This window comes from Oceanobacillus jeddahensis (assembly GCF_000750635.1).
In the GTDB taxonomy this organism is placed as follows: Bacteria; Bacillota; Bacilli; order Bacillales; family Amphibacillaceae; genus Oceanobacillus; species Oceanobacillus jeddahense.
Map to the genome: position 1 here is coordinate 1 of NZ_CCDM010000003.1, position 115343 is coordinate 115343.

A 115343-nucleotide genomic window follows, 5' to 3' on the forward strand; every position below is an offset into this window, starting at 1 on the left:
TTTTTCTGGGGTTGCGATTACTCACCCCACCATAACCCGTCGCAGCGGTCGTATTAACCTGACAACATTGAGACCTGCGATTACTCGGTCTATTAAAACCGTTGCTGCGATTACTCGTCCCATCGTAAAGAGTTGTGCGTCGAAAAACTCCCACTGAGTGAAGTTTCGTTTTATAATCAAAGGGAAGGAAGCAGCAGAGATATGCTGAAATTTAAATGGAAGAGAATGGGAGCCATTCTAACCTGACACTTTTACCTGGTCGATTCTTTATTACAAGATTAACCAGGTAAATAGCTTTTTCTTAGTTGTAATTAATAAAATATACAAATGATTTTATGGGAATTATTTTGTCAGTTGACCATTAATGATGGCAGGGTTTAAGCAATCCATCGTTATTTTACTTCCTCAAACGGATTAAAGGAATCTTTTATATGTAATTCTTCTTTTAACTCTTCTTTTAGTTGTTCATAAGCATCGGGATCCATCCGTTGAAATGCTTCAATAAACGCTAACATTTTATCAATATACTTTTGTTCTTCTTCACTAAACGCTTCGGGATTTCTGTCATATTCTAAAACAAGCGGATTCGGGAAAACCTCCGAAGCATGTACATCATGTTCTTCAGCATATTGTTCTGCTTCCTCATATAGCTCATGTTCGTACATCCAGCTCGGGTCAGATTTATCGATGCTATTATTATCAGCCATTAATATGTCCATCATGGTGGTGCTAAAAAAATAAAATTGCACGAGTTGTTCGTATGTTTCATCCGATACTCCATCGATATTTGATTTATCGGGTGCATTGTTTGCACATGAAGATAAAACAATGATGATCAATATAGCTGTGATAAAGATGGATGATAATTTCAGGTGTTTTGATTGTTGTTTATATTTTTTATTTAACTGTGTTGTAGTGCGCTTTCGGATAAATGTTACCTCCAATAATCGGATTTACTGCTAATAATAGGTTACTGTAAACCAAATAAAAAGTAAACAGTTGCCTTACAGGATTCTTAGTTAGTTTTTTTACCGAAAATAAAGTGATAAAAATAGCCTGGAATCGATATTTATTCATTTATCACGGAGAACCGCCTGTAAAACTCCCGCATCCAAATAAAGAGGGAAAATATATTTGTTTAGGCTGGAGATCAGGTGAGCTAACTCCCTAAATCACTTAGGCTAAGTTCGCGACATCCTGGGTTTTCGATTACTCACCCCATCGTAAAGAGCTGTTCGTCAAAAATTCCCACTACAATGAAGTTTCGTTTTAAGGATGAAAACCATTGAAAATTATTAGAATTTTTAATCAAGATCTGTCAGGCCATTCTTTTTAATGATATGATAAATACTGAATTGGCATATAAAAACAGAGGGAAGGTAACGAAATGAAAAGAAGAATCGGTGTTTTTCTCTATATACTTTTATTAGGCTTATGTTTTCCCGCATCCTTTTCAGCAGCGGAAAATACAACGCCATCAGGTATACCGATTGACGATTTAGAGGAGTTTGTAGATGATTATGCAGAAGAATACATAGGAGATACCGTAGCAGGGGCATCAATTATTGCGATTAAAGACAATCAAATTGTTCTATCTAAAGGGTATGGTTATGCTGATGTAGAAAATCAAATTCCAATGGATCCGGAAGCAACCGTTTTAGAATGGGGATCGATTACCAAATTATTCGTCTGGGTCTCCGCAATGCAGCTTGCCGAACAGGGAAAACTCGACCTAGAGGAGGATATACGAACTTATTTACCAGAGGGCTTTCTAACCAAATTAAATTATGATGACCCCATTACTATCTTAAACTTAATGCATCATAATGCCGGCTTTGAAGATAATATTTTTGATTTATTATTCGATTCTCCAGAACATTTGGTTTCGTTGGAGGAAGTCTTGAAAACCGCAGAGCCGGAGCAGGTTTTTAAGCCTGGTGAAGTTGTTGCTTATTCGAATTATTCTACTTCTTTAGCAGCTTATATTATTGAAGAAATCACCGGACAACCGTTTGATGAGTACGTGGAGGAACATATATTTGAAGAATTAGAAATGAACCATTCGACCATGCATTTGCCTATGGAAGATAATCAAGAAATGGAGTTTCAAAAAGGAAAAGGATATTTTCCTGGAGAGAATGGTGGTTTTATAGAGTCACAGCCTTTTTATATTTCTATGTATCCAAGCGGAGGAATAAATGGAACCGCTACCGATTTGGCAAAGTTTGCACAGGCTTTGATGCTTCCTGATTCAGAAAATACTTCTTTATTTCTAGAAAACGAGACACTTTCCGAGTTGCTTACAACAAGTTATGCACCAGAAGAAGGAGTCCCAGGACTCGCTCATGGCTTTTGGGAGTATGATGGCGAATATAGAGGACTAACTCATTCAGGGAATACGGTCGCTTATTCCAGTAATATGCAAATTGTACCGGAAGATAATTTTGCCATTATCATTTTAACTAATCAAGCGGATGAAATTGACCTTTTATTCGGCTTGACAGATAAATTAGTGGGGAGGGGAGGTCAAACGGTCCAAGAAAATCTTCCGCTCACTTCTGAGGTAGAAGGGTCTTATTTATCGGCACGCCGTACGTATAACGGGTTTATGAATCTTTATGCATACCTTGCACCGTTACATGTTAAACCAATAAATAATAATGAAATCGAATTGAATTTAGCTGGTTTTAAAGCTACTTATACACAAATAAGTCCTTACGTTTATAAGTTAAAAAGTGGAGATGACGTCTTTATACCAAGCAATGTGATGTATTTTCATGAGAATGACGGGGAAATAATGCAAATTTCAACAACATATGCTGACTATTTGCCAATGGATAAAAGTAAACCTTTTCTGTATATTAGCTTAGGGGTGTTTATCTGGTGCGTAGTTTATTTCCTAATTAATCCATTTATTCTATTCGTGCAGGCAATTTTGCAAAAGAGAAGAAAGAAAAAAATATTGATGGTTACCAAATGGAACTGGATATTAACGCTTTCAGGCACAGCCTTAGCAGTGAATATAGTGGTGTTAATTATACGTATGTTGAATAAACCAATGCGGATGTATTCCGAGTTGTTTCCACATTTTATAGGAAACTATGTTTTTTCTGTAACCAGTTTTATTTCTGTTGTTGTAATAATCGTACTCTGGAGAAAAAACCAGCTATCTAAGGTGCGGAAAATTGGATACTTATTGACTTGCGTCAGCAGTATATTATTTATTGCTTGTTTGATTATTTGGCAGATGTATTCATAAGCTAACAGGTTTAAATTGCTGGAATTAAGGAAGAAAGCTCCATTTTATCACGGAGGACCGCCCGTAAAATTTCCACTAAATAAAGTTTCGTTTTATGGATCGATTTTTTTATTTTAATTTGTAAACGAGATTTTTAGCTGTCCTAATCTAGTTCAGCTTTTGCATAGAAATAGTTGCAATTTATCTAAAGGAGAACTATCTTAAAAATAAGAGACAAGTTAGGAAATTGATAAATTGAAAATATAGTAATAAGAGGGATGTGTTTTCTTGGTTTTTCAAGTGAAAATTAGTATTAAAGATATTGAACGACCTATCTGGCGGACATTAATCGTATCAGAAGAGACAACTTTTGAAGACCTTCACATTTATTTACAGATTGCATTTACGTGGCCTGATACGGCTTCACATCTTTTTTTACAAGGGGATGTTCGAATTGGTTCGGAAATAGAGGATTTGTTTGAAGGTAAAGAAACTTTGGATGAAGAGGAAGTAACTTTAGCTGAGTTTTTGAAAAATATTGGGGACCGGATGACTTATATAAATGGTGAAGATGATAGTTGGTGGCATCACGAAATTATATTAGAACAAAAGGCAGAATTACCAATGGATTTACCTTTACCATTTTGTTTCTCCGCAGAAGGCAATTCACTTAAAGATAAGGAATTTGATATGGAGTATAATTTAGAATCGATGACAAATGAGGAACTTGTCGAATATATCAATGAACAGTTCAGTGAATTTTATGATGATTCGTTTTTCGATGCTTCAGAAGAAACAGAGCCAGACGAAGAAGAATGGAATGAATTATTTGATGCAGCTGACCAGGTGAAAAATAAAAAACCATGGCTGGAACTATATGATGATCAGTTAATTGCTATCTGGTCAAATGAGTTACATGATTATGCTTATTGCTCCATTATGGGAAATGCGGGAGAAAGCTACGGTGTTACGTGTTTTCTTGGCTCCAGAGGTTTATTATCGTTTTTCGATATTATGGATGCTGATCCGTATGAAGATAACCCTGCATTACTTTTTAACCAATACTCTGTCACAGTCGATTTTAATAATCGAGAAGATTTGGATGAAGAAGAATATGATTTAATTAAAAATCTAGGTAGAAAATATCGTGGGAAATATCAATGGCCATCTTTTGTCAGTATGGTTCCAGATCAATTGCCATGGACGATTAATCAAGAGGAGTGTCTTATTTTAACAGGTATTCTATTAAAATTAGATGCATTTCTTTCTAATACGGAAAATTTGTCTGAAAAGGTTCCGAGCTTTGGGGGAAACATGCTTGCCATTAATGAAAATGAAGAGTTGATATTGTTATCAATAGAGGAATTGATTGATGAAGCCTTGCAAGAACCTGTTTTAGAGCTGGATATATCTGAAATAGAGTGGAAACGAATGAGGAAAAAAGTACAGCCTGTGAATGGAAAGGAAGTAGAACTGGCATTGATTCAAATGGGTGAGCCAGTACAGAATACCCCAGACTCAAGGCCTTTTCTACCTTATATTCTTATCCTTGTTGAACGTGAAACGGGAGCAGTCCTGCATTATGATTTAGCGGAATCAGTTTATTATGCAGAAGGTGTTCAGCAGGCAATCTATCAACTTTTTGATAAACTAGAAGTCTTGCCGAAAACAATTTATATGATCGATGATTTCTTTGCAGTAAATGCAGAACCTCTTTTCGATAAAATATCGATTCCTTTAGTGAAAACAGACGAATTAGAGGGTGTGGAACAATTTGTCGAGATGATGATGTCGGAGGATGGTCCGTTCTAGGAAGCAAGATCTAACAATCATTATTTCATAAAACGAAACTTCATTCAGTGGGAGTTTTACGGACGGTTCTCCATGATAAATGAGAAAACATCCATTTCTTTGATATAGCCCATGCCTAACAAAGAAATGGATGTTTTTTACATGTTCACAGAGTATAGTTTTTCTGAAAGCATTCAACCCAGGGATGTAGAGAAAGAAGTCTAAAAGATAAGAAAAACGGATTTGTTTACGGTGAAAACGGGTAAAGGGATATAATTAAATGGGAAATGAGTGTAAGCAATACTGGAATATATTTGCATTTAAATATATAGAATAATTTATAAGATATATGAAATAAGAGGCTGTTATTTTGTACGATTCTTCTTTGGATTAAAAAGAATAGAGGGCTAAGTATATGAACAGGTCTATAGAAATAACCTTAACAATTATTGGTGGATTAGCCTATGTGTTTTTAGTTGGGATGTACATGGAAGCAATAGATAAAGCATATGCAGAATCGAATAGTATGGGCGGATTATTAGAGGGATTTACCATCGGCTTTGGAATAATGGGGGCAGCGGTCATTATTAGTATTCTCGCTGCTATATGGTTTAAGGGAGATAAAAAACCCCTAGCTGCCAGTTTCCTTCTAATCATTTTTGCAGTAGCTACTTTATTTATTACACATGGCGGGACTTTTGTTGGGGCTTTCTTTTATCTCATTGCGGGTATATTAGGAGTTGGGCGTAAATCAAAAAACAGTTAGTAATTTCAATGAAGCCCATGGGATAATTCATTAAAAAAGCTAGCTGAAATCTTTCAGCTAGCTTTTTTATATATTTCTTTTAAATTAATTTACTTTTTTTAAATTTGTATTTGCCTTCATCTTTTCGATAGGTTTATTAGCCCAGATCGTTGCAATGATTGGACCTGAAATATTATGCCAGATTGCGCCCCAAACACTTGGAAGGGCAGCAAACGGGCTAAAGTGAGTTGTTGCCAAAGAAACACCGAGACCAGAGTTTTGCATTCCTACTTCTATTGAAATAGCTCTCCGGTCATTTTCGTCAAGTCCCAGCAGGCGGGCTGCTAAATAGCCGAAAAATAAACCGAAACCATTATGCAAGAATACCGCTGCAAATACAAGGACCCCAGCAGAAGCGACATTGGGAGCGTTTGCTGCTGTCACTGCAGTTACGATGATTAAAATAGCTGTTACAGAAATTAATGGAACAACGGCAATACTTTTATCCACAACGACAGGAAAAAATCGTTGTACGAGGAAACCAAGAATAATCGGTATAATAATGACTTGGATAATGGATAGAAACATTGCCACCGGATTAACTGGTAACCATTGACCTGCTAATAAATAAAGCAAGAGTGGCGTCATAATTGGAGCTAGCATCGTTGAAAAAGAAGTCATCGCAACGGACAGTGCAACATTTCCTCTTGCTAAATAAACCATGACATTTGATGCGGTGCCACCCGGAACTGATCCTAATAAAACTAGACCAGCCGCAAGTTCTGGAGGTAGTCTTAGTAAATAAGCAATACCGAAAGCAGCGAGTGGCATAATCATATATTGAGCGGCGATCCCGATAATAACTGGTAAAGGTTTTGCTACTACTAATTTAAAATCAATAGGCTTTAATGTCAGCCCCATACCAAACATAACAATTCCCAGTAAAAGAGTAATATAGCTTTCAAAAACAAGGAAAGTAGAAGGGAAGATAAACGAAATAACAGCTGCAAGAATGACAAGAACAGCAAAATACTTACCAGCAAGAGCGCTTATCTTCTCAAGTGTTTTCATAGGTTGCCTCCATTATCAATATCTACGATTTTATCAGGATTTAGGATGTTATTTGGATCTAAAGCTTTTTTAATGTTTGTCATAACATCAAGAGCCGCACCGTGTTCTTCGCGCTGGTAAGGTTTTTTTCCGACTCCTACACCGTGTTCCCCTGTACAAGTTCCGCCACGTTCTAATGCGTAGCGTACTACTTTTTCATTAAATTGTTTTGCTTTTTTTACTTCTTCTTCGTTCTCCATATCGATCATAATCAATGAATGAAAGTTTCCATCACCAACATGTCCTAAAATGCCTCCAGGAATATGCAGCTTTTCTAATTCTTCACCAGCATAGGTTACAGAATTCGCTAATTCTGAAATAGGAACAGCAACATCTGTCAGCATCATTTTTTTACCTACATAGTCATGGATATAAGCGTACGCTAAATTGTGCCGGGCATCCCATAAATGGTTGCGGGCAGCATTATCTGTTTCCGAATTGAAATAATCACAGCCGTGATCCTGCATAATTTCCTTAGAAAATGCAAGATCCTCTTGTAAACCAGATGCATTTCCATGAAATTCTAAGAAAAGGGTTGGCTTGATAGGATAGTCTGATTCACTGAATTTATTAATTTGCTTCACAGAGGCTTCGTCAACAAATTCGACTCGGGCAATTGGAATTCCGGCATGTAAAATAGAAGTGACAGCTTCAATGGCGTTAGTCAGGGTGGTGAAGGTTGCCCGAGCTGCAACAATATGTTCTGGTATGCCATAAACTTGAAGTGTCAACTCGGTAAAACAGCCGAGCGTGCCTTCCGAACCAATGAAAAGACCGTTTAAATGATAGCCAGAAGAGGATTTTGCAGCCAGATTTCCTGTATGAATAACATTACCATCCGCAAGCACAACTTCCATATCACGAACCAGGTCACGCATAACGCCATATTTCACAGTTGTAGTACCACTTGCATTTGTTGCCGCCATTCCACCAAGTGTTGCATTTGCACCAGGATCTACGGTGAAAAAAAGGCCATATTTCTTTAATTCTTTATTCAGCTGTTCTCTTGTCACTCCCGGCTGGACTTTTACGAGTAAATCGCTTTCTTTTATTTCAAGAATTTGATTCATTAATGAAAAATCAATCGTAATCCCATTTTGATAGGGGATAACGTGCCCTTCTAAACTGGTGCCGACACCAAAGGGAGTTACTGGTGTTTGGAATTTCTGGGCAACTTCCATAATATACGAAACATCCTCTGTTGATTTTGGAAATACAACAATATCAGGCAGGCTTGTTTGATGATAAGTTTCATCTTTACTATGTAGCTCTTTCACTGTGTCGTTCGTGGATATTTGATCATTTGATAGTTTTGTACTTAATGCTTGTATAACTTGTTTCATTTTTTATTTCCCCTCCAGTAGTTAAAATGGAAATATACTTTTGAGAATATACGAATATCTATGACAATTTAGATAATATAACCATTATAAATTCTTTTCAGATTAATTCAATGCTTAAAAAAGAATTTTGAAGTAGGTAGTGAGCTTATTTTCATGAAAAATTATTAAAAAAGCCTTGGGGCATATAGATTTGCCTTATAAAGAGGGAGGTGTGATGTGAGCGTTTGGAATTGTTAGAGATTAATTATTCTTTTATTATAGGTTCAACTTTCGCACCTTAAAAAGTAAGTTCATTTCCATAGAAACAGGAGTTGATCGTTCCTCCCTTACATCAGTTGACGAAGGTGAGAAGGTAAAGTGTAAAATACCGCTGCGGCGGACCGTTTTGCTTTCCGACGTACAACGGTTTTGATGGGGCGAGTAATCGCAGCCCCAACCCCAGGACGTTGCGACTTTAGTCTGCCTAGGGGCACGCTCTTCAGCTAACTTTTGCCAAGAAGAGCGCTTGGCAAAAGTGGATCTTCAGATGGTGCTGATCCCTTGTCCAGCTACAAGCGTCAAAAACTAGACAACTTCCCGACAGCGCCCTACGATAAAGAAGACTTACTGATTGGCAAACCGACAGGCGCAGACAGAAGTAAAGTCGCACTTATGCCCCGCGGGTGAAAGTCATCATCCGTTCGTAAACTCACGGTGATTCCTTTATCTCAGTTGCTTCGGTCCAGTTGTTACGTTTTTAAACGACGCTTTCCGCTTTCCTCACAGGAGTCAAAACGGTCCGCCTCCGCTAGTAAGGTGTTCTATACGTGGAACAACTGAACAAAAAAAGCCAGATCAGACAGATTATATTTTTCATGGTGCTTGGTAAAAATGTTCGACAATGATTACTTTTTGTGCATGAAAGCTATTCCTGAAGTTAACTATCCATGCTGTCATGATTAATTGTTCAGGCGAAAGCTGCTATTTCGTCAAGCTTATCAAAATGTTATTTCTTTCATTCGCTGTAGAATCCTATCAGAGCGGAGTGGTTGGCCGGAGCGGAGCTATACACAATAACCAATTCCAAAATGGACGGATCTGTAACCAAAAGCAAGCATGATGCTGGAGAACATGTTCATACTGAGATAGCAAGATATATATGCTTATTCTTAGGTGCGAAAGTTGAGTTATAGGGAATAGTAGAAGATATCGTTATTTATAAATTTCTTATAATCTATTATCGCTGTTTTAAGAGTAGAATAGGCGGGTGTAGTTTTAAAGAACCGCCTAGTATACTGCTCTATTGCACATGAAAAATCCCGGTTTGTTATAAAATACAAGATAACAAAACCGGGATTTTCACTAACCTTATTAAAAGAATAGATAGTAGCTTAAAGCAATACTATCTTTTACTTTAATTTACGGGATTTAACATTCTTTCAATCTTACCCATAATTAAATCTGCAGCTATTGCCATTAATGCTGTGGGAACAGCGCCAGCTAAAATAATAGCTGTTCCGTCTGTCGCATTTGTTCCGCGTACAATAATTGCGCCAAGTCCTCCAGCGCCTACAAAGGTGCCAATTGCTACAACGCCGATGCCAACAACAAGTGCTGTGCGGATTCCTGCCATCATTACGCTGACAGCAAGCGGTAATTCAACTTTTATCAGCAGTTGGAAACGTGTCATTCCAGAAGCATAAGCAGCTTCCTTTACTGTCTGATCCACTCCAGTTATTCCTACATAAGTATTTTGAATAATTGGTAATAAAGAATAGAAAAATACTGTCGTTACGACGGTTGTCGTTCCAAGACCCATCGCCACCATGGTAATGGCCATAAATCCTAATACCGGGATGGTTTGAATGATACTTCCAAGTGTAAGTACCCATCCGCTTAATTTGCCGTACCTGGCAATTAAAACACCGATAGGGATAGAAACAATGGAAGCAAAAAGGACACCATAAGCAGCCATTAAAAAGTGACGGTAAAATTCTGTCCAAATATAAAATCCGTTTTGAGAAACATATGTTATAAATTGTTCCCAGAGACCCATTACATTCCCTCCTTATCCTCAAAGTAGTTATTTTCTTCAAGAAACTCGCGGGCAATGGTTGCAGGACTGACTAATTCCACATCGCCTCTGTAATTCATTTCCTGCATATCTTCTGTTGTAACAGTATCACTTAATTTTTCCATCACTTCTTTTATTTCTGGATTTTCCTCCAAGATTTCATTTCTTGCGACAGGCGAAGCGTCATAAGGAGGGAAGAAATCATCATCCAGTACTTTCAAATCATATGCTGCAATTCTTCCGTCTGATGAATAGCCGAGAACAGCGTCCATGTTACCGGAAGCAGCAGCTTCATATACAAGACCGATTGCCATTGGATAGACATTTCCAAAAGCGAAGTGCGTCTCTGTGAAAGCCTCGTAGCCGTCACCAGAGCGGTTTACCCACGCATTATCTACCCCGAAATTCATGTTATCAGCAAAAGGTTCCAGGTCATCCACATGGGAAATTCCTTCTTCCTCTGCGAATTCTTGTGTAATGGAAATGGTATAACTGTTTTCAAAACCGTATGAGTTGCCCCATGTCTGGTCGAATTTTTCATCGAATTCCTGCTGTACAATTTCCATTGCTTCTTCGGGATCTGTAATATCTTCATAGTTTAAGACACCTGCAATATCTGTTCCAGTATATCTGGTAGCAGTCATATCTACTTCATCTTGCATCATCGCTTGATGGAGGACCATAGTTGATCCTAAATTTGTTACGAGTTCCGTATCTAAATCTGTATAATGCTCAATCATTTGAGATAATATATTGCCCCAAATCTCGGATTCTACTGTATCCAGGGTTGCGATTCGGACAGTACTTTCTGAAGGTCCGCTGAGGCCTGGCAGCGCACACCCTGAAAGGAGAAGTGCCGAAAGAAGGGGAATCATTAATAATTTCTTCATCTATTATCCTTCCTTTTTTATGCAGTTTTTCTTAAGGCTTTAGGTGTTAATCCCTTCTCAAGGAGCGATAATAACCCACTTGCAATTAAAGCTAATATGGTAGCTGGGACTGTACCCAGCACAATTAGCTCAGGCTGATATAGATTCAAGCCATCAAAAATAAGATCACCTAAACCACCGCCACCGATAAATGCTGCCAGCGTTGCCCAACCAATCAAGTAAACTGTTGCAAACCGGATTCCTGACATAATAACTGGTAAAGCCAGCGGTAGTTCCACTTTTCGAATTACTTCAAAAGTGTTCATTCCCATACCTTTTCCCGCTTCTTTTAAACTCGAGTTTACTTCCATAACGCCAGTATACGTATTTCTAAGTATAGGAAGTACAGAATAAATAAACAAAGCAATAATCGCAGGTACCGTACCTACGCCCAGAAAAGGCATTAAAAAAGCTAAAATGGCCAGACTTGGAACCGTCTGCAATATGCCGACGAATGATATGAACCGATCCGCTGTTTTGCTTGGTATCCGGGTCAGTAAAATTCCTAATGGAACAGCAACGAGTACCCCTAAAACGATAGCTGCGATAGAGATATACATATGCTCTCCCGTTTTATTCAGCAATTCCCATCCATAGGACGAGAGGGTATCCATCATTGTTTGCATTATTTTGACCTCCTTTATTATTCTATTGCACTAACTTCTGCAGTTTCGTCACCCCAAATAGTGTTATATACCATATCCGCCAGCGTTGCTCTTGTTACAATTCCTGACAGCTTATTATTATCTGTTACCACTGGGACGTAGCTGCTGCCGCGACGGAGCATCCGATGCATTGTATCCCGGAGCAGACTATTTTTATGAACGGCATATTTTGCTGTATCCATTGCTTCATAAACTTGATTTTTCTTTTTATAGTTCGAATCGACCATTTCAATATCAATATAGCCTTTTAAAATTCCTGACTCATCAACAACCAGTAGTGAATCTACGCGTTTTGCATGCATTTTTTGAATAGCTTCTTTTAAACTGCTTTCTTCCTCTATGGTGATCGGATCCGGATTCATAATTTGTTCAACGCGCGTTACTTCCGGACGACTTTCTAATAATCGGTCTTTTCCAATAAAGTCTTCTACAAATTCATTAGCTGGATGCCGAAGAATATTATCCGGCGTGCCGACTTGAACGATTTCACCCTGATTCATAATAACGATTTTATCTGCAAGTTTTATCGCTTCATCCATATCATGTGTGACAAAAACAATTGTTTTATCCATTTCCTTTTGAAGTTTTTTAAATTCTTCTTGCAAACTGTCACGGGTAATTGGATCAAGCGCTCCAAATGGTTCGTCCATTAAAATTAATGGGGGATTTGTAGCTAAAGCTCTAAGTACCCCAATTCTTTGTTGCTGTCCTCCGCTTAGCTCATGAGGGTAACGTGTTAAATAATCCTCTGGTAAGTTAACCAATGAGATAAGTTCTTTTGCTCGTTCTTTCTGTTTCTCCTTATTCCATTTTAAAAGAGACCCCACGAGAGAGATATTTTCCCCTACTGTCATATGCGGCATTAAACCGATTTGTTGAATAACATATCCAATGGATCGCCGCAATTGAACAGCATCTTGTTCTAATACATTCGTTCCTTCCACAAGAATTTCTCCACTGGAAGGTTCAATTAACCGATTAATCATTTTCATTGTGGTTGTTTTCCCACAACCGCTCGGCCCGATAAAAACAACAAATTCTCCCCGTTCCACGTTCAGGTTCAGCTTATGAACAGAAGGATTGTCGTTCCCATCGAATTTTTTTGTTACTTCTTTAAATTCAAGCACTCCAAGCACCTCCATTGTTTATTCCGTAAAACTTAAATTCAAGCTTATTCAGTATAATAAATAAGAGAGTAAAAATGAAAATCCGAAAAAAACCAATTAAACCGTAAAATCTGTGCAATTTAAACTTTACAAAGTATACAGAATCATTTATCTTAGAATTGCTTTATTTTACTCTTGATTACTATTGAATTTGTTTTTTCCATTTTTAATTAATTCATGTTACAGTGACACCTATACCAGATAAAGGGGGCTCGACAATGGAGTCATTTTCAAACAACCGATTGCTTCAAGAAATTAAATCCTGCGAAGAACTTCTCACAGATCGAATCGCCGATAATATGGAAACATTCGGTGTTTCCTCAACGGTTGGCCGTCTGCTCGGCATTATTTATATGAACCGGGAGGCAATGACGTTAGATGCACTCGCTGATGAAACAGGAATGAGTAAAACAAGAATGAGTCAAGTTATGCGACAAATGATCTCATTTAATATTGCTGAGAAAGAATATGTTAAGGGCAGCCGCAAAGATCATTACAATGTAGAACGTGACTATGCGCAGACATTTATATCATTATTCACAAGTAACTGGTCAGAGGTTGTAAAAAGAAATACGAGTTTAGAACGTCGTCTTAGAGAACAAATTCGTCATTTAGAAACTTTCTTGACAGAGGATTCTCCAGAAGAAGTAAAAGTTCGGATGGAGAGATTACAGCAAGAGTTGGATGAATGGAATGCCTATTATAATTGGATAAATAATCTAGTTGCTTTTTTTGAAAGTGGCGAGATTTTTAAACATGTTCCCATTATCACCCCAACCAAAAAGGAGGAAGCACAAAATGAAGAATAAACGAATCATCACTGCAGCGTTGACTGGAGCAGGAGATACAACCGAGAAAAGCAGGCATGTTCCGGTTACGCCAAAAGAAATTGCGGAATCTGCTATTGAATCAGCAAAAGCAGGTGCTGCCATTGCACATATCCATGTTCGTGACCCCAAGACTGGAAAACTGAGTCACGATGTTGAGCTCTTTAGAGAGACGGTGGAACGAATCCGTGAATCCGATACGGATGTGATTATTAATATTACTGCTGGTGGAGGCGGTGACTTTGTTCCCGATCTCGAAAATCCAACACAAGGGGGACCTGGCACTGATATTCAAACACCCAAAGAACGCCATGAGCCAGTCGGAAAATTGCTTCCGGAACTTACCACATTGGATTGCGGCAGTTTAAACTTTGGAAATCAGGTTTATTTGGGACCGGAAGATTGGCTTCGCGAGCATGCTAAGCTGATTAAAGAAAGTGGCGTGAAACCAGAAATGGAAGTATTTGATACAGGGCATATCCGTCTTGCCAATCAATTAATTTCTGAAGGGTTAGTGGAAGGAACACCAATGTATCAGTTTTGTCTTGGTATTCCATGGGGCGCTGATGCTGATTCAGAAACGATTGAATATATGAAAAGAAGAGTGGTCGATGGGGCACATTGGTCAGCATTCGGTATCGGCCGCATGCAGCTTCCGATTGTTGCACAGGCTGCTTTACTTGGCGGAAACGTCCGTGTTGGATTAGAAGACAATTTATATCTGGAAAAAGGCGTTCTTGGTACGAATGAACAGCTCGTAGATCAAACTGTTAACATTTTAAATAGTGTGAAGCTGGAGCCGATGACGGCAGCGGAAGCAAGAGAACTTTTAAATCTAAAAAAATTCAATTCCTAAAGGGAAGTTCAAAAAGTCCAATAAAAATGACACGGCGAATTTCTGCGTTGGCTTGCTTTTCCGGTACTCACGTATCTAAAAACATACGCTCCGTCCCTCAAAGCTACGCCGCCTTGAACTTCTTGGTCCTATTCATCGGACTTTTTGAACACACACTAAGAGGATATTTAAATAGTAAGAGGTGAACTATGGTACAAAAAACGATGGCAGTTTTAGGAACTGGTGTTATCGGTAATGGCTGGATTGCACGCTTTTTAGCAAGTGGACATAAAGTCAATGCCTTTGACCCTGCTCCTGGCGCAAAAGAAAAAACAGGCAAGATGATAGATGACATTTGGACAACATTAGAAGAGTTTGGACTTAGCAATGAAGCAGCAAAAGAAAATCTGACCTTTTATGATACATTAGAGGAAGCTGTAAAAGATGCTGATTTGATCCAGGAAAACGTACCTGAGCAGGAAGTATTGAAGAAAAAAGTGTTAGCGCAGGTGGATGCCGCAACGAAATCAACTGCAATTATTGCATCCAGCACATCTGGTTATATGCCTTCTGTACTGCAGGCGGATTGTGTACATCACCCAGAGCGTGTTATAGTTGCACACCCATTTAATCCAGTTTATCTGATACCATTGGTGGAAATTGCTGGAGGAAAGCAGACGGAACGCAGTTATATGGAAAAGGCAGAGGAGCTTTATGAAAGCATGGATATGAAGCCGCTGGTGATGAAAGGTGAAATTGACGGTCATATTGGTGACCGGTTGATGGAAGCTATTTGGCGCGAAGGACTTCATATTGTCAATGATGGTGTTGCAACAACCGAAGAAGTAGATAAAGCGATCGTTTATGGACCTGGTCTGCGCTGGGCATTGATGGGGCCATTTTTAACACTTCATTTAGCTGGCGGCAAGGATGGTATGAAACACATGCTTGAACAATTTGGCCCTGCGCTGAAGCTGCCTTGGACTCGCCTGGTAGCTCCGGAACTAACGGAAGAATTAAGTGAAAAAGTGATTTCGGGAACTGCAGAACAAAGTGGAGATGTTCCGATTGAAGATTTGGAACATCGCCGTGACCGTTTCTTAATTAAGCTTATGGGACTTTTGGAAGAAGAAGGTTTCTGGCCGGCAGAAAGGTTGCTTTCCTATGACAGGAAGTAAACAAATATGGAAGGGCCATGTATTGCCTGAATGGGTGGATTATAATGGACATATGAATGACGCGTACTATGCGTTGGTTTTCAGTTATAGTCTCGATGCTTTAATGGATGAAATCGGTCTGGATGAAGAAGGAAGAACAGCATATACCTACACCATTTTCACCCTGGAAGCGCATATTAAATATGTAAAGGAAGCACATGAAAACGAAGAACTGCATACGAACGTTACAGTGCTCGACAGAGACGAAAAACGGATGCATCTTTGGTTCGAAATGAAAAATCAAGAAGATGCTACCGTCGCAACCAGTGAGCAGATGGTGATGGGGATAGACGAGTCGTCAGGACGTCCGGCACCATTTCCGGAAGCTGTTGAGACAGAAGTAAAACAATTACCAAAGTTAGCTAAAGAAAGCTGGCCTGCCGGAGCAAATAAACCTATGGGAATTCGTAAGAAAAAGTGATACGTAGTTTGTTGTATTTATAGTATAGGAGGTACTCCCTTATCACTTTGTGTGGAAATAATAAAAATTTCTCTGCATCCGATAAGGGGGCATTTACCTACTACTAGAACAGAAGGCAAAGCTTATAGGTTCTAAATCAATTCCTCCTGAGAAACATTTAAAAAACAGTAAATGTTACCATACTTATAAAAAAATATGTTATACTGCCACTTGAGTAAAAAATGAATAAAGTCTACTTTAATAAGTAGGAGAGGTTCTAGCTGCACCCTCTATAAAAAACTAAGGATAACCATACTGACGAAACCTTAGGTATGGTTTTTTTATATTTTCGGGTGTATAGAATTCTCTTTTTCAAATTGGAAAGGGGATTTTTTTATGGAAAAAAATAATAAGCGGGCTGTTGTTGTATTTAGCGGTGGTCAGGATAGTACCACCTGTTTATTTTGGGCATTGGAAAAGTTTGAGCATGTAGAGTTAGTCACATTTGACTACAGTCAGCGCCACAGTTTAGAGATTGAGGTGGCAAAGGAAATCGCTGCAGATCAGGGACTGAGACATCATATTTTAGATATGTCTTTGCTGAACCAACTAGCTCCTAATGCGTTAACAAGAGATGATATCGAAGTAGAGAACGCAGAAGATGGAGGTATTCCCAATACATTTGTACCGGGAAGAAATTTACTATTTCTTTCTTTTGCAACCATTCTAGCCAAACAAATTGATGCCAAACATATTATTACCGGCGTATGTGAAACCGATTTTAGCGGATATCCAGATTGTCGTGATATCTTTACCAAATCATTAAATGTCACCTTAAACTTATCCATGGAGGAAGACTTTGTTATTCACACACCATTAATGTGGCTGGACAAAGCAGAAACATGGGAATTGGCGGACGAGCTGAAAGCCTTTGATTATGTAAGAGAACGGACGTTAACCTGTTATAACGGTGTGAGAGGTGCAGGATGCGGAGAATGTCCGGCATGTCAATTGCGCCAGCGTGGATTAGATCAATACCTGGCAAGAAGGAAGGAGGTAAATCAATAATGTTCGGGTTTCGTATTGTCGAAGAGTTACAAAAGCTGGATAAAGATATTACTAGAGAGCAGTTAGCCTATCACCAAAAAAGAGTGATGGTAAGTAAAGAGTTCTCGTTCGATGCAGCACACCATCTCCATTGTTATGAAGGAAAGTGTAAAAATCTTCATGGTCATACATATCAAGTCGTCTTTGGTATCAGCGGTTTTGTAGATGAAATAGGGATCGTAATTGATTTTAGTGATATTAAAAAGATTTGGAAAGACAAGATTGAAGTATTCCTGGATCACCGTTATTTAAATGAAACCTTGCCGAAAATGAATACAACTGCGGAAAATATGGTCGTCTGGATTTTCGAACAGATGGAAGCAGCAATTCAGGAATTGCCCAATCAATGCAGGGTAGAATTTGTTCGATTATTTGAAACATCGACAAGCTTTGCAGAAGCAAGACGGGAGTGGATGGATCATGCGTAAAATACCTGTCTTAGAGATATTCGGTCCAACCATTCAAGGGGAAGGAATGGTCGTTGGCAGAAAGACGATGTTTGTGCGGACCACTGGATGTGATTACCGGTGCGCCTGGTGCGATTCCGCATTTACATGGGACGGAAGTGCCAAAGACGACATTATGCCGATGACGAGTGAGGAAATTTGGCAGCGGCTGCAAGAAATAGGCGGGAATCACTTTGATCATGTGACAATTTCAGGCGGGAACCCGGCTTTATTATCTGCTATAGATGATTTGATTGATTTGCTTCAGGAAAACAATATTGAGGTTGCGCTGGAAACACAAGGAAGCCGTTACCAGGGTTGGTTTGTTAAAATTGATGATCTGACCATTTCTCCTAAACCGCCAAGCTCTAAGATGAAAACAAACTGGGAGAAGCTAGATGATATTATCTATCAATTGGAAGTAAATAATCGCTTAGTACATACTAGTTTGAAAGTAGTAATTTTTGATAAAGAAGATCTTCATTATGCGGAAAAAGTGCATCAACGCTATCCGAAGCTTGCTTTTTTCCTGCAGGTAGGAAATGATGATCTGGAAGAAATAGAGCCGCAGCAATTATCCAGATACTTACTGGATAAGTATGAATGGTTAATTGATCAAGTCATGGCGTCCTCAGTCTTGAACCGTGTTCGCGTCCTTCCGCAGGTACATGCATTAGTTTGGGGAAATAAGCGAGGGGTATAGGCAAAAAGATAAATCTACAGATAATCTATAATAGAAATGATGAAGAGAAACTGTTATACTTCTAGCAAAACAGCTAATAAAATGATAACAATGGAGGGCGCTTATATTGATTCATCTTATATTCGGAATTGCCGCAGATAGTGGTTTAAAACATGCATTTCGGGAGCAAAACCATCAAATTATCGGGTTCCCCACCGATTTTTCTACAGGTCCGATCAACCATATTCATCAGCCTGAGGGTATCAAGGAGCATTTTAATTGGAAGGCTTTCTCTTTTCAAGAGGAAGCGGACTATGACTATGGTATGGAACAAGTCGCTTTTCAAAGGGCGCTGAAGCAGCTATCCGAAATAAAAGAAGGAGATAAGCTGACCATCTGGACTTGTAAAAATGCATCGGAGCAAATCGGCCTGAGAATCAGCTGTTATTTATTAAAAGAGAAGAAGGTGGAATTAACACTGATAAATACTGCTGAAGCAATGAAGGAATATATGAATGGAAAAGGCCTTAATATTGACATTCGTACGACGGCAGAATGTAATATGCAGCAGCTGCTTCATTTTTATACACATTCAAATACTGCAGTTACAAAAGAAATGAGGAAAAACTTCGAACAAGCAGGAGAAGAATTGCTTCAGCGTGTCAGTATAGTCCGTTCTTGGAAGCAAGGGGAAATAATAGATGAATTAGAAACCAGAGATGATGAATTTATTATGGAATATACGAAAAGAGAAGAGCAGGAAGGTAAAGCAGATGATTTTATAATTGCTGCAAGAGTTGTTGGTGGCGTATTAGGGGAATCTGATCAAATTTTGTCAGATTTATGGATTGAATACCGGATTCGTTCACTTATCCAGTCTGGCTGTCTGATGTATAAAGGCAGTTTGCAATCCATGCGTATGTATAGTATAAAAGTGGCCTGAGTTTCTCTAACATGGAATAGCTATCATCCTATCAAAAAGAGGGCATGAAACATCGCTTTTTGATAGGGTGATGGCATATTTTATCTGAATCTACAGTAATAAAATAACCCCGCCAACCAACGGAACAGCAACCATAGCAATTTTCAAAACCAATGGATGCAGCCGTGTTGTAAATTTAGCGCCGATATAAGAACCTATAATTGTTCCGATAACCACTTCTGCAAATAATTTTAAATCGAGAAAACCAACGGAATAGTAACCGATACCGCCTACCAGGGCAATTGGTATAATCACAAGCATTGTGGTGCCCGCAGATAGTTGAATGGATAAACCGAAGAAAACAAGCAGTCCAATTTGAATAAATGGAGTAGAACCAATTCCAAAGACACCTGATAATAACCCCGTTATGATACCAATGCCACCAGCTGTTAACCAAAACCTGCTTCTGGAGGAACGATTTTTCTCTGCAAAATGTTGAGTTGCAAATTTACCAAAGCCAACGGTTACACGAATCCACAGCAATATGGCTGATAAAATTAACATTGCTGCTGTAAAGCCTTCTAATTCATTTTCTGGAATGAAACTTGCAAGTCTGGAACCCAAAAAAGCTCCCGCTGCCCCAAATAACCCTGTTGCCAGCCCAATTTTTACCATCGTATTTCTTTCTCTTAAGTGACTGATTGTTCCAGATAACGATGTAAAAACCATTGCTGCCAAGGACGTTCCCAGAGCCATATGTATAGGAATATCAAAGACTTCACTAAGTATGGCGATAATAAAACCGGAACCGCCTGCTCCGATAAAGCCTAGTAACAAACCGATTACCAGCATCGTTAATAAAACAACCAAAATAAAAATCCCTTTCTATTTCTAAAACTACAACAGCCATTATAACATAAGGATTGAAAAATTTTGGGAGGAAGATATGTTGGATAATCTCTTTGAATTTTTCAAGTAATAGAATATAGATTAAATAGAAGACGTTTTGCTATTGTAATGAACCAAACTACCTTGGAAAAGCGATATAACAGGGAAGTAAATCGCTCTGTTATATCGCTTTCAAGCTAGTTATAACAATCCAACCCACTGCCAATAAGTAGCACTAAACAGGATGATAAGCAGGTATCCAATCACAGTAAGCGGGATACCGGATTTGATAAATTGTTTTAAAGTAAATGTTCTTGTACCATAGGCCAGCATATTTTGTGGAGCACTGACCGGCAATAAGAAACCGAAACTGATAACAAATTGCATAATCAAGACAAGTCCGGGACCATTAAAGGTTGTTGGCTCCATGGATCCGACTAAAGCAATAACGATTGGAATAAAAGCAGATGCCAGACTGGTTGCACTTGCAAAGCCTAAGTGAATCAAAATATTAAATAAAGCAAGTACGGCAATCATTGCAACCAGAGGTAAGGAAGAAACACCCAATATTTCAAAGGAATTAGAAGAAAGCCAGGTTGCTCCTTCTGTTGCCAATAAGACAATCCCTAATGAGATTCCCGTTGCAAATACAATTAATGTGCCCCAGGGTACTTTAGTCTGTACTTCTTTCCAGGAAAAGATACCAATTATCGGTGTCAGCATAACGGCAACTGCTACAATGGTAACCGTAGTAGAATCTAAAGGATGCAAAATACCTTCTGTGGACCAGAATAATAAGAGCATTCCGGCGATAATGACCAAACGCCATTCTTTGCCGCTCATTTTTCCAAGCTCTTTCAGTTGTTTATCAATACTTATTCCTTCCTGCATTTCCGACATATCCGGCTTAATCAGATTAACCATAACAATATATAGTAAAATTGACATAATCACGGACTACGGGGCGGCGTAAAGAAACCATTCTCCCCATGTCACATCGATCCCGAATGCAGAATCCATAAATCCTAATGCAACCATGTTTTGTGCGGCTGCTGTTTTTATTCCAATATTCCAAATAGAGATAGACTGTACCGCTGTAATCATTAATAATGCCGCTAACTTACTTTGTTTTGCTAATCCAAATGCAGCAACAATTCCTAATAAAATAGGCACAAGCGTACCTGCACGCGCTGTAGCACTTGGAACAAACAATGCAAGTACAAAACTGACAATAATGGTTCCCAAAACAAGCGCTCCAGGCTTAGTGCCAACCTTTGACATAATATATAATGCTATCCGCCTGTGTAGTCCGGTGATTTCCATCGCTGTAGCTAAAACAAGTGCTCCTCCGACAAGGAGTACGGCGGAAGAACTAAACCCTTCTACGGCCATGCCCAGTCCCTGACTCGTTCCGTAAATGGTCCCCGGATCTTCAATAGTGGGGGAGATTCCAATAAGAACAGCCAATAAACTGACGATCATCACTGCACTGACAGGGTAAGAGACCGCTTCCGTAACCCATAAAACAATCGCAAAGGCTAAGACAGCAAGCGCTCGCTGTCCAACTAGAGGCAATGAATCTGGGTTAGGCAGAATTAAAATAATAATCAGAACTGGAAAAGCTGTAATAAGCGCAATAGCATCTTTCTTTTTCACGAAAACCCCTACCTTCCTTTATTTACCTTTATTGTAATATAAAAAATCCTAATTTATGATTTTTTTCACATGTTACAATAAAATGAATTTGTGTGTTTATTCACAAATCATTCAAAAAGTATATTTCATCCATTATACATATAACTTAAAAAGCTGGCTTTTAAATAACTCTTATTCAATCACAAAATAAACAGCTCTTTGACGAAGAATATATTTTATATTAATATATTCAATATACGGATATTGAATATATAGGAAGTGATGAAGTGGAAAGAAATTTATTTGTATCAGCTTTACCAAAAACAAAGCTGGATGCAGTCGATTCCTTAGGAGTCTATATTTTTACAAATATTCAGCTAGTGGATTACGATTTAAACAGTTCTTCAGCGCAGAATCGATGGATCAGGGATTTTTCGGATAACTTATCAAATACCGCCAAAAGTGATTTGAAATTATTAAGAACCATTTTTGCGCATGGTGTCATTTTAAGAGATTTCTATATTAAAAAGAATTCTAATTTAACCATGAATTGGGATGCATTTATAGATTGGTGGAAGCAGCTTGATAAATCAGCCATGATGGAACTGATTATTGATGGAATTAAAGAAACCATAGACTATTACTATAAATATCTGCCTCGTATGCCTATTGTGGAAGAGGTAATGCAAGAAGTTTGCCTGGATGAAAAGCAATTACAAGATCCTGAAAATCGTAAGAAAGCTGTGAAAGCAGTATTATTCAGCTGGTCAGTTTCTGCTGAAGAGGCAGACAACATTGCAGAGGACTATGATAATGTAGCTTATATTAAAGAAAGCATTATCAGATTGTTACACAGTTTTTGGAGTGCTGGATTGGAAAGACAGTGGGAAGAGAAGCAGGAAAAGTTAGCAACATGGGTGAGACAGCAAAAGTCTTTACTGGAAAAAACCTATCGGACAAATGGAGAAGCAATTTTTGAAATAACAGGCTTATATCCAGATACAACTGAGTTGGAGAATATAAACAGAGCAGAATTTATAACTTTTATTCCTGTCTCTAATATGGAAAGATTACTTTCTTTTATTCAATTCGATAAACATGTTTACCTGATGTTTGATCCTCAAGTAGAAACGGGTGGAAATAAAGAAAAGCTGGCAGATTATTATGCTGCTTTTGAAGGATTGGGTGATAAGACAAGGTTGCAAATCATTGATTTATTAGCTGAAAACAAAGAAATGTTTGCTCAGCAGATGATTCAACAGCTGAAACTGAAGCAAAGCACGGTTTCCCGCCATTTGAACCAGTTACAACAGTCTAACCTTGTTACGGTGCATCAGGAAGGAAATGCAAAGTACTTTTCACTAAACAGAGATGCGCTCCAAAAAGTAGCGGAAAGCTTTCATTCATTTTTAAATAGGGAAAGAAGAGGAGAAAAAAAATGACTGATTTTCAAATTGAAAAGTTAAATACAATCGTTGTTCCAGTAAAAGACTTAGACAGGTCCACTGCATTTTACAAGAATGTATTGCATTTAGAGCAAGGCTTTACAGACAAAAGCATGGCTTTCTTTTCTGTAGGAACTCCAGAACATAAAACATCTATATTGCTGCATATTATTGATGAGCCTGAACCGGTGGAAAAGGGGATTGTCATAGAATTTCTGGTCGATAATGTTATTTCAGCTGTTTCATCGTTAAGAAATAGAAATGTCGAAATTGTACAAGATCCTACTGATCGTCCCTGGGGTGTGAAGGAAGCGGTGATTGCGGATCCGGATGGATATAAAATTTGGATAGTAGAAACCGTATCGGGAAAGCAGGGGGAGATAAATAATGAATATAGTTATTGAAAGAGCGGCTGTAGAACATGTCGATGCCATTGCTGCTATTTGTTCTTTTGGCTGGAAGCAAACCGTAGAAGGAAAGTTAAGTGAGGAGTACCAGAACAAGCATGCCATAGAATGGTATCATCATGAACGGGTTAAGTCAGATGTAGAAAAAGGTTCATACACCCATGTTGCTATGGTTGATTCAAAAGTAGCAGGCGTTATTGGCGGGGCGATAATGGAGCCTGGGGTCAGCCGGGTTTTTGTATTGTATGTAGATGAAAAATACCGATACCAGGGAATAGGAAGGCAATTATTAAATATACTTACAGAAGAACATAAAGAAGAAGGAGCTAAAAAGCAACGGGTGTCTGTACAGGATGGAAATCAAAGAGGGATCCCTTTCTATGAAGCAAGAGGATTTCGATTGCAGGAAAAGAAAAACGGGGTGACGGATACAGGAGAACCGTTTGTTAATCTGCAGTATTCGAGGAGATTATAAAATTAATCTGTATCAGGATGAAATTAAATTTTTTAGAAAAATAGTCTGTTTATTATGATAAAATGAAATTACCTTAGCTTGAAAAGGTTTATCATAAGGAATTTAATTCAAGGAGGCGTTTATATGACAAAAAATAGAAAGTATGGAATAAGCAAAAAAGGGATAACGCCTAACTAACCAGTTATATCGTAATTCCCTAAATCGGAAGGGGACGAAAGATTGAATCAAGTATTATTAATTATTGATGCACAACAAGAATTAGTGGATGGAAATCATGAAAGAAGCGCAGTTTTCCAAAAATCACAGCTTATTGCTAATATTAATCTAGTAATTGAAAAAGCGGAAAGAGCAGCTGTGCCGGTCGTATTTGTAAGGGATTTAGATGTCAGTGATGGAAAAGGAAGCGGATTTGAAATTCACAAGGATATCCATGTGCCGACTGATGCGAAAATTTTCGATAAATCTGCTACAAACGCTTTTTATGAAACGGGGCTGTTGGAATATTTAAAGTTACATCAAATAAAACATATTGTTGTTATGGGTTGCGAAACACAGCATTGTATTGACAGTGCCGTCAGAACAGCAACCATTAATGGATTTGATGTCACGTTAGTTGGAGATGGACACTCCAATCTGGGGAATAAATTGCTAAATCCAGAACAAATTATAAAGCATCATAACGAGACACTTCATGGACATTATAATGTGGATCACTTTTCCATTATAAGAAACGCAGAGGAAGATTTACTTCATCCAACGCAGGATTCATATAGATAATTTGATATAAAAGCGGCATATATCTGTGCCGCTTTTATGATTTTGAGAATTATCTGCCGGCAAAAGATTTGTGAAAACAGTCTTGGGTATCTCTTCCATTTGCGTTCCTTTTGTACTATAATAATAATGTTATTTTAATGAATTATTTGTCAAATCAAGGAGGATAAAATGAAGAAAGAGCGAATTATTATTTTTATGTCATTATTATTATTTATTGCGGGGTGTAGTTCCTCAGAGGAGACTGCTTCATCAGAATCTTCGGAAGAAAATGCAGATACAGAACAAGCGGATTCGGAAGAAGAGGAAGTAGAAAGTGACATAGAAAATGAAACGGATGTAGATGAGGAAGAAGATCGATCCTCTTCTGGTTCTAATACGAGCGCGTATTTATTATCTATAAAGCTAAATTCATTATATGCAAATGGGGAATATGAGGAAGCACTGGAATTAATCGAAGAAGGCTTGTTAGAACATCCCGAAGAAGCGGTTCTTTATAATGATAAGGGCTATATTCTGGTTGAACTTGGCAGACTGGATGAAGGGATAGAAGCATTAGAAAAAGCGATTGAACTTGATGAGACGCTGGAATCTGCCCATAGTAACCTTGCTTATGCATTAATTGATTTAGGCGAATATGAGGAGGCTATGGATGCTGCACAAATAGCGATTGATTTAAACCCGGATGCTCCAGAACAATATGTTGCTATGGGAAATGCGCTTACGATGCTTGAAAGAGATGAAGAAGCACTGTCTTATTTTGAAGACGCATTAGAAATTGATCCTCAGGCAGATTTCGCTTTGTATGGTATGGGAGCTAGTCTGCTCTTTTTAGATGAAACGGAAGAAAGTATTGTCTACTTAGAAGAGTTTTTGAAACAGCATCCGGAAGATGTTGATGCGCTGGATATGCTTGTATATGCTTACGAGCTTTTAGAGGATTATGAAGAAGCGTTGAATTATGCTGACGAAGTATTAGAAGTGGATGATGAAATACATATCATTTATAATCTGGATTATAAAGGCATCCTTTTAACAAAAGATGGGCAGCTGGAGGAAGCAGAGGAGCTCTACGAAAAAATGCTGGAAGAACATCCTTTAGATAAAGGAATTGCTTATTATGGTCTGGCTTTCATCGATATTGAGCGCGGCGAGATAGAAGAAGGCTTGGATCATTTGGAAGAAGCAATGGATGAGGATCCCAGCTTAATTGATTATGCTGTGACAGATCCTATGTTTGAAGATGTTTTAGAAAATGAAAGATTTATAGAGCTGGTTGAATCTTATGAGGACTCATTTAATGAACTATAGTTGAGAAAAGCAATCATTTTTTGCTTTTCTGCAGGTTTATCAGTAAATTAAATAACTATTATATACTTGATTAAAATATATTGAACAGAAATGAATAACTGGCTGTTTATTTTTCAACTTAATACACACGGTTACCTGGAAAATAAATATCTAATTATTTGCAATCAATATGAATAAATACTTAAAAATACCTTCAAAAGCACGTTTTCACGTTATAAACTATGTTCGGGAATTTTTTCTTTATTAATTCGCCATATCCCAAAAGATACACCAGCAATAATAAAGAAAATACTGACCCACTCCAAAATAGAAGGGAATGATGACTGATAAATAAAAGAATAAAGCAGTCCGAATAATGACTCAAAGACAATCATCATTCCTGCCATGGAGACTGTCAGGCGAATCGAAGTTTGATTCCATGCCCATGTTGCAACCCACGAAGCAACAATGCCCAACACGATCACACCAATGAAATATGACATTAAGCCATCTTTCGCTAAAAGATTACTAACTAGTTGCTGGTTTGTCAGCCAGCTAATAATCAAAACGAATAAAACGAGTGTTAATGTTTGCATGCCAACCATGGTAGAAAATAGATTAGCAGAAACCTGAGATTCTTTTTTTAAAAAGTTGGCATTAGATACCCCGTACCATGTCCATAAAGCAAGTGCAATAAAACAGCATAGAAACCCTAATAAAAAATTACTGCTAAAGGCTGTAGTGCCGCTGCTTTCTCCTTGCTCGCTGCCATACAGCAGAAAGATTCCAACTAATATAGAACATGCGGGGATAACCATAATTTTAAAAGGAAATTCCTTATTCCATAAATTCCCGGTCACACTAATAAGAATAGGCAGTGTTCCAATAATCAATGTTGTAACGGTTGCTCCTGCATATTGAATCCCCAAAACTAGAAAAAAGAAGTATCCTACGTTTCCGATAAATGCATAAAGCAGTGCTCTAGACCATATTCTTAATGGAGTACGGTCTGTATGTTTTTTAAATACCATAAAGAAAAGAAGCGAGTACAAACCATACATCAAATAACGTCCTAAAGTAATTTCTAATGATGAGAAGCTGGAAAGCATATTCGGAATTAGAAAAGCTAAAGCCCAAGTTGCTCCGGCAAGCATGCCAAATACTAAACCCAGAAACGTTGAATAATTCGTTCCCAATGCTATTTTCCTCCTATATAACCAACAGTCTGTTTTGAATGATGATGGAATAAATTGTCCATGCTATTTCTTTTAATGGTTTGAATCAACAGATGCGATACCATATAGAAATGTATCGATAGCTTTTGCATATAGATCTAATGTTTGTTTCATATCTAAATCCCTGCACGTATTATTTAATCCATATAATAACGTATCAAAAATCTTTGCTAATAATAACGCGTTATCTGATTTGAATTCGCCAGATGCGATGCCTTCTGATAATAAATTTTGACTATAAGATATTCTGGTATTGATTGTTTTGTAAAGCTGATTTTGCACCAAAGTATTGGACTTTTCATGGCTGAAAAATTCATCGGCTACATCTGTCAGGGGATGATTATAATCGTTGATCACAAAATGTTTTGCAATCCCATGCAGTTGTTCAGTTGCAGAAGAATACTGCTTTTTTTGTTCCTCCCACTGTTCCATCCATTCCTTTTCCCATTCATCAAGTACATATATAAAGAGTCCTTCTTTATTTTCAAAATGATAATAAATATTTCCTTTACTTACTCCTGTTGCTTCGGAAATATTTTCAATAGACGTGGAAGCATAACCTTTCTGAATAAATAGGTGTTTTGCAGCTTCAGCAATCTTTTTCTTTGTCATCATACTTTTTGTTTGTTTCTTGTTCAAAGAGTTCACTCCTGTTTATTTTGGTTTGAGCGCAATTTAGACTTATATTAAATTAATAGCTTATCGTTTTGAACGCTTCCTTCTTTTTGAATAATTACTGACCAATTGTTCTAAATCTATCATAATATGGGTACTGAAACAAGTGATTTTTGAATAGAAAGGTCAGCTATTGACTGCCATAAAACTCTATGATAATATTTTAGAACGATCGTTCAGTTAAATGGTGAGGAGGCGGTTATGTATATCATTTATAAAACAAAGCTGCAGGACTTAGGATTTGAATACAAAATGCATACGACATTTGGAGATTTCTTTTTTCTGTTCCAACACACAGATGGAATGTATGAAATCGTATTTCATGACAGCAAAGATAAAAGGGGATCTATCCTGCTTGATTCCAATGAAGCTGAAATTTTATCCCGGCTATTGGATCCGGAACAAAGGCTATAACATCGTTGCAAATGAAAGTTACTACTGATGAAAGTTTTGAAAGTATATAAGAGAAAAAGGGATAAAAAATAACCAGATACAGTGCTGATTTAGTATGATTAAGCAAGGAACTTATAAAATCTCCGGAAATGATATTGATAAAAACCGCGGCATAGTAAAAGCTATTAGTGTATGAAGAAGCTTTTAGTTTGTAAAAAATCAGCAATAAAAGCTTGCAACTTAGGAAGAAACAAAGCATAAACTAGCGTAAGAAATACAATACAATAAATCAATGTAGCAGCAGGTTGATTCCCTTTATAATAACAGTAATAATCTTTCTTGTTTGGTAAAAATGAGATCTATTTTTTTGTCTTGTTTTAGAACGGTCATTCAGTTTTGTTTGGTAATACAGTAGGGAATGAAAGAATATTTAGTTATGGATGTACCATGATAGTAAAAAGTTAAGGAGGTGAAGAAAATGACCGATTCAGATACGGAACCCTATTTTCATAATTATTTTGGGTTAAGGATATACGTGTTTATCTTTGAACTATTAGAAAGCCGAAAACATAAGTGTACATTTCTCTAGGTTTTCGAATAGCGGCTGGCAAAGGCAAAGACGTATATCCTTAACCCTCCCAAAAAAAGAATCTTATTTTCAAGGTATACAGTATTCTTCAGTGAATGAAATATTGCTATAGCTTGTGAATAGGTGACACAAGGAGGCAAAATGACATTAAAATTAAATCATCATGTACTGGTATGTTTAGAAGAAAAGAATTACAGCCGCAAAGTTCTGTTAAGAGGAGCGTTATTGGCAAAAAAATATGGATATACGTTTGAAGTTTTATTCTTCTGCTCCGTTGAAAGCCGATATACTATGTTTCACTTGCTAAACTTAGCAGAAAGCAAAAAACTAAGTGAAAGATTAGGAGCAGAAAAGTTTACGATTAAGCGGACAAAAAATGAATGGAAAACAGCTAAAGAATTAGTTTCTGCAGCTAAAAATAATCATGTGAAAGAAATTATTATGTCGGGAGCGAAGCCAAATAATAATGTGAACAATCCGTTTTGGAAAAGAGCTTTCTTCTCCGATAAATACAATTATATTTTAAAAAATATACCGGATATTATTCTGGTTGTGATTAATCACAGCGAATATAATCCCTTTGAAAAAGAAGTCCATAAAAATGGAAGACAAAGTTATTTAGTAAAGAAAAATGAAAATAGAACAGCTTATTTTCTTAGTGATAATCCTTTTAGAGAAAAAGATATCTCTGGGCTCTTTTTTCAAGAGAAGAATACGAATGAATATAACGGTATTTTTGCTTTTATCCGTAATGGGAAAGTGAGATATGTTTATATACGCCACGGCAAAACAAATAAAAAGATAGAAGCTGAAAGAATGAATGAAAATGCAACGCTTTATCACGGAGAACCATCCGTAAAACTCCCGTCTCCAAATAAAGTGTAAAAATAAATTTATTTAGGCGGGAGATCAGGTGAACTAACTCCCTGAATCACTTAGGCTAACGCAGTGGGGGAAGAACAGCAAACTAAGTTCGCGGCGTCCTGGGGCTGAGGCTGGGTCTGGGACTGCGATTACTCGTCCCATCGAAAACCATTGCGATTACTCGCCCCATCGTAAAGAGTTGTGCGTCAAAAACTCCCACTGAGTGAAGTTTCGTTTTATGGGTAAATGGATTTTTGAAAACAAACCAGAAAATGGAAAAATCCGAACTAGTTCATGCAGGTATGTGATATGCTTCCATGAATAATCGTTCGGACTTTTCTATAAGGAAGAACTTTGTTCATTAAAAAGGGCAGGATTGAGAATAAAACAGAAACCGAATGTAACTATTTGGAAGGAGGGAGAGGTATGGTCATGCAAAAAACGTTGCATAAAAAAGAATCAGATCTAACATTAGAGCAAGCAAAAGAAAAACTAGTTGAAACAGGTAAGAAACATGGTGTGCTTGCTTATAAAGAGATAGCTAATTTATTGTCTAAATTTGATTTAGAAGCGGAGCAAATAGACATATTATATGAATACCTGGAAGGGCAAGGTATTCATATAATAGGGGAGCTTGAGAATGATTCTGAAATGGGGAAAATAACAAAGGAAGAAATAAACCTAAATGATCAAAGTGTGCCTTTAGGAGTTAAAATAAATGATTCTGTTCGTATGTATTTAAGAGAAATTGGCAACGTAGATTTACTGACTCGAGAAGAAGAAATGACATTGGCTGCTCGTATGGAAGAGGGAGACGTGGAAGCGAAAAGAAAATTAATGGAAGCAAATCTTCGCCTTGTAGTCAGCATCGCAAAACGCTATGTAGGCAGAGGGATGCACTTGTTAGATTTAATCCAGGAAGGAAATATAGGGTTATTTAAAGCAGTTGAAAAATTTGACTATCGAAAAGGATTTAAATTCAGCACCTATGCTACCTGGTGGATCAGACAGGCGATTACTCGATCAATTGCTGATCAGGCACGTACAATCCGTATCCCAGTGCACATGGTGGAAACAATCAATAAATTAATTCGTGTTCAACGTTCCCTGCTCCTTGATTTAGGTCGCGAGCCAGTACCAGCAGAAATTGGTGAAGATTTGGGATTAAGTCCAGATAAAGTTCGAGACATTCTAAAACTTATTCAAGAACCAGTCTCCTTAGAAACGCCTATAGGTGATGAAGATACTTCCTATTTAGGTGATTTTATTGAGGATGAAGAAGCAATATCACCTTCTGATTATGCGGCGCATAATTTGTTAAAAGAGCATTTAGAGGAAGTACTTGATACGCTCCCTCTCCGAGAAGAAAATATTCTTCGTCTCCGATTTGGATTGGATGATGGAAAAACAAGAACACTGGAGGAGCTTGGGAAAGTATTCGGTGTAACTAGAGAGCGTGTCCGCCAAATTGAAACCAAAGCATTACGGAAATTAAGACATCCGAGACGCAGTAAACGATTAAAAGATTTTCTTGATTAGTGTGCGATACAGTTGTAAGAGACGTTTGATTTTAAACGAAAAATAATTAAATTATTATCTATTTATCTAAGTCCGATAACTGCTTGTTATTCGGACTTTTCTATGGCAAAAATAAATCCTGAATCATATCGTCTGTTAGTTGCTAATTAAGGCGATTATTCGCTATGATAATAAAAGGTATCTTTTTGTTTTATTTCTGTTATTGGAAATAAAGCATGCCTCATAAAGAGTATTCAAAGTCAAAAATAGATAGATTTTTGTATGTTAATCAAGAGCAAGAGAGTAAACATAAATCACAAATAGCATGTTTAAATCCACAATACAATCGAGGAATCCATATGCACTTTAAATTAAATCGTTCCATAAAAACACCGTTATACAAACAAATAGCAGCTTATATTGAAAATGGAATTTCTACTGGTGAATTTTCTCCTGACAATCCACTTCCTTCAGAACGCCATTTAGCAAAAGAACTGCAAGTTAACCGCAGCACGGTAGTTGCAGCTTATGATGAACTGCAATCAATAGGGCTTGTTGAAAGAAGAAAAGGTAGCGGGACGCATATAAGTACGGATATTTGGGGAATATCCGATAAAAGAATACCTAATTGGGGGAGGTATGTTGAAGACGGTTCATTTCTCCCTAACCTGCCATTAGTTCAAAAAATACGGACTGAAACACAAAATGATGAGATGGTTAATATGGCGAGCGGGGAGCTAGCTGCTGACCTGTTTCCATCAGAACAATTTCATTCTATTTTTAAAGAGAAGCCTTTTACAGAACAGCTTGGGTATGATCATCCTCAAGGAAATATCCATTTACGAGAAACGATCTCCAATCATCTTTATGCATATAAAGGTATTACGGTTGATGCAGAATCTATCCTAATTACTTCTGGTGCACAACAAGCACTTCATCTTATTGTACAATGTTTATTGAAGCCAGGAGATGCAGTAGCGATAGAAGACCCATCATATGCTTACTCCTTGCCTTTATTTAAATCAGCAGGTTTACGTGTCTTTTTACTAAAGAGTGATGAAAAGGGGATCAAACCTGTAGATATAATTGAATTGCATAAAAAACATCGTATTCGAATGGTATTTATCAACCCTGATTTCCAAAATCCGACTGGTATGCAGATGCCTTTAAGCAGACGAAAAAGAATATTAGAGATTTCATCGGAATATGGTATTCCTATTATAGAAGATGATCCGTATAGTATTACGGCGTTTAATGGAAATATTGCTTTTTCCCTAAAGCGGATGGATATGAATGGAAATGTATTATATATCAGTTCATTATCTAAAATTGTTGCTTCCGGGTTACGAATTGGCTGGATTGTTGGGCCGAAAAAAGTGATTCAACGATTAGCTGATGCAAAACAACAGATTGATTTTGGACATAGTATTTTCCCGCAGTGGGTTGCAAATGAGTTTATTGGATCTTCACAATTTGATGAACATATTCTGAAGATAAGACAGCAGTTGGAAGTTCGCAGGAAACAACTGTCAAAAGCACTTATATACTTTTTAGGAGATAAGATAGATTTTCTGGAACCAAACGGCGGAATTCATCTATGGTGCCGGCTCAACGAACCTGTGGATGAATTTCAATTACTGGACGAATCTCTAAATAGAGGATTTGCTTTTGTTCCCGGCTCCATTTTTGGTGAGAGTAAAGGGTTCGTTCGTTTTACTTATGGTAGAAGTACACCTGCAGATATTTGGGAAGGGATATCCAGGTTTTCAAAAGCTCTTCAATATTTAAATGAAAAGAACAATGCAGCAAAATAATTCATCCACTCATCCATAAAGTGGATGGGTTATTTTAATAAGAATTGGATGGTATCAATTTTTAAATATACGATACAATGAAATTAGGCTATGCAGCCTTATTAGAAAGTTAGAAAATGTAGCCGATTAGGGAGATGGAATTCGAAAATGACATGGACATTTATATTAATTACGATAGCAGGAATTATATTGAAATTTTTAACCAGCCCTCCAAGTGCTTTGGTTGGCTGGGTTTTAAATAAATTTGAGTTACACCCAAAAATCGATAAAACAAACAGTATCATAACATTTGATGGAGCTTATCTAGAAGGTGATGAAAAAAATAGATTTATAAATTCTTTTAATGAAGCTCAATTTTTATACAAGAATCATATCTTTCCAGGCAAGGAAGCATTATTTCTCCATCCCGAAACAAATATTACGCCATATATTATTCACTATAAAAAGAAAAATAAAGAAATAACATTCCATGTTTTCAATTATGAAAATCATGTTGATGTCGTAAAACAATGGAAGAAAAAGATTATTTCCTACACACTTGATTCAGATTACCTGCAACAAGTTGCTTTTACAGATAATAATATGCGTAATGTATGATGCTGTTCAAAGTAGTGGTGTTGATTACTTCATTAGAATTTTGGATAGAAGGGGGAGGGCGTAATGAATACCCTTATTATACTGGTTATTGTTGTATGTATTCTTGCATTGATTGGAACGCTTCTTGTCACAAAAATGCTTGATGAAAACTACGACCGGAAGAAAAGTTTTTCAAGTCTTTCTTATATTTATTTTCTTGGTCTGCCTGTGGTTATTCTGGTGTCTGTTCTTATATGGGTTTTTATCTAGGGGCTGGCGTTCGTTTAATAAACTAATGATAGAAGAAGGATAATCACATTGAAATATTCTTGATAGGATTAAAAACTGGCTGAACGTTATAATAGTAAAAAGAGAGGGTAGTCCTCTTTTTTTTATTGTACAAATATGAAATTATTGGATAATGAGAGAGTATATTATATACTCTTTTATTTCGCTGATTAAGCTTGTGGTATAGGGGGGGAGAGGCTAATTAATTTAATTAGCCCCACTTGCAGCCCCAAGACTGGCAGAGAATAATTGAACAGCTTTGTTCTCTGTTTCTTTCAAAGTGTGTCCATAAACTTCATTAATCATTTTGGTTGAATTTCCTAATCGGTCGGCAATGGCTTTAGGTGGTAATCCTAAATTGAGTAATACTGTAGCATGAGTGTGTCTTAAACCATGTAAAGTAATCTGTTTTAGATTTCCTTTTTCGATAAGTCTGTTAAAGGTGGCGTTCGGCGAATGACAGGTTATTGGGTTACCTAACCTTGACGTAAAAACTAAATCATCATCTTTAAGATGTTTCCCATACTGGAATTTTATTTCTTTACACCATTTTTTATAGTTCTTCAAATGTGATAGAACCAAATCATCAACAGGAATGGTTCTATAACTGTTTTTACTTTTAGGTGATCTTATTCCAATGTGGTCCCTTGTACGTTCAACTGTAATGGATTTTGAATCAAAATCAATATCGTTCCATTGCAAACCCAGAGCTTCACCTTTTCTTAACCCTGTATATGCTAATGTCAATACAAGACTATAATTTGTTTCTGTTGAATGTTCTTTAGAAAATGAAAGAAGTTTATTTAGTTCATTTTCATCAAGATAGTTATCCTTAATACCTTGATGGTCTTTTTCAGGTACAGATACTTTTTTAAAACGATTACGTAATAATATTTCATCATCCACAGCTGCATTGATGCCTGATTTAAAAATTGTGTGGTACAGATGCACCGAACCAAACGAATAGCCCTCGATCAATTCATTAATAAATTCACGCTTATAGGTGGATTTGTCTAGCGTAGATAATTTATAGTTACCTAACAAAGGTTTTATGTGCATTCTTAATATACGTTCCCTCTGTTTACGTGTTGGTTCTTTCCAATCTTTCTTATTAGTCTCGTACCAAATATCAAACCACTGCGAAATAGTAATTTGGTCTTTTTCAACCTGTTTCATATTCCTATCTAACAGATCAGCCTTTACCTTTAAAAGAGCTTTCAAAGCTGCGTCCTCTGATTCAAAACTACTCTTTTTCTTCTCTTTCCGATTACCAAAAATATCTTTGTACTTGTGACGATACATCCATAATTTTTCACCTTTTTTATTGGTGTACCAGTATAAATCTTTGTCTTTTTTTGACTTGTTTAATTTAGCCATAGTTTATTAATCCCTTCATTACGCGGACAGGCGTGCTTGGGGACTTTTCGAACCTAGCTATGTTATCACCTCCTTTAAAGTAAGAATGTATGTTCTTTTTGAGGTTAAATTTTTTTAACACCTAGCCATTCGACTACACCTAAAGGTTCGAAACTTATAACATAATTTTCATATATAGCAGTAGTTCCGTATTTGTCTTTATATCTCTCTAAAGCATCATCTAAAAAAGATTCAGTAACCCCCAGGTAATCTGCAAATTCGTATCTATTCTTTATGTGTTTTTGGTGAGCTTGTACTATTTTGGAAAGAGGAATTACTTCTTCATACCCCCAAATCCTGGCACGTAACTCTTGTTTACGATTGGTGATCTTTGATTGATCAGTTATGTCACCAACAGATGTGTGATAATGTCCTAACTCTTCTGCTAATACACTTGCTTTTTTTGCAGCAGAATCTAATTGATTCTTATTAAGCCATATAACGTTATCGCTATATAAACCTTTGATTTTTTTCTTTAATGGTACTTCATAAACATCTATTTTATATGCATTAGCATGATCTAATAACTTTTCGTACATATTAACCCCCTTTTCTCTTAGATCGAACAAACTCCTTAAATCTTTCAAGTTCTTCTAATTCTTCTTCAGTCCAATCTTCACCATCATGATGTGCAGCAATGGTTTCAGGCTCTGTATATCTTTTTACATCAGTTCGACCAAGAAGGTAATCAACAGATACATCAAAGTAATCTGCTACTGCTTGTAATTTATTTATTCCTGGAGTAGTATTATCCCATTTTCTAATCTGTCCGTTAGAAATACCTGTTTTCCTCTCTAACTCAGCTATAGTTATCTTTTTCTCTTTACACAAAGATTTTATTTTATCCACTAAACTCACTTATACCAACCTTTCGAGAGCTTACGAATAAATAAAATATCAAATAAGTTATTTTTCGTGTTGACAATTAGTTTATTTGATAATATACTATGTTCATAAGCTTTTTAGTTAGCAAAAAAGACAATAAAAAATACGACCTATCCAAATACATTTTTACGCTGGGGAGCTGACAAAATGTGATGTTGCAGGCTTTTTATGGTCTTATTTAGCTATGTATTGATAATATCATATAAGCTAATAAGGGTCAATAACTTTTGCTAATTAATTAGCTTATTTACTAATAAATAAATGCGCTGTGATACCGAGCCAACGACGGTATACCTTGTACAAACTTATAGCTTATACAGCGGTAGCAACGTTAATAAATAAGATGGGAGGGGATTAAGTAATGGATGATGTAATTGTTTATTCAAAAAAAGATGGCGTCAATAGATTGCTATCCATCGACACCAATGATTTATTATCACTTATGACATTTATTGAAGATAAGTATCCAAAAGAAAAAGAGTTTGCTTATGCACTTGTTGATGGTGTGGAAATAAAGCTATTCTGATCCGTCAATTATATAGTGATTTTCAATAACACTCCATGCAATTTTGGACATTAAAGTCAATGAGATACTGCTTAGTTTTGAGGCAGATTTCTTAACTATTTTCCATACTTTATTATCTCTAATATTGTCTAAGAATTGGTGACCGTCCCAAGTTATTTCACTAATGCCATAATCTATCCAAGACCCATTTTCAAAAGATCCATTAGCGTGAATGAAATTTGCTTCTTTTAATTTTCTTGTAGCGTATTCGATTTCTTCCGGTGAGTAGTTGAATTCTTTACCAAATACGTTTTCAAGTTCGGATTTATAGATGTGTTTACCGAGTTCTTGTTTTTCAATATAGAGTAATAAATTACGAACACAATCTTTATTCAGCTTCATATGTATCACCCCCTATCAAAACAGATAGGGACATTATACCAAAAGAAAGGAGACAACAACATGTCAGAGGATTTAAGTATTAGAGTTCGCAATGAGCTTTATAAAAAGAAAATGAAACATGCTGAACTGGCTCAAATGCTAGGAATATCCGGCGCATATCTATCAGATATTCTAAACGGAAAAAGAACTGGGCCAAAGGCTCAAGGTCATATAAAGCACATTAGAAAAATTTTAGGTATTTAAGTGAGGTGAACAATACATGATACCAACAACAGAATTAAATATCTCGATTAATGAACAAGAATTAAGGGAGTATATCGACAACGAACTAAGTAAACAGATTCACCAGCAATTAGTTCTAGCAGACATTAATAAATTATCAGAATTAACTTGTATGTCTGTTAAATACTTGGAAGATGAATTGCTTCATGATCCAAGAATTAGAGTTCATGAGGTAAGAAAGAATCGAAAACGTTGGTGGGTTGCTCAGCCTACATTTAAGGCAATCGTAGAGATTGTGTCTGAGTGGTAATTAAAAAATAATACGCGGACAGGCGTTAACTCTAGGGAGAGGACAAACCATGCAGGAAAATAAAATAACAGATCATTATTTAACTGAAGATATTGACCAAGTGTTTGAAGCAATTGAACGTTTTTCATCTGCAGCAATGAAAGGATTTAAATTAGCTGAAAACGCACAGTTTGAAATGAAAAATGCTCTTATTAATGAAATGGAAGCAGCTTACGCAAAACTTGAAATGCTTCACGAGAAGAAAAAATTAATTGATGATCGGAACAAAGCAGAGCAGACAAGGCAGTTAATGTTCTGATATGGATAAAACAGATGTTTTTTATCTGGTAGCGTATGGTGCAGCTTTGTTTTTCCTGTATCAAATGATGACTTATTAGGAGGTTATAAGGATGGATGAAAAGTCAAAATTAATGGCTGAAATTACTTTGCTGGCAATGAAGTTGCAAAATGAAACAGATTATGCGGTTTTCGTAAACCTCAGCGGCCACGTGGACAAAATGGAAATAAGCATTTGTAGGTCGAAGAAAAATTATTCAAATGAAATTGCAAACTGCGAATTCTATGTTAATAAGGACTATTCTTTTAAACGAATGCAAGAAGTAAAAGAAATATTGCTTGCCTTTATTGAAGAAAAGAAAGTAGACGTAAGTCAACTGAATTATGATATCGAAGAAATCAAGCACTATTATTTTTAGGAGGTAGAACATGCAAAAGATTAAATTGACACCGGAACAATGGGAAGCTATAGAAATCAGGAATTCACCTGATCAAAGAGCTTTGGTTGTGGAGCATCATGTTAAAAAAAGATGGACCAATTTAATAAATGAATGTCTTAACGAATTATCCACGGAAGAACTTTGCAGAGTGCTTTACGAACCAAACAGCTATGAAGTTATGCCGGAATTTAAAGAAGGTGACTGGGTGATTAACTATAGGGGAGATATCGGAAAAATAGAAAGCGTTTCTGATAACTGCATTTACGCAGGTAAATGGTATGAAAGCCCAGGAAGCGAAAGTTTAATGTATTGCAGACAAGACGTTTTTGATCATCACGCCAACGAAGAGGAAAAGAAAAAAGGTTTCTGGTGGTCGATTGGGCGTGAAGTGGATGAATACAGAATGGACGACTTTGTTTTTGTTGAATCAATGGGTTATGGGTTTATTCGTTCAGGATTAAATTTCATGGATGATTATAGAGTAGTTGAATTTATTGAAAACGGAGAAATAAAAGGGTGCCATGTACACCTTTTACGCTTAATTACGAAAACAGATGAAAGATTAGATAAGTAATTTTAAAGGAGGTGATTAAATTGCAAGAAGTCAACCTGTTCTATGACCGGCATCCAATAAAAATTATCGGTCAAGTTACTGGAAAGACATATGCAGAAGGTGCAGAGGCAGATTGCTTTAGGTTTTTAAAGGATAAGCACCCAGGAGAAACGATTCATAAAGGAGCTTATCTCGAACCGTTGCAGGTGATAAGGGTAAAAGAAAAACCCACTGACGGCAATCAGTGAGTCGCTAAATAAAAAACTATTCAAGTGGATAATACCACGAAAGGAGATTTTTGTACATGAATGATTTAAATGTTCGTACGGAAATTAAACAGTCGGAAATTAACGGATTGTTCCAGGAAGTGGAGCAACTTAAAAAAGATAGAACACGCATGAAAGAAACAATAGATAAAAAAACGGAGAAGATTATTTCCCATATTTTAAAAAACGGAAATGTTCTTGCTTATAAAAACGATATGCCACATGTGCTAACTGTTAAAAATGTTGAAGTGAAGAAATTCGATAAATCAGCATTAGCGGCTGATTTAGATATGACTGCAAAAGAATTGAATCTCATTGGTGTTGCTGAATTGGTAGAACGGAATCGCATCACTTCCGAGAGATTGAAAGAATACGAGTTTTATGAGAATGATCAACGCCTGAAAGTTACTAAAGCAAAGAAAAGAGATATGGAATTAATTCTTGGTGGTCCTAGGATATGAGTGGTCAAGGCCCTGAAAAACGAATTGAAAATAAAATTAAACGCTATTTAGATTCAATAGGCGCATGGCACATGAAGGTGCATGGCTCTATGTTCACTAAGTCAGGTACGCCAGACATTATTGCTTGTGTGCAAGGTGAGTTTATTGCTATTGAGGTAAAGCGCCCAGAAGGCGGAAAGGTAAGTGAGTTGCAAAAGGTACAGATTGATTTAATACACAAGGCGGGAGGTCATGCTTTTGTTGCCCGAAGTCTTGAAGAAACGAAGGCATATTTTGAAGAAAACTATCTTGTATGAGTTTCAGCAGAAGCTTTTAAACAGTATTGATAAAGATTACATCATCGCTGCTGATACTGGAACTGGGAAAACGATCATGGCTATATACCATTACTTGCGATTTACCAAAGGTGAGCCGTTATTGATTGTTGCTCCACCACAAAAGATTAAAGAATGCGGATGGGACCGTGATATTGAACTAGTTTCCAACAAACATGAAATAGAAATCGATTATGAAATGCTGTCTTATGGTGTATTGGCAAAGAAGTGGAAAGAGTATAAAGGCTACTTTGTTGTTTTTGACGAATGTCATTACGTTAAAATGCCAACTTCTCATCGCGGGAAAGCAGCTATGTTTTTAACAAGGCACAGTACACACTTTCTATTGTTGTCTGCTACTCCTGCCAGTAATGGTTGGGGAGATACTATGAATTATTTCATTATGTTTGGTTTTGAGAAAAATAAAACGCAATTTGAAAAGCAATATGCCATTAAAGAACCATTATATAGAGCAGGTAAACCTGTCATGTACGGCGGTAAACAGATGGAAAAGGTTGTTGGCTGGAAGCAGGAAAAGCTATTAAAAGAACGATTTGAATCTTTTTCTATCAAACTTTCAAAAGATGACGCGTTAGATTTACCACCGTTGGTGTTTGAGGATATCCATTTCAAAAAGTCATCTGAATACAACAAGATTAAAAAAGATCGAGTTCTAACAATTGATGGTGAATTGATAGCTTACGATACTCTTCCTAAATTACAGCATGGCTTACGTTATTACGCCAATCAATCAGATAAATTAAAATACGCTGAAATGCTGGCAGAAGGTACAAGCGAGAACATTGTTATCTTCTATTATTACCAGGAAGAAAAAGAGCAGCTAAAAAAGGTTATGAAAAAGCTTAAGAAGGAAATCTTTGAAGTGAGCGGGCAAACTACGAAACTACCAAAAATGAAACAAATTGCTGATGGTTGGCCTTTAACCTGGGATTATTTGAATAACAGTGTAACTCTTGTCCAATATATGGCTGGCAGTGCTGGGATTGAATTGCAATATGCCAACGTGGTTGTTTTCTACACACCAACATACAGCTTTCAAGATTATGAACAAGCGCTTGGTAGATCGTATAGAAATGGACAAGTCAAAAAGACAACCGTCTACCGTTTTATTACAAAAGGTACCGTTGAAAAAGATATTTATGATCGTTTGAAAGAGAAGAAGGATTTCACAGAAGAATTATTCCGAAAGGGGATTGAGTGATGATTACAAAAGATATATATATCAGTGGTGATGAATACCTATTGATTTTAGAAACAGACCAAGCTCCATATAAAGCTGAATTATATAAAAGGGATAATAAGGAAACGAAATATATTTCCCAAAATCATTTTATGGGTGCACAAGAAATTAGCGCTCATTTAAGAGGTTGGATTCTTTCAGCTGCTTATAATTTCAATAAAAATAATGTCTTTAAATCAATTATAGAGTGGGATGGGGTGATTGAATGAATAACTTACTCACGCAAGCAGACGATAACGTAACGAAGAAACGTAATATGTATTGTGGAGGAAGTGATGTACCAACCATTCTTGGATTAAACAAATATAAAACACAGTTTGAACTGGCACAGGAGAAAACAGGCATTAAACCATCTGAATTTAAAGGGAATGAATATACGCAATTCGGTAATGCCTTAGAACCGCAGATTAGAGATTATATCAATGGAGTAAATGAAACACTTTTCGTTGAAAAAACCATAATTGATGAAGAAAAAAACATTCGGTCCAATGTAGATGGATTTGACGCTGATTATGGTTTGCTTCTTGAAATCAAGACACATGGAAAAAATCCAACGTTAAAAGTCTATGAATCTCAAATGCATTTATATATGTGGCACCTTGATATCAAACACGCATGGTTAGCTTTGTATGAGCGTCCTGATGATTTTGATACAGAATTTGATGCAGAGCGATTACAGATTAAAGAAATTAATCGTGATGAAGAATATGTTCAAAAAATATTAGATGCGATTGAAACTTTTTGGATCCGCTGTGAGGCGTTAAAAGACAATCCGAAAATGACAGAGCAAGAGTTTCTGGATTATGGACAAAACGATGTAGCAGTATTCGCTAATCAAGTTTCTAAACTAGAAATGAAATTAGCTGGTTTTAAAGAATTAGAAAAGCAATATGAAAAAGCTAGAAAAGATCTCCATGATGCCATGGAAGCCTATGATATTAAAAAATATGAAACGGATGTTGTCACCATTACAAGAGTGCTTCCTGGTGAAAAAAGACAATTTGATAGTAAGACATTTAAAGCAGATTACCCAGAGTTAAGCGAGCGGTATCAAAAAGTCAGCAAAACTAAGGGTAGTGTTCGGATAAAAGTTAAGGAGGCGTGATCGGATGTCAAATAAAATTAATGTTTATGGAGAAGCAGTATTAACGGTACGATTCGATGTTGACCTTCCTTTGTCGGAAGATGAATTTGAATCACTATCACAAAAGGAACAGGACCAATTAATTGATACAAAGATAGATTGGGTAGAAGCAACTAAATCAGCTGAAATTGATAATTTCGATATTTATGAATTTAGAAAGGTGGATGAAAAATAGATGGGAGTTTTACCAGAAAATAAACGAAAAGTAGCAAAAGAAACACCGAGGAATTTTGTAATCTATGGAGGAACAATGCATGGGAAAACCTATTTTGCAGATGAGTTTCCGAATCCATTAAACCTAAATACTGATGGCAATGCGGCAATGATTGAAACACCTAGCTTAAATATTGCCAATAAACGTAATGCAAAAGGTGAAATTGTTAAAAGTGCATCAGATTTTCTTTCCGACATTATCTTGGAGTTGGAAACAACCAATCACTCTTATCAAACGGTTGTTATTGATGTGATTGATGATGTGATTACCATGTTTGAACAAGAAATTACAGAAGAACACAAAGTAAAATCTGTCGGTGATATTGCCTGGGGGAAAGGTCATCAAATGTTAGAAATGATGGTTCGTGTCCTGGTCATGAGATTAAAAGAATTATCTATGAAAAAACAGATCAATATTCTTTATTTATCACGATTGACCGTTATTGAAGAAAATGACGTAGAAAAGCATTTACCTAGTTTGAAATTAAAATGGTTGAACATTGTTAATGGAAACTCTGATTACACTATTCTTTGCCGTAAGATTGGTAAAAACTATATCCGTAAAGTAGAGAGTAAACGGAAAAATTATGCTCGTAACAAAGTGGATGATGAACAGATTGCTAGTCTTTTAGATACAGTCGTTGGTGCATTTGATAAATCCAAACAGACCAAAACAACTGATGCGAAAAAAATCGTAGCTGAACAAGACAAGCAGGAAGAAGCACAGCGAATTGCTAAACAGAAAGAAAGAGAACAGGCTGAGCAATCTGAACAGGCCGAGCAGAAAGAGGAACAAGCTACCCAGGATAAAGAGCAGTCTGAGCAGAAAACGGAACAAGCTAAGCAGTCAGCTTCCAAACCAAGGCCGCCTAGACCTGTTACTAAATAAAAAAATAACAACAAATCTTTAATAAAGAAGGAGAAATGAAATTATGAATTTAAAAGCAATGGCGCAAGAAATTATGGAAGAGGGTTTCAACCCAAAAACGGATGCAGTCGGTGACGATTTTGAAAATCTTCCGGATGGAGAATATGACGGTATTTTAACAAATGTCAGCTGGAGAAATAATGATAAAGGCACGGAATGGTTATCTTTTGAATTCGAATTATTAAATGAAGGCTATGAAAACCGTAAATATTTTGGAAACATCTTTTTCTCCAATGAAAAAATGATGCAGCTTAATTTAAAACGTGCAATGAAAACCGCATCTATTTTAGATGTTGAATTGAATATTGATGATTTTGAGGATACAGATGCGCTTGTTGAGAAATTAAATGAAGGTGCAGGAAATCAGTGCCTGCTTGAGCTAAAAACCAATAAGAAAGGTACGTTTCAAAATTGGGAAGCAAAAGAGGATTTAGGGTTCGGTTCCGGTGACTACGGTGATGTTCCGTTTGACGTATAATGTTTACTTTTTATGATTGCGAAGTATTTAAATACGATTGGCTGTTTGTCTTTATCAGTGATGAAGGAGAGGTAACAGAAATACACAATGACAGGGACGCATTAGAGCGTCACCTGTCTTCTCTCCAATATTTAGTTGGATATAACAATTACGCTTACGATGACAAAATAACGGCCAGCATTTTAAAAGATATTGATCCTTATGAAACATCACAAAAAGTCATCAATGATAAAAAGTTCAATTTGAAGTTACAGAACCCTGTCACATTAGATGTAATGCAAGAATTAAAAGGCTTGAGCCTCAAAGAAGCACAAGCGAACTTAGGGCAATCCATCATCGAAACACCAATTGATTTCAACTTAAACAGAAAACTGACAAAAGACGAAAATAATCAGGTGTTTTCTTATTGTAAAAATGATGTCCAGGAAACCAAGCAACTATTTGAGAAAAGAGAAAGTTATTTCTCCACCAAATTTGAAATGGTTAAAGAGTTTAATTTGCCTGTAACTTCCTTAAAGAAAACACAAGCAACACTTGCAGCTGAGATATTAAAAGCTGTCCCTGGAACAGAAAAGAACCGTTTAGAAATAAAATATGATGAACGTTTAAAAAGTGATGAATTACCGAAACCAATTATAAATTTTTACCAAGAAATAGAATCGGAATACCAGCAAGGTGTAGATTATTCCGTTTTAGAGAAAAAGAAATTCTCCTATAACCTGGCGGGACTTGAACACATTTACGGGTTTGGTGGATTACATGCTGCTAAAGAAAAATATAAGGGTGAAGGAAATTACATGCAGATAGATATTTTCAGTTTTTACCCTTCTCTTATCATTAATAACCATTTTCTTAAAAATATGGACGAATTTAAGAAAATCTATAATACAAGGAAACAATTAAAGCTTTCCAAAGATAATAAAGAAACGGTTTATAAACGCATATTAAACAGTGTTTATGGAGCAATGAAAAGTAAGTATAACAAGCTCCATTTTCCGCAAATGGCAAATAGCATTGTCGTTAATGGTCAATTGATTATGACGCATCTCATTTGCTTGTTAGAAAGCCATTGTGAGCTGATTCAGACCAATACAGATGGAATTATCATCAAGTATGAAAATGGCTTCGAGAAGAACCTTATGAAGATATTAGAGCTATTTGAAAAGCATTATGAATTGTCTTTTGATGTGGACCTGATTACAAAAATAGCGCAGCGAGATGTTAATAACTATGTCTTTCAGTATAAGGACGGTTCCGTTAAAGCTGTGGGGCGTTTTGCCAATTATGAAGGTGGAGGATTTGAAAGAAATAGCTTAACTATCATTGATAAGGCGTTAGTAGATTATTACATCAATGGCATAAAACCAAATAAAACCGTTATTGATGCATGGAAATCTAAGAAATTCGAACTCTTTCAGTTGGTTTCTAAAGCTGGAAAATATGACGGAATGGCTCAGGAAAAGAAAGAAGATACGCTGTTTGAAGGAAATTACAGCACCCATTTTATTAAACTTCCGAAAACAAATCGTATTTTTGCAACTAAAAATAAATACGCCGGCTCTGTTTATAAGACACGAAATGGAGCAGAAACCAAATATACGAAAGTACCTTATACCAGCGAAAACTGTCTTGTCTGGAATGATGAGCTTTCCAAATTGGACAAGCGGCATTTAGATTTGAATTGGTATATAAAACAGATAGAAGGGTGGATGTTTTAAATGCTAAGGAAAGTATTATTAGATGTTGGGTTTTATACCTTGATTGTAGTAGCTTTATTATCTGCCGTTTATATGATGGTTACGATCAATAACTTAAATACGGATATAGAGCAATTAAGGCAGGAAAATCATGAGATTAGGGAGCAAAGGAATGAATTAATTGATGCGGTGTGGAGTAATAATAACAGGCAGATGATGGGGGAATGAGTATGTTTATTGAATTGACAGTAGCTAGTGGCGGTAAGTTGCTATTAAACACCGTAAACATTGAAGCGATTCAAGATAGCAGAAATGACGCAATAGTTGGATTGACCAGTGGAGAAGGATGAATCCTATGAAGAAATTAAAATGCTGTTGAGACAGGCTGCTAAAACAGGATGGTGATTAAATGTTTTTAATACTATTACCAGTAGTATCTGGCGCCATGTTAATTATAAGTGCTATTTCTTTTTTATTCGGGAATTCGCCCGTTATGTGGCAAATCATTTCAATTTATTTATTGACGGCAATGCTCTTGTTCGAAGATGCATTTGAGGCATATCAAGAGGAGAAGGGGAGGAATCGTGATGGATAAAGATTATTTTAGACTGAGTGAATTTTTGGAAGGTAGATCCAATAGATATGGTGAAAATGTTGTTGATATCGTTATCGATCTTGTACGGAAGCTGGAAGGCGAGCTAAAAGATAAAGAAATAATCATCCAGTCTGCAAGAGCAGAAATCAGAGAAAAAGATGAATTCTTAGAGAAATCAGAAGCTGATAACCAACGCTACACAGAGGTTTTAGAGTTTTATGCAGATATTAAAAATTGGACAGAGTCAACAGTCAGTAACCACTTTAATGCTCCAGATGACCCTGTTTTAATGAAAGAACCACCTGCTGCAATAGAAGATAGTGGTGAAAAAGCACGGCAAGAATTGGAGGAATCGAACAATGACTAAACTAAGAGGTCATGACGTTGAATATCGAAATGGTCAGTATGTGTTTGCTGATAATGGCAATCCTACTGCAACAACTTGGCAAGACAGACCGTGCGGATATTGCGGCTTATATAACACGCCAGAGGGGCATGATGGCTGTCTGGGAACTCTTCCTAATGTTATGAACGCCTGCTGTGGTCATGGTGATTCAAACACAGCTTATGTGCAATTTGATAAAGAATCAACTTTGAGAGGACAAGAAGCAATAGAAAAGATAGAAAAATTGAAAGGAGAATAACAATGGACGAACAATTAAAATCTATCATCGAATGGAAAAAATCCATATATGAACGTGCTCGTCAAGGGAAACCAGTAATGTTTAATATTAATCCGGATGATTTGGCTTTTTTAATTGATAAAGCAAAACAGAATGATGTGTGGCATGATTCTTACTGGAATCTTATAGATAGTTACAGTGAATTATACGCACAAAGCAGGCAATATAAACACGGTCTTATTATTGCGCGTGGATATATTAATAAGATTCCGTTTCCGGACGAAACCATTAAAGGCGTATTACAAGATATTGATGATGCATTAAATAAAGAGCTTCCTGATGTTTAAGATTATTTTAAATAGGAGTGAATCAGATATGAAAGTAAAAAAGATGCATCCAGATGCAGTAATACCTAAATACGCACAGCAAGGTGATTCAGGCTTTGATTTAGTTGCTGTGGAAGATGTGGTAATTAATCCGGGAGAGACAAAACTCATTAAAACAGGATTAGCATTTGATATTCCAGAGGGATTTGAAATACAGGTTAGGCCACGTTCTGGCATCACGCTAAAAACCAAGTTAAGAGTGCAATTAGGTACGATTGATTCCAATTATCGTGGTGAGGTTGGGGTGATAGTGGACAATGCAAGGCGAGAAGATTTCTTGGAAAGTAGAGTCTTGTATGCTCCACTCAATATCACAGAAGAACTAGCAATGAATAGTGGTCATTTTACCTATGGAACATATTTTATCTGCAAAGGCGACAGGATAGCACAAGGAGTACTCGCCCCTGTAGCTAGAACAGAATTCGAAGTGGTGGACAAACTTTCCGATTCGGACCGTGGCAGTAACGGTTATGGTTCAACGGGAGTCAATTAACACCCATGCTACAGCAAACCAACGCCACACCAAAGAAAGGAGGTTTTCACCTTTGCTTAAATACATTGAACTAGAGGGGAAAGTGCCCAAGCATGATTTTGATACGTTCAGTACGGACCATACCAATTATAAAGATGCTGCCATTCTGTTAGATAACAAGACGGTTGTTGTAGATTTTGATGATCCTGTATCGGTTGAAATAGGCAACCTCATTTACAATCAGCATCCTACTTTAAAAGTTTATACGAAGCGTGGTTTCCATCTTTATTATCGAAAGCCGAAGCATGTGTATTTAAAAAATTGGGTTAAGAAATTAACCAATGCAGGTATTCAAGTAGATTACAAGCATACGAGAAAACAACCTATTATTGTTAAACAAAATGGCAGGATGCGGGAAATGGAAAATGAACATCTGCTTGGGCAATTTGAACAACTTCCTGAACTTCCTTTTCTTTTGTTTCCATCTAAGTTAACTGAGGTGTTGGTAAATCTTAAAGACGGTCAAGGACGGAACAGTAACTTATATACACACTTGTTAACTATGAGAGAAATGTACCCAGAATATAGTAAAAACAATTTAGATGCTACCACACAATTCATTAATGATCATGTATTTGGTGAGCCTCTGCACGAAAGAGAATTGAAGGCTGTTATAGGTAGTGTTCAATCTAAATCAGTCAATATGAATGATAATAAATTTCTAAATAAAAAAGACATGATTATGACCAGTGAAGTATTAGTAGATAAATTAGATATTCATTACTACCGCGGCAAATTATTCTTTAAACAAGATGGTCATTATTTATCTGATGAAAATTTATTGCTACGGGCTATTGATGATTTAGTCAAATTAAAGCCAAGTCAGCATAAAGAGCTTAAAGAATTATTTAAAATAAAAGCATATCTCCAAGATGATGATGACATGCCTGTACAGTTCAATAACGGGTATTGTCTTTATGATAATGAGATCGTTGAAATAGATCCCGGGTTTACTCCATTCTATTTAAATGCTGCTTATGATGAAGACGCCTATGATGAGGAAGTTGACAAATTTCTTGATTGGTTTACCTGCAATCGGAAAGACTTACGTTTATTTGTGGAGGAAGTATTTGGCCATATCATCATGACAAAAGGATTTCCTCACCGTGCTTTCTTCTTTTGGGGCGAGAGCGGTGATAACGGAAAGTCAACGCTTATAAAGATGATGCAGGCTTTTGCTGATGGTCTACATACTAATGTGCCATTAGATAAGTTTGATGATGATACTACGGTTTTTAGTTTGATTGGAAAACTATTAAATGTGGCTGATGATATTAATGCATCTTATTTAGATAAGTCTTCTAATTTTAAAACAATTGTTTCTGGTGATCCTGTGATGATTCGCCCTATTTATTCTGCAGCAACCACACTAAATAATAAAGGTTCGCTCATTTTTACCTGTAACGAAATACCTGTATTTAAAGATAAATCAGGCGGAATTAAAAAGCGTATGCGTGTCATCCCATGTGATGCGAGAGTTGCAGAAAGAGATATGGATATAGACAGTAAACTATCTACGGATAATGCTAAGTCTTATATATTACGCCTAGCTATTGAAGGAATGCAACGGATTATTGCTAAAGGTGATTTAACTGATTGCAAGGCTGTCAATGATATTACAAAAGAATATTTTGTGCAATCGGATAGTGTTCTTAGTTTTCTTGAGAGGTATAAGGTGCATGGTAAAGAAACAAAGAATGCTTATATGCAATATGCTCTTTATTGTGATGAGAACGGATTAAAAGCTGTTGGAAATACAGAGTTCGGAAGGCGTTTAGCTAAAGAAGGGTATGAAGTGAAAAGAATCCGTAGAGATGGGAAAAGACCGCAAATTTATCACAAAAAAGAAAGTGTGTCCTGAGATATGTCACAAATTAACGCATTTATCTATGGACACTGCTTTAATCTTAGAGACACAAGGGATTAAGCTTGTTTTTTATAATAGGAGTGTCCATAGATCAAATTTTCATCTATGGACACCTTAACCCCTTGCTATATATATATTTATAGTATTTTTTTCTTTTTGTCCATAGATAAAACAATAATGTTTATATAAAAATAAAAGACTAATAAAAAGAGAAGGAATTATAAATATAAAAAGAAGGTAGAACCCATCTATGGACAGGCGCTTGAACTCTAGAAGCAATAAGGATTGAGCGTGTTTTTAATCTATGGACATGAACTATGGACACAACTACACAAGGCAGGTGAATCACTTGTACGAATGGTTAAGAGATTATCAGGAATTAAATAATGAAATAGATTGGCTGGAATATAAATTACAGAGAGAAAAGAGAGAATTAAAGCGATGGGTACAGGGAGATTTGAGCGATTTAAAACTAAAGGAGAAATCCATCTCTGCTGGGTTGGAAGACAGGATAAAAATTATTGAATGGGAACTTGCTCATAAAATAAATGACCGTTATGATGCTGAGGAATTAATTAGTATGTTTGCTGGGTTAGATAATCAGATACTGTATAAAAAGTATGTGGAAGGGAAAAAGCTAATTGATATTGCAGATGATTTAGAGAAAAGCCCTAACTATATATATAATAAACACGCTGAAATTATGAAAAGAATAGACTTTGCTCATCAATTATATATAACTTAACATTTTCTTAACTTGTATAAATCTTATAGAAAACATTGAAATTCTATTTTATAGTAATAGTATAGATTTTTGCCAATCGGCGAGAGTCTAAATACACAATATATCTATCTATGCGTAAGATCAATCATTATTTTTATGTAGTGTTGAGGCGCGGAATTATGGAAACGTTCTGCGTCGGCTATATCTTATTGTGTGCAGTTCCTGCCGAGAGCTGCACTAACTTTTTTCTATTGCAAACCATATATCATTATTGGATAATTAACCCATACATAAATATGGGGGAGATTAGAATGAAGAGGATATTATTTATTTTGTTGTTTGTTTTGTTTCTTGTTGGTTGTTCCAATTCAAATGTAGAAGATGGAGAGTTCGTATTTACTGAAGATGAGTTTCAAGAAGTGTATGAAGAAACGAACGACAAAAACATGCCAACAAATGTAACATACTATCCAGGAAATATTCATATGGAATTCGGGGATAAGAATGACGCGATTGAATTCTTAAATGCCATATCGGAATTATTCGAAAGTGATGAAGCTAGAAGGCTCTCAGATAGTATAGAAAACAATGAAGATAACATACCAGGTAGCATAGAAGGTGATGAAATCTACATGATAATGTCAGACGAAAACAGTTGGTACGATATTTACGTTACACCTAATGAGTAGGAATAAATTAAATACATACAAGACATCTCATACGAGGTGTCTTTTTCTATAGGAGGGAATTATATGTTTAACATAACGCAATGTGATGAGTGCAATGGATTAATCTTTCCCAAACAAATGCAGGTCCAGGACAAAGAAATTAAACCAGGTAAGCAAATGAGATACTGGAACTGTCCTGTTTGTAATCATCAACATGTGATTATGATTATGGATAAGACGTCAAGGAGATTAATGCAACAGAATAAGAAAGACAATGAAAAAATTAGTGGCATCCACAAACAATCTACTCAGTTAAGAAAAGCAAACCAATTAACTGAAAGCAAGACACAATCCTTTCTCAATCAGATAGATACTATCCAGCAACGTATAGATAAGCGTAAGAAAGACATAGACCAAAGGAGCAAGAAGCTGCTGCATGAATATCAAGAAGCGCTGCAATAAAGTTGGATGCAATGAGTTGATTGGTATTAAAGAAACATATTGCATTGCGCATAAAAACCATAATCATAAACAGTATGAGAAAGCACGTACTTCTAGTAAAGAGGGAAAAGCATACAAAAGGTTTTATGATACAAAAGAATGGAAGTCATTACGTTATCAAGCTATGTTACGTGATGGCTTTATTTGTGTGCGTTGTGGTAGAGAAGCATCCATTGGTGATCATATCATTCCAACAAAAGTTAGATGGGATTTGAGATTGGATATGAAAAATGTTCAGAGTCTATGTACTCAGTGTCACAACAGAAAGACAGAAGAAGATAGAAAAGAATATGGAATTATTTAAGGAGGATTATTAAATGAATAATGGTAAACATGTTGAAGTGAATGAGTTTTATTATGCTTTGATAGAAGGTGAAGACGAAAACGGAAATGTTATTCATGGTGAGCCTATAAAATTTGATGAAGTCAAAACGTTGACTTTTGACACAAGACCAAAACAGACACTTAAATATTAATCCCCCAATCAAAATGAACCCTAGCATATCAACGTTCCATAGGACGGTGCGGAGTTTTCTCTTTAAAAAATGCGATTTTGAAAGGTTAAATTTGGTTTTTAGCAAAATTTACGATTCAGGAGGTGATAATCCATGAAAGGAAAACCGTCGCGGGGCTTATATTCCGAGGACGAATTAAAAAAACATAAAAAAGGAAAAGATTATATTGCTCAAAAAACAGCCGAGCAAAAAAGCTTGGAAAAATATGAACAGATAGATGTGGACCCTGTTCCTAAAAGTCTTTGTCGTTATGGAAAAAGAGAGTGGCGAAGGATTATCCCCCTGCTGCAAGAATTACCGATTGCTGAATTGGATAGAGAACTTATTGAGTCCTACTGTGTTCTTCATGGGTCCAGGAGAAGGCTTCAGGAAGACGTGAAAAAGAACGGGGAAACGTATGAAATTTATGATGAGGATGGAGTACTTTCTTCCATTAAGAGGAATCCTTCTTACGATATGTTACTTTCCACTGTTAAAGAATTAAGAATGATTGCTAATCAGTTAGGTATGACGATTAACAGCCGATTGGAATTAGCGACACCAGAAGAAAAAGCAGAAGAAGATGAAATTATGAAACTGATTAAGGGAGGGTGATTCTAATGATGATTGTAAGAGTTAAAACCAATGCAGGTGCTGAAACACTAGAAAGAATAAGAGAGAAGGTAAAGAAACAAATTTCAGAAGGTTTAATTGTACATGATAATCTTTTAGAAATAACTTTTGCTGATGATATGGAAGAAAACTATAACGATATATATTTTGAGAAAACATGTCCTAAGTATGGCTGTAATAAATTACGAACTGTAGATGTAGAAGATTTAATAAACCAAAGAAAATATAACGGTGAACAATGTATTAATTGCAATCATATATTGAAAGATGCTGCACCATGATCTTTAACGATCCAGGCACTCTTTACGCTCGAAAGGTAGTGAGCGGGGAAATTACTGCTGGTAAAAAAGTAATTAAAGCCTGTAAAAGACATCTCAGAGATTTGAAAAAAGATAACTTTGATTATGTATATTTGCCTGAGCGTGCAGATATAGCAGTAAAATTTATGGAGATCCTTCCTGATATATCTACAGGTAAACCAGTAAAACTAGCATCATTTCAAAAGTTTATTGTTTACTCTTTGTTTGGTTGGTATCGAAAAGATAATACAGATTATCGCCGTTTTAATAAAGCGCTCATAAGCATGGCTAGAAAGAACGGTAAGTCTGCATTGATTTCTGGAATTGCTATATTCGAATTTTTAGCGGGTAAATATCCATTACAAAACAGACAAATTTATTGTACAGCTCAATCCAGGGAGCAAGCTTCCATTGTTTTTAATATGGTTGTGCAGCGGTTAGATGGTTTGTTAGCTCAATCTAAACAAATAAGGGATTCCGTTCGTAAAGTACGCAATGAAATCAATCATAATCCTTCATATAGTGTAATCAAACCACTATCTAAAGATACGGGGAATATTAATGGCTTTGCTCCCACATTGCCTATATTGGATGAATACGGAGCGGCAAAAGATAACTCTATGTTGGAAGTGTTAGATTCTGGGGCAATGCTCCAGCAAAACTTATTAATTTTAATTATCTCTACTGCTTATTTTGATTTAAACAGTCCTATGTATCAGCAGGAATATAAGTATTCTGAGAAAATTTTAAATGAAGATATAGAAGACGATAATTATTTTGCTCTAATTTATGAGCAGGATAACGAAAAAGAAATTTACAAAGAAGAATTGTGGATTAAATCGAATCCGTTGCTGGAAGTCGAAGAAGTTAAAGAGATACTGCTCCGCAGACTGAAAAAAAGACTTAATGAATCTATTGCTAAAAATGATTTACTTGGTCTTATAGTAAAGAATTTCAACATGTGGAAACAAGGATCAGAGTCATCTTATCTTCCTGCAAAAGAATGGGAAGCATGTGCTGCAGATCCAATTAATAAATACGGTCGTGATGTTTTTCTTGGTTTGGATTTATCCAGAACGGATGACATAACAGCACTATATGAGATTTACCCGGAACAAAATGATAAATTCTATATTGATGGACATGCTTTTCTTGCAACCGTTGGTGGTTTAGAAGCAAAAAGCGCCAGGGATAAAATAGATTATGAATTATTAATAGAGAAAGGATACGCAACTGCAAGTAATTTAAAAAGTGGTTTTATTAGTGTGAAGCAGGTTGTTCATCATGCTGCAAAGTTGATTAAGGATTATAACTTAAATGTCATAGCCTTCTGTTATGATTCTTGGAATATAGCTAACTTCTTGGCTGAATGGGAGCAAGAATATCCTGATTTGGAGATTCCGTTTATTGAGGTCCCGCAGAATTATAAAAACCTCAGTGAGCCTATTAAACAATTTAGATTAGGTGTTTATGAGAGGAAAATTCAGCATAATAGCAATCCTATGCTTAATATTGCCATCAATAATGCAGTTATCAAATACGATAATAACCGCAATATGATGCTGGATAAGCAGAAAAACCGAGAAAAAATTGACCCGATTGTAGCAACTATTACAGGTTTTGCTGAGGCAAAGGATTATAAATATCAAGGCATGGATATAAAACAAATCGAAGAATACATCTTAAGTGATGATTTTGGTTTTTAGGTGGTGGTTAAATGAATAAGAAGATAAACGGACTTATTCAAGTGATAGGTTCTTTTTTTATGTCCAATTTTATTGGTTTCATCCTTTTGATTGGAATAGGAATGATTGTGTATGGGTTTTATCGTATAGGGACTACTACAGGAATTTTTGCACTTGGTTCAGCTTTAATCATAGTCTCCCTTATCTTTGCGCGGGAAGGGAGGTGACTAGATGGGTACATTCTTCAATCGAACAGAAAGCCGAAGCTTATCACAGGATGATGCAGACGCTTTAATTAGTATGTTGCCAGGTTATTCAGGAATGCCAACGAATTTTGTCGGTGCTAAAGCAATTGAAAACAGTGATGTGTTTACTGTATTAAATTTACTCGCTAGTGATGTAGCTTCGTTGGATATTAATTTTACAAAGAATAGCGTTAATAAACCGAATAATATTGCGGACCTGTTCAATGTAAAACCGAATAGTCTTTATTCTGGTGGTACACTCAAGTTTATCATTACTGCTAACGCTCTGTTAAATGGAGAATCTTTTTGTGAGATTGTAAAAAACAAGAACGGAAAAGTAGTTGCATTTTACCATTTACGGAATTCTCAAGTAGTAATTAAAAAAGATGCGGATACCAACTATCAGCTTGTTTATGATGTCACGGATGATAAAGGTAATACAAGGCGCTTATCTCCATCATATGTTTTTCATTTTAAATTTTTCACCTTAGATGGTTTGCGTGGGATTAGCCCATTAAAAGCATTGAAATATGATTTATCCATGCAAAAAGATAGTAAACGGTTCTTGGCCAACTTCTTTAAAAATGATACCCAAACAGGCGGTATTTTGAAAATGAAACATGGGAAGTTATCCAAGGAAGCTAGAGACAAGGTAAAGAAAGAATGGCAAGAATCTAATGCTGGAGTAGAGAATGCTCATAAAGTATTAGTGATTGATGAAACTTTTGATTATGATCCAATTGAAGTTGATACAGAAGTGTTGAAACTAATTAATGCCAGTACGTTCAGCACTGAAACAATCGGTAAAACTTACCGGGTCCCGCGCCATAAATTAGGTTTAGAAACATCTAACATGTCATTGGCTCAAGCTAACTTGGATTATTTAACTTCTACTTTAAATAGTTATCTAAAAGTAATCACAAATGAAATGAATTACAAGCTGACAGGAGATAGAAGCAGTGAATATGTTTTTGATACGTCTCCATTCAAGACAACGGACGTAGAAACTCATACCAAATTGACACTTGAAAAGTTTGATGCGGGTATTATCAGTTTAAATGAAGCACGTAGAAAAATGGGTGATGCTCCTGTAAGTGAAGCTTTTGGAAATAAACATTTAGTTAGCTTGAACTATACTACATTAGATCAGTTAGAAGAGTATCAAATGGCGAAAGCTAAAGGGGGTGATACAGGTGGACAAAACGGAAATGAGGGAGCTTCTGACAAATAAAATTGAAATCCGTGAAGATGATGACGGTAATCGCACATTATCTGGTTATGCGGTCAAATGGGAAATGAAATCACAGGTGTTAGGGATGTTTTTCAAATTCCGAGAGCAGATCAAAAAAGGTGCATTTTTAGAATCACTGAACAATGATGACCAACGTTTTTTGTGGTCACATGACCCCTCAAAAGTGTTAGGTCGGTCTAAAAATAATACCTTACGACTGCAAGAAGATAATACAGGCTTACGTTTTGAATTAGATTTACCCAATACATCATTGGCTAAAGACACTTATGAATCTATTCAGCGCGGAGATGTTGATGGAGTTTCATTCGGCTTTAATGTACAGGATGATGAAGTTGACGAGCCAGATGATGATATGCCATTGCGAACAATCAAAAAGGCAAAATTAATAGAAGTAAGCGCAGTAGCATTCCCTGCTTACCCTGATTCGGAGGTAAGTGCCCGTGGTTATGATCCTATGAAAGAAAGAGTTGAAGAAATGAAGGGGTATCGGGAAGAACAAACTGCAAAGATTAAAACATTAATTGATTTATAGGAGGATGAAAATGAAAAAAAAATTAAAGTTAAACATTCAATTTTTTAGTGATAAAAATAAACGATTGGGGGAAATTGACTCCCGTTTAGAAGAAATCCGCGGAATGTTGGAAGATGATGAAAAGCGTGGGGACACCAAGTTTTCTGATTTGGAAAAAGAGGTCCGTGAACTGAAAGAAGAAAAAGAAGAGATCGAAGCTCGGCAGCGTATGTTAGATGAAGGACAGGAAGAAGAAACACGCTCTCACCATGAACAAGCACATAATGGTGCCGATGAACAACGTGGAGGTGTTGAACCAACCAATGAACAGCGTGATGCTTTTCAAACTTATTTGGAAACACGCGATATTGATGGTGGGAATTTAACTACAGATTCTGGATTTGTTGTTATTCCGGAAGATATTGTGAAGGAAATTATGACATTAAAGGAAATGGAATATAACCTGGATCAGTATGTAACGGTGAAAACAGTAGGTTATGGAAGTGGAAAGTATCCTGTTGTTCGTACATCTGAAGTAGCACAACTACCAGAAGTTGAAGAACTGGCAGAAAACCCAGAATTAGCAGTTAAACCATTCTTTGAACTGCGTTATGATATTAAAACGCACCGTGGTTACTTCTTGGTATCTCGGGAAGCAATTGAAGATAGTGCAGTAAATATCTTGTCCGAATTAATGACATGGATGGCTCGTACAGTAGCTGCTACACGGAATGCTGCAATTATCAAAGCGTTGACGCAAGGAACTCCTGGTAAGGATGGAGAAACAGTTATCATTGAAAAGAAGAATGCTTCTGATGTTGATGGAATTAAAGATGCTATCAATCTAAACTTAAAACCAAATCATGAGCATAATGTGGCAATTGTATCTCAAACAGCATTTGCGGAACTGGATAAATTAAAAGATAACCAGGGAAATTACTTGCTGCAGCCAGATATTAAAGAGCCAACTCAAAAGCGTTTGTTAGGAGCAATGGTTGTTGTTCTTCCTGATGAAATGCTAGGTGAGGCGGCAGCTAAAACAATCATTATTGGTAATCTGAAAGATGCCATTGTCTTGTTTGACCGCAGCCGTTATCAAGCTGCATGGACAAACTACATGCATTTTGGAGAGGCTCTCATGGTTGCTTTACGTCAAGATGTCCGCATCTTGGATGAAAAAGCGGCTATTGTTATTGATTTTGCTGGTAATACTGGCGTAGAAGGTTAATGTCTATGGTTGAATTAGAAAAGCTAAAAGGGCATCTAAGGGTTCCGCATAATTTAGAAGATGGGAATATACAAGATTATCTTGATTGGGCAAAGCAGGATGTTATGGAGGCTGTTTATGATAGCTACGATCCAAAAGTAAATATAGCAGCGTTAGAGGAAGATGTAACGTTTAAAAAAGCGGTGATTATGCTAGCAACTTACTATTATGAAAATCGGATGACGATTTCAGAAGTTGCTCAAGCAGAATCACCGTTTTCTGTTACCCACGCTATTCAAACTTTACGAGCCCATAAGGATAGATATTATGAGACTGAATAACATGCGGTTTAATTTTTCTAAACTTAATCAGCCTATCAAGATAAATGAATTGAAATCATCTACTGAAAACGGTGTGCCTCAGCCACCTAAGCCTGTTTTATTTTTAGAGTGCTTTGCTCATATTGAATCTGTCAGTCTAAAAGATTACGAAACTAGTGTGCAAACAGGGACACAACACGATATCAAAGTGTTCATCCGTAACTATCCTGGTATAACAAACAAGATGCAGATAGATCATTATGGACAATCTTATAAGATTAAAGAGATTCTCTATGATTATCGCCAAAGCGGATTCTCCATTTTAATTGCGGAGGAAGTGAGTCAATGAGTTATCAATTTGAGGGTATGCGAGAATTAATCTCCAACCTATCTAAAAAAGAAGATGATATTAAACAAGCTGCAAAAGCAGGTAATTTAGCAGGCGGTAAAGTAGTTATGGAAGCTTTGCAAGGCAACGTTCCTAAAAGTGGTTATTCAGGAGCCAATCCACAGACTAGGTTATCAGATGCAGTTACCATGAGTGGCAACCGTACAGATAGTGGAACTGGTGAAAGTTTTGTTGCAGTTGGCTTTAATAAGTCAGCAAATTTCCGTTCTCATATCCCTGAGTTTGGTTCTATTTCGCAGTCTCCTCAAGGCTATATGACCAAAACAGCACAAGAGACAGAGAAAGAAGTTGCTAAAGCTATGGAAGATGCAATAAAGAAGGTGCTTAGATGAATGAATTAATTCAAGGATTAGATTTATACGAGATTGATTCATTAGATATTGTTTATCAGATGCTTATAAATAATGATGAAATTATAAATTTGGTTGGCTCTGAATCCATTTTCAAGCACCATGTTCCAGAAGAAAATCGGGAGAACCCACCTATTATAAGAATCAATTTAATTTCAGATATTCCAACTGAATATGCGGACAATGAGCAATTAGGTTGGGACTGCATTGTGCAAGTAGATGTTTGGAATAGTGGTGATGCTAGAAAAATAGCAATGGTTATCCATAAATTAATGAAAACAATTAATTTCCAGCAGATAACACCCACCTATGAATTTGATGAAGAAACTTATCTCTTGCGTGACGGGAGACGTTACCGAGGAACAATATTAATAGATTTATAGACTTACTGAGGTAGGTCTTTTTTTTATGCCTAAAAACTTATAAAAGGAGAAATGACAAATGGCAGACCAAAAGAAAAAGAACCGTAGTGGCGTTGTCGGCATTACGGGGTTTTATTATGCAGTTTTAAAAAATGACTCGGAAGAAGGGGCCACATACGAAGATCCTGTTCGGGTTAACTATATCCAAAACGTATCCATTGAAACGGAGCAAGAGATTGCCAAGGGATATGGTGACAATATGGTTGCAGAAATGGCGGTTAGTACAGGTGTCACAACACTTGAATTACAATTTCACGCAATTCCATTGGAAGATCGTGTTGTTTTACTTGTTTTAAAAAATGAAGATGACATGTTTGTTCAACGTTCTAAACCCACCCCGCCATATGTTGCAGTAGCATTGGAAAAAACAAAAGCAGACGGTTCTTCTGAACTTGTCGGACTAACAAAAGGAATGTTTACTTTACCATCTAGTGAATCTCAAACAAAAGAGGATTCTCTTGAATTTGGTAGCGATACAGTTAGTGGTGAATTTTCAGGGCGCGAATATGATGACGCCACTCAAATTTTTATGCATGTGAAAAAAGATGATAGAGAAAAAAGAAAAAAATTCATGGATAAAATCTTTAATCCATCTGATACAGAAGATACAGGGGAGGTAGAAGGTTAATGAGTACATTTAAAGCTGTTGTCACAGAAGAAGTGAAAGCCAATCGGTTGCTGTCGTTAGTTGGTGGTAATGGAATGTTACGCATTTCTGTTACAGAACCAGGAGGAAATCCCGATTTTCGTTCCAGTGGTGATTTAAAAGAAGATATGGAAGTTAACGTAAACCTAAAGAATAATCCTGTTTGGGATGTGGAAGCTGGTGAAGATTTATCGGCGGGCGCTTATGTTGAAGTCGGCGAGGGCGGTGTCCTTGTTGCATCTGAAAGCACTGGAATTGGCTATGTAGCAGAAGGAGTTAATTCCGGCCAAATTGCTAAATTGGTTAGACAAGCTGGTGGCGGCTCTGGCGAACAAGGTCCCCCTGGTCCAGAAGGTCCTCAAGGACCTAAAGGCGATAAAGGGAACAAAGGTGACAAAGGAGACAGCCATTTTACTGAAGAGGAAGCAGCTGCATTAAAAGAACTAATTAATGATGGAGAGAGCGAGTAATATCGTTCTCTTCTTTTTTAGGAGGTAAAACATGAAATACTATGACACTCAAACCAGAAGTCTTACTTTAGTAACGGATGTAAAAGGTGGAGAGTTAGAAACAAAAACATATTCTTTTCCGTTTTTCGTAGAAGGAATTTATACCAAAAAATCAATTGATTTAGGTGCGGAATTGGAAGAAAAGCAATTTACCATTGATGCAGATTTATTTGAGCGAATTACTACTTTTGTTGTTGGTTTATACGGCAATCAGTTTACAAGTAATGATCTTGTTAAAGGGATTGATTCCAGGCATATAGTGGATGCTTATATAGCTGTTTTATTTGGAACATTGCAGGGTGATACATCAAAAAAAGAGTAGATGGCGAGGAGAATTTAAAGAAATCCGATTTCAGTTTTGTTAAACAACGAGAAATTATGGATAATCTCTTTGCCACTCTTATACAAAAGCATTCATTAAACGATATTTACAAGATGGACTTAAACGAATTCTTAAGATTAATAAACCGAAAACAGACTAAACAAAGGGAGTCCCGACAAGTGGACTCTCTTTTTGCTGCATTCGGAAAATAGAAAGGAGGTAAACATATATGGCAGCAAACGGAACTCCAGTAGGTAACATGATAATTAAAGTTGATTTGGATAGTACAGGCGTTGAAAAAAATATGACCGGTTTACAGCGTCAACTTAAATCATCCAATAAAGCAATGGGAGCACAGCTTTCTGCTTTTGATCGTGGGGAAAAGTCCGCCTCTAAGTATGGTGTAATGATTGAAGGTTTAACAAATCGCCACCGTATACAGGGAAGGATGGTTGAAGAAGCTAGAGCGAAGCACAGGCGTATGTCAGACGAATACGGAGAAAACAGTGTCAAAGCTCAGAAGGCTTCTCAAGAGTTGAACGAACAAATAGCTCGTTATCAAGAAACTGGAAGAGAATTAGATAATGTTACTGCTGAGTTCCAAGCATTTCAAGAACAACAGGAATTACAAAGCAAAGGCTGGTATAAAGTCGCTGATGGGATGGAGAACTACGGTGGAAAATTAAAATCTGCAGGCAAGAAAATGGACGAGACAGGCAGAAATTTAACCCGAAAAGTAACCCTGCCATTAACTCTTGTCGGTGGAGCAGCTATTAAAACCGGAATGGATTTTGAATCCGGGATGTCCCGTGTGGCCGCGGTATCTGGTGCAAGCGCTGATGATATGGAAAAGTTAGAGGGTAAAGCCCGAGAAATGGGAAGAACCACAGTGTTTAGTGCCAGTGAAGCAAGTGATGCATTTTACTACATGTCTTTGGCTGGCTGGGATGCAGAGCAAAGTATGGATGGTATTGCTGGGGTTATGGACCTGGCAGCTGCATCTGGTGAGGATCTTGCTCTAGTATCTGATATTGTAACAGATGGATTGACAGCTTTTGGACTGGAAGCTAAAGAAAGCGGAAGGTTTGCCGACGTTTTAGCTGCAGCCTCTGCCAACGCTAATACAGATGTTAGAGGTATGGGAGACGCATTTAAATACGCGGCCCCTGTTGCAGGTGCTCTTGGATTTGATATTGAAGATGTTTCTGTAGCCATTGGTCTCATGTCCAATGCAGGAATCAAAGGACAAAAATCAGGTACTGCATTGCGTACTATGATGACCAACCTGGCTAAACCTACCGAGCAGATGAAAGATGAAATGGATAAATTAGGTATTTCCCTTACTGATGGCAATGATGAAATGAAATCTTTTGATGAAGTAATGGGGGATTTACGTTCATCTTTTTCTGGTTTAGATGAAGCACAACAAGCTCAAGCAGCCGCAACGATATTTGGTAAAGAATCTATGTCTGGTGCGCTTGCCATCATTAACGCGTCTGAAGAAGATTATAATAAACTTACTGAAGCGGTTAATGAATCTGAGGGTGCTGCTAATGAAATGGCGGACACCATGCAAGATAATTTTGCTGGAAGCGTTAAAGAATTACGGTCCATGTTAGAAGATCTTTTTATTGAAGTATACCAAAATTTAAAACCTGGTTTAGAACAGACGGTAGAAGTCTTAAAAGATGTGACAGAATGGTTTGCGAACCTCAGCCCCGAAGCACAAGAGAATATTATTAAATTTGGATTATTGGCTGCTGCAGCGGGTCCTGTTTTAAGTATTTTTGGTAAATTATCATTTGGTGCAGGAACACTAATGCAAGCAGCCGGAGGCCTTACTAAAACAATTGGAACAGCCGGCGGAAAAGGTTTAGCTGGAGCAGTTGGTTTGTTAGGGAAATCTGGTGTTGTTGGTTTAGCTATTGCAGGTGTAGGTGCTTTAGGTTACGGTGCGTATAAATTGTTTGATGAGCTAAAAAACGGAAAAGAAGTTAACTTAGATGTTGCTCAATCCTTTAGTGATCAAGCGGTAGATATACAAAATAGTGCAGATACCTTCGATAGATTGTCTAATAAAGCTGATGCTTCCAACGCTGAATTGGCTGAACTAAATGAGCTGAATAAAAAAATATCGCAATCGAACAATCCTGGAGAAATTGACGAACTACAATCACGTTACGAGGATTTGGCTAAAAATAGCGGTCTTTCCAAAGATGAATTGAACGCGCTATTTACTGCAAATGACAATCTGATCGAACAGGCTCCTGATGTACAGACCTCCATTTCTGAGACTGGTGAAGAGTTTATAGTTGCTACTGATAAAGCTAATGAATACGCACAAACCATGCGAGACATGGCTGAAAATGAGCTAAGAGGCGAGCGGCTGGAATTGATCGAACAAGAGCAAGAAGCTTTAGACGTCATAAATGAAAAGACAAAAGAAAGAGATGAACTTTTAGACAGGCAAACAACTTTTCATGAACGCGCCAATCAATATATGTCCGATCACGAGGGTGCTCAGCAAAGAATAAATGAGATTGAAGATGAACTTGGTGACAAGTTAAAGGATAGAGCTAACCTTAATGAAGAAGAATCCAGATTAGCTAGAGAGTATAGTGATTTAACTGCCATTATTAATGACAATATCGGTGACAGGAACCAAAACTATCAAAATGGAATAGATCCTCTAAACGAAACTATAGACGCCAATCAAGCTATAATTGATAAACTAGCTGAAGCAGAAATGCAGATGGCAAATATATATCTTCAAAACGTAGGTATTAAAGAACAGGGAGAAGAAGGGCTTGCACAACTTGATGAAACCATCACCAAAAACCAAGAAGAAATAGAACAGCTGCAAGAAAAGAAGTCCAACGGCGAACAGTTAACGGATGAAGAACGAGAAAGATTAACAACCTTACAAGAAAGCACCGACCAACAAGAAGCGCAAAGGTTAAAGATTTATGAAGAACTAGGTTTATATAATGATATTAATGGCGTTCTTGACAGCAAGCTGAGTAAACTTTCCGAAGAAGAACAACAGCGTATTCGTAATAAAGCAGAAGCTGCTGAAATTAATGTTGAAGAAGGAAATATTGTATCACAAATACAGGATAAAAATTCCAAGCTTGCGGAGACGCGGGAGGAGTTAATAAAGAATCTGCAGCAAGAAGGTGCTACAACCCAAGAGATTAACAACCAAGTCGGAGAGTTGGATGGTAAGATACAACGCAATGACGAGATCATGAAAGATGTGTTAACAGAGGCTGGGCTTTGGGGAGAAGTAGAAAACCAAATAAACATGGGCGCTGATGCCATTTCTGGCCAAGGTTATGGTATTGATAGTAACAATGACAAAACCCGTACAGGCATTGGACTTGAGCAAGAGCGTACCGCTGAGGCAGGCAGCGACGTTGATAAATTTGTTAACGCTCAAGACTATGGCACTGTCCGTGGTATTGATTTAGCCGGGATGGCTGGAGTTATTAAACCAGTGACTGCAAATGACGGTGGTTCAGTACAAGACATTAATGTTCGTGCTGAAACAAGAGCTGAAAAATTAGTAAATCTCACTGATGGCGGAACATTATCCACTCTTAACAGAAGAATTAGTCAGCCTGTAAGAAAGACCGTTAACCTTATAGGAAACTCAATGGGTAATTTATCAAAGGCGTTAGGTTGGGCGAAAGGTACACCACCAAGTGGGCATCCCGGCGGAGATGCTGTTATCGGAGAAAAAGGACGAGAATTAGGAATACTTCCAAATGGTAGAGCGTTCATTTCTCCTGGATCACATACATTCATTCCTGATATGCCTAAAGGTACCCACATTATTCCAAACAATAAAACGGAGAAAATGTTGCGAGCTACTTCTTCCTATGCAGAGGGGACGAACGGTTTTGATGAATTGTTTAATTTTGACAGGTTATGGAACAGCGAAATAATGAAATTAATTGCTTTGTTTGGACGAAATAATAACTCATCTAAAGAACAGAAGACACCTAAACAAGAGAAAGATGCTTCTACAAAACATTTAGAACAAATGATTAATCTGCTATCTGAACAAGTAGAAGATAGTAAAGAAATGGTTATGTTACTTGCACAATTAGTTGCCAAAAATCCTAATATCCAAATTGGGGAGCATGAGTTTAGGAATGTTGCCTCAAAAGTTCTTGACAAAGGTTTAGGAGAACGTGCAAATAAAAAGAAAAATGCATGGGGAGGTGCTTAATCTATGCATCCATTAAAAGCAGCAGCTGTGTTTATCAATGATATAGACACGGCAGATAAAGGTATTCATCCAATAGACAGAGCGCCTGTACCATCGCCAGAAGAAGATATAGAGCATGTTGAAGTTAGAGGCAGGCATGGTTCACTGACGAAAAAATACGGGTTTAGGGACATTCCTTATCCGTTGGAATTTTATATCAATGAGAGCATGCCTTTTAAACAGGCGTTTAGGAAAGCGAAACAGTTCTTACACGGCGCTAAGACATTGAGTTTTTCAGATGATGAGGATGTACATTACAGGGTTAAATCCATCCGAATTGAAGAGGCTGAAAATATCATTGTCAAATATGGAAGGTTTACTGTTGAGTTTATCCTGGACCCGTTTCAGTACGAGACAAACGAAACCAGAACTATCACTGGAAGGACAATTTTTACTAATCCCGGTTACGAATCACAGCCATATATAAAAGCTACCTGCAGTGGTAATGGGAAAATATTTGTTAATGAGGAAGAAATACAGATTACAGGAATCAACGGAACCATTGAACTTGATTCCGAATTGATGAATGCATATAGAAAAACCACAGGAAATATCACCAATCTAAATAATCATATGGTTGGTGATTTTCCTGTTTTTAAGACTGGTAATAATGTTGTGGAATTTAGTGGAGCAATTAGCAAGTTAGAAATTAATCCTAAGTGGAGGTGGTTGTGATGAATAAACATGATTATACATTAGGTAGTAAAAACTGTGGTTTCATCATGGATACAAGTACAGGAAGTGTAGAACTAAAAGGTGTTGAATGGGATGAAGGTATCACTTATCTTGATGAATCAGAGAAAGTTATTTCAAAGAAAGAACATGACGAATTACGGATGCAAAAGCTTGAAAAACAAGTGTCAGCATTGACGCGAATAGTATCTTCTATAGAACAAACACAAGTTTCAAAAGTAGACAAAGATGAAATAATCAGCGCCATTAATATTAGTCAAGAAGGTATACGGATTATTGGAGATAAAATAAATATTAATCATGGAACCTTATATACCAAATAAACGGTGTCTTTTTTACGTCTGACCGAAAGGAGGTAAAACATGTATCCAACTTTATATAACAGTAACGAGACCAATTTCGTGCATAACGGAATTGGTTTTTTGCGTGATGCAATAACTGTATACCCAGAAGAAGAACTTAATGGATATTCAGAAATCACTATTGAATATGATGCAGACGGCTTTCTTGCTGACCAAATTAAAAATGGCATGATTATCAAAGCTAAAGCAAATGACAAGCAACAACCTCAGTTGTTCCGGATTTATTCTCATGTCAAAGACCATGCTGCAGATCAAATCATTATCAACGGTCGGCACATCACAAATGACCTTGCAGATAACTTTGTAGAGAAATTGGAAATCAGAAACCTAACAACGTATCAGGCGATGAAAGCCATTCAAGAAGCAATGGCTTATCCGACACGGTTCAACTTATCCAGTACCAATACAACCACACAATCCAGCACGAATATTTATCGTAACAACCCATTACAGATGGTAGCCGGCACAGAAGGTTCCATTCTCCAGATTTGGGGAGGACAGATTGAGCGTGATAATTTCAACTTAATCATGCATCGCAGGCGCGGAAGTGATGACGGTGTAAAGGTATTGTATAAGAAAAACCTTACTGGATTGCAAGCGATATTTGATGATGACAATATCGTAACCCGTATTTATCCATTTAAGTACGTTGAGGAAACCGAAGAAGAACGAGCGCGGCTTATCACTGTTCCCGGCAAGTACATTGATAGCCCTAATATTGATAAGTATACGCATATTAAAATAATGCCGATTGATGCGAGTAGCGAGGAAGGCATTGAGACTAGTCAAGATTTATATAATGCCTATAAAGAATATTTTAACAATGAGGGAAAAGACAAAGACCTTCCTTCCATATCAATGGAAGTGGAGTTTGAACATCTTCATGAGACCGAGGAATATAAGGATGTTGCTGCACTTGAGCATGTTGGGCTAGGTGACACAATCACCGTTGCTCATAGCAAGATGGGATTGGATTTACAAGCTACGATTGTAAAAATTGAATATGATTCCATTGCTGAAAAAAATCGAAAGGTATCTGCTGGTAATGTTAAAGCTTCTTTTACGGACAGCGTTAATCAAAATGCCAATGATCTTGGTATCATTGGTGAAAACATGAATAAAATTGACCAAAAATCGAATGAAGCCATTCGAGCCGCCAACGGAAAGAACACCATTTATTATGGACCTGATGAACCGGCAGGGGACCATCTTATTAAAGGTGATATGTGGTTCCGCATCGTTGATGGAGAGTATACAAGGACATACATCTATGATGGTGTTCAGTGGCAGTTAAGTATTGATATGGAATCGAAAGAAGCAAAAGAAACAGCTGCAGAAGCACGTAATAGAGCAAATGATGCAAATGAAAAAGCAAATCTAGCTACAGAGAACGCTAATGAAGCCATTGCAGGCGCACAGGAAGCTTTTGACAAAGCGCAAAGTTCTATGACAAGAGCAGACAGCGCATTTAGTAAGGCTGATGCATTAAGCAAAGTTGTCGATGAACACACCGGAGACATTAGTTCCGTTACCCAGATTGCGCAAGGTTTACAGACAAAAGTTTCTGATGCTGAGGGAAATATCAGTAAGTTACAGCAGACATCAACCAGTTACGGCACTCGTATTAAAGATGCGGAGGATAATGTAAGTACTCTAACACAGACAGCTCAGGGATTGCAGACCCGTGTTCAAACTGCAGAAGGCAACATTTCTACTGTTACCCAGTTAGCCAACACTTTACAAATCAAGCTATCTGATGCGGAGGGGAATATTAATACATTGACTCAGACCGCCAGCAGTTTGCAGAGCACGATTAAAGGAGTTCGTGATGACTTGGACGGATTAGAAGCAGGTGGCACCAATCTCAACAAGGATAGCAATAACTTCAGTGCATCTAGATTAATTTCATGGGACGGTGCGAGAATAACCGTCACAGAAAATGTGTCAGTAGATGAATGGGGAGCTACGGATGCTACCAATATTTTTACAACATCGGGGAACGAAACCGGTCAACTTAAAGCTTTAAAAAATATCACTAATGATATTACAACAGTCGTAGGTGAGACTTATACAGTATCGGTTTACGTAAAAAACAATAGAGCTGAAAGAAGTATGGAAGTAAGAATTAACGGAATAGAAGGTTTTCCTGTTACAACAATAGAACCAAATGAAGCCAAAAGAGTTGTTGTAACTGGTAAAAGAAATGAAAATTTTTTACAAATACAGTTTAGAGCTTACGGTACAACTTTTTATATGGATTGCACTGTATGGAGAGCCCAGGTTGAAGAGGGTAATATGGTTACACCATGGTCCCCAGCGTATGAAGACATGGCAACTCAATCCCAAATCAGCCAATTAAATAACGCCATCAACCTCCGTGTAGAAAAAGGAGACGTTATCCATCAAATCAATTTGGACACGTCAGGTGCTTATATAGGCGGTAATAAGATAGTCCTTGATGGTAATGTAACAGTACTTGGTGCATTTAGAGTGGACAGCGGGCACATTACCTCGTTAAATGCTGGCAAGATAACAACCGGTACATTGGATGCTGGTCGGTTGAATGTTATTAATGTCAGTGCCAATAGCATTGTTGGTGGGATACTTCAGTCGCAAAATAGTAATACGACGTTTAATATGAATAGCGGATTGTTAACGATGCGGAATGTTAATTTCGTTCTGGGTAATGGAGCGATGATTGAATTTACCAATGTTTCCAACCGTATTCAATATAGCGATACAGAGGGTGGCGTTACTCGTTCTTCTGGTTTTGGTGTGGGTAAATCGTTATCTGGCTTTCCATTTGCTTACTCTGGTACAACAGGGTCATCAAACTTAGATACACTGTCACCTTATTGGAGTGGAGCTATCTGGAATACGACAAGAGCCATTACCGATGGGGCTTCTAACAGTATCAGTGGTTTCAGATTCCAGTTCAGAGCTCAGGCGGTTGATTGGGACAGAGGACTTGAAATTGATTTCAACGGTTCGCCAAGTATTACTCCGATTAATGGTGCTAATTACAATTACAATTTGGGGAACAACGACCGCATGTTCAATGACTTGTATGTTCGTCGGTTGCGTACAACACAGAACTTTGATGTGAGAAACGTTGCAAATATAAATAAAGGATGGCTGTTCGAAACATCTGAATCTGGCGGAACGATGTCAATAAGAGGATTAAACGGCGGCAGTTACACTTATGTACTTGGGGATACGGAATCTTATAATCACTTTAGTTATGGATATATAACCAATTTAAGAGCGCCGTCCAGTGGTAACTCTAGCGTTGGTTTGAGTGATAGACCTTATACTTTTGCACATTTCAGTTCGTTGAACGTTTATGGTACTGCATACGCCGAAGATTTCACAAGGACATCTGACAGAAGGTTAAAAGATAACATCCAACAAACGAAGCTAGGTTTATCTTTTATTAATCAACTAAATCCAGTTGATTATACTATGATTGATTCAGTGAAAATCCAAACAGGGTTTATTGCACAAGAACTGGTTGGTGTTTTTATAAAGAACAATTATATAAATCAAGGGATTGTATCAGAAGATGGGCGAGGATATTTAGGGATTAGTTATACAAACCTAATCGCACCGACCATTAGAGCTGTTCAAGAATTGGATTCCAAGGTAGACAATAAAGTTCAGAATTTGGAAGAAATAATTGAAAAGCAAGCATTTGAAATAGCTGATTTAAAGCAGCGGTTAAATAAATTGGAGGTAGCATGATGAAATTAAAAATTAAAAACATCGAATTAGAAAGAGTTATTGTATTCCTGGAGAATTTGGATTTCCGAGGGCCGAAGAGCGTTAACCGTTCTAAAATCACAAATTTCCTTGGTCAACAATTGGAGGAAGTTGCTGCAGGTGAAAAAACAATCCAGGAGGATTATAAAGAGGACAGAAAACAGCTGGAAAAAGCACTGAAAGATTATTATAAAGAAACTGTCACTGTAGAAGGGGACAATTATCAAAATGGATTAGGCATTATTAAATCCAAAATTAAAGAGTTAACCGCAGAAGAGTGTGAGCAGGAGTTTTCCGGAAACGATGCTTACGCTCTTTCTGTTTTATACGAAGCATTTGATTTGGATAACGAAGGAGGTGAAGAGTAATGCGTATTACTATCACAGGGATTAATTTTAATTACGATGACGGCTTTGACAAGGATTGTACTAGCGTGAATGTAAATTATATTACGGACGGTATCAACTTGAATGACGGGCGTCCGGTTGAAATATCGCATGAGCAGTACGAAGAAACAAAAGAAAACAAGGATAAAATGAGAGCGTTGGTTGCTGATAAGATTATTGCTGATGCGACGGCTTTTATTGAAAAGGTAACGGAATATAAAGATTCATTGGAACAAGCCGAATAGGCTTATTTTTTATGCTTTAAATTCCCTCCTTCTATACCGATATAGGTAGTAGAAAGGAGGGGATAAAAAATGCATTCTTTAGGATTAAAAAAGGCAACAATTGAAGAAAAGTTGAAAAGAAACGGAGTAACTGACAAAAAATTAGCAGAAGCATTAGCTGCCGTGATTGCGGAAAATAATCAAGAAATAGCTAAGAAAGTCCCGGACTTTAAAAAGGTTTTAAAAGGGTTATAGTTTTAAAAGCATCTCAATAGAGGTGCTTTTTATTTTGCCTTGAGAGGCCGCGGTATTCAATCATTAAATCCGAATAAACATTATTTTTATGCAGGATTTTCTTCCTTTTTGTCGAATGATAACAAATGAGGAGGGGATGGATATGCCGCAAGAATTGAATAAGAAAAAATTTAGGTATTTAGTTTTGAAATCTCTTGATGATGGCAAACAAAGTAGGTTGAATAATATTGGTATAGATCTCGATAGAAGAGACCAGCTGTTAATGGAAATGCAACAAGAAGGGTTAATTAGAGGATTAACCTCTACGAAAGATAGAGCGGTTGGAAGACCAGAAATCACCTTACGTGGCGAGGAATATTTAAATGATAATTCTAAATTAAAAACTGCTTACGACACTGCTAAAGAGATAAGAGACTGGATTCCATTCTTATACAGATAATTTACAGGCAAAACTAATATCTAAAAATAAATTAGAAAAGTAAAGACATCTCATAACGAGGTGTCTTTTTTCATGCAATAAAAAGAGAAAATTTAGAAGGGGGACAATTAAATATGTCTAAGGAGCTGGTGAAATGGGAGATGTTAATTTGAGTTATTTAGAAGCAACGCATATGTATTTATTCGGGGAAGTGAAGTTTCTCCACTTTTTGTTATTATTAATGGCTTTAGATATTCTAACCGGATTATTCAAAGCATGGAAAAACGGCAATCTATGGAGTCGTAAAAGTCTGTTTGGGTACGCACGTAAGGTGCTTGTGTTAGTGGTTATTGTGTTAGCCAATGTAGTAGATCAAATACTTGGTTTAGAGGGTGCTGTGGCTTATGCTACGGTGCTTTTTTATATCGTTAATGAAGGGATTAGTATTATAGAAAACCTGGCAGATGTTGGCGTGCTTGTACCACAAGGGTTAGCTGATAAATTGCATGGCATTGATAACTCAGACAAATCCATTGGTAAAGAAATTAAAGAGGAATTTTCAAGCAAGGATAAAGAGTAGCTACGGCTGCTCTTTTTCTATTACAAAATTATTTTAGGAGGAATTTTATTATGGCAAAAATTTATTTAGATCCAGGACACGGCGGAACAGATCCAGGTGCAGTTGCAAACGGCTTACAGGAGAAGGTGCTTACACTTAAAATTGCACTAAAAACACGAGATATCTTAAATCGTGACTATGAAGGGCATACCATTCGTATGAGTAGGACAAGCGACACAACTCGTAGTCTTGCACAACGCACAAATGATGCAAATAGCTGGGGAGCAGATTACTTTATATCCATCCACATTAATGCTGGAGGCGGTACGGGCTATGAAGATTATATTTATAATGGAAGTGTATCTAATAACACAATAACCTATCGTGATAAACTGCATGCAGAAGTTATGAAGCAAGTTGACTTTAGAAACCGTGGCAAAAAACGTGCTAATTTCCATGTGTTACGTCAGTCGAGTATGCCAGCAGTTTTAACAGAGAATGGCTTCATTGATACGACAGCAGATGCGAATAAGCTAAAATCAGATGCTTACCTTGACCGTATTGCTCTTGGACACGCTAATGGTATTGCACAAGCGCTTGGATTGAAGAAAAAGTCTGGTGGTGGTAATAATGGGGGCTCTGGCAAGCAAGGTTACGTTGAGGTCATCACACCGTCCTTATGGACTTACAACACTGCAAATTGGGATGATAAAGCGGTAATCGTTAATGAGGGTGAAGTTTTTACAGTAGCTAGAGATAAATTTAAAGTTGGCAATGGTTATATGTATCAGCTTAAGAGCGGACTGTATATTACTGCTAGCACGCAGTATGTTCGTTATTACACTAGATAAAAAACAAATCCTTCACGAGCGTGAGGAGCTTTACACAAAGATACAGCATGCTATAATAACTATATGGTGTGATATTGATTATTCTCATATTCCCCTACAAAGGCGCTCCTCGTGAGCGTCTTTTTACTTAATTTTCTTGTACCAATCCAACAGATCAATAAACCACATTCACAATTACAACGTTGCCGACATACAATACTCTGTGGGATATTTGGAATTGCTTTGGCAATTGGGACTCAAAGTTTAGGCGCTCGTGTAGACACTGCGGGCGTCTTTTTCTTTGTTAGAAAGCCTTTACAAGGATTGATTCATAGGATAAAATCGGATTACATAGATAAATAAGGGACAATACCCCTTAACCTATTATTGAATACACTTGAATCTTAGGCACTTCTGCGCCCCTATGTAGAGGTGTCCTTTTTTGTTAAATAAAAATAAGCCCTCACTTAACTGTGGGGCTTTACATATTATTTAAACTTTAACTTTATCTACAACGAAGTCTAGCCAATAATTTAATGCTTGACCAGTTATGCGATTGTGATAAATTTCATCACAATCCTTATTATACTTAAACTCATTAATTTCCTTTTTAGAAATAAATATAATGGATTCTTCATCTCTTTCAACTATCTTCTTTTTTTGAAAATCATCTACATAAGGTGCATCTGATTCAAATTCTTTCGCTAATTCAACTTCCTTTTTTAAAAGGTTTTCATGTACTTTTATTTTATCTAAAAACAACTTATATTTTTCTGTCATGTTTTAATCTCCTTTTTTATGCGGTATCTTATTTTAGTTTATCATACCAATCCAATACATCCATAAACTCAACATTACGTATTTCTTCAATGGTGCAGCTGGTGCGGCGGCCGTCAATCACACTTAAATGTATCTTTCCATTTCCATACCCACTTATTTTACATTGCACATCTTTATAATAGCTTCCGTTTCTTATGGTATTCGCTTGGATGGCGATGGGTAAGTCCATTGTATATGCTTTATGAAGCACTTGTGATATCTCCATTTCTGACATTTCTTCTTTACCTTCAATTTCAGTTACTTCATTTTTTTCTCTCTTTAAAGCGTCCGTATGATCTGACAACATCATTCCAAACCATTTAACAATTCCTCTATCTTTATAGCCGTAATGTTCTGGCGTAATTCGAGTTATAGCATAATCTTCCATTTTAACCATCCTTTCTTTTGTTAAAAATTAGCAGTACATTTGTTCTGTTTATGTGATACACTAATATTATAACCAGAACAAACATTCGTCAAACGGTAATTTTTGGAGATGTCTTTTAATGACTGTATTGTTGCATAAATCATTGGATAAAAAGGAAAAGATCATGATTTATTATATGGACCAGGATAATAAAGTAACGCAAAGGATTATAAGAGTGGTTGGCATAGACAACAAAAAGGTGCTGGCTTACTGCTATTATCGCAAACAGGTACGCAGTTTTAAGCTAGACAATATTTTATCTTGTGGAGAGATTAAAAGGAGTATGGGGGCATAATGGAAAAACCATTTTTGGATTTAGACCAACTTGAATATAACGGAAGTATGATATATGACGCTCATAAAGAAGGAACAATGGTAAGAATTAAATATTTTAAAGCAGGATTTCACGAAATCATATGCAGTATAGATAAACCAATGGGGGTATGGGATATGGATGTTAAATGTTCTAATAATGAGGGGGAAATTGATATTCCGTTTAATTGGATCGTACAGGTAGATGCATTGTAAAAAACGCAAGCAAAAATATGAACCTGTGTTATAATCAATATGTATGAGAATTATTTCTCATATTACATTATTCCTTATTGGCGCGCTCTCTCTATGGGCGTCCTTTTTTTATATATTTATGGTAAATTAAAAAGAGAGGTCTACCCTCTCTTTTATGTGCTATTATCGCCTAGTCCGCGTATTATTTTGTTAGTCCCAATTTAGCCCCAAAATAGCCCCAAATTGATATATTATTATATGCTTTCTTACGTTTTCCTTTTTATTTACAATTAACAGAAAGTTGATGTATCAACGTTTTATTCATTTTTTATATAGTATTATATGTTTGTATAAGAGTATATTATATAATCACCAAAAAGAGTATAAGTAAATGAGGGAGAATTAAAATGACACTTATAATAGCAACAGCATCGTTTGTTACTTCTTTAGCAGTATTAATAATGGTTAAATTACAATTTAAAAAGGATAAATAGCGATTAATTAAAAAAACAAAACTTCGAATTGCAAGAAAAATTTATATAATCCTTTCATAAAAGGTGTGATATTAATGGGGAGGGGCAGTTGGAACTCAGCATTTATTATCGGGTTTATCACTTTCATATTGCTGTATTTAATAAATAATGATTTTAACAAGACATTTGGTATAGGAATTGGCGCAGTTTTCATCTTGTATATTATTTTTGTTATTGTTTTCAAATATAAAAAAAGACAGAAGAAGCAATAAAAAGCTTGAAAAGAAGTGGGCTTTTTATTGCTTCTTTAGTTACAAAGTTGCTAAAAAGTTTGCAAGGCATTAAAAACAATATGTTTTCACTCACCCAGAGACTAAACATATGAGAGACACTATTAAACAAGAGGTTTAACAATACAAAATACGATATTTAAAGAGATTTACGAGTTATTTGAATAAATCTCAATCATCTAATAGTTGCTTATGTACGTTCTTATTCGCTATCATAAAGGTATAAAAAGGAAGAAAGTGAGAGGAACAAATGATGCGTAAATTAAATATTGCTAATTTAGATACACCAATTCAAAAGCTGGAAAAACTCAGCAAGGAGTTAGGCAAGAACATTTTTATGAAACGGGATGATTTTACAGGTATTGAAGTCTCGGGGAACAAAATAAGAAAACTGGAGTACCTCGTTGCCTATGCGCTGGATAATGAATATGACACAATTATTACTACAGGGGCCTGTCAATCAAATCATGCCCGGGCAACCGCTGCTATTTGTGCCATGATGGATTTAGAATGTCACCTGGTTCTTAGAGGTGAAGCAGGAGAATATGAAGGAAATTTATTTTTGGATGAGATGCTTGGAGCGAATGTAAATATTATTCCATCCAGTGAATCCCGAGAAGATGCGATGGAGGAGTTAAAGAAGGGTTTAGAAACGCAAGGGAAAAAGGTATTACTTATCCCGGTCGGCGCTTCAAATGCCATTGGTTCTTACGGTTATATTCATTGTTATAATGAAATCATGAAGCAGGAAGTAGAGATGGGTATTCATTTTGATTCTATTAACCTGGCAATTGGCTCAGGTGGAACATATGCAGGACTATGGTATGCAAATGAAGGAGCAGATACGAAAAAGAAAATTATCGGTTATTCTGTTGATCAAATAGCAGAAGTGTTCAAAGAAGATGTGATGGCAATTGTTAATGATTTGGAAGACATCAAACACCATTTTGATCGTATTTCTATTAATGATAGCTATATTGGACTTGGTTATGGCCAAGCAACAGATGAAGAATTGGCGTTTTATAGGGATGTTGCTAAAAGTGAGGGAGTTATTCTTGATCCCGTATATACAGGAAAAGCTTTTAAAGGATTAGTGACTGAAATTAAAAATGGGAATTATGATGATCAGGAAAATATTCTTTTTATTCATACCGGTGGACAGCAAGGGTATACAAAAGAAATGAGAGAAAGAATGAAGGGGATTTTAAGAAAGACTGCTAGCGAGTAATTTTTGTGAATACGGTGCAATGAAACAAGTAAAGGGAAGTCATTTAAGAAGGCAGGGGGATATTGGAAAAGCCATATTTCTTTGCCTTTTTTGCAACCATTTAATTAGAGCTAATGATAGGGTAGTGAAATTTATTACGTAAATCATTTATAAGTCTTCAATCCGGGAGCTGAAACAAAATGATAACTTGGAAAGCAAAAAAACATCATATCTTCATCGAAACACCTACCCCTTTTGATTTTAAGGTGAATTTGGATTATTTACAAAGGAACGCAAATGAATGCATGTACGAAATAGAAAATAATAGGATTACCCGAGTGATGAAAATAAATCACATGCGAACTTTAGTACGTATAAGTGAAGCAGATAGGGAAAACATAGTTGTTGAATTTTTAGCCGATACGGAGCCGATTTTATTAGAAGATAAGAAGGCTATCGTGCATGACGTTTGTGAATGGTTTGACTTGGAGCGCAATCTGTTGCCGTTTTATGAAATGGGCTGGCAAGATTCGCTGTTAAAACAAGCCATTGAAAGGTTTTATGGACTAAGGGTTATGGGGTTAAATGATTTGTTTGAAGCGTTATGCTGGGGAATTTTAGGACAGCAGATTAACTTACCATTTGCCTATACATTGAAACGTCAATTTGTTGAAAAGTTTGGTGACTCATTAGATTACAATGGGAAAAAATATTGGATTTTTCCTTCTTTTGATAAGATTTCTCGTTTAACTGTGGAAGATCTGGCTGATATCAAAATGACAAAAAGGAAAAGAGAATATATTATTGATGTGGCGAAGTTGATGGCAAATGGAGATTTATCAAAAGAAAAATTATTACATTTGGATGATTTAAAGCAAGCTGAAGAAGAGTTGGTCCGTATTCGGGGAATCGGCCCATGGACAGCGAATTATGTATTGATGCGCTGCCTCCGCTATCAGAATGCTTTTCCTATTGATGATGTGGGATTGATCAATGCGATTAAATTCGTAATGGGTATGGACCGAAAGCCGACAAAAGTAGAAATTAGAGCGTTAGCCTCTCAGTGGGAAAATTGGGAATCGTATGCTACATTTTATCTGTGGAGAATGTTGTATTGAATGGATTAGTTTTAATGCTATATAGTTCTTCCTTTTTTCTTAATATCTGCATCTAAAATGGCTCCAACTGTTACACCAATACCTAAACCAATTGGCAATCCTAATGCGAGATTATCAAATAAAAGTCCAAAAACAAGCCCAATGCTGAGACCACAGGACATATATATACTGAGGTAATAGTCTTTTGTAACTAATTTGTGTTTTTTCATGAGATGCGTACTGATATTATTTATTTTTTGGTGATGATGTTTAAAATCATTTTTCGTAAGTTGACCGGGCTTATCTAAAAGTTGAACAAGATGGCTTTCTAAATCATTAAAAGATTGGTAACATGTTTCACATTCGGATGAGAGCGTACCTAACCTTTGAATCAATTGATGGCAGTTATCCAAATCAAGCTTTTTGGAAACTTTTTCTCCTAAGCTATTTCTTAAGTCTTCTATTTCCTTGGTAAGTTTATCAGTGGTTTGGTGACTTACCATGATGGTTAACCTCCTTTAATATATTGTATGTTTTTAGATAAGACGTGATTAGCAATTATCATCTTTGGTTTTCTATTACGACAAGTGTTCCTTTTATATAATTATATTCAAAGGGAGCAAATGGCGCAAATTTGTTTGAATATACAGACTTTATCGCAGTGTAACTGGCTGGGACTGGGGCCTGCGGTTACTCGCTCCATCGTAAAGAGTTGTGCGTCGAAAAATCCCCACTGAATGAAGTTTCACTTTATAGATAAGTTATACATATAAAATTTGGCTGGTTTTGTGGAAATAGAAATATATAAAATAGAGAAGTAATAAAACCTATCTGATCCTTCATTAGTAATCGTCTAACTTTAATTTAATGGTTCAAAAGTTGAAAAACTTTTTAGTATTCTAAGTGCGTTATGTACGGAAGAAAGAGATTGTGTTTTCTTATTTTCATTATCCATTCCTGCCCCTCCAATAATGACTGTTTCATTTAAGTAAGCGTTTATATATAACTATACTTTATCACTTAAAATATGTTGCGTATAGAGACAGATTCACTTATGTAATACATTGAAAAGACCGTTTTTTTATGCGTAATTATAAAGTTAACTTTTGATTTTTAATAGATGATGGTTGAAAAATACGTATTTTTTCTATATTGTATATAGTGTATATATTATGTATATATAATATTTTTTTATTTCAATAAAAGTTTATCAAAATGAAAAATATTTATTGATAGGATAGGAGGAACTTATATTGAAAAACAAATACATATTCTTACTTGGGGGATGGGCAACAGCAACGATTGGGTTATTTTTAGCTACAGTTGCCGGAACGATTGCTGAAGAACAGTTTTTAATTACAAGAAACACCCGTTTAATTATCCAGGCAGCTGTTATGAGTATCATCGTTGTTCCAATTATATTGCGTTTATATGTAAAGTTTCACAAGGAAACGAGACAAACTCAAAATCCAGCATATTCCATAAAAAGAAGTCACCATTTTTTCACAGGTTTCCTTTTTGTAATGAGCTTAGCATTCGCTGGTTTATTCATGGCTAATGCATTTGGCTGGTTGGAAATTGAACAATGGCATAATCCTAGTAGTTGGCTTAGTGCCTTTCTTATAAATATGCTGATTGCATTTTTCTATGAAGCGCTTCCGGAAGAGCTGGCTTTGCGAGGACTCATTTTTGATACGTTAAGAGAGCGTTTTGCTACTTGGATATCTGTTATCATGCAAACATTAATCTTTTTGGCATTTTCCTTAGGCGTCAACATTTTGCAAACATTGGTTGGAATGGGAAGCTTAAATATTACAATCATCTCTAATTTAGTGCTCTTTTTTATTTTTGGGATTGCTTTAGCTTTGATTCGTGTATTCACCGGAAGTTTATGGGCGTCCATTGGCTTTCATTTAGGATATCTGGAGATGACTCGATTTCTCGTCATGCCTACAGAATATGGAGCACAGCCAGTTGTCAGTTTTCAGGAAAATATTCCATATGGAGGGAACATGTTCTTTATCATTGGTGTGATGTTATTTGGAGCGATTTTTATATTATTGCTTTTGCTTTCTATTAGAAGATGGGTGGTTAAGAGGTGAAAATTTTCTACATTGATTCCATTGAATAATGATATAATTACATTATATATTAGGTTTAAGAAGTGATTTATTATTAGAAAATAGTTTTATAGTTTTAGAGCATAAATTAAGATAAAACTAAGAAAGGAGAGAAATCAAAAATGTATGAAAAAATACTAGAAGCAGCAAATCGTCTGGAAGGAATTGCGCACAAAACTCCAGTCCATACCTCAACATTATTAAATGAACTAACCGGAAACCAAATTTTTCTTAAATGTGAAAATTTCCAGCGTATGGGGGCGTTTAAATTTCGAGGTGCTTATAATGCGATAAGTACGCTTCCAAAAGAATCCCAAAATAAGGGTGTAGTCGCTTTTTCATCTGGAAATCATGCAATGGCTACAGCTTTAACCTGTAAAATTCTTGGTATCCCGGCGACAGTAGTAATGCCAGATGATGCGCCGCAAGTTAAAGCAGCAGCTGTGAAAGACTATGGTGCGACGATTATAAGGTATAATCGTAAGACGGAATCTCGGGAAGAAATTGCACAGAATTTAATTGATGAATTTGACTATACGTTGATCCCTCCTTTCGATGCGGAACCAATTATTGCAGGGCAAGGCACCGTTGCAAAAGAATTAATTGAAGAAGCAGGAGAGCTTGACTATCTGCTCGTTCCTTGCGGGGGCGGTGGATTGATTAGTGGATGTGCAGTTACTGCAAAATCCTTGTTGCCTGAATGTAAGGTAATTGGAGTTGAGCCTGCTTTATCAGATGATGCAACAAAATCATTTCAGACAGGTAAATTACAGTCAATAAAAAGCCCAAATTCCATAGCAGATGGCCTAAACACCCATACCTTAGGAAAAATCACTTTCCCGCTTATTAAGGAGCATGTTGATGATTTCGTGACGGTTTCTGAAGAAGAGATTAAAGCTGCTATGTACTTTTTGTGGACAAGATTAAAGATTGTAGTTGAGCCATCTGGTGCTGTTGCTTTAGCAGCGTATCAAAAGCTATCTGTTAAAGGAAAAAGAGTAGGTGTCGTATTAAGCGGCGGAAATGTAGATGTTAGAAAAGCTGGAGAATTATTTAAGGATATTACGGTGTAATAAAATAGAGAGGTGTATTCGATGATTGATGCACATATTCATCTGGATTGGTATCAACCGGATGAACGGCAGCAACTGATCCATACACTTAAAATAGATGGAATGATAGCCGTTGCAAGTGATTTTGAAAGCTGTCAAAAGGTGTGGCAATTAGCACAGAAACATCCGTTTGTTTATCCTGCTTTTGGTTGGCATCCGGAGCAAATATTGCCATCTGCACAAGAAATCAATCATATCTTACAAGCGATTGAACAAAAATTTGAAAAGATTGTGGCTATCGGTGAGGTTGGGCTTCCGTATTATACAAAACGTCAAGACCCTTCAATGGATGTAGCACCTTATTATGCAATATTGGAACAATTTATACAAGCTGCAAAAAAGTATGATTTACCAATCGTATTACATGCTGTTTATGAAGATGCCTCTGTTGTCTGTGATATGCTGGAAAAATATCAAGTGAAACGCGCCCATTTCCATTGGTTTAAAGGAGATAAAGATACGATCAACCGTATGATAGATAATCAATACATGATTTCTATCACCCCGGATTGCTGGTATGAAGAAGAGATTCAATCATTAATTAAACAATATCCATTAGAGCTTATCATGGCAGAAACAGATGGACCATGGTCATTTAAAGGACCTTTTCAAGATCAGATGACACACCCAAATATGATTATCGAGGTTATGAAGAAAATAGCTGAGATAAAGGAATTATCTTTCGAGGCAGTTCGACAACAGATTACAAATAATACGAATTGTTTTTATCACGGAGAAGCGTCCGTAAAACTCCCGCCTCAAAATAAAGCGTGAAAATAAATTTATTTAGGCGGGAGATCAGGTGAGCTAACTCCCTGAATCACTTAGGCTAACTCAGTGGGAGAAGAACGGCAGACTAAGTTCGCGACGTCCTGGGACTGGGACTGCGATTACTCGTCCCATCGTAAGAGTTGTGCCTCGAAAACTCCCACTGAGTGAAGTTTCGTTTTATCGTTTAAAAAGGTTTAATAAATAGCTTTGTAATAAGTGTATATTATAATAAAGACGTTTGAGTTATTCCATGATCAACTTAACTAAATATATTAATCCAGTTTTAAAATGAGAATAGAGAAGTAAAATAGATTAATGGGTTTGTATAAACATATATAAGATATTATTTTACAGAAATTTTCCTCCATGAGTAATACTTTCCCGGACCAACATCAATTAAAAGAGTGAATACTATATCTAAAAAACGTGTATATTTGGTATTCTTAGTCTCTTTATTGGGGGCGTTGTATCTATTATTTTTGATTCTTTAATGTATTTTAGCTCAGAGGAGCCATTTTATATTGTACTTCCTTTGATCGGAATTGCTACTATTATTATGATTTTGCAAGGCAAAGAAACCTTCATCGAAAATAAAGGATTTTTAACATTTTTAGAGAAGTTATTGCTAATGTTATTTCCAGCAAGCGCGATGGAAGGTAAAAGTGCCATTTTAGCACACTTTTACCTTTTCATCCGTTGATTTTAACTAAAATAGTCTTCTAATCCAGCAATAATCCCTTCAGATGCCTGATTTTGATAATTATCGGTTTGAATCACTTGCTGTTCCTCTAAGTTGCTAATGAAGCCAAGCTCAATTAAGATCGCAGTTTGCTGATTATCTTTCAGTACTTGGAAATCTGCTTGTTTTGCTCCACGATCATGAAGATTGATATGATTCATCAATGATGTTTGTACAGATTGAGCAAGCATCTGGCTCCCGCTTTCATTCTTGTAATAGGTTTCAACTCCATTTGCGTCTTGATCTTCTGATGAATTATAATGTAAGCTGATAAATGCATCCGGGTTGGCTGCATTACTTATATTGACCCGTTCCCCTAATGAGAGGTACGTGTCATCCTCTCTGGTAAATGTAACAGAAGCCCCTTGATGACGTAATTGATCTCCTAATTTTTTGGCTGTGGACAATGCTAATGTCTTTTCATATATTTCTGATCCCACGGCGCCGGGGTCTTTTCCGCCATGCCCCGGGTCAATCACAAAGTGGCGGCCGGACAGCGGGTTTCCAGAGCTTTGTTCCGCTTCAACTTCTTGCTTATCTTCTTCAGATTCGACATCTTCAGTTTCTGATTCATCGTCTGTTTGTTCTAACGTTACTACTGATTCTTCATTTTCGATTTCTTCTTCCGTTTCCAGCGAATTCGACGTTTCGTTGGCTTCTGATCCGTCGTTATTAACTGCTGACTCGTTATCTTTATCAAGTAAATATAAAGCGATCCATCCTTCTTCGTTATTAACATACGTTTTTCCCCAACCGTAAGATTCTTCAAAAATAGTAATCTTTTCACCATTATTCAACTGAGTGACGATAGCTGCATTTTTGTCAGGTGCATTACGAACATTGACGGCTGGTGCTTCAACACGGTACAATTGTCCGTTTTCTGCTGATTGAGTAGATGCTGTATTTGTCTCTTCAGCTGCTGCCGTTTCATCTTGTTGTTCTTCTGTATCTTGTTGTTTGTTTTCTTGTTCTGTTTGTTTATCATCCATTGCTGAAAGGTGGTGTAAGTCGATCCAAGCTTGTTCTCCGTTATAAAATGTTTTACCCCAACCATTAGAATTTTCAAATATAGTAACCTTATAGTCTTTTTTTAATTCACCTAGAATAGTTGCATCCTGTGAGGGAGCATCCATTAATTCTATTGTTTCCGTATCTACTTTGTACATTTTCCCGTCATCTGCATGAACTGTTGGTAAGAAAATGAATAGGCAAACAAGAAAAGCAATGCCTATCATTATATTGTACTTCATATTGGAAATACCTCCAATTAATAGTTTGTTATATTGACAGGCTCTCCAATAAATTCTATTAATATACATTTCATGCAAATTTATTAGATTGGAAGTTTTAAAGGTAGAAAGGTTAATTGTTATTTTTAAAGGTCTCCAAGCAAACATGCTTTTTATTCATAAAGTAGAACAATAATAGTAGGTATAAGTGGGGGAGAGATGGATGGAAGAATATATTTATACAGGAATACGTGTAATGTAAATAGGCAGGAGTAGGCCTATGAAAAGAATACTCCAGCTTAGTACTGCTGTAAAATGTGTATCTTGATAATAGGGGATGCAATACAATAGCATATATCATATTGTGTTAAAATCTCGATTTTCTCCTATTTAATAAGGATAGGAGAAGTCAAAAAGAAGGTATTAGATGGAGAAGAAAAGAGTAAAAGCAAAAAATAGCTTGAGTTTAGAAGCATCCTCCAACAAGAGAATATTATATTTGATTACCATTATGGTTATTGGTTTTAATTTAAGACCGGCAATTACTTCCGTTGGACCACTATTAGGAACGATACGTGATCAAATCGGTCTGGAAAATTGGAGCGCGGGAACGATTACTATCTTACCACTGATTGCAGCCGCTCCCTGGATTCAATAACTTATTTTTTTGAAATTGATATATAAATGATAAAAACATCCTTATTTATCACGGAGAAGCGCCAGTAAAACTCCCGCCTCAAAATAAAGCGTGAAAATAAATTTATTTAGGCGGGAGATCAGGTGAGCTAACTCCCTGAATCACTCAGGCTAATTCAGTGGGAGAAGAACGGCAGACTAAGTTCGCGACGTCCTGGGACTGGGACTGGGACTGCGATTACTCGTCCCATCGTAAAGAGTTGTGCGTCGAAAACTCCCACTGAGTGAAGTTTCGTTTTATCTTGCTTCAAGATGAAGTGGGTATTTTACTTTCTAAAATGCTAATATAGAAATGATTAACTGAAATTGCGTTGCTTGTTGATGAGGTGAGTAAGCGCATGCTAAATTCAAAAAGATTTGACATTTATGGAACAACTACATACAATATAACGTGTATATTTAAATAAATTTAAGGAGGCTTATTAAAAAAATGCTACATTCGATCAGACTTCGTTTCCCAACTTTGAACCAGTAATTAAATACGTTCAAAGACTCTGCCTGTGTATGCAGAGTAAACGGGATAGGTCTGTTCTTTTTTAATAATCTTCATTTCATATTATCCTTACATGTCATTTGCTTTTAACGGTAAAATGATCATGTGAATTTTGTATACTATCTTTAATGGTGCGAAGGATAGTATACAATATGCGATGTTTAGAAAGGCGGATTGTTCTGCCTTTCTTTATTTTTGTCTAATTTACCTTCTCATGTTGTAAAAGGAAGGTTTATTAGCTAATGGCTTCCAGTAGGTTCTATTTTATTATGGAACGAAAATTTTAACGGAAGGTAGTTTCGTTTTATATGGATGGGTCTTCTCCCTTTACTTTAAATCACAGGCAGATTGTCCGTGATTTTTTATTAAGAAAGGAAGAGAAGAGATGGCGAAAAAAGTTTATAAACATCGTGATAAATCTCCCAATTTTTTAGGACAGCATTTAATGCATAATAAAAAACTGCTTCATGAAATTGTTGATAGGGCAAATATAAGTAAAAAAGATACTGTTGTAGAGTTAGGAGCTGGAAAGGGAGCTTTAACAACGGTATTAAATCAACGAGCAGGTAAGGTATTGGCTGTAGAGTATGATGCTAGTTTTGTAGAAATTCTAAAAAGGAAAACCGGAGAAAACGCAGTTACTAAAATCATTCATCAGGATATCATGAAAATACGCTTACCAAAAGAAAAGTTTATTGTTGTATCGAATATTCCTTATTCCATTACAACTCCCATTATGAAAATGCTTTTAAATAAACCCTCAAGCGGTTTTCAAAAAGGGATTATTATTATGGAGAAAGGAGCAGCTAAGCGTTTTACTTCACAGTTTGTTAAAGATAGTTATGTGTTAGCTTGGAGAATGTGGTTTGATATACGCTACGTCAGAAAAATTTCTAGAAATAACTTTTCACCACCGCCAAATGTAGATTCGGCAATGATTATCATAACCAGAAGAAAAGAGCCGATTATCCCGAACAAGGATTATTTCATTTTCCTCGGTTTGGCGCAATATGTTTTAAAACAACCTAACGCTACTATTGGTCTGGCATTAAAAGGAATATTTACAACGTCACAGCTGAAACGATTAAGGAGAAATTTGGGTGTGTCAAATGATGCACCTATAGGATCATTAACAGCAATTCAATGGGGAATTGTTTTCCATACGATGATGAAGTATGTTAGACGCCCTTTATGGCCGAGGGTAAAGAAGAAGTAATTTTGAAAGGTCTAAGAATAACTTTTAACCAATTATGTATTATTTTAATGAAGGGCGCAAAAATGGATTGCGTCCTTTTCGCTTTTATCATGATACAGTGCTTTTGAAGGGGTGAGAAATCGTAGTTTATTCGATGCAATAAGACAGGAGCTCTCACTGCTTGAAGTAGTGTTTATAGCAGAAATATAAACACTTTGATCAAACATTACTTTAACACTAAAATAATATGTTAAACTTTATCACGGAGAACCGCCCGTAAAACTCCCGCCTCAAAATAAAGAGTAAGAATAAATTTATTTAGGCGGGAGATAACGGGCGCTACCTCCCACTGAATGAAGTTTCGTTTTATAAAATACTTGTGAAAATTTTTACTAATAAAAAATAAGTGACAAATAAGTATACATAATTGATGATAAGATAATAGAAAAAAATCTATTAACTAAAAAATTTTTTATAGGAGGTTGTTACATTTGGAAAATAAAATTCTAATCGTAGAAGATGATCTATCCGTAAGCGAAATGGTACAAGATTACTTAGAAAAAGAAGGCTACAAGGTGGTTACTGCCTTTGAAGGAGAAGAAGGAATACAAAGGTTTCAAAACGATGTATTTGATTTAATTATTCTTGATATTATGATGCCAAAATTAAATGGTATAGAGGTGATGAAGCAAATTAGAAGAGATAGCTCTGTACCGATTCTTATTGTATCTGCGAAGGATACAGACGTAGAGAAGGTGTTAGGTCTGGAGCTGGGGGCAGATGATTACATAGCGAAGCCTTTTTCTATGATAGAGCTTTCTGCTAGAGTAAAATCGGCACTGCGACGAGCTACCAGTTATTCTGAAGCAAAAAAAGAAGAGCATGTGATAAACTATAAAGATTTAACCGTTGATATCAATAATTTCTCTGTTCAGAAACATGGCAAAGAGATCAAACTAACTTCCAAGGAATTTGATATATTAAAATTGTTTCTTAAGCATCCCAATAATGTTTTTACAAAAGCTCAAATATATACCACAGTTTGGGGAAATGATTACTTTGGGGATGAAAATGTAATCAATGTTCATATCAGAAGGCTGAGGGAAAAGATAGAGGATAACCCTGCTGAGCCTCATTATATTATGACCATTTGGGGAATTGGCTATAAGTTGGGAGAATAGATGTATCATGAATTTGTTTGAAAGGAGAAAAAAATGATTTATATTTTTATCAGCGTCATCCTGATTTTAACGGGAATAATTATTTTCTTATATAGGTCAAAGGTAGTTAGAGATAAGGAAATAAAATATATGCATGAAAAATTGAATAAGATCATCTCTGAACAAACCAGTGAGAACCTTATGGTGTTTACCGATGATAAGGAACTCATTCCTTTATTAATTGGCATTAACAACCTTTTAAACCATAATAAAAAAATATTGGCTGATTATACCAAAAAGGAAGAATCCATCCGGAAAATGATTTCTAATATTTCGCATGATTTAAAAACCCCGCTGACCGTTATTGTAGGATATTTAGAAATGATCAAATCGAATAAGGTCATCGAAAAGGAGTTAGGAAAAGAAGTTCATAAAGCATATGAAAAAGCAGTAGAGCTGCTGGCATTGATTAATACGTTTTTTGATTTGGCAAAGCTGGAATCTGGCGATAAGGAACTGCAGCTCGAAAAGATACATATGAACGAGGTATGCAGAAAGTGTATTTTAGAGTTCTACGAAATATTAACCAATCAGGGATTAGATGTTTCTGTTAATATTCCGGATGAACCTATCTATGTAGCAGGAAATGAAGAGGCTCTTGATAGAATACTTAGGAATCTAATATCCAATGCTATCAAATATGGTAGCGATGGTCAGGTAGTAGGGCTAAACTTGGAGTATGATGACGCATTTGTTTACATCGAAGTTTGGGACAAAGGAAAAGGTATTGACGAGATGAATAAAGAAAACGTTTTTGAAAGGCTGTATACGCTGGAGGATTCAAGAAACAAACTGTATCAAGGAAGTGGACTGGGGCTTACCATTACAAAAAGATTAGTGGAAAGCCTGGAAGGTGATATAACCTTAACCAGCAAAGCCTATGAGAAAACGGTTTTTACTGTGAAATTAAAGAAATTGACTTCACAAACGAACTAAACAGTGCCCTCATCCTGCTCTTTGCAAACTTAAGAAATTCGTAAGACTTCGTTAAGAAAAAAGACAATTTTAACGTTTATCATTATTGATATAGAAATTTTGCAAAGAAAAGGAGGACAATATCGTGGAATATATTGTAAGAACACATGATTTAGGGAAGCGATTTAATGGAAGCAATGTGGTTTCCAATGTCAATATGAATATCAAGAAAGGAGAAATATACGGGCTTTTGGGACCTAATGGTTCCGGAAAGAGCACAATAATGAAAATGATCCTGAACCTATTAAAACCTAGTCAGGGTGCAATTGAAGTTTTTAGTGAAACGTTGACAAACAAATCTTATGAAATATTTAAAAGAATGAATGCGATTATTGAATACCCTATTTTTTACGAGAAACTTACCGCAGAGGACAATCTGGATATGCATTGTGAGTATATGGGTTATTACAATAAACAAGATATTAAAAATGCTTTAGACCTTGTAAATCTTAAGAACATTAATAACAAAGCAGTGAAAAATTTTTCCTTAGGTATGAAACAAAGACTGGGGATTGCAAGAGCAGTTATTACGAAACCGGAGTTATTGATATTGGATGAGCCAGTCAATGGACTGGACCCGGTAGGAATTATAGAAATTAGGGATTTACTTGAAATGCTAAATAAAGAGTATGGTATAACAATACTGATTTCAAGTCATATTTTGGCGGAAATAGAGCAAATTGCTGACACAATAGGCGTAATGAATAATGGCTATTTGGTAGAAGAAGTTTCCATGGATTCAATTAGAGAAAATAATGCGGAGTATATTGAAATCGAAACTGATGAGGTTCAAAAAACGGTATATATTATTGATTCAGAGCTAAATATACAAAATTTTAAAGTACTTGATATGAACAAAATAAGGATATACGAAACAGGAATGTCACAAAATCAAATCTATAAAAAATTAATGGAAAATGATATTTCTATTACATCCATTAATACGAAGACGGCTTCATTGGAGGACTATTTCTTGTCCTTAATTGGAGGCGAGAAAAATGCTTAAATTAATGCATTTAGAAATGAGAAAAATAACTTTCGGACGATATGTTATTACTGCTTTAGCAGCATGATTTGCTGTTACCGGGTTTTTATTCTTCGCGCTATACACAGATAGAAATACGGTTGCTGCTACCAGTTCAGATTTTTTCTTCGTGGTTGACAGCACCAGAATGGTTTTTATTGTGTTTGCAGGTGTATTAATTTCGAGGCTAATCATTGAAGAATATAATGATAAAACCATCTCATTGATGTTTATGTATCCAATTAGCAGAAAAAAGATCATGATCTCAAAATTATTGATTATTATATCTGCTACTTTTTTCTTCATATACGCATCAAGAATTTTTGTAGCTGCTGTTTTATATATGTTAAACAACTACTTGAATTTTATCGATGAGGGCATAGCGATTCCTGTGATAACTGAATATTTAAAAAACATAGCCGTCTATGACCTTTCTTTCAGTGGTATTAGCTTAGTTCCTTTATTTTTTGGGATGCTCAAAAAATCTGTTAGAACGACAATCATCACATCTGTTATTATTGCGATTTTTTTCGGTATAAGCAATGAAGAACTGTCGGAACTATCGATAAACTCTTTCATTGTTAGATCATTGATATTTATTATCATTGGCGTGATTGCTACGTATTTATCAATAAGAAATATGGAACAGAAGGATGTACTTTAATGTTAATTCAAAAAAATGTAAACCAAAAACGATTTATTCATATCCCATCAAAGCAAGAAAAGGAGTTTATATAAAGTAATACATTTATAGGAATGCACGGTTTAGGAAAAGTGTCTAATGGAGTTAATATAATTTCCAATGCCGATATGAACATCAAGAGAGGTGAGAAAATGCTTAAGTTAATGAGTTTAGAAATGAGGAAAATAAATTTTGGACGATATATAAATAGCTCTTTAGCGGCATGCTTTGCTGTTACCGGATTTTTATTCTTCATGTTATATATCGATAGAGATTTTTATACTGCTAGCAGTACAGATTTCTTCTTTCTAGTTGATAGTATTACAAGAATGGTTTTTATTATATTTTCAGGTGCATTAATTTCAAGATTAATTATTGATGAATACAATGATAAGACCATTACTTTAATGTTTACGTATCCGATTAGCAGAAAAAAATTAATTAGCTCAAAGTTATTGATTATTATATGCTTTACCTTTTTCTCTATACTCTTATCAAGAATTTTTGCAACAGTTGTTTTAACGATGTTCGATAACAACTTGAATTTTATAGATGGAGACATAACGGTTCCAATGATTATAGAGCATTTTAGAAATACCATTCTGTATGACTTTTCTGCCAGTGGTATCAGCTTAGTCCCTCTATTTTTGGGGATGCTTAAAAAGTCTGTTAGAACGACGATTATTACATCCATTATTATTGCAGCTTTTTTCGGTGCAAGCAATGAAGACCTATCGATAGGTTCCTTCATCGTCATACCATTAACACTTACTATCATTGGTGCGGTTGCTTCGTATTTATCAATAAGAAATATTGAGCACAAAGACGTATTTTAATAATAATAGGAAAAAATAAAAAGATATTTTGTTTAAAAAAACAGAAAAATCAAAATATATAGGGGTTACTAGAGATGAGACAAGACTATATTTATCTTTTATTCACAAATACTGGTACATTACTGACAAAAGCTATCGGAATGTACACCAAAGCGGAATACAATCATGTTTCGTTAGCTTTGGATTTGGAACTAAATGAAATATACAGCTTTGGCAGGAAGCATCTACGCAATCCGTTCTGGGGAGGATTTGTGAAGGAAAGTACAGAAGAAGAGCTTTTCCAGAAAGCAAACTGCTCTATTTATGCTTTTGCTATCAATTCAAAACAAAGCGAGAAATTACAAGAAACATTAACATTTTTTAAAAGTAGAAAGGATGTTTATCACTATAATGTATTAGGTCTGTTTGGAATATTGTTTAACAAGCCTATACAGCGATCAAATGCTTACTTCTGCTCGCAATTTGTGGCTTATCTGTTGATAGAAGCTGGTATGGTTTCTTTTGATAAACCTCCGGAGCTTATTACCCCGCAGGATATCCAGCAGCTGCCCGGATTGATTTCTATCTATCAAGGGAAATTACAAGATGCTGTATGAGCTCTGAGTAAGAATAATACAATTTTTATCGCAGTGTAACTGGCTGGGACTGGGGCTTCGGTTACTCGCCCCATCGTAAAGAGCTGTGCGTCGAAAAAAACTCACTGAATGAAGTTCCGCTTTATAATGAAAAAACTTAATTGCAGATATTTCATGCACAAGGAGGACTATGTTTGAAAAGATTAGGTTTATTAGTTTTAACGCTGATCGTATCCATCATAGCGTTGTTTGTCACCGCTTATTATCAAAGAGATTTTAATACACTTTCCTTAGATGATTCGCAAATCATTCAGGCAAGCATTATTATAATGGTTATTTTGTTTATTCCTCCAGTCTTGTTATCTTTTTTTAACCATAAATTCTGGAGATTTATCTCAGCCATATATCAATCTATGTTTTTCTTAGGATTTATCGTTCTTGTACCGACAGGCGTATTCAGCTTTAACGCGGTCTTTATTAGTATCGTTTCGTTGGTCGGTGCAGTGATCAGTCTTTGGAGTATTTTTATTACGTTGCCAGAAAGCTTTTTTAAAGAGGAATAATTTGAATAAATATGATTTAGAAAAGGGATGACCTTTTGTATGTATATAGCGGTATCCTTGATTTAAAAATAATATACGACAATTGTCGTAGAAAGGGGCTTTTGCACAATCAATTACCCGATTGTGCAAAAGCTCCTTATTTATCACGGAGAACCGCCCGTAAAACTCCCACTGAATGAAGTTTCGTTTTATGTTGAAAAATGAATTAAGAATTAATTAAGAAATGTATAAGAGGGAGTTAATAGTTATTGATTATGCTGCTTTTAGAATAAATAAGGGACACATTTTTGAGTCTCAAATAAGGAGTTTAAATTATGTTAAAAAAAATTTACTTTTGGTTCCGTAATAGCCCATCTCTGGGTTCAATGGATTTTGTTGGGGAGCATTTTAGTAGATACGTTCATGTTGTATCCCAATATTTTTCATAACATCCCTAATTCGTTAGAACTTGGGATGGAATTTATGGAAGTTGCTAGCCCACATACCTATTTTCCACCTCTGGGAGCAGCAAGCATTTTAACAGGAATTATAGGATTGATATTAATATGGAAAATCAAATCGGTTAGATATTGGATGTTGTTCAGTATTCTCATGATTGTGTTAGAAGGAGCTACATCAATGGTATTTGAATGGTCACGTAACGAGATCCTGTTCATCGAAGGCGCAGAGGTTCATTCTGTTGACTTTCTGAAACAAACAGCACAAGAATTCCTTATTGTTCACGGATTTCGTGTTGCCTATAACATCATCGGTTCCATTTTAATGTTTGTTGGGTTTATCAAGTATTACCAGCACCATTTTGTGCCTTTAAAAAAGGAATAGATTATAAAGGGAAACTTCCTTCAGAGGAGATTTTCCCCCTCTGAAGGAAGTTTCCCTTTATGGTATTTGTTGAATAGTTGTGAAAATTATGTTAGGTTGAAAGCCAAATCATTTTAGGACTAAAAAGCAAAAAGGAGCGTCTGTTATGAAAAAAAGAATGAAATTAGGATTAGCAACCTTAACCTTAGGCTTAGGATTATCCGTTTTTTCAACTCAAGAAGTTCAAGCTGAGTCAGTGGACTATGGAAACGGCGTTCATTGCGATGATGAAAATGGTTGTACAATAAACTATAGTGAAGCTTTTCAACAATCTGTAGATAGGGCTATAGAAAGTTATTCAACAGGATTAGTCTCAGCTCCTGTTAAATCCAATAGCAAATCGAAACCTAATCAATCCACTAGTAAAACTAATAATGATCCTAATCCTACTCGTCCAGAGCCAGGTACAACAACTGGCAGCCCAAGTATGAATTAGATACGTATTAGATTAGTTGAGAGATATGAAAGAGAAACAATTAATGCCTCTTAGGCTGTCGAGAACCCATCGGCAGCCTATTTTTTATTTAATGGTCCATCCATTCGTTATAGATGAGAATAGCTTACTAAATTGAAAAATAGTAGTTTAATCATTTTTAACAAGATATTTTTAACTGTAAAATGACTTATGATACGCTAGCGGGGAAAGAATATTTTGACATGGATCCAGGTGAAATCCGCTAGTGTAGGGTAGCGGATTTCACCTTTAAAAAATAGAATCATAAAACGAAACTTCATTCAGTGGGAGTTTTTCGACGCACAACTCTTTACGATGGGACGAGTAATCGCAGTCCCAGTCCCAACCCCAGGACGTCGCGAACTTTGTCTGCTTCCTTCATTCTCCCACTGAATTAGCCTAAGTGATTCAGGGAGGTAGCGCCCGTTATCTCCCGCCTAAATAAATTTATTTTCGCTCTTTATTTGGAGGCGGGAGTTTTACGGGCGGTTCTCCGTGATAAAAAGTCAGATTTGGATGTTTACGAGTTAGATTTATGGTGAATAAAGCTAACTATAAAAGATTTTTTTCATTGTATTTCGATATTCTTTTTATTTTTTTACAAGTATACTAAATGGATTGGATGATTTTCCTAATATCTCAATATAAATAGGAAAGTTTATTGTTCTGCCAGATTCATAATAAACCAAGGTGGTGAGCAGCATGGAAGTTTTATATTTTTCAGCTGGAAGTTCTGTTTATGAAATGAAAAAAGAAGAACAGGAATGGATAATGGAAGAAAGACCGGCACCGGCTCCGTTTTTATGTCTTGCGGCAGACCCGGGCCGGAAAGGACGGCTGTATGGAGGGAGCTTTAACGAGGGTTTGTGGATAAGTGATGACAGCGGCAAAACATGGAAGCCTGCTGGATCAGGAATATCGCATAACAGCGTCATGAGTGTTGCAGTCAGTCCAACAGAGGTGAAAAATGGCTATCATGTCGTTTGGGCTGGGACCGAACCGAGCAGGCTATTTCGTTCGGAAGACGGGGGAGAAACTTGGGTCGATTGTCCGGCTTTATTAGATTTACCTTCCAAATCTTCTTGGAGTTTCCCGCCCCGTCCATACACGCATCATGTGCGATGGATTGAACCGGATAGACATGAAGAGAACCGCATATTTGTAGGTATTGAACTTGGTGGTGTGATGAAAAGTGAAGATAAAGGAATGAGTTGGGAAGATCGAAAAGCCAACTCACAATATGATTGTCATACTTTAACGATGCATCCTCAAGTTCCAGGGCGGATATACGAAGCTGCGGGCGGCGGCTATGCTGAAAGCTTTGATGCCGGAAATACTTGGCAGACGGTCAATGAGGGTTTGGAACCTTATAACTATTTGGTTCATATTGCTGTAGATTCAGGGAATCCGGATACAATGGTGGCGTCTGCGGCTAGGAGTCCCTATGAAGCATATGATCCAGCCCGTGCAAGTTCGATTTTAGTACGACGCGAAGATGGAGCTCCTTGGTCACCAGTATATAAAGGTTTGCCTGATACGGAAGGTTCCTCCGTTTTTGCATTAATTTCGCATCCATCCCAATCAGGTGTTTTTTACGCCGTTAATAATCTCGGCTTTTATCTTTCTTATGATGCGGGTCAAACCTGGGGAAAAGTGCCATTGGAGTGGCCGGATCATTTAACCACAAAAAGAATCCATGGGTTCACGATGGTTGTTTCTTCGGATTAAACTTTAATAGTGACCTTGTTCTTTATAGCAAATAAAATTTCATTAACTCCTACAGACATGTTAGATGACTTCTATTTCGAATATGTGTAAGGACTTTTAACAAACATGCGTCAAGACATCATGAAAGGGGTTGCATATATGCAATTAAAAAGGCGTGAAAAGCGCCAGAGCAGCTTGATTTTTACTGTTACAACAATGATATTGCTTGTACTTAGCGGATGTGCCTCAGAGGATGAGACCGACAAGGAACCTGAGCCAGATCCGCCTGAAGAGGACAGTGAGGTGGTTGATCCGCCAGACAATGATGAAGAACCGGAAGAAGAGCCGGTTGTGCCAGAGGCTTACGGTGTCAGTGCAGGACATCCGGATGCTGTAGAGGCTGGAATGACCGTTTTAGAAAATGGGGGTAATGCTGTGGATGCAGCCATTGCAGCTGCCTATGTTGTTTCCGTTGTGGAGCCCTTTGCTTCAGGAATCGGTGGTGGTGGTGTGACACTGGTTCAAGAACAAGGCGAAGATCCGGAGGCATACGATTATCGTGAAGTTGTACCCGAAGATGGTGTTCCTGCAACAGATATTGGTGTGCCAGGGTTTGTAGCGGGTACGAAAGAATTACATGATGACTACGGGGAAGCTGATTGGCAGACAGTGATTGACCCGGCGGTTGATTTGGCAGAAAGTTCGGAGGTGTCTGAAACGTTAGCGCAGCAGCTACAATCAGCACAGGATCGCTTGCCGGTCGAACAGCTAGATCAATTCTATCCTGATGGCGCAGCGATTGAAGCTGGCTCCACTTTAGAGCAACCGGCATTGGCAGAAACGTTGCGTGATATTCGTGATAGTGGTGGGACATCTTTTTATGAAGGGAACACTGGAGAAGCTTTAGCAGCTATTGAAGGGCTGAACATGAATTCTCTTGCGAACTTCGATGTTGGACGGCATGATCCGGTGACCGGAGAATTTGCCGGATATGAGGTGACAGGTGCTCCACCCCCGTTACCTGGCGCCAGTGTTATTCAAATGCTGCAAATCATAGAAGAGCGGGGAACATTAGAAGAAGAGCGGAATAGCATGCCATTTGTGCATGACATTGCGATGTCTTGGCGAATCGCCCAGCAATTTGTTGACACGGATTTTGGCGATCCTTCGTTTGTGGATGTTCCGGTTGACTCTCTCGTTGACCGTGAACAGAATGCTGTTTTAGCAGAAGAAATCTCCAGTGACAGCTTGTTGCCTGAGGACGAAGAGCGGACTCATGGCGATTCGGATCCGAATACGACGCATATCACTGTTATTGACGATAATGGCACAGTCGTTTCCATGACAAATACGCTGACCAATTTCTTTGGATCCGGCGTATACACAGACGGCTTTTTTCTTAACAATCAAATGGCTCGGTTTGATATTGGTCAAACGGAGCAAAATGAACCTGAGCCTGGACGGCGTTCTGTTACCTGGTCATCCCCGATGATTGTTGCAGATGATGAAGGCCCTGTTTTAGGAATTGGCAGCCCGGGAGGTGAACGTATTCCGATTATGCTTACGCAAGTGATTTCTGACTGGGTTCAGGAAGACTCGGATCTGGAAACCGTTGTTGAAGCCGACCGTTTCCATCTTACGGATAATACGCTTGTGATGGAGTCCGCACCAGAAGCGGATGTGAGGGAAGCTTTGCTTGATATTGGGTATAACGAGATTCGTGAAGCTCCGACTCCGCTGTATTTCGGATCTGTTCAGGCTTTGATGATCGATCGGGACAATGATAACATCTCAGGAGCGACCGATCCCCGGCGGGAGGCCGATTGGAACGTAGAAACACGAGATTAAGTAAGGTATCTAGTATTCTAAGAAATTCACTTGGGTATTAATGTAAGGAGTTAAAGGGGATTCTATGACATCCATGAACCAGAAAAATCAACATCAAAGAATTGCTATTTTAGACCAAATGCGGGGCGTTGCTTTACTCGGAATCTTTTTAGCAAATGTCCCTGGTTTGTCTTCAGTCGATACGGAAAATTTGTCTCCAATCAATGAAATAGTAAGAAGTTTGGAAGAGATTATATTAACTGACAGTACTCGGCCTTTATTTGCATTCATGTTTGGCTTGAGTCTCATGTTACTTTATAATCGCTTAAGAACGAAGGAAATCAATCCTTATCCGATATTGCTCAGACGGTTATTTTTGCTTGCCCTTGTCGGCGCTGTGCACGGTTATGTTATTTGGTCGGGAGATATTCTGCTCATGTATGGGATGGCAGGATTTATCCTTCTGCTGTTTATGAATTGGTCAGCAACCGGATTAGTTATTACTGCTTTCCTCTTCTGGATCGGTTATACCATTGGAGCGGATGTAATCAGTTACTTCTCGTCCTATAATTTGTCCCTTGAAGACGGTTTGAAAGGTCTGTTGCCTGATTCCAAAGAACCGCCGACAGGAACAGAATATCTTATTATTGAGTTTTCTTCCATGGTCGCACATATTGGTTTTTTCGTGTTTGGTATGTATGCGTATCGCAAGGGTTTGTTTGCAATAATCGAAAACCGGAGAAAAACCATGGGCTTATTGACCGTTATTTTTCTGGTGATTGGCTTGGCAGGGAAAGCAAGCCTTTATGACAGGATTGCGTTACATCCATTAGAAAACTTCTACCCCTTTGTTGTGACGATCGGTATGATTTTAGTCATTGTTCTCTTAGGAACAAGCAAGACAAGCATATCGAAGTTGCTTGTCCCGTTTACCTCGATTGGTAAGATGGCGTTTACGAATTACATCATGCAATCCCTCATATTCGTAAGCTTGTTTCAATCGAGTGGACGAACTTTTTTTATCAACTTAGGGATTTGGCAGGAACCAAGCTATGCGTTCGCTCTTGGGGTTGGTGTGATCGTATTCGCCGCGCAAATGGTTTTCAGCCATCTTTGGTTAAAAGTATTCTCTTACGGACCGTTTGAATGGCTATGGAGAATAGGGACTTATGGAAAAATGGTTCCAATAAAAAGGAAAGAGGAATAGATGCATTCTATTTACCAATGTAAAAAATCCAACTCAGCTTGCAGTTGGATTTTTTACTGACTATTTACTGATGAGCGGGCTAAGCCCAAGCCCCTTTTCGGAAGACAGGAACACGGCTGCCATCTTCTTTAATGCCATCAATATCCATTTGATCCGAACCGATCATAAAGTCAACATGTGTTGCTGAACGATTCAGGCCTGCTTCTTTTAATTCTTCTTCTGACATCTCTGTTCCGCCTTCTAAGTTGAACGCATAAGCAGAACCTAGCGCTAAGTGATTTGAAGCATTTTCATCAAATAACGTATTGAAGAATGTCAATCCTGATTGGGAAATAGGTGAAGCATCCGGAACTAATGCAACTTCGCCTAAGCGGGATGCGCCTTCGTCTTGCTGGACTAATTTTTGAATAACCTCTTCGCCTTTTTCAGCAGTCACTTTGGTTACTTTCCCATTTTCAAAATGGAATTCCATCCCTTCGATGACAGAACCGGCATAACTTAACGGTTTGGTTGAAACGACAACGCCGTCAACCCGCTTAGCATCTGGAGCGGTAAATACTTCTTCTGTCGGCATATTCGCTATAAAACGTTCCCCGCGGGAGTTAAAGCTTCCAGCACCTTCCCAGCGGTGATTTTTTGGCAGGCCGACCGTTAAGTCCGTACCCGGCGCAGTGTAATGTAGTGCTGTAAATTGTTCTTTATTCAATGATTCCGCTTTCGTTTCCAGGGTTTTATCTTTTTCTTCCCATGTGCGGATCGCGTCGTCATCATATAAATGAATCGCTTTGAAAATAGCGTCCCATAATGCATTGGTTTGTTCTTTCGCTGAATCTAAATCCGGAAAGACTTTCGCTGCCCATTCCGAGCCGGCTGCAGCTGCCACAACCCATGAGATTTTATTTGACTGCGTTGCTTGCGCTAGTGGTTTAAAAGCTTCCCCGGCTACTTTTTGCGTTGCTGCGATTTTTTCTCCATCTAATCCTTTTAAGGCATCAGGATCATTGGAAACAACATTGATACGGCTGGCGCCTTGTTCAATGATGTAGTTCATTTCTTCGAGTCGATAATCCGGAATATCTGTTAAGGTTTCCGTTGATTGATGCTCAAACCCAAGTCTTGAGATTTTATCGTCTCCCCATTTAACAATAACGCGTTTTGCTCCTTTTTCATAAGCAGCTTTTGTAATTTTACGTGCTAACGGAGCTTGCTCGACATCGATGGTAAGAACGACAGAATGTCCTTCTTGGACATTAATACCGGTAGAAACGATTAATTCAGCATATTTTTGCAGGTATTCATCAAAATTTTCCAAAGTCATATATAGAGCCTCCTTGTGAAGTTGATATACCTTTTTATGGTAGCATAACCATTTAGGAATAACAATTTGGATGTTAAAGTGGTATGAAGCGCATTGTTTCAATAAATCTATTGTAGAGGTGATTTTAGTGTGCAGAGAAGCAGTTTTACATTATGCCAAAAGAAAATACGATACGGAGCCTGATTACCCCTGGGCAAAATTTTCTAACTACGCTGTGCTTCGGCATAAGAAAAACGGTAAGTGGTTTGGACTGCTGATGGATGTGGATAAAGAGAAATTAAATATAGAAGGAGAAGGGGCTGTTGATGTTTTAAATGTCAAATGCGATCCGGAATTAGCATCGATTTTAAGAAAAGAAAACGGAATACTGCCTGCTTACCATATGAACAAAGAACATTGGATTAGTATTCTGCTGGATGGTTCTGTGTCAGAAGGTGAGATTTTTCAGCTCCTGGATACAAGCTATCATTTAACAAAGTAGGAAATGATTCATGTACTAGATAGGAATTGTATACCGTGTTGTGAATAAATATAATCAATTAAAAGAAACGTATGTTCTTTTTCTTTGGATAATGTTATGATAAGATAATGCAATTTACAAATGAAGGAGAAAAAGAGCATGACAGGGAAAACACATATCATGGCTGGTATCACAGCAACGACAGCTATTGTAGCTATCACGGATGCATATCAACCTGAATGGTTTATTGCAGCTGGTGCAGCAGGTGGATTGCTTCCGGACATTTGTCACAGCGGCAGCAAAATCGGGCGGAGATTTCCTGCGATTTCTAAAGTAGTCAATAGCCTTTTTGGGCATCGAACCTTTACACATAGTTTATTATTCTTAGCGTTGGTGGCGTTTGTTTTATCTAAGTTCGTCAGTAATCCATCGATTACCATGGGGATCTTAGTAGGCATGGTTACACATTTCATACTAGACGCTTTCACCAAACAAGGAATTAAGTTATTGTATCCTGCTAAGGTGACGATTCGATTTCCATTCGCCGCAACGACTGGCGGAAAAGCAGAAGGGATTGTTTTATTGGCGTTGACGGTAGTTACACTTTATTATGCCAACAATATACTTGCGCTTTTCTAAGTATGGATTTTTGATAAGAATTACAGCAAATAGGAGGCTGGCATGAAAATTCAATTGACAAAAATACAACAAGAACAAGCATGGAAGCTTAGACATGAAGTCATGTGGCCGGATGAGGATTTCAATTACATAAAATTAAAAGATGATGATTCAGGTATTCATTTGGGTCTTTTTAAAGATAATAGGCTGATTTCGGTCGTTTCGCTTTTTATAGACAAAGGGGAAGCTCAATTTAGAAAATTTGCAACCTTAAAATCAGAGCAGGGAAAAGGATATGGAGGCAGATTATTAGAATCCGTATTCGAGGAAGCGAAATTACATGAGGTGAAAAGAATTTGGTGTAATGCCAGAAAGAATAAAAGACATTTTTATCACAAGTTTGGTTTCCGGGAAACAGGTACAAGTTTTGTGAAGAACGGCAAGTCCTACGTTATCATGGAGAAATTCCTATAGTCCTCAAATAAGTTAAAGAAGGGGTTGTTGCACAATCAGATAACTGATCGTGTAACAGCTTTTTTTATACTTTTCTATCCGTGCAAAAAACAGGCCACACTGGGTATATTTCATCCAATCTTTTTTTTAATGGATTTTTTCTATTTATGCTAATATACGGGTTTGTAAGGTATTTTTGATCAAACTTTATTTTAAAAGCTGTAATGAGTTTTATGGTGGTCAACGGAGCCATAGAATAAGTTAATAATGCAATTGACGACTATTGAAAAATACGCTAAGATTAATTAAATGAATCATTCAATTAATAAATTTATCATGGAGAAACGCCCATAAAACTCCTGCCGCTAAATAAAGAGTAAGAATAAATTTATTTAGGCGGGAGATAACGGGCGCTAACCCCCCGATTCACTCAGGCTAATTCAGTGGAGTTTCTTCAACACTCCCACTGAATGAAGTTTCGTTTTATCTTCAAAAGGCAGGTGATGTAAATGGAAAATCAAAAAGCACTTATTCAGAAAGGGATAAATTATGATGTGGGTACAAACTTCAGCCCAAGTTCTTTAACGCGTGAATGGCGAAAGACTTTGATGGAGCAAGAGATCCAAGTGATAAGTGATCAATTACATTGCACTTCAATCCAGATTTATGGTACCGACATCAACAGACTGATTCAATGTGCAACGACTGCATTAGAAAATGGTCTTCACGTATGGCTTCAGCCCCGACTAGTCGAAGGAAGTCAAGAAGAAACGTTGGCTCATTTGTCGGAAGTCGCATTGGCAGCTGAACGATTGAGAAAGAAATATAAGAAAATCGATCTAAGCTTGGGCTGCGAACTTTCAATCTTTTCCTCTGGCATTATGCCTGGCCGGAATCATGATGAAAGGGCTTCGAAGCTACATACTATGTGGTGGTTGCTCCCTTGGTATAACAAGAAATTGAACGGCTACCTTAGGAAAGCCTGTAAAGTTGTTAGGTCAAGTTTTAAAGGCAAGATTAGTTATGCAGCAGCACTCTGGGAGCAGGTTGACTGGAAGGAATTCGACATGATCGGTTTGAATTTCTACAAGCTTGCCTACAATGAATCGAAATATACTAAAACGCTTAGAAAGCTTTATCGACAAAATAAACCGATCGTTATTTTTGAATTTGGATGTGCCACATACGAAGGCGCGGATAAAAAGGGGCCCCAAGGTCATGATATTATAGATTGGAGTACTCCTGTCCCCCAAATTAAAGGCAATTTTAAAAGAAACGAGAGAGTACAAGCGAATCATATTATTGAGCTTCTCAAAATATACAAATCAGAAAATATTTACGGTGCATTTGTATATGATTTTATTCAACCTTATCATCCTTACTCTCTCGACACACGGTATGATTTAGATATGGCTGGTTACAGTATTATAAAGGTTTATCCATCTGATTCTGAAAAGCTATACGAAAGTGGCTATTGGGAGCCTAAAATGGCTTTTGAAGAGATTGCCAAGTTTTATAAAACGAATTAATTACTATCCATTGATAAAGAAATCAGGATATCGTAATCTGAATAATTTACAGTAAAAAGAAAAATTAAAATAAGGGTTTGATAATAAATGAGATCATCTAACAAAGAAAAACAGGACCAGATTCGCAATGAGCGCAGAGAACAGATATTAGATGCGGCAGTAAAGGTCTTTTCACGGCGGGGCGTCGTTGGAACAAAAATGAGTATGATCGCTAATGCAGCTGGCATCAGCCCTGGTCTTCTGTACCATTATTTTAAATCGAAAGACGAGCTTTTCACTACACTTGTTGAGTGGGCAATGGAACAATCACATTCAACAATGATGTATGCATATCAATTTTCAGGATCACCCATTGAAAAAATACGAACTTTGACAGAACTTATACTTTGTGAAGGTGACTCGGCTTATTTCATGTTAATTCATCAGGCACGTACGTCAGATGGTGTTCCTGAGAGTGCTAAACGCCTTATTAAACATCATTCCATGGAAACATATGTTGATCAATTATACCCGTTGTTTAAAGAAGGACAACAAGTAGGCGATATAGCAGCTGGCGATCCAAAAGAACTGGTTTATTGTTATTTATCAGTTATTTCTGGCCTCATGTTGCTAGCTACTCAAGAGGATGAAGATCAGTATAAAATGAAAGTTGATATTCTCTTGCGAATGATAACCGGTTCTTGATAGTTTATAGAGATTTTATAAGAATCGAAATGGAAGACTACATATTGATTACGCTCAGCATGGCAAAGACAAAACTGTAATCATGAAAGACGGCCAAAAAAATTTTTAAAAAAGGGAGGCTTATTTAAATAAGTCAAAATCGGTTGTTTTACATGTTAGTACCAGAAATAAGAATAATCAACCTTAAAATAAGCAACCCAACATAGAAAAAGGAGCTGTTACCAAATACAAACTATGCATTTTGCGACAGCTCTTTCTTTAATTAAAAACAGCAATTAAAATGAAAGAGGCGATAAACAAGCATTGGACAAACAGTCTGACATATATATTCGTCGGCGGTTTGGTACCCAAATGAATATTTTGTTTAAACGCTTTGATATTAGCCGGGAACAGCACAATACATATTATAATACCAGCTATACTGGCAATTAACTGTGCAGAGGGGAAGAAAACCCCAATTGCGATCAATAACTCAATCATTCCAGTAGCATAGACAATGAATTTTGGAAATGGGAAAATCGCAGGCACCATTTGAATCAATGATTCTCTGACAGCAGGAATCAACCTTCCCATAAACGTATAGAGAAATGAAATGAAAATAGAGAACTGGGCAGCAGTGAGCAGCATGTGATCTGTTTTAAACAACAAGCTGATAATCATTCCTAAAAAAGCGCCGAAACAATAAATAATAAGTGTCTGCATCTTTTTACACTTCCTTTAATTTATTTAACGTGAATGAACACCAATCCATTTCTGCCTGCGAAATGTTCACACCATATTCCAGTGTTAGAATCCAGTACATATAATTTTGATGAGCACTCCAATTTTGTTCCACTTCTTTCTGAATACTTTTCAAGCTGTTAAGCCGCTCTACAATTATCTGTTTGTAGTTTGTGATTAAGGCTATGTTGTTTTTTATATCCGTATAATGACCAAAATTCAGACGTAAAAGTACTTCGTTTCTGAAGGACGGGGTACTTTTTAAATCTTCTTCCAGCCAATTGAATAATGCGTTCATCCCATCCCTGGTAATCGAATAGATATTTTGTTTTGGCCCTTTATTGCTCGAAGCTTCAGACTTGATAACAAGCTGTTCTGTTTCCAGTTTTTTTAAATAAGGATAAATCTGATTATACCCTACCTTCCAGTAAAAATTTTGATTTTGATCCATTACTTTTTTGATTTCGAACCCAGTTTTTGGGCTGTTTGCAAGTAGGCCAAGTAATAAATAATGGCTTTGGTTCATGAATTCACCTCCGCTATATCAATTTGATATAGTTAAGTGTATATGAATTAAAAAATGATTTCAATGGTTTAAGAGAAATTAATGAATAGATATTTTGTTAAAGGCTATCCAGCCATATGCAGAAACAAAACCATCATGAATACTTTTCATTTCTTTGCTAAAAATAAATAACATTACCATTGTTAGGAGATGAATCTATATGAGTGGACGCGAAAAAAATAAAAAGGAAAAGCAGTTAGAATCCTATATAAGGGATACCTATAATCAAGAGATGATTTCCAATGAAGGGAAAAAGATTGTAGATGATGAGAATTCATTGACTGCCGGTGATCGCGGTCCGACCTTGATTGAAGATTTTCTTGCCAGAGAAAAACTGGCACACTTTGACAGGGAAAGAATACCGGAGCGGGTTGTGCATGCACGGGGCTATGGCGCCTATGGAGAATTCGAGCTGTATCAATCTATGAGTGATGTCACAATGGCGGATTTCTTACAGGATCCCTCCAAGAAGACACCATTATTTGTGCGGTTTTCACAAGTAATCGGTTCAAGAGGCTGTAATGAAACGGTGCGTGATGTACGTGGGTTTTCTATTAAATTTTACACAGATGATGGGAATTTCGATATTGTTGCCATCAATTTCCCGATTTTCTTCATCCAAGATGCGATTAAATTCCCAGATTTGATTCACTCTGTCAAACCGGAACCTGATAATGAATACCCTCAAGGGCAGACAGCACATGATACATTTTGGGATTTCATGGGCAGCAACCCGGAAACAACTCATATGGCGATGTGGATCATGTCTGACAGAGCCATTCCAAAGAATTATCGTACCATGGAAGGTTTTGGCGTTCATACTTATCGTTTTGTAAACAAAGAGGGAATTGCGCATTTCGTAAAATTTCATATCAAGCCTGTACTCGGTGTTCATCCATTGATTTGGGACGAAGCACAAAAGCTTGGCGAGGATGCTGATTTTCACCGTAGAGACCTCTGGACGAATATCAAAATGGGAAATCATGTAGAATATGAACTTGCTGTACAGATTATTCGGGAAGACCAGGAATTTATGTTTGATTTCGATATTTTAGACCCGACAAAATTCTGGCCGGAAGAGGAAGTGCCGCTTCAAAAGATGGGTAAGATAACGTTGAATAAAACGGTTGATAATGCCTTTTCAGAAACGGAGCAAAGCGCGTTTCATCCAGGGAATATTGTTCGGGGAATTGATTACTCCAACGACCCGCTACTGCAGGGCCGCTTATTTTCGTATACAGATACGCAACAAGCACGAATTGGAGCCAATTACCAACAACTGCCTATCAACAAACCGGTTTGTCCAGTCTTTAACAACCAGCGGGATGGGAATTCACGTCATGTGATTGACCGCGGGAAAGTTTCTTATCATAAAAACTTATTGGCGGAAAATACACCGTCAGAGGTTCCGCCGGATAAGGGTGGGTTCGTTACTTATCCTTCCACTGTAGAAGGGTTGAAACAGCGTAAAACAGCGGATTCTTTTAAAGATCACTATACCCAGGCAAGGATTTTCTGGAATAGCATGACACCAGTAGAGCGGGAGCATATTATTGGAGCGTATAGCTTTGAACTGGGAAGATGCCTGATTGTTGCTGTGCGTCAGCAGATGGTGGACCGCTTAGCGAGGGTCAGCAAAGAGCTTGCAGAGGCGGTGGCGAAAAATGTGGGCGTCACCGTGCCGGATGTAGAAGAATCCACTGCTACGAAATCATCACCAGCGATAAGCTTGATGAATACAAACTTTGTGGCAGATACACTGAAAGTGGCTGTCTTTCTTGCAGAGGGCTTTCCTGGCAAGGAAGTGGATGCACTGCTTCTGCAATGGAAAAAGGCAGGCATGCATCCGGTGATTGTCAGCAATAAGCTTGGCGAGGTAAGCGGCAGCGATGGCATAACGTATCAGGTGGACCAAAGCTTTCTTACAGGATCGCCATTGAGCTATGAAGGCGTATATCTGGTTGGCGGAACCGGAGTGGATGACTATTTTCATCATCAAGCCCGTACGTTTATCATGAATATGTACAATCATTTTAAGCCGTTAGGGGCCAGAGAAGAAAGTGCTCATTTACTGAAGGAAATGGGTATTGATGGACAGCCTGGAGTGGTTATGGATATGGATTCGCAATTCGGACAAAAATTTATCGATGCCATGGCGAAGCAGCGTTTTTGGGAGCGTCCGAGTTACCTTTATAATATGTAAGGTAAAATATATTTGTTTGAGGAAGAAAGCATCAAATTACGATAACAGCGCGTAATTTGATGTTTTTCTTTGGAGGTTCATGCGAATGTATACTTGTCATAAACGTTATCATGTCTAGATATGAAATGCATGATTTACCAAATCTGTATAAGGTTATCAAGCAAGTTTGAGTTGATTGTTTAAGCGAACTCCGTTTGATAATATGGACAATGCAACAGAAAAACATACGCTGGAGGTTTTGATCATGAAAGCAATTATTATCGACCAATACGGCGATGCAGATCAGCTAAAGGAAAAAGATGAAATTCCAATTCCGGAAATAAAAGATAATCAGGTATTAGTAGAAATGCATGCTACGTCCATTAATCCAATTGATTGGAAACTGCGCGAAGGTTACCTGCAGGAAGGCCTGCCTTTTGAATTTCCAATTATTTTAGGATGGGACGCAGCAGGAGTCATTAAACAAATCGGGAAAAATGTCACCGCCTTTCAAGTGGGGGATGAGGTATTTGCTAGACCGGACCTCACACCAAATGGCACGTATGCTGCATATACAGCGGTAGATGAAGAACTGCTGGCTATGAAACCCAAAAATATCAGCTTTGAAGAAGCGGCAGCAGTTCCGCTTGCAGGTCTTACTGCCTGGCAATGTCTTGTGAACTTCTCTGAAATAAAAGAAGGCGATAAGGTGTTGATTCATGCCGGTTCTGGCGGTGTCGGCAGTATGGCTATTCAGATTGCTAAAAGCTTCGATGCCTATGTGGCTTCGACTGCAAGTGGGAAAAATGAGACGTTTTTAAAAGAATTAGGTGTCGATCAATTCATTAATTATAAAGAGGAAGACTTTGAAGATGTTCTTCAAGATTATGATATTGTCGTGGATACGCTCGGTGGTGAAATCCTTAATAAAAGCTTCCAGGTATTAAAGGAAGGCGGGCGACTGGTTTCCATCGCAGGGAAGCCAGATGAAAAATTAGCAAAACAAAAAGGGATCAAAGCAGATTCCTTATGGCTTGAGCCCGACGGAAAAGAACTGGCTGAACTAGGGAAGTTGATAGAAGACGGGAAATTAAAACCGTATATAGGACATACTTTCCCGCTCACTGAGAACGGTTTAAAAGAAGCACATCGTTTGAGTGAAACCCATCATGCGAAAGGAAAAATTGTGATTCAAATCAAGTAAGTACGATGATACGCAAGGTATAAGATGTTTCAGGCTGCCAAAGGAGTATTCGGCAGCCTGATTTTTTTATACGTTAGGAAAGGAAATTTTAGCGAAGAAGATTTTCTACGTAGTAAAAATTTTTAGATGCCAAGTATAAGTGAAACTAAGGCGTTCGTTGAAGGGATTGCACTCAAGAGTATAAAGGATTTTAAGAAAGCAAAACACGCTTTCAAAGTTCCTTTTAACGAACGCCAAGTTTTCTTTAAAGCTATCTATCAGGAATGTCAACAAGGCTTTGGATATGGTCCATAAAAAAGCTGCATGATAACCATCACATACAGCATGATGGATTTGTCAAGATAACGGCAAATAAATAAATGAATCTTTTTTATAAATTTACCAACTGTAACAATCAGTAACAGGTGATTCGAATTATTAATTACATTTAAATTGAAACTGGTAAAAGAGGTTCAAGGAATCATTGAAATAGAAACATTATTTTCAAGTATTGGTGTTTTAGGGGATAATTTCCTGTACTATTGAATTTTTCAACATCAGAAACATAATTTCGTAGAACGTTTGGAAATCTTCTGTTGATTTTATCCAAATAGCAGAAAACTATTCTGATTTCTTATCAAAAATAGTATACAAAGGCACTACCTTATCCCAATATCCCATCACCGTCCGCATTGAAATCCATTCTAAATGCTTTGTTAGAATTTACTACATGGGTCACTAGAAAAATGAAGACGGGAGAAAATTTATATCCATTTTTTACTCAATTTTGAAAGGACGTGATATTACAAAACAGAAAATCAAGGCAGCATCTCAACGACTTGAACCATATGGAAATCTAGCTTTTTACTCATTTAACAGCAAGGAGGCAGACCAAAAACGAAAAGTTAGATTTCTTCTACTGAAAATAATAGACTTTAAAATAGATAAAAGAATTTCCCGTAAAGAGCTTAATAAGGTATGTTAAAATAAATATTAAAAATACTAGGATTAAATAATGAATACAGAATAATTAAAAAGTTATATAAAGATTAACAAAAATAATTTAATAATAATTTGAAATTATACAGAAAGGAGAATCTACTTAAGAATGTTTGATAAAAAGGAGTTAATAAATTATATTTTATCGGATGATACATATTATAGTGCTTTTGTTGCTTATAATAATTATAGTAGGGAACTTGAAGGGACAAGATTTATTTTCTTTGACGAAGTTAAAGGAACACCGTTACCAAAATATCATCAATTGAATTCACAAGAGCTATCAATATTAAGTATTAATGCTGATCAGAAGTTTTTAATACTAGATAAGTTAAGAGTGAAGGAAATGATAAATTACGGTACCACCAACTTTCACTTTGACAATGCTATTCATTTTGATACGCAAGTTGTCAGTTATTTATCTCTGTTATTGAAAAACAAAAATATTTCTGAACCTAAAATGTCTCAAGTATATAAATTGCTTTACTTTGTATTGTCAAGAAATATTGATTATACATGTTATCCTTACTTATTTGAAAATTGGAACAAATTATCATCAATAAAGACGTTAGAAGGAGTACACCAAAGTTTATGCGCATTTTTATTTTTTAAATCATTAAATTTAAATCAATTTAAGGAATATATATTAAGTAAAGCACAGGTTAGTTATTCATCTAATACTTTGATTCAAGCAGATGAATTCATAGCAAATATGAAAAATAATTATTTTAACGATTATTTATGGGAAGGTATATATTGTCTTCTGCTTAAAGTAATTATAATTGATTGGAGTTCAAATAGAAAAGTCAAAAAGAAACTTGAAGAACTATTAGATTTTATTAATTTTGAGTTAGGAGTTTTTTTAGAAAGGGAGTTTGTAATAGCTTATTTATTTTTAAAAAAAGATAAAAGTAGTAAATCATTTTTTAAAAGAATACAACCTACTGCTAATGAATTAATTAAAACAATACAAGGTATGTCCTGGGATTTATGGCATATAAGACGTTTGGCTGAAGATATGAACATAAATACAACAGAAAATATACCTTTCGAAATGCATTCTTTAGCTACATTTGACAAAGGGTTAAAAGATGTTTTACTGGCTTATCCGGTAAGAGCAATATTTTTTGATAATGATGGTTCTGCACATTGGTGTTATAAAAACAAACTCGAAGAATTCATTCCAGAAATTGATTTAACTGATTCACATGAAGGAGATAGAAAGAAGGCGTTTGCTCTAACAAATCGTAATATGTTAATCACTAAGCTAGAAAAAGAAATTTTGGAACTTGCAAGCACATAGTTTAACTTCCATAAAGCATGTGATATTGATTGCGTGAGTAAGAATATCGTAGTTCGGCGGTTATCTTTGATAAAAAATGTGAAAATCAAATTCACAGTTAGATAAGAAAGTTGCGAATGGTTTAGCTAAGTGGCTGGGAAAAACACAGAATCTTAATGGTCTCTTGAGGAAGAAAGGTATGAAAAAGTATTTACGTATGAGATTTATGATAGGCGTGGCTAGAAATATCGACACGCCTATCAGGCTCACATTAGAACCCCTTGTACAACAAGCCCGAGCACTAACCCTAAGAAAATAGAAGAGAGGGTACCTAATAAGAAATACTCCGCCCAGTTACGATCATCCAATTGTTTAAACCGCGCAATCGACTTAGCAGCAATGATAAATGCGATCGACGGATATGCACCAACCGCTGTTAACATAATCACTAGTAATCTTTCCAGATAGCCGATAAGTTTTCCATGCGAACGAAGCGGGGTAGAATAGGTAAAATAATGATATTCCTCTGTGAAACGATTATCTGCTCCCGCGTGAATTTTTTCCCTCCCGGCAGCGATTTGATTTTTCAATGTCAGCTCGCCTTCAAAATTAGCAAATTCAGATGGCAGGGAGCCAATGATGAATTTTACGATATGACCGCTGACACTTGTTGCTAAAATATAAATGATAATCATAAATAATACGGTATGGAATGGATTTAAACTGCTTATCCCATGCAACAAGTTAAAAAGATCTGCTGTCATATGGAAGAAAAGGATACAGACGATGAGTATCATAATGATATGCAATACTTGGTCTGCTAAAAAGTATCCGAGTCTTTTTATATTATCCGTTGGGTTTTTGGGAATGGAATCTACTAATTTTATTTTAATAAATCAATCACAAGATGCGTGATGATAATAAAAGCGAAGGGCAGAATAAAATAGTAGATTATCTGTTGAAATTCATATTGGTATCCCCATATAATCGCAAGGGCAATTCCTGTTGTCACCAGATGATGAAGCAGGTGTTTTTTCAAATGTTTTATTTTATTTTGCACTATCTGGTCCGTTTGCAGCCAAAAGTCAGCAATCAGATGTGCGAGAAGGAGCAATAATATAGTCATGATAAACTCCTTTCTTTCGGAAAATAATCAGGCAGATGCTTCCTTATATTTTGTCTGATATTTTCCTGCAGTTTATCCGTCTGAGCCTGCCGATCTTGTACACCTAATGAATCCAGCACCTTTACAATGTTATAAAAAGCATTCAAAATAAGATGAGTTTTTCCTTGTTTCATATGATGGGATATCGTAGCTGTTGTTCTTCCAAGATATTCACTTACTTTATTCTGTTGACCGAGCATGACATATAAAGAACAGACGAGAGACTGTATTTCAGTTTGCTCATTTATTTGCTCCTGCTTTAAAGTTAAACTGGTATTTATTAAGGCTTCAAACTGCTTGCTAAAAACAGTGAAGCCATGTCCATCTGATAAAGGAGGTAATTCAAAGTGAAACAGTAATCTGTTCGGCTGTTTTTTTAAATGATCATTGGCATTTCTAGCTTGTTTCATTAATGGATGAATCCAGGTTTCTATGTTTATTTCACTGATATCCTCCTGAATATCGCCCAATGATAAGCCGAAATATGGCTTATGATTGGGAAACCGCCAAATACGACTTATATAGAAAGCAAGGGTATATGCTGAAGCATAACCGTTGCTTACAACCACTAATTCATCACCAGCGCGGTGGCTGACCTTTGTTATAGCTGAATTTTTTGTCCATTCAGCAATGTGTTTTTTTAATTGCTCCAGATATCCACTCAATTCATTCCCGATATTTTCTTTTGATGAATTACTTATATCCATAATGAAGATGGAGGCCTCATTTGCCATGAAGAAACAGCTCCTTCCTTATCGAATGTAATAAGAAGTTTGATTATATAATCGAATATAACAAAAGTTAGATGAAATAGTCAAACTTTATTGAGGTTAGATGATTTAGACTAATATATTAGAAATAAAGAGATTTTTAATTTTTTTAAAGCGGATGATAATACATTATTTTGCATCATCACCCGCTTTTATTTAATTCTATTTAAAAGTGCTTTTTTTATATTGAATGAACAGTCTAATATACCCGGTCTTCACCCGGCTGTTCATCTAAAATATGATATGCAAACCAATCCAGATTTTGTTTAAGAATGGCTCGATGGATCCCTGGCTTGTCTGAACCATGCAGCATGTCTTTGAAAATGACCAGCTCGGTTTCTACACCGACATCCTTCAAGCCGCGATAGAGTTCATAGGCATTTGGAACAGGAACTCGGGGATCCTTTTCACCATGCTGAATCAACGTTGGCGTTGAAGCATTATTAATATAAGTCATGGGAGATGTGTTTCGATAGATCTTCTCGTCATTCCATGGCGTATCTCCTAAATAATAGCGTGTAAAATGAGTAATGTCCGTATTGACATAATAGGTCATCCAGTTGGAGATCCCGGCTCCAACCGAAATAGCCTTAAACCGGTTACTGTATGTTGCGCAAAAGGCAGATATATAGCCGCCCTGACTCCAGCCCAGAATGCCGACCTTTTCCGGATCTGCTATCTTGCTGTCAATCAAAAAGTCGACCCCGGAAATAATATCTTTATAGTCTCCCAGCCCCAACTGTCTGAAATTCGCCGCGCGAAATGCTTCTCCATAACCTGCACTGCCTCTGTAATTAGGCTCTAGAACAAGAAATCCTTTCTCTATAAATTGTTCAATTGGCTGATATCTATTTGTGGTCGGAGTTGCTAAGGATATGCCGGTTGGGCCGCCATGAACAGCAAGTACAAGTGGATAGGTCTTTGTATCATCGTAATCTGCCGGCTTTGATAATATGCCTTCAATTTCCAGCCCATCTTCCGTTTGCCAGGATATAATTTCTTTTTTACTTTTCGTTTTTCCTTCATAAAACATATATTGCTTGGTCAGCTGCTGATTATCAAGAAATACTTCAGCCGCTGTTTGTGAAGTTGCCTTAACATATGCAGTATGCTTGCCGTCCGAGGTGATAGCCGGGTGAGTAATTACTATGTCTGCCGGATTTACAAGTGGCGTTAATGTCCCATCTTCTGTGATAAGTCCGGTAATATAGTTGGTTCGTTCCAGCCAGGTAATATGAATACCCTTTTTAGTCCAGCGAACAGGTAAAACATTTTCATCTATGTCCAGTGCAGGCTGTTTCGTCTGTTTCGTTTTTAAATCATAGATTTCCAGCGTTACGTTTGCGTATATTTTTTTCTGCCTGTAGCGGCTATAACAAATTTTTGAACCATCATAGGAAAATAAGACAGGTCCTGCTTGTAAAGGAGTAATATCAAGCTTTGCGCATTCGTCAGTTTCCAGGTCCAACAAATAGGTTTCCATGTTTAACAGATCAGTGAATCTGGGAGTAGGGGCAGAGCTAAAGATAACCTTCTTGCTGTCTGGTGAAATATCAAAATGATAAATATATCTATCCAGCAATTCCGTCAATGGCGTACTTGCCTTATCCTTATTATCTTTATCGTTTTCACAGGCTTCTTCCCTTAAATCTTTTGGCAGCTTGTCCAGTATTTTGGCATGTTGTTTCCCTTTCTCAAGATCCAGAAAGTACAATGCATTAAAATGAAAATCTCGATCTACATAGGTAAAATCACCATACATTTCACTGCGACGTTTCAGTTTATCCGGTTCAGGGCGCTTTGCGGTGAAAAAGAGGCCTCGTCCGTCTGGAGCCCATTTAAAACGATCAATATTATGGTCGGCATGAGAAAGCTGTATTGCTGTTGTTTCCTCGTTCGTTTGGATAAAAATCTGCTTTGTCTTTTTGTCCCCATCATCAACCGGGCTGAGGAAGGCAAGAATTTGTCCATCCGGTGACCAGCAGGGCTGCATGCTTTCATTTTCTCCTATGGTTAAGGGATAATTTTTATCGATATGTTTATCATAAATCCAGACATGCTGAGGATATGTATTGTTATCCCAATCAGTTGTACTTCTTACATAAGCCACACGCTGTCCATCCTCGCTGATGGAAACATCCTGAAATGTTGGTAAAGCGATTATTTCTTCTATCGTTAAATAATTTGCATGATGATTAGACATAAATATACTCCTTTCTAATTATCGTTAAATCGATTTACTTTTGATCAGAGACTTCTCTGTGTATTAAGTTTGTTGTAACAGTTTTGGATTGATTCTCGTGATCATACGGATAATTGCCTGATATGATGTGTTTCATAGGAGAAGCTGGAATAATTTTTTAATGGCAGTTTATCGGATTCTGGTTTTTCTTGCTAATTACAAATTCGATTGTACTGAAATAGGCTTTGTGTCATTAATCACCTCTTTTGAAAGGGTTTTCAATATATTCATAGTAATCTTATTGTTTTACAATTTCAAGTCATTTTTCATATTAATAGCCTTTCAAAATTTATACTCATCCAAATTAATATTAATTTACATGTACAGCAGCCTTGCACTTTTTTGCTTCTGGTTACATTTACTACTATAAAGAAATGGGGTGAATACGAATGCGTCGCAAGCTAGAAAAATTTGTGGATCCACTTCCAAACATACCGCTTCTAAAGCCTGATAAAAAGACAAAGGACGGGGTTCACTATGAAATGACGATGAAGCAATTTAAGGGTAAGATCCATCGTGATTTACCAGCTACCACTTTATGGGGATATAATGGCCAGTTTCCCGGGCCAATCATTGAAGCCACCCGTGATGAACCGATTCATGTGACATGGCTTAATCAATTGCCAAATAAGCATCTGCTTCCAGTTGATGTATCCATCCATGGTCTTGAACAGCTTCCTGTTGTACGCACTGTGGTACATTTACATGGTATCGAAACAAAACCGGACAGTGATGGGCATCCGGAAGCATGGTATACAAATAATTTCCAGGAAACTGGACCTGTTTTTTCCAGAAAAACATTTACGTATCCGAATCATCAGCGTGGAAGTCTGCTTTGGTATCATGATCATGCGATGGGAATTACACGGCTGAATGTATATGCAGGGCTTGCAGGGATGTATATTCTTCGGGATGAACAAGAGAAATCATTGAATCTGCCAGCCGGGGATTATGAGATTCCGCTTATGATTACAGACCGAAGTTTTAACGCAGAT

132 protein-coding genes, 3 pseudogenes and 1 riboswitch (1 of these 136 running past the window's edge) are annotated in these 115343 nt (G+C 36.8%); of the genes and pseudogenes, 108 read left to right on the forward strand and 27 right to left on the reverse strand.

The genetic code is table 11. From position 1 onward, the window contains the following. Nucleotides 1-392: 392 nt before the first annotated feature. Nucleotides 393-944, reverse strand: coding sequence for a hypothetical protein (locus BN986_RS27370; RefSeq protein WP_040980959.1), 552 nt, complete (start codon nucleotides 942-944; stop codon nucleotides 393-395). Nucleotides 945-1387: 443 nt separating this feature from the next. Here BN986_RS27370 and BN986_RS13280 point away from each other — a divergent pair, with 443 nt between their 5' ends. From BN986_RS13280 to BN986_RS13290, 3 genes are all read left to right on the forward strand, one after another. Further along, nucleotides 1388-3259 carry a serine hydrolase domain-containing protein gene (locus BN986_RS13280; protein WP_052400789.1) on the forward strand — a complete coding sequence of 624 codons (1872 nt, stop codon included), beginning with the start codon at nucleotides 1388-1390 and terminating at the stop codon, nucleotides 3257-3259. Nucleotides 3260-3526: 267 nt separating this feature from the next. Continuing rightward, the gene (locus tag BN986_RS13285; RefSeq protein WP_040980961.1) at nucleotides 3527-5050 is read left to right on the forward strand and encodes a plasmid pRiA4b ORF-3 family protein; all 1524 of its coding nucleotides are present in this window, start codon (nucleotides 3527-3529) and stop codon (nucleotides 5048-5050) included. 394 nt (nucleotides 5051-5444) lie between these two features. Then, the gene (locus BN986_RS13290) at nucleotides 5445-5795 is read left to right on the forward strand and encodes a hypothetical protein (RefSeq protein ID WP_040980963.1); all 351 of its coding nucleotides are present in this window, start codon (nucleotides 5445-5447) and stop codon (nucleotides 5793-5795) included. 84 nt (nucleotides 5796-5879) lie between these two features. Here the strand turns inward: BN986_RS13290 and BN986_RS13295 are convergent, their stop codons facing one another. Both BN986_RS13295 and BN986_RS13300 read right to left on the reverse strand, forming a co-directional pair. After that, nucleotides 5880-6845: a bile acid:sodium symporter family protein gene (locus tag BN986_RS13295; protein WP_040980965.1), complete on the reverse strand. Its 966-nt coding sequence runs from the start codon at nucleotides 6843-6845 to the stop codon at nucleotides 5880-5882. Next, entirely contained in the window at nucleotides 6842-8227 is a 1386-nt protein-coding gene (locus tag BN986_RS13300) for an FAD-binding oxidoreductase (protein WP_040980966.1), read from the reverse strand. The genes BN986_RS13295 and BN986_RS13300 overlap by 4 nt, the downstream gene beginning before the upstream one ends. A gap of 489 nt (nucleotides 8228-8716) precedes the next feature. On the opposite strand from BN986_RS13300, the gene BN986_RS27055 reads away from it, so the two are divergent. After that, nucleotides 8717-8893, forward strand: a complete 177-nt coding sequence (locus BN986_RS27055) for a hypothetical protein (protein ID WP_157037080.1) — start codon at nucleotides 8717-8719, stop codon at nucleotides 8891-8893. Between the two features lie 727 nt (nucleotides 8894-9620). On the opposite strand, the gene BN986_RS13305 is transcribed toward BN986_RS27055, so the two are convergent. From BN986_RS13305 to BN986_RS13320, 4 genes are read right to left on the reverse strand one after another with little or no spacing between them, the layout of a single operon-like run. Further along, nucleotides 9621-10262, reverse strand: a complete 642-nt coding sequence (locus tag BN986_RS13305) for an ABC transporter permease (protein WP_040980968.1) — start codon at nucleotides 10260-10262, stop codon at nucleotides 9621-9623. Next, a complete protein-coding gene (locus BN986_RS13310) occupies nucleotides 10262-11170 on the reverse strand; it encodes an osmoprotectant ABC transporter substrate-binding protein (RefSeq protein WP_040980970.1) in 909 nt (302 codons plus the stop codon). The genes BN986_RS13305 and BN986_RS13310 overlap by 1 nt, the downstream gene beginning before the upstream one ends. 17 nt (nucleotides 11171-11187) lie before the next feature. Next, nucleotides 11188-11835 (reverse strand): ABC transporter permease, encoded by a 648-nt coding sequence (locus BN986_RS13315; RefSeq protein WP_040980972.1) that lies wholly within the window; start codon nucleotides 11833-11835, stop codon nucleotides 11188-11190. A gap of 17 nt (nucleotides 11836-11852) precedes the next feature. Beyond that, entirely contained in the window at nucleotides 11853-13001 is a 1149-nt protein-coding gene (locus BN986_RS13320) for a betaine/proline/choline family ABC transporter ATP-binding protein (protein ID WP_040980974.1), read from the reverse strand. A 257-nt stretch (nucleotides 13002-13258) separates the two neighbouring features. Here BN986_RS13320 and BN986_RS13325 point away from each other — a divergent pair, with 257 nt between their 5' ends. The 8 genes from BN986_RS13325 (at nucleotide 13259) to BN986_RS13360 (ending at nucleotide 19497) form a co-directional block, all read left to right on the forward strand. Further along, the gene (locus BN986_RS13325; RefSeq protein ID WP_052400790.1) at nucleotides 13259-13849 is read left to right on the forward strand and encodes a GbsR/MarR family transcriptional regulator; all 591 of its coding nucleotides are present in this window, start codon (nucleotides 13259-13261) and stop codon (nucleotides 13847-13849) included. Continuing rightward, nucleotides 13839-14723 (forward strand): beta-keto acid cleavage family enzyme, encoded by an 885-nt coding sequence (locus BN986_RS13330; protein WP_040980976.1) that lies wholly within the window; start codon nucleotides 13839-13841, stop codon nucleotides 14721-14723. The genes BN986_RS13325 and BN986_RS13330 overlap by 11 nt, the downstream gene beginning before the upstream one ends. A 188-nt stretch (nucleotides 14724-14911) precedes the next feature. Next, nucleotides 14912-15880: a 3-hydroxyacyl-CoA dehydrogenase NAD-binding domain-containing protein gene (locus BN986_RS13335; protein ID WP_040980978.1), complete on the forward strand. Its 969-nt coding sequence runs from the start codon at nucleotides 14912-14914 to the stop codon at nucleotides 15878-15880. Further along, nucleotides 15867-16340, forward strand: a complete 474-nt coding sequence (locus tag BN986_RS13340) for a thioesterase family protein (RefSeq protein ID WP_040980981.1) — start codon at nucleotides 15867-15869, stop codon at nucleotides 16338-16340. The genes BN986_RS13335 and BN986_RS13340 overlap by 14 nt, the downstream gene beginning before the upstream one ends. A gap of 244 nt (nucleotides 16341-16584) precedes the next feature. Continuing rightward, a riboswitch (PreQ1 riboswitch) is annotated at nucleotides 16585-16629 on the forward strand. Nucleotides 16630-16715: 86 nt separating this feature from the next. After that, nucleotides 16716-17387: a 7-cyano-7-deazaguanine synthase QueC gene (gene queC / locus BN986_RS13345; protein WP_040980983.1), complete on the forward strand. Its 672-nt coding sequence runs from the start codon at nucleotides 16716-16718 to the stop codon at nucleotides 17385-17387. Continuing rightward, complete coding sequence (gene queD / locus BN986_RS13350) at nucleotides 17387-17854, forward strand: 6-carboxytetrahydropterin synthase QueD (RefSeq protein ID WP_040980985.1); 468 nt, start codon at nucleotides 17387-17389, stop codon at nucleotides 17852-17854. The genes queC and queD overlap by 1 nt, the downstream gene beginning before the upstream one ends. Beyond that, nucleotides 17844-18575, forward strand: a complete 732-nt coding sequence (gene queE / locus BN986_RS13355) for a 7-carboxy-7-deazaguanine synthase QueE (protein WP_040982121.1) — start codon at nucleotides 17844-17846, stop codon at nucleotides 18573-18575. The genes queD and queE overlap by 11 nt, the downstream gene beginning before the upstream one ends. A gap of 106 nt (nucleotides 18576-18681) precedes the next feature. Beyond that, nucleotides 18682-19497 carry a DUF1835 domain-containing protein gene (locus BN986_RS13360; RefSeq protein ID WP_040980987.1) on the forward strand — a complete coding sequence of 272 codons (816 nt, stop codon included), beginning with the start codon at nucleotides 18682-18684 and terminating at the stop codon, nucleotides 19495-19497. A 90-nt stretch (nucleotides 19498-19587) separates the two neighbouring features. Here BN986_RS13360 and BN986_RS13365 read toward each other — a convergent pair whose 3' ends face one another. Together BN986_RS13365 and BN986_RS13370 are read right to left on the reverse strand one after the other, a co-directional pair. After that, a complete protein-coding gene (locus BN986_RS13365; protein WP_040982123.1) occupies nucleotides 19588-20328 on the reverse strand; it encodes a sulfite exporter TauE/SafE family protein in 741 nt (246 codons plus the stop codon). 237 nt (nucleotides 20329-20565) lie between these two features. After that, nucleotides 20566-22020 (reverse strand): annotated as a pseudogene (locus BN986_RS13370) (DASS family sodium-coupled anion symporter). 266 nt (nucleotides 22021-22286) lie between these two features. Between BN986_RS13370 and BN986_RS26735 the strand changes: the two are divergent. The 5 genes from BN986_RS26735 to BN986_RS13395 all read left to right on the forward strand — a co-directional run bounded on the left by BN986_RS26735 (nucleotide 22287) and on the right by BN986_RS13395 (nucleotide 26411). Then, the gene (locus tag BN986_RS26735) at nucleotides 22287-23441 is read left to right on the forward strand and encodes an ArsR/SmtB family transcription factor (RefSeq protein ID WP_052400791.1); all 1155 of its coding nucleotides are present in this window, start codon (nucleotides 22287-22289) and stop codon (nucleotides 23439-23441) included. Next, nucleotides 23438-23848: a VOC family protein gene (locus BN986_RS13380; RefSeq protein WP_040980989.1), complete on the forward strand. Its 411-nt coding sequence runs from the start codon at nucleotides 23438-23440 to the stop codon at nucleotides 23846-23848. Before BN986_RS26735 ends, BN986_RS13380 begins: the two co-directional genes overlap by 4 nt. Further along, nucleotides 23832-24326 carry a GNAT family N-acetyltransferase gene (locus BN986_RS13385; RefSeq protein ID WP_040980991.1) on the forward strand — a complete coding sequence of 165 codons (495 nt, stop codon included), beginning with the start codon at nucleotides 23832-23834 and terminating at the stop codon, nucleotides 24324-24326. The genes BN986_RS13380 and BN986_RS13385 overlap by 17 nt, the downstream gene beginning before the upstream one ends. Nucleotides 24327-24545: 219 nt before the next feature. Then, complete coding sequence (locus BN986_RS13390; RefSeq protein WP_040980993.1) at nucleotides 24546-25103, forward strand: isochorismatase family protein; 558 nt, start codon at nucleotides 24546-24548, stop codon at nucleotides 25101-25103. Between the two features lie 168 nt (nucleotides 25104-25271). Continuing rightward, entirely contained in the window at nucleotides 25272-26411 is a 1140-nt protein-coding gene (locus tag BN986_RS13395) for a tetratricopeptide repeat protein (protein ID WP_040980995.1), read from the forward strand. Nucleotides 26412-26623: 212 nt separating this feature from the next. Here the strand turns inward: BN986_RS13395 and BN986_RS13400 are convergent, their stop codons facing one another. Both BN986_RS13400 and BN986_RS13405 read right to left on the reverse strand, forming a co-directional pair. Next, complete coding sequence (locus BN986_RS13400) at nucleotides 26624-27586, reverse strand: DMT family transporter (RefSeq protein ID WP_052400792.1); 963 nt, start codon at nucleotides 27584-27586, stop codon at nucleotides 26624-26626. A 72-nt stretch (nucleotides 27587-27658) separates the two neighbouring features. Next, nucleotides 27659-28264 carry a TetR/AcrR family transcriptional regulator gene (locus BN986_RS13405; protein WP_040980997.1) on the reverse strand — a complete coding sequence of 202 codons (606 nt, stop codon included), beginning with the start codon at nucleotides 28262-28264 and terminating at the stop codon, nucleotides 27659-27661. 237 nt (nucleotides 28265-28501) lie between these two features. On the opposite strand from BN986_RS13405, the gene BN986_RS13410 reads away from it, so the two are divergent. The 6 genes from BN986_RS13410 to BN986_RS13435 all read left to right on the forward strand — a co-directional run bounded on the left by BN986_RS13410 (nucleotide 28502) and on the right by BN986_RS13435 (nucleotide 34324). Continuing rightward, entirely contained in the window at nucleotides 28502-28714 is a 213-nt protein-coding gene (locus tag BN986_RS13410) for a cation:proton antiporter regulatory subunit (RefSeq protein WP_040980999.1), read from the forward strand. A 709-nt stretch (nucleotides 28715-29423) separates the two neighbouring features. Further along, nucleotides 29424-30167 carry an adenine nucleotide alpha hydrolase family protein gene (locus BN986_RS13415; RefSeq protein WP_040981001.1) on the forward strand — a complete coding sequence of 248 codons (744 nt, stop codon included), beginning with the start codon at nucleotides 29424-29426 and terminating at the stop codon, nucleotides 30165-30167. Between the two features lie 405 nt (nucleotides 30168-30572). After that, nucleotides 30573-31685 carry an RNA polymerase sigma factor RpoD gene (gene rpoD / locus BN986_RS13420; protein ID WP_040981003.1) on the forward strand — a complete coding sequence of 371 codons (1113 nt, stop codon included), beginning with the start codon at nucleotides 30573-30575 and terminating at the stop codon, nucleotides 31683-31685. A gap of 338 nt (nucleotides 31686-32023) precedes the next feature. Continuing rightward, on the forward strand, nucleotides 32024-33478 hold the full coding sequence (gene pdxR, locus BN986_RS13425) for a MocR-like pyridoxine biosynthesis transcription factor PdxR (protein ID WP_040981005.1): 1455 nt from the start codon (nucleotides 32024-32026) through the stop codon (nucleotides 33476-33478). Nucleotides 33479-33625: 147 nt separating this feature from the next. After that, complete coding sequence (locus tag BN986_RS13430; RefSeq protein ID WP_040981007.1) at nucleotides 33626-34075, forward strand: YfmQ family protein; 450 nt, start codon at nucleotides 33626-33628, stop codon at nucleotides 34073-34075. Nucleotides 34076-34138: 63 nt separating this feature from the next. Next, nucleotides 34139-34324: a hypothetical protein gene (locus BN986_RS13435; protein WP_040981009.1), complete on the forward strand. Its 186-nt coding sequence runs from the start codon at nucleotides 34139-34141 to the stop codon at nucleotides 34322-34324. A gap of 225 nt (nucleotides 34325-34549) precedes the next feature. Here BN986_RS13435 and BN986_RS13440 read toward each other — a convergent pair whose 3' ends face one another. The 3 genes from BN986_RS13440 to BN986_RS13450 form a co-directional block, all read right to left on the reverse strand. Then, entirely contained in the window at nucleotides 34550-35719 is a 1170-nt protein-coding gene (locus BN986_RS13440) for a tyrosine-type recombinase/integrase (RefSeq protein WP_040981011.1), read from the reverse strand. A gap of 104 nt (nucleotides 35720-35823) precedes the next feature. Beyond that, nucleotides 35824-36297 (reverse strand): ImmA/IrrE family metallo-endopeptidase, encoded by a 474-nt coding sequence (locus tag BN986_RS13445; RefSeq protein WP_040981013.1) that lies wholly within the window; start codon nucleotides 36295-36297, stop codon nucleotides 35824-35826. A 1-nt stretch (nucleotide 36298) separates the two neighbouring features. Continuing rightward, nucleotides 36299-36616: a helix-turn-helix domain-containing protein gene (locus tag BN986_RS13450; RefSeq protein ID WP_040981015.1), complete on the reverse strand. Its 318-nt coding sequence runs from the start codon at nucleotides 36614-36616 to the stop codon at nucleotides 36299-36301. A 388-nt stretch (nucleotides 36617-37004) separates the two neighbouring features. Here BN986_RS13450 and BN986_RS27375 point away from each other — a divergent pair, with 388 nt between their 5' ends. Next, on the forward strand, nucleotides 37005-37169 hold the full coding sequence (locus BN986_RS27375) for a hypothetical protein (protein WP_187378559.1): 165 nt from the start codon (nucleotides 37005-37007) through the stop codon (nucleotides 37167-37169). On the opposite strand, the gene BN986_RS13455 is transcribed toward BN986_RS27375, so the two are convergent. Continuing rightward, complete coding sequence (locus BN986_RS13455; protein WP_040981017.1) at nucleotides 37161-37550, reverse strand: DUF2513 domain-containing protein; 390 nt, start codon at nucleotides 37548-37550, stop codon at nucleotides 37161-37163. The genes BN986_RS27375 and BN986_RS13455 overlap by 9 nt on opposite strands. A gap of 60 nt (nucleotides 37551-37610) precedes the next feature. Here BN986_RS13455 and BN986_RS13460 point away from each other — a divergent pair, with 60 nt between their 5' ends. The 51 genes from BN986_RS13460 to BN986_RS13700 all read left to right on the forward strand — a co-directional run bounded on the left by BN986_RS13460 (nucleotide 37611) and on the right by BN986_RS13700 (nucleotide 73093). Next, on the forward strand, nucleotides 37611-37793 hold the full coding sequence (locus tag BN986_RS13460; RefSeq protein WP_040981019.1) for a helix-turn-helix domain-containing protein: 183 nt from the start codon (nucleotides 37611-37613) through the stop codon (nucleotides 37791-37793). A 16-nt stretch (nucleotides 37794-37809) separates the two neighbouring features. Further along, nucleotides 37810-38082: a hypothetical protein gene (locus BN986_RS13465; RefSeq protein WP_040981021.1), complete on the forward strand. Its 273-nt coding sequence runs from the start codon at nucleotides 37810-37812 to the stop codon at nucleotides 38080-38082. A 49-nt stretch (nucleotides 38083-38131) separates the two neighbouring features. Beyond that, complete coding sequence (locus BN986_RS13470) at nucleotides 38132-38380, forward strand: hypothetical protein (protein WP_040981023.1); 249 nt, start codon at nucleotides 38132-38134, stop codon at nucleotides 38378-38380. A gap of 91 nt (nucleotides 38381-38471) precedes the next feature. Continuing rightward, nucleotides 38472-38777, forward strand: a complete 306-nt coding sequence (locus tag BN986_RS13475; protein WP_040981025.1) for a hypothetical protein — start codon at nucleotides 38472-38474, stop codon at nucleotides 38775-38777. A 10-nt stretch (nucleotides 38778-38787) separates the two neighbouring features. Next, a complete protein-coding gene (locus BN986_RS13480) occupies nucleotides 38788-39372 on the forward strand; it encodes a hypothetical protein (RefSeq protein WP_040981027.1) in 585 nt (194 codons plus the stop codon). A 20-nt stretch (nucleotides 39373-39392) separates the two neighbouring features. Beyond that, nucleotides 39393-39599 (forward strand): hypothetical protein, encoded by a 207-nt coding sequence (locus BN986_RS13485; protein ID WP_040981029.1) that lies wholly within the window; start codon nucleotides 39393-39395, stop codon nucleotides 39597-39599. A gap of 56 nt (nucleotides 39600-39655) precedes the next feature. Next, complete coding sequence (locus tag BN986_RS13490) at nucleotides 39656-40078, forward strand: hypothetical protein (RefSeq protein ID WP_052400793.1); 423 nt, start codon at nucleotides 39656-39658, stop codon at nucleotides 40076-40078. Continuing rightward, complete coding sequence (locus BN986_RS13495) at nucleotides 40075-40374, forward strand: VRR-NUC domain-containing protein (protein ID WP_040981031.1); 300 nt, start codon at nucleotides 40075-40077, stop codon at nucleotides 40372-40374. The genes BN986_RS13490 and BN986_RS13495 overlap by 4 nt, the downstream gene beginning before the upstream one ends. Next, entirely contained in the window at nucleotides 40352-41614 is a 1263-nt protein-coding gene (locus BN986_RS13500; protein ID WP_244445002.1) for a helicase-related protein, read from the forward strand. The genes BN986_RS13495 and BN986_RS13500 overlap by 23 nt, the downstream gene beginning before the upstream one ends. Continuing rightward, nucleotides 41614-41862: a hypothetical protein gene (locus BN986_RS13505; protein WP_040981033.1), complete on the forward strand. Its 249-nt coding sequence runs from the start codon at nucleotides 41614-41616 to the stop codon at nucleotides 41860-41862. Before BN986_RS13500 ends, BN986_RS13505 begins: the two co-directional genes overlap by 1 nt. After that, entirely contained in the window at nucleotides 41859-42758 is a 900-nt protein-coding gene (locus BN986_RS13510; RefSeq protein WP_040981035.1) for a YqaJ viral recombinase family protein, read from the forward strand. Before BN986_RS13505 ends, BN986_RS13510 begins: the two co-directional genes overlap by 4 nt. A gap of 4 nt (nucleotides 42759-42762) precedes the next feature. Further along, on the forward strand, nucleotides 42763-42972 hold the full coding sequence (locus BN986_RS13515; RefSeq protein ID WP_040981037.1) for a hypothetical protein: 210 nt from the start codon (nucleotides 42763-42765) through the stop codon (nucleotides 42970-42972). After that, nucleotides 42973-43899, forward strand: coding sequence for an AAA family ATPase (locus BN986_RS13520; protein WP_040981039.1), 927 nt, complete (start codon nucleotides 42973-42975; stop codon nucleotides 43897-43899). A 43-nt stretch (nucleotides 43900-43942) separates the two neighbouring features. After that, nucleotides 43943-44416 (forward strand): DUF669 domain-containing protein, encoded by a 474-nt coding sequence (locus BN986_RS13525; protein ID WP_040981041.1) that lies wholly within the window; start codon nucleotides 43943-43945, stop codon nucleotides 44414-44416. Next, nucleotides 44416-46134, forward strand: coding sequence for a DNA polymerase B (locus BN986_RS13530; protein ID WP_040981043.1), 1719 nt, complete (start codon nucleotides 44416-44418; stop codon nucleotides 46132-46134). Before BN986_RS13525 ends, BN986_RS13530 begins: the two co-directional genes overlap by 1 nt. After that, nucleotides 46135-46341: a hypothetical protein gene (locus BN986_RS13535; protein ID WP_040981045.1), complete on the forward strand. Its 207-nt coding sequence runs from the start codon at nucleotides 46135-46137 to the stop codon at nucleotides 46339-46341. Nucleotides 46342-46522: 181 nt separating this feature from the next. Next, the gene (locus tag BN986_RS13540) at nucleotides 46523-46708 is read left to right on the forward strand and encodes a hypothetical protein (protein WP_040981047.1); all 186 of its coding nucleotides are present in this window, start codon (nucleotides 46523-46525) and stop codon (nucleotides 46706-46708) included. Next, nucleotides 46701-47075 carry a hypothetical protein gene (locus BN986_RS13545; protein ID WP_040981049.1) on the forward strand — a complete coding sequence of 125 codons (375 nt, stop codon included), beginning with the start codon at nucleotides 46701-46703 and terminating at the stop codon, nucleotides 47073-47075. The genes BN986_RS13540 and BN986_RS13545 overlap by 8 nt, the downstream gene beginning before the upstream one ends. Continuing rightward, nucleotides 47068-47352 (forward strand): hypothetical protein, encoded by a 285-nt coding sequence (locus BN986_RS13550; RefSeq protein ID WP_040981051.1) that lies wholly within the window; start codon nucleotides 47068-47070, stop codon nucleotides 47350-47352. Before BN986_RS13545 ends, BN986_RS13550 begins: the two co-directional genes overlap by 8 nt. A 2-nt stretch (nucleotides 47353-47354) precedes the next feature. Then, nucleotides 47355-47678, forward strand: a complete 324-nt coding sequence (locus BN986_RS13555) for a hypothetical protein (RefSeq protein ID WP_040981053.1) — start codon at nucleotides 47355-47357, stop codon at nucleotides 47676-47678. Nucleotides 47679-47706: 28 nt separating this feature from the next. Next, entirely contained in the window at nucleotides 47707-48210 is a 504-nt protein-coding gene (locus tag BN986_RS13560) for a dUTP diphosphatase (protein WP_040982132.1), read from the forward strand. After that, on the forward strand, nucleotides 48173-50110 hold the full coding sequence (locus tag BN986_RS13565) for a DNA primase family protein (RefSeq protein ID WP_244445003.1): 1938 nt from the start codon (nucleotides 48173-48175) through the stop codon (nucleotides 50108-50110). Before BN986_RS13560 ends, BN986_RS13565 begins: the two co-directional genes overlap by 38 nt. 346 nt (nucleotides 50111-50456) lie before the next feature. After that, nucleotides 50457-50861: a hypothetical protein gene (locus BN986_RS13570; RefSeq protein ID WP_392392294.1), complete on the forward strand. Its 405-nt coding sequence runs from the start codon at nucleotides 50457-50459 to the stop codon at nucleotides 50859-50861. Between the two features lie 290 nt (nucleotides 50862-51151). Beyond that, nucleotides 51152-51529: a hypothetical protein gene (locus tag BN986_RS13575; protein WP_040981059.1), complete on the forward strand. Its 378-nt coding sequence runs from the start codon at nucleotides 51152-51154 to the stop codon at nucleotides 51527-51529. Nucleotides 51530-51592: 63 nt separating this feature from the next. Continuing rightward, nucleotides 51593-51970, forward strand: coding sequence for a hypothetical protein (locus BN986_RS13580; protein WP_040981061.1), 378 nt, complete (start codon nucleotides 51593-51595; stop codon nucleotides 51968-51970). 16 nt (nucleotides 51971-51986) lie between these two features. After that, nucleotides 51987-52313 (forward strand): HNH endonuclease, encoded by a 327-nt coding sequence (locus BN986_RS13585; RefSeq protein ID WP_187378560.1) that lies wholly within the window; start codon nucleotides 51987-51989, stop codon nucleotides 52311-52313. Nucleotides 52314-52326: 13 nt separating this feature from the next. Beyond that, a complete protein-coding gene (locus BN986_RS27060; RefSeq protein ID WP_157037081.1) occupies nucleotides 52327-52485 on the forward strand; it encodes a hypothetical protein in 159 nt (52 codons plus the stop codon). A 132-nt stretch (nucleotides 52486-52617) separates the two neighbouring features. Further along, on the forward strand, nucleotides 52618-53118 hold the full coding sequence (locus BN986_RS13590; protein ID WP_040981066.1) for a phage terminase small subunit P27 family: 501 nt from the start codon (nucleotides 52618-52620) through the stop codon (nucleotides 53116-53118). Between the two features lie 5 nt (nucleotides 53119-53123). After that, the gene (locus tag BN986_RS13595) at nucleotides 53124-53417 is read left to right on the forward strand and encodes a hypothetical protein (protein WP_040981068.1); all 294 of its coding nucleotides are present in this window, start codon (nucleotides 53124-53126) and stop codon (nucleotides 53415-53417) included. Beyond that, complete coding sequence (locus tag BN986_RS13600) at nucleotides 53414-55141, forward strand: terminase large subunit (protein WP_040981070.1); 1728 nt, start codon at nucleotides 53414-53416, stop codon at nucleotides 55139-55141. Before BN986_RS13595 ends, BN986_RS13600 begins: the two co-directional genes overlap by 4 nt. 11 nt (nucleotides 55142-55152) lie before the next feature. Further along, nucleotides 55153-55347: a hypothetical protein gene (locus BN986_RS13605; protein WP_040981072.1), complete on the forward strand. Its 195-nt coding sequence runs from the start codon at nucleotides 55153-55155 to the stop codon at nucleotides 55345-55347. 4 nt (nucleotides 55348-55351) lie between these two features. Then, on the forward strand, nucleotides 55352-56596 hold the full coding sequence (locus BN986_RS13610; protein WP_040981073.1) for a phage portal protein: 1245 nt from the start codon (nucleotides 55352-55354) through the stop codon (nucleotides 56594-56596). Continuing rightward, entirely contained in the window at nucleotides 56559-57149 is a 591-nt protein-coding gene (locus BN986_RS13615) for an HK97 family phage prohead protease (protein WP_040981075.1), read from the forward strand. Before BN986_RS13610 ends, BN986_RS13615 begins: the two co-directional genes overlap by 38 nt. A gap of 4 nt (nucleotides 57150-57153) precedes the next feature. Beyond that, entirely contained in the window at nucleotides 57154-58356 is a 1203-nt protein-coding gene (locus tag BN986_RS13620) for a phage major capsid protein (protein WP_040981077.1), read from the forward strand. A gap of 5 nt (nucleotides 58357-58361) precedes the next feature. After that, on the forward strand, nucleotides 58362-58676 hold the full coding sequence (locus tag BN986_RS13625; protein WP_040981079.1) for a head-tail connector protein: 315 nt from the start codon (nucleotides 58362-58364) through the stop codon (nucleotides 58674-58676). Then, the gene (locus BN986_RS13630; protein ID WP_040981081.1) at nucleotides 58663-59004 is read left to right on the forward strand and encodes a phage head closure protein; all 342 of its coding nucleotides are present in this window, start codon (nucleotides 58663-58665) and stop codon (nucleotides 59002-59004) included. The genes BN986_RS13625 and BN986_RS13630 overlap by 14 nt, the downstream gene beginning before the upstream one ends. A gap of 17 nt (nucleotides 59005-59021) precedes the next feature. After that, nucleotides 59022-59396, forward strand: coding sequence for an HK97-gp10 family putative phage morphogenesis protein (locus tag BN986_RS13635; RefSeq protein WP_187378561.1), 375 nt, complete (start codon nucleotides 59022-59024; stop codon nucleotides 59394-59396). After that, nucleotides 59393-59797, forward strand: coding sequence for a DUF3168 domain-containing protein (locus BN986_RS13640; RefSeq protein ID WP_040981086.1), 405 nt, complete (start codon nucleotides 59393-59395; stop codon nucleotides 59795-59797). The genes BN986_RS13635 and BN986_RS13640 overlap by 4 nt, the downstream gene beginning before the upstream one ends. A gap of 58 nt (nucleotides 59798-59855) precedes the next feature. Further along, nucleotides 59856-60464, forward strand: coding sequence for a major tail protein (locus BN986_RS13645; protein WP_052400794.1), 609 nt, complete (start codon nucleotides 59856-59858; stop codon nucleotides 60462-60464). Next, a complete protein-coding gene (locus BN986_RS13650; protein WP_040981088.1) occupies nucleotides 60464-60952 on the forward strand; it encodes a hypothetical protein in 489 nt (162 codons plus the stop codon). The genes BN986_RS13645 and BN986_RS13650 overlap by 1 nt, the downstream gene beginning before the upstream one ends. A gap of 31 nt (nucleotides 60953-60983) precedes the next feature. Beyond that, nucleotides 60984-61313: a phage tail assembly chaperone G gene (gpG, locus tag BN986_RS13655; protein ID WP_040981090.1), complete on the forward strand. Its 330-nt coding sequence runs from the start codon at nucleotides 60984-60986 to the stop codon at nucleotides 61311-61313. A 229-nt stretch (nucleotides 61314-61542) separates the two neighbouring features. Next, a complete protein-coding gene (locus BN986_RS26235) occupies nucleotides 61543-65547 on the forward strand; it encodes a phage tail tape measure protein (RefSeq protein ID WP_074435678.1) in 4005 nt (1334 codons plus the stop codon). A 3-nt stretch (nucleotides 65548-65550) separates the two neighbouring features. After that, nucleotides 65551-66261 carry a hypothetical protein gene (locus BN986_RS13665; protein WP_040981092.1) on the forward strand — a complete coding sequence of 237 codons (711 nt, stop codon included), beginning with the start codon at nucleotides 65551-65553 and terminating at the stop codon, nucleotides 66259-66261. Continuing rightward, entirely contained in the window at nucleotides 66261-66602 is a 342-nt protein-coding gene (locus tag BN986_RS13670) for a hypothetical protein (RefSeq protein ID WP_040981095.1), read from the forward strand. The genes BN986_RS13665 and BN986_RS13670 overlap by 1 nt, the downstream gene beginning before the upstream one ends. Nucleotides 66603-66641: 39 nt before the next feature. Continuing rightward, nucleotides 66642-70382, forward strand: coding sequence for a phage tail spike protein (locus BN986_RS13675; RefSeq protein ID WP_040981096.1), 3741 nt, complete (start codon nucleotides 66642-66644; stop codon nucleotides 70380-70382). Further along, a complete protein-coding gene (locus BN986_RS13680) occupies nucleotides 70382-70768 on the forward strand; it encodes a hypothetical protein (protein ID WP_040981097.1) in 387 nt (128 codons plus the stop codon). Before BN986_RS13675 ends, BN986_RS13680 begins: the two co-directional genes overlap by 1 nt. Continuing rightward, nucleotides 70768-71031 (forward strand): hypothetical protein, encoded by a 264-nt coding sequence (locus BN986_RS13685; RefSeq protein ID WP_040981098.1) that lies wholly within the window; start codon nucleotides 70768-70770, stop codon nucleotides 71029-71031. Before BN986_RS13680 ends, BN986_RS13685 begins: the two co-directional genes overlap by 1 nt. Before the next feature lie 69 nt (nucleotides 71032-71100). Continuing rightward, on the forward strand, nucleotides 71101-71265 hold the full coding sequence (locus BN986_RS27065; RefSeq protein ID WP_157037082.1) for a hypothetical protein: 165 nt from the start codon (nucleotides 71101-71103) through the stop codon (nucleotides 71263-71265). 142 nt (nucleotides 71266-71407) lie between these two features. Next, nucleotides 71408-71704, forward strand: coding sequence for a YjcQ family protein (locus BN986_RS25760; protein ID WP_052400795.1), 297 nt, complete (start codon nucleotides 71408-71410; stop codon nucleotides 71702-71704). Nucleotides 71705-71837: 133 nt separating this feature from the next. Further along, nucleotides 71838-72263 (forward strand): phage holin family protein, encoded by a 426-nt coding sequence (locus tag BN986_RS13695; protein ID WP_040981099.1) that lies wholly within the window; start codon nucleotides 71838-71840, stop codon nucleotides 72261-72263. Nucleotides 72264-72313: 50 nt separating this feature from the next. Continuing rightward, a complete protein-coding gene (locus tag BN986_RS13700; RefSeq protein WP_040981101.1) occupies nucleotides 72314-73093 on the forward strand; it encodes an N-acetylmuramoyl-L-alanine amidase in 780 nt (259 codons plus the stop codon). A gap of 471 nt (nucleotides 73094-73564) precedes the next feature. Here the strand turns inward: BN986_RS13700 and BN986_RS13705 are convergent, their stop codons facing one another. Together BN986_RS13705 and BN986_RS13710 are read right to left on the reverse strand one after the other, a co-directional pair. Continuing rightward, nucleotides 73565-73852: a hypothetical protein gene (locus BN986_RS13705; protein ID WP_040981103.1), complete on the reverse strand. Its 288-nt coding sequence runs from the start codon at nucleotides 73850-73852 to the stop codon at nucleotides 73565-73567. A 28-nt stretch (nucleotides 73853-73880) separates the two neighbouring features. Further along, nucleotides 73881-74279: a YolD-like family protein gene (locus BN986_RS13710; protein WP_040981105.1), complete on the reverse strand. Its 399-nt coding sequence runs from the start codon at nucleotides 74277-74279 to the stop codon at nucleotides 73881-73883. Between the two features lie 118 nt (nucleotides 74280-74397). On the opposite strand from BN986_RS13710, the gene BN986_RS13715 reads away from it, so the two are divergent. The 4 genes from BN986_RS13715 (at nucleotide 74398) to BN986_RS13730 (ending at nucleotide 77913) form a co-directional block, all read left to right on the forward strand. Next, the gene (locus BN986_RS13715; RefSeq protein ID WP_040981107.1) at nucleotides 74398-74613 is read left to right on the forward strand and encodes a hypothetical protein; all 216 of its coding nucleotides are present in this window, start codon (nucleotides 74398-74400) and stop codon (nucleotides 74611-74613) included. Beyond that, nucleotides 74613-74846 (forward strand): YolD-like family protein, encoded by a 234-nt coding sequence (locus BN986_RS13720; RefSeq protein WP_040981108.1) that lies wholly within the window; start codon nucleotides 74613-74615, stop codon nucleotides 74844-74846. Before BN986_RS13715 ends, BN986_RS13720 begins: the two co-directional genes overlap by 1 nt. Before the next feature lie 995 nt (nucleotides 74847-75841). Next, entirely contained in the window at nucleotides 75842-76816 is a 975-nt protein-coding gene (locus tag BN986_RS13725; protein ID WP_040981109.1) for a D-cysteine desulfhydrase family protein, read from the forward strand. A 179-nt stretch (nucleotides 76817-76995) separates the two neighbouring features. Then, nucleotides 76996-77913 (forward strand): DNA-3-methyladenine glycosylase family protein, encoded by a 918-nt coding sequence (locus BN986_RS13730; protein ID WP_052400796.1) that lies wholly within the window; start codon nucleotides 76996-76998, stop codon nucleotides 77911-77913. A gap of 17 nt (nucleotides 77914-77930) precedes the next feature. Here BN986_RS13730 and BN986_RS27665 read toward each other — a convergent pair whose 3' ends face one another. Further along, nucleotides 77931-78395 carry a glycine zipper domain-containing protein gene (locus BN986_RS27665; RefSeq protein ID WP_040981110.1) on the reverse strand — a complete coding sequence of 155 codons (465 nt, stop codon included), beginning with the start codon at nucleotides 78393-78395 and terminating at the stop codon, nucleotides 77931-77933. Between the two features lie 750 nt (nucleotides 78396-79145). Between BN986_RS27665 and BN986_RS13740 the strand changes: the two genes are divergently transcribed. The 4 genes from BN986_RS13740 (at nucleotide 79146) to BN986_RS13755 (ending at nucleotide 82595) form a co-directional block, all read left to right on the forward strand. Further along, entirely contained in the window at nucleotides 79146-79994 is an 849-nt protein-coding gene (locus BN986_RS13740; protein WP_040981111.1) for a CPBP family intramembrane glutamic endopeptidase, read from the forward strand. Between the two features lie 140 nt (nucleotides 79995-80134). Then, entirely contained in the window at nucleotides 80135-81085 is a 951-nt protein-coding gene (locus BN986_RS13745) for a threo-3-hydroxy-L-aspartate ammonia-lyase (RefSeq protein ID WP_040981112.1), read from the forward strand. 21 nt (nucleotides 81086-81106) lie between these two features. Continuing rightward, nucleotides 81107-81898 (forward strand): TatD family hydrolase, encoded by a 792-nt coding sequence (locus BN986_RS13750; protein ID WP_040981113.1) that lies wholly within the window; start codon nucleotides 81107-81109, stop codon nucleotides 81896-81898. Nucleotides 81899-82385: 487 nt separating this feature from the next. Continuing rightward, nucleotides 82386-82595, forward strand: coding sequence for a hypothetical protein (locus BN986_RS13755; protein ID WP_040981114.1), 210 nt, complete (start codon nucleotides 82386-82388; stop codon nucleotides 82593-82595). A 2-nt stretch (nucleotides 82596-82597) separates the two neighbouring features. Here BN986_RS13755 and BN986_RS25765 read toward each other — a convergent pair whose 3' ends face one another. Next, a complete protein-coding gene (locus BN986_RS25765) occupies nucleotides 82598-83884 on the reverse strand; it encodes an N-acetylmuramoyl-L-alanine amidase family protein (RefSeq protein ID WP_052400797.1) in 1287 nt (428 codons plus the stop codon). Between the two features lie 406 nt (nucleotides 83885-84290). Here BN986_RS25765 and BN986_RS13765 point away from each other — a divergent pair, with 406 nt between their 5' ends. From BN986_RS13765 to BN986_RS13830, 15 genes and pseudogenes are all read left to right on the forward strand, one after another. Next, on the forward strand, nucleotides 84291-84521 hold the full coding sequence (locus tag BN986_RS13765) for a hypothetical protein (protein ID WP_040981115.1): 231 nt from the start codon (nucleotides 84291-84293) through the stop codon (nucleotides 84519-84521). A 468-nt stretch (nucleotides 84522-84989) separates the two neighbouring features. Next, complete coding sequence (locus BN986_RS28095; RefSeq protein WP_148417149.1) at nucleotides 84990-85034, forward strand: erythromycin resistance leader peptide; 45 nt, start codon at nucleotides 84990-84992, stop codon at nucleotides 85032-85034. Nucleotides 85035-85437: 403 nt separating this feature from the next. Further along, the gene (gene erm / locus BN986_RS13770) at nucleotides 85438-86268 is read left to right on the forward strand and encodes a 23S ribosomal RNA methyltransferase Erm (protein WP_040981116.1); all 831 of its coding nucleotides are present in this window, start codon (nucleotides 85438-85440) and stop codon (nucleotides 86266-86268) included. 470 nt (nucleotides 86269-86738) lie between these two features. After that, nucleotides 86739-87428, forward strand: coding sequence for a response regulator transcription factor (locus BN986_RS13775; protein WP_040981117.1), 690 nt, complete (start codon nucleotides 86739-86741; stop codon nucleotides 87426-87428). 33 nt (nucleotides 87429-87461) lie between these two features. Next, a complete protein-coding gene (locus BN986_RS13780; protein WP_040981118.1) occupies nucleotides 87462-88403 on the forward strand; it encodes a sensor histidine kinase in 942 nt (313 codons plus the stop codon). A gap of 124 nt (nucleotides 88404-88527) precedes the next feature. Next, nucleotides 88528-89448 carry an ATP-binding cassette domain-containing protein gene (locus tag BN986_RS13785; RefSeq protein ID WP_040981119.1) on the forward strand — a complete coding sequence of 307 codons (921 nt, stop codon included), beginning with the start codon at nucleotides 88528-88530 and terminating at the stop codon, nucleotides 89446-89448. A gap of 103 nt (nucleotides 89449-89551) precedes the next feature. Continuing rightward, nucleotides 89552-90130, forward strand: a pseudogene (locus tag BN986_RS13790) (ABC transporter permease); the annotation flags it as partial. Nucleotides 90131-90276: 146 nt separating this feature from the next. After that, nucleotides 90277-90984 (forward strand): ABC transporter permease, encoded by a 708-nt coding sequence (locus BN986_RS13795; protein WP_476739075.1) that lies wholly within the window; start codon nucleotides 90277-90279, stop codon nucleotides 90982-90984. Between the two features lie 74 nt (nucleotides 90985-91058). Next, nucleotides 91059-91580 carry a hypothetical protein gene (locus tag BN986_RS13800; RefSeq protein ID WP_040981121.1) on the forward strand — a complete coding sequence of 174 codons (522 nt, stop codon included), beginning with the start codon at nucleotides 91059-91061 and terminating at the stop codon, nucleotides 91578-91580. Nucleotides 91581-91753: 173 nt separating this feature from the next. Beyond that, nucleotides 91754-92122: a hypothetical protein gene (locus tag BN986_RS13805; protein WP_040981122.1), complete on the forward strand. Its 369-nt coding sequence runs from the start codon at nucleotides 91754-91756 to the stop codon at nucleotides 92120-92122. A gap of 402 nt (nucleotides 92123-92524) precedes the next feature. Continuing rightward, the gene (locus tag BN986_RS13810) at nucleotides 92525-92944 is read left to right on the forward strand and encodes a hypothetical protein (RefSeq protein WP_244445005.1); all 420 of its coding nucleotides are present in this window, start codon (nucleotides 92525-92527) and stop codon (nucleotides 92942-92944) included. A 145-nt stretch (nucleotides 92945-93089) separates the two neighbouring features. Continuing rightward, the gene (locus BN986_RS13815) at nucleotides 93090-93419 is read left to right on the forward strand and encodes a leucocin A/sakacin P family class II bacteriocin (RefSeq protein ID WP_040981124.1); all 330 of its coding nucleotides are present in this window, start codon (nucleotides 93090-93092) and stop codon (nucleotides 93417-93419) included. Nucleotides 93420-94139: 720 nt separating this feature from the next. Continuing rightward, on the forward strand, nucleotides 94140-95165 hold the full coding sequence (locus BN986_RS13820) for a WD40/YVTN/BNR-like repeat-containing protein (protein WP_040981126.1): 1026 nt from the start codon (nucleotides 94140-94142) through the stop codon (nucleotides 95163-95165). A gap of 138 nt (nucleotides 95166-95303) precedes the next feature. Continuing rightward, nucleotides 95304-96992 (forward strand): gamma-glutamyltransferase family protein, encoded by a 1689-nt coding sequence (locus BN986_RS13825; RefSeq protein WP_052400799.1) that lies wholly within the window; start codon nucleotides 95304-95306, stop codon nucleotides 96990-96992. 64 nt (nucleotides 96993-97056) lie between these two features. Further along, nucleotides 97057-98178, forward strand: coding sequence for a DUF418 domain-containing protein (locus tag BN986_RS13830; protein ID WP_040981128.1), 1122 nt, complete (start codon nucleotides 97057-97059; stop codon nucleotides 98176-98178). Nucleotides 98179-98257: 79 nt separating this feature from the next. Here BN986_RS13830 and BN986_RS13835 read toward each other — a convergent pair whose 3' ends face one another. Continuing rightward, nucleotides 98258-99496, reverse strand: coding sequence for an aminopeptidase (locus tag BN986_RS13835; RefSeq protein WP_040981130.1), 1239 nt, complete (start codon nucleotides 99494-99496; stop codon nucleotides 98258-98260). Nucleotides 99497-99566: 70 nt separating this feature from the next. Here BN986_RS13835 and BN986_RS13840 point away from each other — a divergent pair, with 70 nt between their 5' ends. From BN986_RS13840 to BN986_RS13860, 5 genes are all read left to right on the forward strand, one after another. Continuing rightward, on the forward strand, nucleotides 99567-99977 hold the full coding sequence (locus BN986_RS13840) for an MmcQ/YjbR family DNA-binding protein (protein ID WP_052400800.1): 411 nt from the start codon (nucleotides 99567-99569) through the stop codon (nucleotides 99975-99977). Between the two features lie 138 nt (nucleotides 99978-100115). After that, nucleotides 100116-100595 (forward strand): metal-dependent hydrolase, encoded by a 480-nt coding sequence (locus tag BN986_RS13845; RefSeq protein WP_040981132.1) that lies wholly within the window; start codon nucleotides 100116-100118, stop codon nucleotides 100593-100595. 48 nt (nucleotides 100596-100643) lie between these two features. Further along, nucleotides 100644-101048: a GNAT family N-acetyltransferase gene (locus BN986_RS13850; RefSeq protein WP_040982151.1), complete on the forward strand. Its 405-nt coding sequence runs from the start codon at nucleotides 100644-100646 to the stop codon at nucleotides 101046-101048. A gap of 488 nt (nucleotides 101049-101536) precedes the next feature. Next, nucleotides 101537-102556: a hypothetical protein gene (locus BN986_RS13855; RefSeq protein WP_040981134.1), complete on the forward strand. Its 1020-nt coding sequence runs from the start codon at nucleotides 101537-101539 to the stop codon at nucleotides 102554-102556. A gap of 87 nt (nucleotides 102557-102643) precedes the next feature. Then, the gene (locus tag BN986_RS13860; protein WP_040981136.1) at nucleotides 102644-103240 is read left to right on the forward strand and encodes a TetR/AcrR family transcriptional regulator; all 597 of its coding nucleotides are present in this window, start codon (nucleotides 102644-102646) and stop codon (nucleotides 103238-103240) included. A 258-nt stretch (nucleotides 103241-103498) separates the two neighbouring features. Here the strand turns inward: BN986_RS13860 and BN986_RS13865 are convergent, their stop codons facing one another. Then, nucleotides 103499-103942, reverse strand: a complete 444-nt coding sequence (locus BN986_RS13865; protein ID WP_052400801.1) for a DoxX family protein — start codon at nucleotides 103940-103942, stop codon at nucleotides 103499-103501. A 4-nt stretch (nucleotides 103943-103946) separates the two neighbouring features. After that, nucleotides 103947-104486 carry a PadR family transcriptional regulator gene (locus tag BN986_RS13870; RefSeq protein ID WP_040981137.1) on the reverse strand — a complete coding sequence of 180 codons (540 nt, stop codon included), beginning with the start codon at nucleotides 104484-104486 and terminating at the stop codon, nucleotides 103947-103949. Nucleotides 104487-104685: 199 nt separating this feature from the next. On the opposite strand from BN986_RS13870, the gene BN986_RS13875 reads away from it, so the two are divergent. The 3 genes from BN986_RS13875 to BN986_RS27670 all read left to right on the forward strand — a co-directional run bounded on the left by BN986_RS13875 (nucleotide 104686) and on the right by BN986_RS27670 (nucleotide 108205). Beyond that, a complete protein-coding gene (locus BN986_RS13875) occupies nucleotides 104686-106728 on the forward strand; it encodes a catalase (RefSeq protein ID WP_040981140.1) in 2043 nt (680 codons plus the stop codon). 244 nt (nucleotides 106729-106972) lie between these two features. Beyond that, entirely contained in the window at nucleotides 106973-107911 is a 939-nt protein-coding gene (locus tag BN986_RS13880; RefSeq protein ID WP_040981141.1) for an NADP-dependent oxidoreductase, read from the forward strand. 126 nt (nucleotides 107912-108037) lie between these two features. Then, a complete protein-coding gene (locus BN986_RS27670; protein ID WP_157037083.1) occupies nucleotides 108038-108205 on the forward strand; it encodes a hypothetical protein in 168 nt (55 codons plus the stop codon). 45 nt (nucleotides 108206-108250) lie between these two features. Here the strand turns inward: BN986_RS27670 and BN986_RS28100 are convergent. Then, a pseudogene (locus BN986_RS28100) lies at nucleotides 108251-108668 on the reverse strand (CatA-like O-acetyltransferase); the annotation flags it as partial. A gap of 330 nt (nucleotides 108669-108998) precedes the next feature. Between BN986_RS28100 and BN986_RS13890 the strand changes: the two are divergent. After that, complete coding sequence (locus BN986_RS13890) at nucleotides 108999-110192, forward strand: hypothetical protein (protein WP_040981146.1); 1194 nt, start codon at nucleotides 108999-109001, stop codon at nucleotides 110190-110192. A 245-nt stretch (nucleotides 110193-110437) separates the two neighbouring features. Here the strand turns inward: BN986_RS13890 and BN986_RS25770 are convergent, their stop codons facing one another. From BN986_RS25770 to BN986_RS13910, 4 genes are all read right to left on the reverse strand, one after another. Next, complete coding sequence (locus BN986_RS25770) at nucleotides 110438-110968, reverse strand: hypothetical protein (RefSeq protein ID WP_244445006.1); 531 nt, start codon at nucleotides 110966-110968, stop codon at nucleotides 110438-110440. An 86-nt stretch (nucleotides 110969-111054) separates the two neighbouring features. Next, complete coding sequence (locus tag BN986_RS13900) at nucleotides 111055-111297, reverse strand: DUF3307 domain-containing protein (protein WP_040981148.1); 243 nt, start codon at nucleotides 111295-111297, stop codon at nucleotides 111055-111057. Continuing rightward, on the reverse strand, nucleotides 111294-112070 hold the full coding sequence (locus tag BN986_RS13905) for a hypothetical protein (RefSeq protein WP_040981150.1): 777 nt from the start codon (nucleotides 112068-112070) through the stop codon (nucleotides 111294-111296). The genes BN986_RS13900 and BN986_RS13905 overlap by 4 nt, the downstream gene beginning before the upstream one ends. Before the next feature lie 235 nt (nucleotides 112071-112305). Beyond that, a complete protein-coding gene (locus tag BN986_RS13910; RefSeq protein ID WP_040981152.1) occupies nucleotides 112306-114309 on the reverse strand; it encodes a S9 family peptidase in 2004 nt (667 codons plus the stop codon). 428 nt (nucleotides 114310-114737) lie between these two features. Here BN986_RS13910 and BN986_RS13915 point away from each other — a divergent pair, with 428 nt between their 5' ends. Then, on the forward strand, nucleotides 114738-115343 hold the start of the coding sequence (locus tag BN986_RS13915; protein ID WP_040981154.1) for a multicopper oxidase family protein. It continues 945 nt past the right edge of the window; only the first 606 of its 1551 coding nucleotides appear in the window; its start codon is at nucleotides 114738-114740; its stop codon lies beyond the right edge, outside the window.

Bases quoted from the DNA above. Each gene is read 5' to 3' on its own strand.
- BN986_RS13280 (WP_052400789.1), top strand. From the start codon at position 1,388: ATGAAAAGAAGAATCGGTGTTTTTCTCTATATACTTTTATTAGGCTTA.
- BN986_RS13290 (WP_040980963.1), top strand. From the start codon at position 5,445: ATGAACAGGTCTATAGAAATAACCTTAACAATTATTGGTGGATTAGCC.
- BN986_RS13295 (WP_040980965.1), bottom strand. From the start codon at position 6,845: ATGAAAACACTTGAGAAGATAAGCGCTCTTGCTGGTAAGTATTTTGCT.
- BN986_RS13300 (WP_040980966.1), bottom strand. From the start codon at position 8,227: ATGAAACAAGTTATACAAGCATTAAGTACAAAACTATCAAATGATCAA.
- BN986_RS13305 (WP_040980968.1), bottom strand. From the start codon at position 10,262: ATGGGTCTCTGGGAACAATTTATAACATATGTTTCTCAAAACGGATTT.
- BN986_RS13310 (WP_040980970.1), bottom strand. From the start codon at position 11,170: ATGAAGAAATTATTAATGATTCCCCTTCTTTCGGCACTTCTCCTTTCA.
- BN986_RS13315 (WP_040980972.1), bottom strand. From the start codon at position 11,835: ATGCAAACAATGATGGATACCCTCTCGTCCTATGGATGGGAATTGCTG.
- BN986_RS13325 (WP_052400790.1), top strand. From the start codon at position 13,259: ATGGAGTCATTTTCAAACAACCGATTGCTTCAAGAAATTAAATCCTGC.
- BN986_RS13330 (WP_040980976.1), top strand. From the start codon at position 13,839: ATGAAGAATAAACGAATCATCACTGCAGCGTTGACTGGAGCAGGAGAT.
- BN986_RS13335 (WP_040980978.1), top strand. From the start codon at position 14,912: ATGGTACAAAAAACGATGGCAGTTTTAGGAACTGGTGTTATCGGTAAT.
- BN986_RS13340 (WP_040980981.1), top strand. From the start codon at position 15,867: ATGACAGGAAGTAAACAAATATGGAAGGGCCATGTATTGCCTGAATGG.
- queC (WP_040980983.1), top strand. From the start codon at position 16,716: ATGGAAAAAAATAATAAGCGGGCTGTTGTTGTATTTAGCGGTGGTCAG.
- queD (WP_040980985.1), top strand. From the start codon at position 17,387: ATGTTCGGGTTTCGTATTGTCGAAGAGTTACAAAAGCTGGATAAAGAT.
- BN986_RS13365 (WP_040982123.1), bottom strand. From the start codon at position 20,328: ATGCTGGTAATCGGTTTGTTACTAGGCTTTATCGGAGCAGGCGGTTCC.
- BN986_RS13380 (WP_040980989.1), top strand. From the start codon at position 23,438: ATGACTGATTTTCAAATTGAAAAGTTAAATACAATCGTTGTTCCAGTA.
- BN986_RS13385 (WP_040980991.1), top strand. From the start codon at position 23,832: ATGAATATAGTTATTGAAAGAGCGGCTGTAGAACATGTCGATGCCATT.
- BN986_RS13395 (WP_040980995.1), top strand. From the start codon at position 25,272: ATGAAGAAAGAGCGAATTATTATTTTTATGTCATTATTATTATTTATT.
- BN986_RS13410 (WP_040980999.1), top strand. From the start codon at position 28,502: ATGTATATCATTTATAAAACAAAGCTGCAGGACTTAGGATTTGAATAC.
- BN986_RS13415 (WP_040981001.1), top strand. From the start codon at position 29,424: ATGACATTAAAATTAAATCATCATGTACTGGTATGTTTAGAAGAAAAG.
- rpoD (WP_040981003.1), top strand. From the start codon at position 30,573: ATGGTCATGCAAAAAACGTTGCATAAAAAAGAATCAGATCTAACATTA.
- pdxR (WP_040981005.1), top strand. From the start codon at position 32,024: ATGCACTTTAAATTAAATCGTTCCATAAAAACACCGTTATACAAACAA.
- BN986_RS13430 (WP_040981007.1), top strand. From the start codon at position 33,626: ATGACATGGACATTTATATTAATTACGATAGCAGGAATTATATTGAAA.
- BN986_RS13435 (WP_040981009.1), top strand. From the start codon at position 34,139: ATGAATACCCTTATTATACTGGTTATTGTTGTATGTATTCTTGCATTG.
- BN986_RS13440 (WP_040981011.1), bottom strand. From the start codon at position 35,719: ATGGCTAAATTAAACAAGTCAAAAAAAGACAAAGATTTATACTGGTAC.
- BN986_RS13445 (WP_040981013.1), bottom strand. From the start codon at position 36,297: ATGTACGAAAAGTTATTAGATCATGCTAATGCATATAAAATAGATGTT.
- BN986_RS27375 (WP_187378559.1), top strand. From the start codon at position 37,005: ATGGATGATGTAATTGTTTATTCAAAAAAAGATGGCGTCAATAGATTG.
- BN986_RS13455 (WP_040981017.1), bottom strand. From the start codon at position 37,550: ATGAAGCTGAATAAAGATTGTGTTCGTAATTTATTACTCTATATTGAA.
- BN986_RS13460 (WP_040981019.1), top strand. From the start codon at position 37,611: ATGTCAGAGGATTTAAGTATTAGAGTTCGCAATGAGCTTTATAAAAAG.
- BN986_RS13465 (WP_040981021.1), top strand. From the start codon at position 37,810: ATGATACCAACAACAGAATTAAATATCTCGATTAATGAACAAGAATTA.
- BN986_RS13470 (WP_040981023.1), top strand. From the start codon at position 38,132: ATGCAGGAAAATAAAATAACAGATCATTATTTAACTGAAGATATTGAC.
- BN986_RS13475 (WP_040981025.1), top strand. From the start codon at position 38,472: ATGGATGAAAAGTCAAAATTAATGGCTGAAATTACTTTGCTGGCAATG.
- BN986_RS13480 (WP_040981027.1), top strand. From the start codon at position 38,788: ATGCAAAAGATTAAATTGACACCGGAACAATGGGAAGCTATAGAAATC.
- BN986_RS13490 (WP_052400793.1), top strand. From the start codon at position 39,656: ATGAATGATTTAAATGTTCGTACGGAAATTAAACAGTCGGAAATTAAC.
- BN986_RS13495 (WP_040981031.1), top strand. From the start codon at position 40,075: ATGAGTGGTCAAGGCCCTGAAAAACGAATTGAAAATAAAATTAAACGC.
- BN986_RS13505 (WP_040981033.1), top strand. From the start codon at position 41,614: ATGATTACAAAAGATATATATATCAGTGGTGATGAATACCTATTGATT.
- BN986_RS13510 (WP_040981035.1), top strand. From the start codon at position 41,859: ATGAATAACTTACTCACGCAAGCAGACGATAACGTAACGAAGAAACGT.
- BN986_RS13515 (WP_040981037.1), top strand. From the start codon at position 42,763: ATGTCAAATAAAATTAATGTTTATGGAGAAGCAGTATTAACGGTACGA.
- BN986_RS13520 (WP_040981039.1), top strand. From the start codon at position 42,973: ATGGGAGTTTTACCAGAAAATAAACGAAAAGTAGCAAAAGAAACACCG.
- BN986_RS13525 (WP_040981041.1), top strand. From the start codon at position 43,943: ATGAATTTAAAAGCAATGGCGCAAGAAATTATGGAAGAGGGTTTCAAC.
- BN986_RS13530 (WP_040981043.1), top strand. From the start codon at position 44,416: ATGTTTACTTTTTATGATTGCGAAGTATTTAAATACGATTGGCTGTTT.
- BN986_RS13535 (WP_040981045.1), top strand. From the start codon at position 46,135: ATGCTAAGGAAAGTATTATTAGATGTTGGGTTTTATACCTTGATTGTA.
- BN986_RS13540 (WP_040981047.1), top strand. From the start codon at position 46,523: ATGTTTTTAATACTATTACCAGTAGTATCTGGCGCCATGTTAATTATA.
- BN986_RS13545 (WP_040981049.1), top strand. From the start codon at position 46,701: ATGGATAAAGATTATTTTAGACTGAGTGAATTTTTGGAAGGTAGATCC.
- BN986_RS13550 (WP_040981051.1), top strand. From the start codon at position 47,068: ATGACTAAACTAAGAGGTCATGACGTTGAATATCGAAATGGTCAGTAT.
- BN986_RS13555 (WP_040981053.1), top strand. From the start codon at position 47,355: ATGGACGAACAATTAAAATCTATCATCGAATGGAAAAAATCCATATAT.
- BN986_RS13560 (WP_040982132.1), top strand. From the start codon at position 47,707: ATGAAAGTAAAAAAGATGCATCCAGATGCAGTAATACCTAAATACGCA.
- BN986_RS13575 (WP_040981059.1), top strand. From the start codon at position 51,152: ATGAAGAGGATATTATTTATTTTGTTGTTTGTTTTGTTTCTTGTTGGT.
- BN986_RS13580 (WP_040981061.1), top strand. From the start codon at position 51,593: ATGTTTAACATAACGCAATGTGATGAGTGCAATGGATTAATCTTTCCC.
- BN986_RS27060 (WP_157037081.1), top strand. From the start codon at position 52,327: ATGAATAATGGTAAACATGTTGAAGTGAATGAGTTTTATTATGCTTTG.
- BN986_RS13590 (WP_040981066.1), top strand. From the start codon at position 52,618: ATGAAAGGAAAACCGTCGCGGGGCTTATATTCCGAGGACGAATTAAAA.
- BN986_RS13595 (WP_040981068.1), top strand. From the start codon at position 53,124: ATGATGATTGTAAGAGTTAAAACCAATGCAGGTGCTGAAACACTAGAA.
- BN986_RS13600 (WP_040981070.1), top strand. From the start codon at position 53,414: ATGATCTTTAACGATCCAGGCACTCTTTACGCTCGAAAGGTAGTGAGC.
- BN986_RS13605 (WP_040981072.1), top strand. From the start codon at position 55,153: ATGAATAAGAAGATAAACGGACTTATTCAAGTGATAGGTTCTTTTTTT.
- BN986_RS13610 (WP_040981073.1), top strand. From the start codon at position 55,352: ATGGGTACATTCTTCAATCGAACAGAAAGCCGAAGCTTATCACAGGAT.
- BN986_RS13620 (WP_040981077.1), top strand. From the start codon at position 57,154: ATGAAAATGAAAAAAAAATTAAAGTTAAACATTCAATTTTTTAGTGAT.
- BN986_RS13625 (WP_040981079.1), top strand. From the start codon at position 58,362: ATGGTTGAATTAGAAAAGCTAAAAGGGCATCTAAGGGTTCCGCATAAT.
- BN986_RS13630 (WP_040981081.1), top strand. From the start codon at position 58,663: ATGAGACTGAATAACATGCGGTTTAATTTTTCTAAACTTAATCAGCCT.
- BN986_RS13635 (WP_187378561.1), top strand. From the start codon at position 59,022: ATGCGAGAATTAATCTCCAACCTATCTAAAAAAGAAGATGATATTAAA.
- BN986_RS13640 (WP_040981086.1), top strand. From the start codon at position 59,393: ATGAATGAATTAATTCAAGGATTAGATTTATACGAGATTGATTCATTA.
- BN986_RS13645 (WP_052400794.1), top strand. From the start codon at position 59,856: ATGGCAGACCAAAAGAAAAAGAACCGTAGTGGCGTTGTCGGCATTACG.
- BN986_RS13650 (WP_040981088.1), top strand. From the start codon at position 60,464: ATGAGTACATTTAAAGCTGTTGTCACAGAAGAAGTGAAAGCCAATCGG.
- gpG (WP_040981090.1), top strand. From the start codon at position 60,984: ATGAAATACTATGACACTCAAACCAGAAGTCTTACTTTAGTAACGGAT.
- BN986_RS26235 (WP_074435678.1), top strand. From the start codon at position 61,543: ATGGCAGCAAACGGAACTCCAGTAGGTAACATGATAATTAAAGTTGAT.
- BN986_RS13665 (WP_040981092.1), top strand. From the start codon at position 65,551: ATGCATCCATTAAAAGCAGCAGCTGTGTTTATCAATGATATAGACACG.
- BN986_RS13670 (WP_040981095.1), top strand. From the start codon at position 66,261: ATGAATAAACATGATTATACATTAGGTAGTAAAAACTGTGGTTTCATC.
- BN986_RS13675 (WP_040981096.1), top strand. From the start codon at position 66,642: ATGTATCCAACTTTATATAACAGTAACGAGACCAATTTCGTGCATAAC.
- BN986_RS13680 (WP_040981097.1), top strand. From the start codon at position 70,382: ATGAAATTAAAAATTAAAAACATCGAATTAGAAAGAGTTATTGTATTC.
- BN986_RS13685 (WP_040981098.1), top strand. From the start codon at position 70,768: ATGCGTATTACTATCACAGGGATTAATTTTAATTACGATGACGGCTTT.
- BN986_RS27065 (WP_157037082.1), top strand. From the start codon at position 71,101: ATGCATTCTTTAGGATTAAAAAAGGCAACAATTGAAGAAAAGTTGAAA.
- BN986_RS25760 (WP_052400795.1), top strand. From the start codon at position 71,408: ATGCCGCAAGAATTGAATAAGAAAAAATTTAGGTATTTAGTTTTGAAA.
- BN986_RS13695 (WP_040981099.1), top strand. From the start codon at position 71,838: ATGGGAGATGTTAATTTGAGTTATTTAGAAGCAACGCATATGTATTTA.
- BN986_RS13700 (WP_040981101.1), top strand. From the start codon at position 72,314: ATGGCAAAAATTTATTTAGATCCAGGACACGGCGGAACAGATCCAGGT.
- BN986_RS13705 (WP_040981103.1), bottom strand. From the start codon at position 73,852: ATGACAGAAAAATATAAGTTGTTTTTAGATAAAATAAAAGTACATGAA.
- BN986_RS13710 (WP_040981105.1), bottom strand. From the start codon at position 74,279: ATGGAAGATTATGCTATAACTCGAATTACGCCAGAACATTACGGCTAT.
- BN986_RS13715 (WP_040981107.1), top strand. From the start codon at position 74,398: ATGACTGTATTGTTGCATAAATCATTGGATAAAAAGGAAAAGATCATG.
- BN986_RS13720 (WP_040981108.1), top strand. From the start codon at position 74,613: ATGGAAAAACCATTTTTGGATTTAGACCAACTTGAATATAACGGAAGT.
- BN986_RS13725 (WP_040981109.1), top strand. From the start codon at position 75,842: ATGCGTAAATTAAATATTGCTAATTTAGATACACCAATTCAAAAGCTG.
- BN986_RS13730 (WP_052400796.1), top strand. From the start codon at position 76,996: ATGATAACTTGGAAAGCAAAAAAACATCATATCTTCATCGAAACACCT.
- BN986_RS27665 (WP_040981110.1), bottom strand. From the start codon at position 78,395: ATGGTAAGTCACCAAACCACTGATAAACTTACCAAGGAAATAGAAGAC.
- BN986_RS13745 (WP_040981112.1), top strand. From the start codon at position 80,135: ATGTATGAAAAAATACTAGAAGCAGCAAATCGTCTGGAAGGAATTGCG.
- BN986_RS13750 (WP_040981113.1), top strand. From the start codon at position 81,107: ATGATTGATGCACATATTCATCTGGATTGGTATCAACCGGATGAACGG.
- BN986_RS13755 (WP_040981114.1), top strand. From the start codon at position 82,386: ATGTATTTTAGCTCAGAGGAGCCATTTTATATTGTACTTCCTTTGATC.
- BN986_RS25765 (WP_052400797.1), bottom strand. From the start codon at position 83,884: ATGAAGTACAATATAATGATAGGCATTGCTTTTCTTGTTTGCCTATTC.
- BN986_RS13765 (WP_040981115.1), top strand. From the start codon at position 84,291: ATGGAGAAGAAAAGAGTAAAAGCAAAAAATAGCTTGAGTTTAGAAGCA.
- erm (WP_040981116.1), top strand. From the start codon at position 85,438: ATGGCGAAAAAAGTTTATAAACATCGTGATAAATCTCCCAATTTTTTA.
- BN986_RS13780 (WP_040981118.1), top strand. From the start codon at position 87,462: ATGATTTATATTTTTATCAGCGTCATCCTGATTTTAACGGGAATAATT.
- BN986_RS13795 (WP_476739075.1), top strand. From the start codon at position 90,277: ATGAACATCAAGAGAGGTGAGAAAATGCTTAAGTTAATGAGTTTAGAA.
- BN986_RS13800 (WP_040981121.1), top strand. From the start codon at position 91,059: ATGAGACAAGACTATATTTATCTTTTATTCACAAATACTGGTACATTA.
- BN986_RS13810 (WP_244445005.1), top strand. From the start codon at position 92,525: ATGTTGTATCCCAATATTTTTCATAACATCCCTAATTCGTTAGAACTT.
- BN986_RS13815 (WP_040981124.1), top strand. From the start codon at position 93,090: ATGAAAAAAAGAATGAAATTAGGATTAGCAACCTTAACCTTAGGCTTA.
- BN986_RS13820 (WP_040981126.1), top strand. From the start codon at position 94,140: ATGGAAGTTTTATATTTTTCAGCTGGAAGTTCTGTTTATGAAATGAAA.
- BN986_RS13825 (WP_052400799.1), top strand. From the start codon at position 95,304: ATGCAATTAAAAAGGCGTGAAAAGCGCCAGAGCAGCTTGATTTTTACT.
- BN986_RS13830 (WP_040981128.1), top strand. From the start codon at position 97,057: ATGACATCCATGAACCAGAAAAATCAACATCAAAGAATTGCTATTTTA.
- BN986_RS13835 (WP_040981130.1), bottom strand. From the start codon at position 99,496: ATGACTTTGGAAAATTTTGATGAATACCTGCAAAAATATGCTGAATTA.
- BN986_RS13840 (WP_052400800.1), top strand. From the start codon at position 99,567: ATGTTAAAGTGGTATGAAGCGCATTGTTTCAATAAATCTATTGTAGAG.
- BN986_RS13845 (WP_040981132.1), top strand. From the start codon at position 100,116: ATGACAGGGAAAACACATATCATGGCTGGTATCACAGCAACGACAGCT.
- BN986_RS13855 (WP_040981134.1), top strand. From the start codon at position 101,537: ATGGAAAATCAAAAAGCACTTATTCAGAAAGGGATAAATTATGATGTG.
- BN986_RS13860 (WP_040981136.1), top strand. From the start codon at position 102,644: ATGAGATCATCTAACAAAGAAAAACAGGACCAGATTCGCAATGAGCGC.
- BN986_RS13865 (WP_052400801.1), bottom strand. From the start codon at position 103,942: ATGCAGACACTTATTATTTATTGTTTCGGCGCTTTTTTAGGAATGATT.
- BN986_RS13870 (WP_040981137.1), bottom strand. From the start codon at position 104,486: ATGAACCAAAGCCATTATTTATTACTTGGCCTACTTGCAAACAGCCCA.
- BN986_RS13875 (WP_040981140.1), top strand. From the start codon at position 104,686: ATGAGTGGACGCGAAAAAAATAAAAAGGAAAAGCAGTTAGAATCCTAT.
- BN986_RS13880 (WP_040981141.1), top strand. From the start codon at position 106,973: ATGAAAGCAATTATTATCGACCAATACGGCGATGCAGATCAGCTAAAG.
- BN986_RS27670 (WP_157037083.1), top strand. From the start codon at position 108,038: ATGCCAAGTATAAGTGAAACTAAGGCGTTCGTTGAAGGGATTGCACTC.
- BN986_RS13890 (WP_040981146.1), top strand. From the start codon at position 108,999: ATGTTTGATAAAAAGGAGTTAATAAATTATATTTTATCGGATGATACA.
- BN986_RS25770 (WP_244445006.1), bottom strand. From the start codon at position 110,968: ATGATACTCATCGTCTGTATCCTTTTCTTCCATATGACAGCAGATCTT.
- BN986_RS13900 (WP_040981148.1), bottom strand. From the start codon at position 111,297: ATGACTATATTATTGCTCCTTCTCGCACATCTGATTGCTGACTTTTGG.
- BN986_RS13905 (WP_040981150.1), bottom strand. From the start codon at position 112,070: ATGGCAAATGAGGCCTCCATCTTCATTATGGATATAAGTAATTCATCA.
- BN986_RS13910 (WP_040981152.1), bottom strand. From the start codon at position 114,309: ATGTCTAATCATCATGCAAATTATTTAACGATAGAAGAAATAATCGCT.